Source organism: Streptomyces sp. NPDC037100 (assembly GCF_055606225.1).
Window position 1 is genome coordinate 612528 of sequence record NZ_JBVJSX010000002.1, and the last position, 107058, is coordinate 719585.

At 72.0% G+C, this 107058-nt stretch carries 80 protein-coding genes, 3 pseudogenes and 1 riboswitch; of the genes and pseudogenes, 31 read left to right on the forward strand and 52 right to left on the reverse strand.

The annotated features are described in order from the left end of the window. Nucleotides 1–90: 90 nt before the first annotated feature. A complete protein-coding gene (gene pdxR / locus ACZ7EG_RS07945) occupies nt 91–1479 on the reverse strand; it encodes a MocR-like pyridoxine biosynthesis transcription factor PdxR (protein ID WP_471073877.1) in 1389 nt (462 codons plus the stop codon). A 47-nt stretch (nt 1480–1526) separates the two neighbouring features. Here pdxR and ACZ7EG_RS07950 point away from each other — a divergent pair, with 47 nt between their 5' ends. Continuing rightward, nucleotides 1527–2036 carry a carboxymuconolactone decarboxylase family protein gene (locus ACZ7EG_RS07950; protein WP_471073880.1) on the forward strand — a complete coding sequence of 170 codons (510 nt, stop codon included), beginning with the start codon at nt 1527–1529 and terminating at the stop codon, nt 2034–2036. A 17-nt stretch (nt 2037–2053) separates the two neighbouring features. Next, the gene (locus tag ACZ7EG_RS07955) at nt 2054–2776 is read left to right on the forward strand and encodes an isocitrate lyase/PEP mutase family protein (protein WP_471073883.1); all 723 of its coding nucleotides are present in this window, start codon (nt 2054–2056) and stop codon (nt 2774–2776) included. A gap of 3 nt (nt 2777–2779) precedes the next feature. On the opposite strand, the gene ACZ7EG_RS07960 is transcribed toward ACZ7EG_RS07955, so the two are convergent. The 9 genes from ACZ7EG_RS07960 to ACZ7EG_RS08000 all read right to left on the reverse strand — a co-directional run bounded on the left by ACZ7EG_RS07960 (nt 2780) and on the right by ACZ7EG_RS08000 (nt 15004). After that, nucleotides 2780–3736 (reverse strand): ABC transporter substrate-binding protein, encoded by a 957-nt coding sequence (locus ACZ7EG_RS07960; protein WP_471073886.1) that lies wholly within the window; start codon nt 3734–3736, stop codon nt 2780–2782. Between the two features lies 1 nt (nt 3737). Then, nucleotides 3738–5687, reverse strand: a complete 1950-nt coding sequence (locus ACZ7EG_RS07965) for an ABC transporter permease (protein ID WP_471073889.1) — start codon at nt 5685–5687, stop codon at nt 3738–3740. Further along, nucleotides 5687–6793: a quaternary amine ABC transporter ATP-binding protein gene (locus ACZ7EG_RS07970; protein ID WP_471073892.1), complete on the reverse strand. Its 1107-nt coding sequence runs from the start codon at nt 6791–6793 to the stop codon at nt 5687–5689. Before ACZ7EG_RS07970 ends, ACZ7EG_RS07965 begins: the two co-directional genes overlap by 1 nt. Then, a complete protein-coding gene (locus ACZ7EG_RS07975; protein ID WP_471073895.1) occupies nt 6790–8322 on the reverse strand; it encodes a GMC family oxidoreductase in 1533 nt (510 codons plus the stop codon). The genes ACZ7EG_RS07970 and ACZ7EG_RS07975 overlap by 4 nt, the downstream gene beginning before the upstream one ends. 115 nt (nt 8323–8437) lie before the next feature. Continuing rightward, entirely contained in the window at nt 8438–9958 is a 1521-nt protein-coding gene (locus ACZ7EG_RS07980) for an aldehyde dehydrogenase family protein (RefSeq protein ID WP_471073898.1), read from the reverse strand. A 463-nt stretch (nt 9959–10421) separates the two neighbouring features. Beyond that, entirely contained in the window at nt 10422–11411 is a 990-nt protein-coding gene (locus ACZ7EG_RS07985; RefSeq protein ID WP_471073901.1) for a malate dehydrogenase, read from the reverse strand. Nucleotides 11412–11802: 391 nt separating this feature from the next. Beyond that, the gene (locus tag ACZ7EG_RS07990) at nt 11803–13125 is read right to left on the reverse strand and encodes a helix-turn-helix domain-containing protein (RefSeq protein ID WP_471073904.1); all 1323 of its coding nucleotides are present in this window, start codon (nt 13123–13125) and stop codon (nt 11803–11805) included. A gap of 366 nt (nt 13126–13491) precedes the next feature. After that, nucleotides 13492–14160 (reverse strand): DUF3017 domain-containing protein, encoded by a 669-nt coding sequence (locus tag ACZ7EG_RS07995; RefSeq protein WP_471073907.1) that lies wholly within the window; start codon nt 14158–14160, stop codon nt 13492–13494. Then, complete coding sequence (locus ACZ7EG_RS08000) at nt 14150–15004, reverse strand: bifunctional methylenetetrahydrofolate dehydrogenase/methenyltetrahydrofolate cyclohydrolase (protein ID WP_471073910.1); 855 nt, start codon at nt 15002–15004, stop codon at nt 14150–14152. Before ACZ7EG_RS08000 ends, ACZ7EG_RS07995 begins: the two co-directional genes overlap by 11 nt. 275 nt (nt 15005–15279) lie before the next feature. On the opposite strand from ACZ7EG_RS08000, the gene ACZ7EG_RS08005 reads away from it, so the two are divergent. The 4 genes and pseudogenes from ACZ7EG_RS08005 (at nt 15280) to ACZ7EG_RS08020 (ending at nt 19652) form a co-directional block, all read left to right on the forward strand. After that, complete coding sequence (locus ACZ7EG_RS08005) at nt 15280–15858, forward strand: hypothetical protein (protein ID WP_471073913.1); 579 nt, start codon at nt 15280–15282, stop codon at nt 15856–15858. A gap of 133 nt (nt 15859–15991) precedes the next feature. Then, nucleotides 15992–16102: pseudogene (locus tag ACZ7EG_RS08010) on the forward strand (FHA domain-containing protein); the annotation flags it as partial. A gap of 44 nt (nt 16103–16146) precedes the next feature. Then, nucleotides 16147–17718, forward strand: a complete 1572-nt coding sequence (locus ACZ7EG_RS08015) for a protein kinase domain-containing protein (protein WP_471073916.1) — start codon at nt 16147–16149, stop codon at nt 17716–17718. A 182-nt stretch (nt 17719–17900) separates the two neighbouring features. Continuing rightward, nucleotides 17901–19652, forward strand: a complete 1752-nt coding sequence (locus ACZ7EG_RS08020) for a protein kinase domain-containing protein (protein WP_471073919.1) — start codon at nt 17901–17903, stop codon at nt 19650–19652. Between the two features lie 149 nt (nt 19653–19801). On the opposite strand, the gene purH is transcribed toward ACZ7EG_RS08020, so the two are convergent. Both purH and purN read right to left on the reverse strand, forming a co-directional pair. Beyond that, nucleotides 19802–21364, reverse strand: coding sequence for a bifunctional phosphoribosylaminoimidazolecarboxamide formyltransferase/IMP cyclohydrolase (gene purH, locus ACZ7EG_RS08025; protein ID WP_471073922.1), 1563 nt, complete (start codon nt 21362–21364; stop codon nt 19802–19804). Beyond that, nucleotides 21361–22068, reverse strand: coding sequence for a phosphoribosylglycinamide formyltransferase (gene purN / locus ACZ7EG_RS08030; RefSeq protein ID WP_471073925.1), 708 nt, complete (start codon nt 22066–22068; stop codon nt 21361–21363). The genes purH and purN overlap by 4 nt, the downstream gene beginning before the upstream one ends. Before the next feature lie 239 nt (nt 22069–22307). Between purN and ACZ7EG_RS08035 the strand changes: the two genes are divergently transcribed. Then, on the forward strand, nt 22308–23108 hold the full coding sequence (locus tag ACZ7EG_RS08035) for a hypothetical protein (RefSeq protein WP_471073928.1): 801 nt from the start codon (nt 22308–22310) through the stop codon (nt 23106–23108). A 4-nt stretch (nt 23109–23112) separates the two neighbouring features. Here the strand turns inward: ACZ7EG_RS08035 and ACZ7EG_RS08040 are convergent, their stop codons facing one another. After that, nucleotides 23113–25218, reverse strand: coding sequence for a cell division protein PerM (locus ACZ7EG_RS08040; protein ID WP_471074868.1), 2106 nt, complete (start codon nt 25216–25218; stop codon nt 23113–23115). A 114-nt stretch (nt 25219–25332) separates the two neighbouring features. Between ACZ7EG_RS08040 and ACZ7EG_RS08045 the strand changes: the two genes are divergently transcribed. Continuing rightward, a complete protein-coding gene (locus ACZ7EG_RS08045) occupies nt 25333–26646 on the forward strand; it encodes a helix-turn-helix domain-containing protein (protein WP_471073931.1) in 1314 nt (437 codons plus the stop codon). Nucleotides 26647–26893: 247 nt separating this feature from the next. Here ACZ7EG_RS08045 and sucD read toward each other — a convergent pair whose 3' ends face one another. From sucD to ACZ7EG_RS08070, 5 genes are all read right to left on the reverse strand, one after another. Continuing rightward, the gene (sucD, locus tag ACZ7EG_RS08050; protein ID WP_031132986.1) at nt 26894–27778 is read right to left on the reverse strand and encodes a succinate--CoA ligase subunit alpha; all 885 of its coding nucleotides are present in this window, start codon (nt 27776–27778) and stop codon (nt 26894–26896) included. 21 nt (nt 27779–27799) lie between these two features. Beyond that, nucleotides 27800–28978, reverse strand: coding sequence for an ADP-forming succinate--CoA ligase subunit beta (gene sucC / locus ACZ7EG_RS08055; RefSeq protein ID WP_471073935.1), 1179 nt, complete (start codon nt 28976–28978; stop codon nt 27800–27802). Between the two features lie 1872 nt (nt 28979–30850). Further along, entirely contained in the window at nt 30851–32017 is a 1167-nt protein-coding gene (locus ACZ7EG_RS08060; RefSeq protein ID WP_471073938.1) for a VWA domain-containing protein, read from the reverse strand. A 139-nt stretch (nt 32018–32156) separates the two neighbouring features. Beyond that, entirely contained in the window at nt 32157–34628 is a 2472-nt protein-coding gene (locus tag ACZ7EG_RS08065) for a DUF5682 family protein (protein WP_471073942.1), read from the reverse strand. A gap of 178 nt (nt 34629–34806) precedes the next feature. After that, nucleotides 34807–35937, reverse strand: coding sequence for an ATP-binding protein (locus ACZ7EG_RS08070; RefSeq protein ID WP_471073944.1), 1131 nt, complete (start codon nt 35935–35937; stop codon nt 34807–34809). 145 nt (nt 35938–36082) lie between these two features. On the opposite strand from ACZ7EG_RS08070, the gene ACZ7EG_RS08075 reads away from it, so the two are divergent. Both ACZ7EG_RS08075 and ACZ7EG_RS08080 read left to right on the forward strand, forming a co-directional pair. Further along, nucleotides 36083–37438, forward strand: a complete 1356-nt coding sequence (locus tag ACZ7EG_RS08075; protein ID WP_471073947.1) for an SWIM zinc finger family protein — start codon at nt 36083–36085, stop codon at nt 37436–37438. 153 nt (nt 37439–37591) lie between these two features. Beyond that, nucleotides 37592–39388: a DUF5691 domain-containing protein gene (locus ACZ7EG_RS08080; RefSeq protein ID WP_471073950.1), complete on the forward strand. Its 1797-nt coding sequence runs from the start codon at nt 37592–37594 to the stop codon at nt 39386–39388. 311 nt (nt 39389–39699) lie between these two features. On the opposite strand, the gene ACZ7EG_RS08085 is transcribed toward ACZ7EG_RS08080, so the two are convergent. Then, the gene (locus ACZ7EG_RS08085) at nt 39700–40116 is read right to left on the reverse strand and encodes a cobalamin B12-binding domain-containing protein (protein ID WP_471073953.1); all 417 of its coding nucleotides are present in this window, start codon (nt 40114–40116) and stop codon (nt 39700–39702) included. Between the two features lie 521 nt (nt 40117–40637). Between ACZ7EG_RS08085 and ACZ7EG_RS08090 the strand changes: the two genes are divergently transcribed. Further along, a complete protein-coding gene (locus ACZ7EG_RS08090) occupies nt 40638–41501 on the forward strand; it encodes an esterase/lipase family protein (RefSeq protein ID WP_471073957.1) in 864 nt (287 codons plus the stop codon). A gap of 105 nt (nt 41502–41606) precedes the next feature. Beyond that, on the forward strand, nt 41607–43229 hold the full coding sequence (locus ACZ7EG_RS08095) for a M23 family metallopeptidase (protein ID WP_471073960.1): 1623 nt from the start codon (nt 41607–41609) through the stop codon (nt 43227–43229). A 58-nt stretch (nt 43230–43287) separates the two neighbouring features. On the opposite strand, the gene pcrA is transcribed toward ACZ7EG_RS08095, so the two are convergent. Then, nucleotides 43288–45765, reverse strand: a complete 2478-nt coding sequence (gene pcrA, locus ACZ7EG_RS08100; RefSeq protein ID WP_471073963.1) for a DNA helicase PcrA — start codon at nt 45763–45765, stop codon at nt 43288–43290. Nucleotides 45766–46079: 314 nt separating this feature from the next. Next, nucleotides 46080–46252: riboswitch (cyclic di-AMP (ydaO/yuaA leader) on the forward strand. 8 nt (nt 46253–46260) lie between these two features. Between pcrA and ACZ7EG_RS08105 the strand changes: the two genes are divergently transcribed. Continuing rightward, nucleotides 46261–47466 carry a C40 family peptidase gene (locus ACZ7EG_RS08105; protein WP_471073966.1) on the forward strand — a complete coding sequence of 402 codons (1206 nt, stop codon included), beginning with the start codon at nt 46261–46263 and terminating at the stop codon, nt 47464–47466. Nucleotides 47467–47562: 96 nt separating this feature from the next. Continuing rightward, nucleotides 47563–48504, forward strand: coding sequence for an SLAC1 family transporter (locus tag ACZ7EG_RS08110; protein WP_471073969.1), 942 nt, complete (start codon nt 47563–47565; stop codon nt 48502–48504). On the opposite strand, the gene ACZ7EG_RS08115 is transcribed toward ACZ7EG_RS08110, so the two are convergent. Then, nucleotides 48482–48835, reverse strand: coding sequence for a hypothetical protein (locus tag ACZ7EG_RS08115; protein ID WP_053674578.1), 354 nt, complete (start codon nt 48833–48835; stop codon nt 48482–48484). The two genes, ACZ7EG_RS08110 and ACZ7EG_RS08115, sit on opposite strands and share 23 nt — an antisense overlap. 421 nt (nt 48836–49256) lie before the next feature. Between ACZ7EG_RS08115 and ACZ7EG_RS08120 the strand changes: the two genes are divergently transcribed. Beyond that, nucleotides 49257–50315: a C40 family peptidase gene (locus ACZ7EG_RS08120; RefSeq protein ID WP_471073972.1), complete on the forward strand. Its 1059-nt coding sequence runs from the start codon at nt 49257–49259 to the stop codon at nt 50313–50315. Nucleotides 50316–50469: 154 nt separating this feature from the next. Here ACZ7EG_RS08120 and ACZ7EG_RS08125 read toward each other — a convergent pair whose 3' ends face one another. Further along, nucleotides 50470–51210: a LuxR C-terminal-related transcriptional regulator gene (locus tag ACZ7EG_RS08125; protein ID WP_471073975.1), complete on the reverse strand. Its 741-nt coding sequence runs from the start codon at nt 51208–51210 to the stop codon at nt 50470–50472. After that, nucleotides 51207–52499 carry an ATP-binding protein gene (locus ACZ7EG_RS08130; RefSeq protein WP_471073978.1) on the reverse strand — a complete coding sequence of 431 codons (1293 nt, stop codon included), beginning with the start codon at nt 52497–52499 and terminating at the stop codon, nt 51207–51209. The genes ACZ7EG_RS08125 and ACZ7EG_RS08130 overlap by 4 nt, the downstream gene beginning before the upstream one ends. Before the next feature lie 177 nt (nt 52500–52676). Here ACZ7EG_RS08130 and ACZ7EG_RS08135 point away from each other — a divergent pair, with 177 nt between their 5' ends. Then, the gene (locus ACZ7EG_RS08135) at nt 52677–54128 is read left to right on the forward strand and encodes a PspC domain-containing protein (protein ID WP_471073981.1); all 1452 of its coding nucleotides are present in this window, start codon (nt 52677–52679) and stop codon (nt 54126–54128) included. Then, on the forward strand, nt 54115–54339 hold the full coding sequence (locus ACZ7EG_RS08140) for a hypothetical protein (RefSeq protein WP_471073984.1): 225 nt from the start codon (nt 54115–54117) through the stop codon (nt 54337–54339). The genes ACZ7EG_RS08135 and ACZ7EG_RS08140 overlap by 14 nt, the downstream gene beginning before the upstream one ends. A gap of 12 nt (nt 54340–54351) precedes the next feature. On the opposite strand, the gene ACZ7EG_RS08145 is transcribed toward ACZ7EG_RS08140, so the two are convergent. Both ACZ7EG_RS08145 and ACZ7EG_RS08150 read right to left on the reverse strand, forming a co-directional pair. Further along, a complete protein-coding gene (locus ACZ7EG_RS08145; protein WP_471073987.1) occupies nt 54352–54882 on the reverse strand; it encodes a DoxX family membrane protein in 531 nt (176 codons plus the stop codon). 142 nt (nt 54883–55024) lie between these two features. After that, on the reverse strand, nt 55025–56377 hold the full coding sequence (locus tag ACZ7EG_RS08150) for a hypothetical protein (protein WP_471073990.1): 1353 nt from the start codon (nt 56375–56377) through the stop codon (nt 55025–55027). A 193-nt stretch (nt 56378–56570) separates the two neighbouring features. Between ACZ7EG_RS08150 and ACZ7EG_RS08155 the strand changes: the two are divergent. Continuing rightward, nucleotides 56571–56705, forward strand: a pseudogene (locus ACZ7EG_RS08155) (DUF4429 domain-containing protein); the annotation flags it as partial. Nucleotides 56706–56715: 10 nt separating this feature from the next. Here the strand turns inward: ACZ7EG_RS08155 and ACZ7EG_RS08160 are convergent. After that, nucleotides 56716–57510 carry a class II aldolase/adducin family protein gene (locus ACZ7EG_RS08160; RefSeq protein ID WP_471073993.1) on the reverse strand — a complete coding sequence of 265 codons (795 nt, stop codon included), beginning with the start codon at nt 57508–57510 and terminating at the stop codon, nt 56716–56718. Between the two features lie 189 nt (nt 57511–57699). On the opposite strand from ACZ7EG_RS08160, the gene ACZ7EG_RS08165 reads away from it, so the two are divergent. Then, nucleotides 57700–58173, forward strand: coding sequence for a pyridoxamine 5'-phosphate oxidase family protein (locus ACZ7EG_RS08165; protein ID WP_471073995.1), 474 nt, complete (start codon nt 57700–57702; stop codon nt 58171–58173). Nucleotides 58174–58182: 9 nt separating this feature from the next. On the opposite strand, the gene guaA is transcribed toward ACZ7EG_RS08165, so the two are convergent. Continuing rightward, nucleotides 58183–59763 (reverse strand): glutamine-hydrolyzing GMP synthase, encoded by a 1581-nt coding sequence (guaA, locus tag ACZ7EG_RS08170; protein WP_471073999.1) that lies wholly within the window; start codon nt 59761–59763, stop codon nt 58183–58185. Nucleotides 59764–60093: 330 nt separating this feature from the next. Between guaA and ACZ7EG_RS08175 the strand changes: the two genes are divergently transcribed. Continuing rightward, on the forward strand, nt 60094–60390 hold the full coding sequence (locus ACZ7EG_RS08175; RefSeq protein ID WP_471074003.1) for a chorismate mutase: 297 nt from the start codon (nt 60094–60096) through the stop codon (nt 60388–60390). A 546-nt stretch (nt 60391–60936) separates the two neighbouring features. On the opposite strand, the gene ACZ7EG_RS08180 is transcribed toward ACZ7EG_RS08175, so the two are convergent. After that, on the reverse strand, nt 60937–62079 hold the full coding sequence (locus tag ACZ7EG_RS08180; protein WP_471074006.1) for a hypothetical protein: 1143 nt from the start codon (nt 62077–62079) through the stop codon (nt 60937–60939). 165 nt (nt 62080–62244) lie between these two features. Then, nucleotides 62245–62583 carry a hypothetical protein gene (locus tag ACZ7EG_RS08185; RefSeq protein WP_471074009.1) on the reverse strand — a complete coding sequence of 113 codons (339 nt, stop codon included), beginning with the start codon at nt 62581–62583 and terminating at the stop codon, nt 62245–62247. 64 nt (nt 62584–62647) lie between these two features. Here ACZ7EG_RS08185 and ACZ7EG_RS08190 point away from each other — a divergent pair, with 64 nt between their 5' ends. Further along, on the forward strand, nt 62648–63301 hold the full coding sequence (locus ACZ7EG_RS08190; protein WP_471074012.1) for an LAETG motif-containing sortase-dependent surface protein: 654 nt from the start codon (nt 62648–62650) through the stop codon (nt 63299–63301). A 204-nt stretch (nt 63302–63505) separates the two neighbouring features. On the opposite strand, the gene ACZ7EG_RS08195 is transcribed toward ACZ7EG_RS08190, so the two are convergent. The 3 genes from ACZ7EG_RS08195 to ACZ7EG_RS08205 form a co-directional block, all read right to left on the reverse strand. Next, complete coding sequence (locus ACZ7EG_RS08195; protein WP_471074015.1) at nt 63506–65296, reverse strand: GMC family oxidoreductase N-terminal domain-containing protein; 1791 nt, start codon at nt 65294–65296, stop codon at nt 63506–63508. Between the two features lie 69 nt (nt 65297–65365). Further along, the gene (locus ACZ7EG_RS08200; RefSeq protein WP_471074017.1) at nt 65366–67003 is read right to left on the reverse strand and encodes a succinic semialdehyde dehydrogenase; all 1638 of its coding nucleotides are present in this window, start codon (nt 67001–67003) and stop codon (nt 65366–65368) included. 136 nt (nt 67004–67139) lie between these two features. After that, nucleotides 67140–69104: a serine/threonine-protein kinase gene (locus tag ACZ7EG_RS08205; RefSeq protein ID WP_471074020.1), complete on the reverse strand. Its 1965-nt coding sequence runs from the start codon at nt 69102–69104 to the stop codon at nt 67140–67142. A 445-nt stretch (nt 69105–69549) separates the two neighbouring features. Here ACZ7EG_RS08205 and ACZ7EG_RS08210 point away from each other — a divergent pair, with 445 nt between their 5' ends. Then, on the forward strand, nt 69550–70056 hold the full coding sequence (locus ACZ7EG_RS08210; protein WP_471074022.1) for a GNAT family N-acetyltransferase: 507 nt from the start codon (nt 69550–69552) through the stop codon (nt 70054–70056). A gap of 475 nt (nt 70057–70531) precedes the next feature. On the opposite strand, the gene ACZ7EG_RS08215 is transcribed toward ACZ7EG_RS08210, so the two are convergent. Further along, on the reverse strand, nt 70532–72838 hold the full coding sequence (locus tag ACZ7EG_RS08215) for an ABC transporter permease (protein ID WP_471074025.1): 2307 nt from the start codon (nt 72836–72838) through the stop codon (nt 70532–70534). Beyond that, nucleotides 72835–73545 (reverse strand): ABC transporter ATP-binding protein, encoded by a 711-nt coding sequence (locus tag ACZ7EG_RS08220; RefSeq protein WP_471074028.1) that lies wholly within the window; start codon nt 73543–73545, stop codon nt 72835–72837. The genes ACZ7EG_RS08215 and ACZ7EG_RS08220 overlap by 4 nt, the downstream gene beginning before the upstream one ends. 154 nt (nt 73546–73699) lie before the next feature. Between ACZ7EG_RS08220 and ACZ7EG_RS08225 the strand changes: the two genes are divergently transcribed. Both ACZ7EG_RS08225 and ACZ7EG_RS08230 read left to right on the forward strand, forming a co-directional pair. Then, on the forward strand, nt 73700–74527 hold the full coding sequence (locus tag ACZ7EG_RS08225) for a sensor histidine kinase (protein WP_471074030.1): 828 nt from the start codon (nt 73700–73702) through the stop codon (nt 74525–74527). Beyond that, nucleotides 74524–75243: a response regulator gene (locus ACZ7EG_RS08230; RefSeq protein WP_471074034.1), complete on the forward strand. Its 720-nt coding sequence runs from the start codon at nt 74524–74526 to the stop codon at nt 75241–75243. Before ACZ7EG_RS08225 ends, ACZ7EG_RS08230 begins: the two co-directional genes overlap by 4 nt. 140 nt (nt 75244–75383) lie before the next feature. On the opposite strand, the gene ACZ7EG_RS08235 is transcribed toward ACZ7EG_RS08230, so the two are convergent. The 4 genes from ACZ7EG_RS08235 to ACZ7EG_RS08250 all read right to left on the reverse strand — a co-directional run bounded on the left by ACZ7EG_RS08235 (nt 75384) and on the right by ACZ7EG_RS08250 (nt 83334). After that, entirely contained in the window at nt 75384–76592 is a 1209-nt protein-coding gene (locus ACZ7EG_RS08235) for a serine/threonine-protein kinase (protein ID WP_471074038.1), read from the reverse strand. A 68-nt stretch (nt 76593–76660) separates the two neighbouring features. Beyond that, a complete protein-coding gene (locus tag ACZ7EG_RS08240; protein WP_471074041.1) occupies nt 76661–78409 on the reverse strand; it encodes a serine/threonine-protein kinase in 1749 nt (582 codons plus the stop codon). 167 nt (nt 78410–78576) lie between these two features. Next, complete coding sequence (locus tag ACZ7EG_RS08245; RefSeq protein ID WP_471074044.1) at nt 78577–81099, reverse strand: protein kinase; 2523 nt, start codon at nt 81097–81099, stop codon at nt 78577–78579. 153 nt (nt 81100–81252) lie between these two features. After that, nucleotides 81253–83334 carry a serine/threonine-protein kinase gene (locus ACZ7EG_RS08250; protein ID WP_471074047.1) on the reverse strand — a complete coding sequence of 694 codons (2082 nt, stop codon included), beginning with the start codon at nt 83332–83334 and terminating at the stop codon, nt 81253–81255. A 171-nt stretch (nt 83335–83505) separates the two neighbouring features. Between ACZ7EG_RS08250 and ACZ7EG_RS08255 the strand changes: the two genes are divergently transcribed. Beyond that, the gene (locus tag ACZ7EG_RS08255) at nt 83506–84549 is read left to right on the forward strand and encodes a serine hydrolase domain-containing protein (RefSeq protein WP_471074049.1); all 1044 of its coding nucleotides are present in this window, start codon (nt 83506–83508) and stop codon (nt 84547–84549) included. A gap of 233 nt (nt 84550–84782) precedes the next feature. Here ACZ7EG_RS08255 and ACZ7EG_RS08260 read toward each other — a convergent pair whose 3' ends face one another. After that, the gene (locus ACZ7EG_RS08260; RefSeq protein WP_471074052.1) at nt 84783–86489 is read right to left on the reverse strand and encodes a glycerol-3-phosphate dehydrogenase/oxidase; all 1707 of its coding nucleotides are present in this window, start codon (nt 86487–86489) and stop codon (nt 84783–84785) included. A 269-nt stretch (nt 86490–86758) separates the two neighbouring features. Between ACZ7EG_RS08260 and ACZ7EG_RS08265 the strand changes: the two genes are divergently transcribed. Then, a complete protein-coding gene (locus ACZ7EG_RS08265; RefSeq protein ID WP_471074055.1) occupies nt 86759–87967 on the forward strand; it encodes a nucleotide sugar dehydrogenase in 1209 nt (402 codons plus the stop codon). Between the two features lie 385 nt (nt 87968–88352). Here ACZ7EG_RS08265 and ACZ7EG_RS08270 read toward each other — a convergent pair whose 3' ends face one another. The 4 genes from ACZ7EG_RS08270 to ACZ7EG_RS08285 all read right to left on the reverse strand — a co-directional run bounded on the left by ACZ7EG_RS08270 (nt 88353) and on the right by ACZ7EG_RS08285 (nt 92925). Continuing rightward, nucleotides 88353–89477 (reverse strand): GuaB3 family IMP dehydrogenase-related protein, encoded by a 1125-nt coding sequence (locus ACZ7EG_RS08270; RefSeq protein ID WP_104777850.1) that lies wholly within the window; start codon nt 89475–89477, stop codon nt 88353–88355. A 105-nt stretch (nt 89478–89582) separates the two neighbouring features. Next, a complete protein-coding gene (gene guaB, locus ACZ7EG_RS08275) occupies nt 89583–91088 on the reverse strand; it encodes an IMP dehydrogenase (protein WP_471074058.1) in 1506 nt (501 codons plus the stop codon). 153 nt (nt 91089–91241) lie between these two features. Next, nucleotides 91242–91829, reverse strand: coding sequence for a sigma-70 family RNA polymerase sigma factor (locus ACZ7EG_RS08280; RefSeq protein ID WP_471074061.1), 588 nt, complete (start codon nt 91827–91829; stop codon nt 91242–91244). Nucleotides 91830–92313: 484 nt separating this feature from the next. Further along, the gene (locus ACZ7EG_RS08285) at nt 92314–92925 is read right to left on the reverse strand and encodes a response regulator transcription factor (protein ID WP_003948568.1); all 612 of its coding nucleotides are present in this window, start codon (nt 92923–92925) and stop codon (nt 92314–92316) included. 380 nt (nt 92926–93305) lie between these two features. Between ACZ7EG_RS08285 and ACZ7EG_RS08290 the strand changes: the two genes are divergently transcribed. Beyond that, on the forward strand, nt 93306–93635 hold the full coding sequence (locus ACZ7EG_RS08290) for a WhiB family transcriptional regulator (protein WP_351626887.1): 330 nt from the start codon (nt 93306–93308) through the stop codon (nt 93633–93635). Between the two features lie 61 nt (nt 93636–93696). Here ACZ7EG_RS08290 and ACZ7EG_RS08295 read toward each other — a convergent pair whose 3' ends face one another. Continuing rightward, nucleotides 93697–94596 carry a LysR family transcriptional regulator gene (locus ACZ7EG_RS08295; RefSeq protein ID WP_471074065.1) on the reverse strand — a complete coding sequence of 300 codons (900 nt, stop codon included), beginning with the start codon at nt 94594–94596 and terminating at the stop codon, nt 93697–93699. An 80-nt stretch (nt 94597–94676) separates the two neighbouring features. Here ACZ7EG_RS08295 and ACZ7EG_RS08300 point away from each other — a divergent pair. The 3 genes and pseudogenes from ACZ7EG_RS08300 to ACZ7EG_RS08310 all read left to right on the forward strand — a co-directional run bounded on the left by ACZ7EG_RS08300 (nt 94677) and on the right by ACZ7EG_RS08310 (nt 96999). Continuing rightward, a pseudogene (locus ACZ7EG_RS08300) lies at nt 94677–95313 on the forward strand (MOSC domain-containing protein). Nucleotides 95314–95407: 94 nt separating this feature from the next. Beyond that, the gene (locus tag ACZ7EG_RS08305) at nt 95408–96181 is read left to right on the forward strand and encodes an SDR family NAD(P)-dependent oxidoreductase (protein ID WP_471074068.1); all 774 of its coding nucleotides are present in this window, start codon (nt 95408–95410) and stop codon (nt 96179–96181) included. A 110-nt stretch (nt 96182–96291) separates the two neighbouring features. Continuing rightward, nucleotides 96292–96999, forward strand: a complete 708-nt coding sequence (locus tag ACZ7EG_RS08310; RefSeq protein WP_471074071.1) for an ester cyclase — start codon at nt 96292–96294, stop codon at nt 96997–96999. Between the two features lie 339 nt (nt 97000–97338). Here ACZ7EG_RS08310 and ACZ7EG_RS08315 read toward each other — a convergent pair whose 3' ends face one another. The 5 genes from ACZ7EG_RS08315 to ACZ7EG_RS08335 all read right to left on the reverse strand — a co-directional run bounded on the left by ACZ7EG_RS08315 (nt 97339) and on the right by ACZ7EG_RS08335 (nt 102474). Then, a complete protein-coding gene (locus ACZ7EG_RS08315) occupies nt 97339–98391 on the reverse strand; it encodes a hypothetical protein (RefSeq protein ID WP_471074074.1) in 1053 nt (350 codons plus the stop codon). A 182-nt stretch (nt 98392–98573) separates the two neighbouring features. Then, on the reverse strand, nt 98574–100199 hold the full coding sequence (groL, locus tag ACZ7EG_RS08320) for a chaperonin GroEL (protein ID WP_471074077.1): 1626 nt from the start codon (nt 100197–100199) through the stop codon (nt 98574–98576). A gap of 115 nt (nt 100200–100314) precedes the next feature. After that, on the reverse strand, nt 100315–100623 hold the full coding sequence (gene groES, locus ACZ7EG_RS08325; protein WP_003974211.1) for a co-chaperone GroES: 309 nt from the start codon (nt 100621–100623) through the stop codon (nt 100315–100317). Nucleotides 100624–100792: 169 nt separating this feature from the next. Beyond that, entirely contained in the window at nt 100793–101542 is a 750-nt protein-coding gene (locus ACZ7EG_RS08330) for a polysaccharide deacetylase family protein (protein ID WP_471074080.1), read from the reverse strand. Next, nucleotides 101539–102474, reverse strand: coding sequence for a polysaccharide deacetylase family protein (locus ACZ7EG_RS08335; RefSeq protein WP_471074082.1), 936 nt, complete (start codon nt 102472–102474; stop codon nt 101539–101541). Before ACZ7EG_RS08335 ends, ACZ7EG_RS08330 begins: the two co-directional genes overlap by 4 nt. A 186-nt stretch (nt 102475–102660) precedes the next feature. On the opposite strand from ACZ7EG_RS08335, the gene ACZ7EG_RS08340 reads away from it, so the two are divergent. After that, the gene (locus ACZ7EG_RS08340) at nt 102661–103830 is read left to right on the forward strand and encodes a THUMP-like domain-containing protein (RefSeq protein ID WP_471074085.1); all 1170 of its coding nucleotides are present in this window, start codon (nt 102661–102663) and stop codon (nt 103828–103830) included. A gap of 59 nt (nt 103831–103889) precedes the next feature. On the opposite strand, the gene ACZ7EG_RS08345 is transcribed toward ACZ7EG_RS08340, so the two are convergent. The 3 genes from ACZ7EG_RS08345 to ACZ7EG_RS08355 all read right to left on the reverse strand — a co-directional run bounded on the left by ACZ7EG_RS08345 (nt 103890) and on the right by ACZ7EG_RS08355 (nt 106891). Further along, complete coding sequence (locus ACZ7EG_RS08345; protein ID WP_471074871.1) at nt 103890–105104, reverse strand: RNA polymerase sigma factor; 1215 nt, start codon at nt 105102–105104, stop codon at nt 103890–103892. Nucleotides 105105–105355: 251 nt separating this feature from the next. Continuing rightward, a complete protein-coding gene (locus ACZ7EG_RS08350) occupies nt 105356–105712 on the reverse strand; it encodes a YciI family protein (protein ID WP_471074088.1) in 357 nt (118 codons plus the stop codon). Between the two features lie 129 nt (nt 105713–105841). After that, nucleotides 105842–106891, reverse strand: a complete 1050-nt coding sequence (locus ACZ7EG_RS08355) for an LCP family protein (protein WP_471074091.1) — start codon at nt 106889–106891, stop codon at nt 105842–105844. Nucleotides 106892–107058: the final 167 nt, after the last annotated feature.

Consider the following 107058-nt stretch of genomic DNA (forward strand, 5'->3'; position numbering starts at 1 on the left):
GCAAAGGCGCCTGGTGAACACCACGGAGGGGAACGACCCCATGGGGTGACCGCATCCTTCGGGCGGCGTTCCGGAAGGGAATCGGCGCGATTATCCGGGCAGTACCGCACACAGCGCGTCGAGCGCTCCCGACCAGGCGTGGTCCGGGGGAGTGCCGTATCCGACGACCAGGGCGTCGACGGGCTCGGCCCGCGCGGCGGGGTGGGTGTAGCGGGCGAGTCCGTGGAGCGCGAGACCCCGCCAGTGCGCCGCCTGGACCACCGACTGCTCGGTGCCCGGCGGCAGCCGCAGCAGGACGTGCAGACCGGCCGCGATGCCGCTGACGCGGGCTTGCGGGGCCCGGTCCGTGACGGCGGCGACCAGGGCGTCCCGGCGGCGCCGGTAGCGCAGGCGGGCTGAGCGGACGTGCCGGTCGTAGGCACCGGACGTGAGGAACTCGGCCAGGGTCAGCTGGTCCGGCACCCCGCACGTGTCGACGCCGCCCTTGGCCGCCGCGACCTCCTCCGCGAGGCCCGGCGGCAGCACCATCCAGGCCAGCCGCAGCCCGGGCGCGAGGGACTTGCTCGCCGTGCCCAGGTGGACCACCCCGTCGGGGTCCAGGCCCTGGAGCGCGCCGACGGGTTGCCGGTCGTAGCGGAACTCGCCGTCGTAGTCGTCCTCCAGCACCAGCCCGCCGGTGTGCCGCGCCCAGTCCACGACGGCCGTGCGGCGGTCGCGGTGCAGGGGCACGCCCATGGGGAACTGGTGGGCGGGGGTGAGGAGGACCGCGTCGGCCCCGGGCAAGCCGGCCGGGTCCGTGCCGAGTCGGTCGAAGGGCAGCGGGGCGGTGTCCAGGCCGGAGCCGGTCAGGATCCTGGTGTGCACGTCGAGGCCGTACGACTCGACCGCGACGGTCCGTGCCCCGCGCGCCCGCAGGACCGTGCCGAGCAGCTTCAGACCGTGCCCGACCCCGGCGCACACCACGATCCGTTCGGGGTCGGCGCGCACGCCCCGGGCACGGGCGAGGTACCCGGCGAGCGCGGCCCGCAGCTCGGGGCGGCCGCGGGGGTCGCCGTAGTCGAGCGCGTGGTGCGGGGCCGCGGTCAGGGCGCGGCGGGCGGCCTTGAGCCATTGCGCGCGCGGGAAGGACGCGAGGTCGGGGCTGCCGGGGCGCAGGTCGTAGGCCGGGCGGGCGGGTGCGCGGGGGTGGGGTGCCGCGCCGGACGGCGGGACGACCCTCCGCTCGGCGACCCGGGTGCCCGAGCCCTGCCGGGCGGTGAGCCAGCCCTCGGCGACCAGGTCGGCGTAGGCGTCGGCGACCGTGTTGCGGGCGATGCCCAGGTCGGTGGCAAGGGCGCGGGAGGACGGCAGCCGGGTGCCGGCGGCCAGCCGCCCGGAGCGCACGGCCTCGCGCAGGGCGTCGGTCAGCCCCCGTCGCAGGCCCGGCCCGGTCGGCTCCACGTGCAGGTCGAGCCCCAGAGTGGCCCATGATTCTGCCATGGAAATGGACCATACTCCTGGGCTGCTTCCTTCCTAGGGTCGAGGGCATGACGACGGACACCGACGGAACGAAGACCGTGGAATACGCCCCCGAACAGCCCGCCCGCCTGGAGTGGGCCGAGCACGTGCCCGAGGTCTACAAGGCGATGGTCCGGCTCGACGTGGCGGCCCGGCGGGGCCTGGATCCCAAGCTGCTGGAGCTGATGAAGATCCGCGCCTCCCAGATCAACCGCTGCGCGTTCTGCATCGACATGCACACCAAGGACGCCCTGGCGTCGGGCGAGAGCGTCGAACGGATCGTGCAGCTCAGCGCCTGGGACGAGTCGCGGCACTTCTACACCGCGAAGGAGATCGCCGCGCTGGAGCTGACGGAGGCGGTGACGGTCCTGACGGACGGCTTCGTGCCGGACGAGGTCTACGACAACGCCGCGAAGCACTTCGAGGAGGCCGAGCTGGCGCAGGTCATCGCCGCCATCACGGTCATCAACGCCTGGAACCGGTTCGGGGTGACCTGCCGTATGGCGCCGGGGCACTACGAGCCGGGGCAGCACAAGTGACGACCGGGAGGGCACGTATGACGGGCAAGACCGAGGTGTTCCGCGCCCTGCACCACCACCGGGCGCCCGGCGACCCGCTGGTCCTGCCCGGGCCGTGGGACGCGGCCAGTGCGCGGGTGTTCGCCGAGGCCGGGTTCCCCGCGCTCGCCACACCCAGTGCCGGGGTCGCCGCCTCGCTCGGCTACGAGGACGGGCAGGTCCCGGCGGACGAGATGTTCGCGGCGGTCGCCCGGATCGCCCGGGCCGTCGACGTGCCCGTGTCCGCGGACGTGGAGGGCGGGTACGGGCTCGCGCCGAAGGAGCTGGTGGAGCGGCTGCTCGAGGTGGGGGCGGTCGGGTGCAACCTGGAGGACTCCGCGGACGGGGTGCTCAAGGACCCACGAGCGCACGCCGATTGGCTGGCCGAGGTGCGGGAGGCTGCAGGGGACCGGCTGTTCGTCAACGCGCGCATCGACACCTTCGCCCGCGGGGTCGACGACCCCGGACAGGCCATCGAGCGGGCCGCGCTGTACGTGGCGGCCGGGGCCGACTGCGTGTACCCGATCAAGGCGCCGCCGGAGGTGCTGCCGCTGTTGCGGGCCGGGATCCAGGGGCCGGTCAACGCATGGGCTCCGACCGAAGGTGGCCCCACACCCGCCGAACTCGGCGCGCGAGGGGCCACCCGGATCACCTTCGGGCCGGGACTCCAGCGGCGGGCCGCCCGGGCCCTGCGGGAGATCGCCGACCTGCTGTCGCAGTGAACGTCAGGACAGCCACTTCTTCCACGTGGACTTGTGGCTGTCCACCCACTTCTTCGCCGCGTCCTCCGGCGTCATCTTCTTGTCGGCGATCATCAGGGAGACCTCGTTCTGGTCCTCGGTCGTCCACTTGAACTTCTTCAGGAAGGCCGCCGCCTTGCCGCCGTTCTTCGCGAAGTCCGAGTTGAGGTACTTCTGCAGCGGGGTGTGCGGATAGGCGCAGGCGACCTTCTCCGGGTCGGCGTCGCAGCCCTCCTTGTACGGCGGCAGCTTCACCTCGGTCATGGGGACCTTCTTGAAGAGCCACTGCGGGGAGTACCAGTAGGTGAGGAAGGGCTTCTTCTCCTTGGCGAACTGCTTCATCTGCGTGATCTGCGCCGCCTCGGAGCCGGCGAACACCACCTGGTAGTCCAGCTTCAGATTCTTCACCAGCGCCTTGTCGTTGGTGACGTAGGACGGCGAACCGTCCATCAGCTGGCCCTTGCTGCCGCTCTCCGGGGTGCGGAACTGATCGGCGTACTTGTTGAGGTTCTTCCAGTTCGTGACGTCCGGGTGCTTCTTGGCGAAGTACGTCGGCACGAACCAGCCGATGTGGCCGGTGACGCCGAGTTCGCCGCCGGGCGCGATCGTCTTCTTGTCCTTGACGTACCGCTGCTCCTGCTCGGGGTGGCCCCAGTCCTCAAGGAGCGCGTCGACGCGGCCCTGGCTGAGGGCGTCCCAGGCGGGCACCTCGTCGACCTGGACGGTGTCGACGCGGTAGCCCAGCTCGTGCTCCAGGATGTACTGGGCGACGGCCACGTTGGACTGGGCGCCCACCCAGGACTGCACGGACAGGGTCACGGTCTTGGAGCCCTGCGCGTTGGCGAAGGGCGAGGCCTGCTTGGTCATGTCGGCGGCCCCGCAGCCGGTGAGCAGCGCCAGGGAGCTCACCGCGGCGACCGCGGCGGTCGTACGGATCCGCATGTCAGGCTCCCTTCTTCGCGCGGCGTTCGGTGGGCTGCGTCACCCGGTCGAGCATCAGGCCGAGGCAGACGATCGCGCCGCCCGCCACCAGACCGGTCGCCAGGTCGCCCTGGGCGAGACCGAAGACCACGTCGTAGCCGAGGGCGCCACCGCCGACCAGGCCGCCGATGACGACGACGGCGAGGACCAGCACGAGGCCCTGGTTGACGGCGAGCAGCAGCGCCGGGCGGGCCAGCGGGAGCTGGACCTGCCGCAGCTGCTGCCAGCTGGTGGCGCCCAGTGAGCTGGACGACTCCAGCGCGGCCGGGTCGACCTGGCGCAGGCCCTGGGTGGTGATCCGGACGACGGCCGGCAGGGCGTAGACGATCGCCGCGGCGACGGCCGGGGCGCGGCCGACGCCGAACAGGGCGACGACCGGGATCAGGTACACGAACTGCGGCATCGTCTGGAACACGTCGAGGACCGGGCGCAGCGCCCGCTCCAGGCGGTCGCTGCGGGCCGCGGCGATACCGACGGCGAAGCCGACGACCAGGGTGACGGCGACGGCCGCCAGGACCTGGGAGAGGGTGTCGAGGGACGGCTTCCAGACGCCGAGGACGCCGATCGCGGCCATGGCGAGGACGGCGGTGAGCGCGGTGCGCCAGGTGCCGATGACCCAGGCCAGGGCGGCGACGATCAGCAGGACGCCCCACCAGGGCAGCGCCTGCAGGCCGTCGCGCATCGGGTCGAGGACCCAGGTGGTGAAGTGGCCCGCCCAGTCGGCGGTGCCGCCGACGACGGGGACGCCCGAGTACAGGTGCGCGGTCATCCAGTCGACTGCGCGGTTGACGGGCTCGGCGATGCCGACGACCCAGGCGTCGGGCCAGTCGAGGCGGCCCGCGAGCCGCCCGGCGACCGCCACGACGACGACCCCGGCGAGGGCGTAGAGCCAGCCGCGCCCGCTGTGGGGCTCGGGTTCGGCGCCGAGCTTCTCCCCCGCCGCGCCGGTGACGCGGTCCAGGACGACGGCCAGCAGCACGATCGGGATGCCGGCGGCGAGCGCGGCGCCGACGTCGACCGAGGCCAGGGCCTGGTAGACGCGGTCACCGAGACCGCCCGCGCCGATGACGGCGGCGATGACGGCCATGGACAGCGCCATCATGATCGTCTGGTTGAGGCCGAGGAGGAGTTCCTTGCGGGCCAGCGGGATGCGGGCGGTCAGCAGGCGCTGGCGCGCGGTGGAGCCGAGCGACTCGACGGCCTCCAGCACGCCCTTGTCGGCGCCGCGCAGACCGAGCGAGGTCAGTCGGGCCATGGGCGGGGCGGCGTAGATGACGGTGGCCAGGACGGCCGCCGGGACGCCGATGCCGAAGATCAGCACGACCGGCAGCAGGTAGGCGAAGGCGGGCAGCACCTGCATGGTGTCCAGGACCGGGCGCAGCACGCGGTCCATCCGGTCGGACAGCCCGGCGGCGAGACCGAGCACCGCGCCGACGACGACCGACGCGAGGACCGCGACGACCATCAGGGCGAGCGTCTGCATGGTCGGCACCCACATGCCGAGCAGCCCGCAGGCGAGGAACCCGACGGCCGTGCCGAGCGCCAGCTTCACGCCCGCCACGCGCCAGGCGACCAGCGCGCCCAGGGCCGTGACGCCGGCCCAGCCGACGGCCAGGAGGGTGAGGTAGACGGCCCGTACGGCGATGACGACGACGTTGCTGACGTGGCCGAAGAAGTAGAGGAACAGCGGGTGGCTGTCGCGGTTGTCGATGATCCAGTCGCTGGCCTTGGCGAGCGGCTCGGAGAAGTCCACGGTCAGGGCGCTCGGCCAGGTGCCGCTCGCCCAGCGGGCGTTGGCCAGGGGCACGAGGATCGCGGCGGCGAGGGCGAGCAGCAGCAGCTTGTGGACGGCCCGGTGCTTGAGGAGGGCGGGCAGGCCGACGCGCGGCGGGGACGCGGTGATGGTCGCCATCACACCGCCTCCTTGGGCTGCTGCGTCCCGGGCGGAGCGGGCTGCTCCGTCCCGGCGACGACACCGAGGAGCGTGTCGGAGTCGACCACGCCCACGCAGCGGCCCTCGTCCACGACCCGGGCCGGAGCGCCGGCGCGGGCGACCGCCTCGATCGCCTCGGAGACCGTCGCGTCGGGGCGCACGGCCGGTCCGCTGCCGTCCTGGCCCGCCGCCGGGCGGCGCATGGCCGTACGGACGGTGAGGACCTGTTCGCGCGGGACGTCCCGGACGAACTCGCGGACGTAGTCGTCGGCGGGCGCGCCCACGATCTCCTCGGGGGTGCCGAGCTGGACGATCCGGCCGTCGCGCATCAGGGCGATGCGGTCGCCCAGCTTGAGGGCCTCCTGGAGGTCGTGCGTGATGAAGACCATCGTGCGGCCCTCCTCGCGGTGCAGCCGGACGACCTCCTCCTGCATGTCCCGCCGGATCAGCGGGTCGAGCGCGCTGAACGGCTCGTCGAAGAGCAGGACTTCGGGGTCGGCGGCGAGCGCGCGGGCGAGGCCGACGCGCTGCTGCTGGCCGCCGGAGAGCTGGCCGGGGCGGCGGTGCTCCATGCCCTCCAGACCGACCTTGGCGACGACCTCGGCGGCCCGCTCGCGCCGCTCGGCCTTGCCCATGCCCTGGATCTCCAGGCCGTAGGCGACGTTGTCGAGGACCGAGCGGTGCGGCAGCAGGCCGAAGTGCTGGAAGACCATCGCGGCGCGGTGGCGGCGCAGTTCGCGCAGCCGGGAGCGGTCCATGGCGCGGACGTCCTCGCCGTCGATGGCGATGGTGCCGGCCGTGGGCTCGATCAGCCGGGTCAGACAGCGCACCAGCGTGGACTTGCCGGAGCCGGACAGGCCCATGACGACGAAGACCTCGCCCTTGCGGACGTCGAAGCTGACGTCCCGGACGGCGGCGGTGCAGCCGGTGCGCGAACGCAGCTCGGCGGGGTCGAGTGCGGTGAGCTCGGGGTCGCCGGGAACGCGGTCGGCCTTGGGGCCGAACACCTTCCACAGGCCCTCCACCGAGAAGACGGGGGCGGTGTCCATGGTCTGCTCCGTGGGGGGTTCGAGGGTCGCGGTCACTTGGAACCACCACCGATCAGCTCGGCGGCCTTCTCACCGACCATGAGGACTCCGATCATCGGGTTGACGGTGGTCATCGTGGGGAACACGGAGGCGTCGGCGATGCGGATGCCTTCCAGGCCTCGGATGCGCAGCTCCGGGTCGACGACGGCCGACCGGTCGTCGTCGGCGCCCATCTTGCAGGTGCCGGCGGGGTGGTAGACGGTGTGCGCGACCTTGCGGGCGTACTCGCTGAGCTCCTCGTCACCGGTGACGTCCGGGCCGGGGGCGACCTCGCGCTTGAGCCAGCCGGCCAGCGGCTCGGTCTTGGCGATCTCGCGGGCGATCTTGATGCCGTCGACGAGGGTCTTGCCGTCGTAGTCGTCCTCGTCGGTGAAGTAGCGGAAGTCCAGCGCGGGCTTGACCTCGGGGTCGGCGCTGGTCAGGTACAGCCGGCCGCGGCTCTTCGGCTTGGGGATGTTCGGGGTCATGGAGACGCCGAACTCCGGCCGCTGGTAGCCCAGTCGCTCCGGGTTGTCGGTGAAGGGGATCTGGTAGAAGTGGAACATCAGGTCGGGGTGCGGCAGTTCGGGGTCGCGGCGCACGAACAGGCCCGCGTCGGAGTCCATCGCGGAGTTCTCCGGGATGGGGCCGTTGGTCTCCCAGACGATGACCGACTCGGGGTGGTCGAGCAGGTTCTCGCCGACGCCCGGCAGGTCGTGCGTGACGGGGATGCCGAGCTTCTCCAGATCGGCCTTGGGACCGATGCCGGAGTGCATCAGCAGCCGGGGCGAGTCGACGGCGCCGGCGCACAGCAGGACCTCGTTGCGTGCCTTGACGAGGATCTCCTCGCCGTCCTTGGTGCGCACGTGCACGCCCTCGGCGCGGTTGCCGTCCAGCTGAAGCTTGTACGCCCAGGTCTCCAGCAGGATCGTCAGGTTGGGCCGCTCGTCCATGACCGGGTGGAGGTAGGCCACCGACGCCGAGGACCGCTTGTTGTTCTCGGGGTGGTAGGCGAGGTCGAAGAAGCCGACGCCCTCGGTGAACGGCTTCTTGTTGAAGCCGTCGACGCGCGGCACGCCCAGGGCTTCCTGGGCCGCGTCGACGAAGTCACGGGCGATGGCGTTCCGGTCCTTCTCGTCGACCGGGACGATGTTGTTGAGCAGCCGGGCGAAGTACGCCTCCATCTGCACCGCGCCCCAGCCCTTGGCGCCGGCGGCCTCCCACTCGTCCCAGTCGGCGGGCAGCGGCTTGAAGGCGATCAGGGTGTTGTGCGAGGAGCAGCCGCCCAGGACGCGGGCCCGGCTGTGCCGGATATGCGAGTTTCCGCGTGGCTGCTCGGTGGTGGGGTAGTCGTAGTCGAGTTCGCCGCCGAGCAGGCCCATCCAGCGGCGCAGGGTCAGTACGTCGTCACGGCCGACGTCACTGGGGCCGCCCTCGATGACGGCGACGGTGACGTCCGGGTTCTCGGTCAGGCGGGAGGCGATGACGGAACCAGCGGTTCCGCCGCCTATGACGACATAGTCGTACTCATGACTGGTGTGGGACATGGCGTACTTGCTCCAGTGGGGATGAAGTGAACGGGCTCGGGGGACGAGGACGTTCAGCCCGGGGTGTGGGGGTCAGCCCGGGATGAGGGGTCGGCGGCCCGGCGGGGAATGAGGGTCAGCCCGCGAACCAGCGCACCGGCTTGGGAGCGAGGTTCTGGTAGACGTGCTTGGTCTCCCGGTACTCGGCGAGTCCGGCGGGGCCCAGTTCGCGGCCCACTCCGCTCTTGCCGAAGCCACCCCACTCCGCCTGCGGCAGGTAGGGGTGGAAGTCGTTGATCCAGATGGTGCCGTGGCGCAGCCGGCCGGCCACGCGGCGGGCGCGGCCCGCGTCGGAGGTCCAGACGCCGCCCGCGAGTCCGTACTCGGTGTCGTTGGCGAGGGCGACGGCCTCGTCCTCGGTCCGGAAGGTCTCGACGGTGACGACCGGCCCGAAGACCTCCTCGCGTACGACGCGCATCTCGCGGTGGCAGTGGTCGAGGACGGTCGGCTCGTAGAAGTAGCCGCTCTCCGGACGCTGCGGGGACGGCTCGGGGCGCTTGCCGCCGGAGCGCAGCACCGCGCCCTCCTTGAGGGCGGACTCGACGTACATCTCGACCTTGGCGCGCTGCTGCTCGGAGACGAGCGGGCCGCACTCGACGCCGTCCTCGGTGCCGCGGCCGAGGCGGATCTTCTCGGCGCGCCGGGCGAGTTCGGTGACGAAGCGGTCCCGGACGGACTCCTCGATGATGAGGCGGGCACCGGCCGAGCAGACCTGGCCGCTGTGGATGAAGGCGGCGTTGAGGGCCTGGTCGACGGCGGTGTCGAAGCCCTCCTCGGTGGCGCAGGCGTCGGCGAAGACGACGTTGGGGTTCTTGCCGCCGAGTTCGAGGGCGACCTTCTTGACGGTCGGGGCGGCGGCTTCGGCGACCTTGACACCGCTGACCGTGCCGCCGGTGAAGGAGACCAGGTCGACGTCGGGGTGCTCGGACAGGCGCGCGCCGACCGAATGACCCGGGCCGGTGACGATGTTGGCGACGCCCTCGGGCAGCCCGGCCTCGACGAGCAGCTCGATGAGCGCGATCGTCGTCATCGGGGTGATCTCGCTCGGCTTGATGACGAAGGTGTTGCCGGCGGCGAGCGCGGGGGCGACCTTCCAGCTGGCCTGGAGCAGCGGGTAGTTCCAGGGGGTGATCATCCCGCAAACGCCGATGGGCTCGTGCACGACGACGCTGTGGATGTCGGTCGAGCCCGCGTCCACGACCCGGCCGGGGGCCTCGCCGGCGACCAGGTCGGCGAAGTAGCGGAAGGCGTCGGCGACACAGTCGATGTCGACGCGGCCCTCCTCGACGGTCTTGCCCGCGTCCTGAGCCTCCAGCCGGCCCAGCTTCTCGCGGTCCCGCACGAGGAGATCGGCGACGCGGCGCAGCAGCGAGGCCCGCTCGGTGACGGGGGTGTGCGGCCACGGGCCCTCGTCGAAGGCGCGCCGGGCGGCGGCGATCGCCAGATCGGTGTCCTTCTCGTCACCCTCCGCGACCACGGCGAAGGGCAGGGCGTCCGCGGGGTCGAGGATCTCGCGGGTGGCCCCGGAGGTGGCCGCCCGCCACTCTCCTCCCGCATGGATGGTTTCACGCGCCTGAAGTTCGGTACTTGCCGCCATGATCGCTCTTCGCCTTCCGTTCCTGATCAGCGCCCCTGTGTCACATTCGTGCCACTAAGAGACCGAGTTCGCCTGCCCTACTCCCGCAATTGCATGCGCACCCCTGGCCGAAAGTGCGCTGTGTCACGGGAGATGTGGACAAACAGGAGCGAAAGGTACGGAAAGCCGGCTGGCCGGTGACAGCTCGCCAGGGCCGGAAGTGCTTCCGGCGGGTCCTCCCCCACCCGACCGTCGACGGACTCGCACGGCGGGTCGGCGTGCCCGCGTGCCGGGCGTGCTCCTCGATGAGCTCGACGAGGATGCGCCGCACGTTCGGCGCGTGTCCGTCACGGACGGTGAACGCGGCGAGCCGGCCCACGTCGCCCCCGGCGCGCACCTCGCGCGGACAGACCCCACAAAGCCCGCAGGCCCCGCACCGGAGAGCCGGTGCGGGGCCTGCGCGCGAGATGCGGAGAGGCTCCGGTCAGATGAGACCGAGGCCGCGGACCGCCTCGCGCTCCTCCTCGAGCTCCTTGACGGAGGCGTCGATCCGGGCGCGGGAGAACTCGTTGATGTCCAGGCCCTGGACGATCTCGTACGTGCCGTCCTTGGTGGTGACGGGGAAGGAGGAGATCAGGCCCTCCGGGACGCCGTAGGAGCCGTCCGACGGGATGCCCATGGAGGTCCAGTCGCCCTCGGCGGTGCCGTTGACCCAGGTGTGGACGTGGTCGATGGCGGCGTTGGCGGCCGACGCGGCGGAGGACGCGCCACGGGCCTCGATGATCGCCGCACCGCGCTTGGCGACGGTCGGGATGAAGTCCTCGGCCAGCCACTTCTCGTCGTTCACGACCTCGGCGGCGTTCTTGCCGGCGACCGTGGCGTGGAAGATGTCGGGGTACTGGGTGGCGGAGTGGTTGCCCCAGATGGTCAGACGCTTGATGTCGGCGACCGTCGAGCCCGTCTTCTTCGCGAGCTGGGTCAGCGCGCGGTTGTGGTCCAGGCGGGTCATCGCGGTGAACCGCTCGGCCGGTACGTCCGGTGCGGCGGCCTGGGCGATCAGCGCGTTGGTGTTGGCCGGGTTGCCGACGACCAGGACCTTGATGTCGTCCGCGGCGTGGTCGTTGATGGCCTTGCCCTGCGGCTTGAAGATGCCGCCGTTGGCCTCCAGCAGGTCGCCGCGCTCCATGCCCTTGGTGCGGGGGCGGGCGCCGACGAGCAGACCGACGTTGGCGCCGTCGAAGGCGACGTTCGGGTCGTCGGTGATCTCGATGCCCTGAAGGAGCGGGAACGCGCAGTCGTCCAGCTCCATGGCCGTGCCCTCGGCCGCCTTCAGGGCAGGAGTGATCTCCAGCAGGCGCAGCTTCACCGGCACGTCCGCGCCGAGCAGCTGACCGGAGGCGATGCGGAAGAGCAGGGCGTAACCGATCTGGCCGGCCGCGCCGGTGACGGTGACGTTCACGGGAGTGCGGGTCATGGCGTTCTCCGTATGACAGCTGGCGGTGGGGCGGTCCCTGCCCCGGACGTTTGATCGATCTCTTGGCGTCAAGAGATCGATCCAGCGGTCAGGCTACCGCGCATCCGGGATCTCGGACGTCCGGGTCGGTGTGGCCCGGCCCACAACACCGTCCCGGCCGGTACGCATGTGCCCGCCCTCATGCAAGAGGCGTCCGCCCGTCTGCCCGCCCCCATGCAAGAGGCGGCCGCCCGTCCGGGAGAGGAGGACGAAGGCGGCCGCCTGGGGGATACCGACCGTGCCGGACTCCCGTGGGGGTACGGTTCACGTGCCCCCGATTCCGGCGGGCATTCCACCCTCTTTCGAAATTTCTCCGCCCGGCCCGGTCATGGGGCGCTGCCTTGCCGCCCCGTCAGTCGGTGCAGCCCTGCTGCCCTGCCGTCAGCGTCGCGCAGGCCTTGGCGTCGGCGGCGCTCTTCACGGCCACCATCGGGGTGTAGGCGATGCTGTCCCCGGTCGCGGTGATGCTGCCGGTCTGCTTCGCCTTGCCCGAGCTGATCTGGACCTCGTCGCCCTGGGCGGCCTGCGTGATGCGTCCCCAGGCCGCCTTGCAGGTCTCGCTGTAACGGACCTCGACCGTGGTCGTGCCGACGGTCGCCGTCTGCGCGGTGGTCACCAGCTCACCGCTGCACCCCATGGCCTCCGCGTCCTTGCCGGTGCAGCCGGCGCCGCTGCACTTCACGCCGGGCGGCAGCTTCGGGTCGCTGCTGACGGTCGGCGAGGGCGACGGGCCACCGCCCTTGGCCTCGTCGTCGCCACCGCCGCCGGTGAGGTAGAACGCGCCGGCGATCACCACGAGCACGCCCACGACACCCGCGACGAAGGTCACCGTCCGCTTCTTGCCCGCGGCGGAGGCGGCACCCGTGCGGCGAGTCCCCCCTGCGCCACCGGCCCCGCCCGCCCGGGACGGGACGGCGTCCTGCGGTTCGCCGTACGAACCCGCCCCGGCACCGGGAGTCCGGCCGGGGCCGCCGGACGGCCCGGCGGAGGTTCCGGGACCCGAGCCGGGCCGGGGTCCCCTGCCCCCGCCGGAACCGGCGGAGCGCCCGCCCGTCGGCGACGGGCCCTGGTACCCGGCCAGTCCCCACGAATTGACCTCGGGCTCAGCGCTTCGGCCGCTCTCCCGCAGATCCGAGCCGGTGGAGTCCTGAACCTCCGGGGCCGTCGGCTGGGGCGGCACGGACGGGGCCACACCGGCCGGTCCCGCGATGCCCGGTGTGACCGTGGTGCCGCCGCCCCTGCCGGCGGGCTTGCCGCCGCCCGCGGAGGCCGCTCTGCCGTCACCCGCCGAGGCCGTCCTGCCACCGGCCGAGGGGTCGCTGAAGTCCTGCCCGCCGAACTCCCCGAGCGCCGCGCGCGCCTGGGAGATCCGGATGGCCTCCATCGTCATGTCGTGCCGCATCTCCGAGCGGCTCCAGGCACGCTCGGCGAGCTCCCACATCGTGGTCAGGTGCACCGGGTTGGTGCCGGTAACCTCGGCCAGGGCCACGATCGCGCCCTTCGGGGCGAGCAGCCGGCCGTTCAGGTAACGCTCCCACGACGTCTTGCTGTAGCCCGTGCGGTCCGCGACCGACGCGATGCTCAGTCCACCGCGGTCCACGAGCCTGCGCAGCTGGCTGGTGAACTCCCTGATCTGTGGATCGAGCTCATCCGGCAAGGCCTTCCAACGAGGCATTGCTCCCCCTCTTCCCCCCGAAACGTGCTGATATTTCTCGCGCTGTTCGCCCCGCGCGTGGCGGCCTCGGCCGAGTCCCCGTTCTGGATACCCACAGGGATGCGCCCAGTCAGGATCTCAGTTCCCTGACGAGGGGCGCACAGGAGCGTGGTGACCGCGCGCGATACACCCTGGACCGTCCCGATTGTCCATGCCAACCCCGCCGTCGCACCACGTTGTGTGGTATTGGAAGCGAGACGTACCGGAACTGTCACTTCCGTGCCACAGCGCACTGACAGTCGTTGAACAGGCCGTTCGCGGTGCAGGAAGGTGGGGCGTGGCGGCGGCCCGTCCTTCCTCGGGGGAGAGGACGGACCGCCGTCCTCGTCATTCGTTGGTGACCGTGAAGTGCAGGGTGTCCTTCAGGAACGGGATCTGCAGCCACGGCTTCGGCTGTGCCATCAGCGCCAGCATGACGATCACCAGGCCCAGCAGGCCGTAGGTGACGATGTCCGTGAAACGGGAGCGGACGGCGAGCATGCCGACGTCCGGCAGCAGCCAGCGCATCGCGCCACCGCCCAGCAGGGCGACGCCGATCAGCAGCGTCCCGAGCCGGAACTGGCCGAACGCGGTCACCAGCAGCCCGGCCCCGGCCAGCGCCAGCACGGCGAGCACGGGCCACTGCCGCGCCGGCGCGGGAGCGTCCCCGGACGCGGCCCGGCCGCCGCCCTCGGGCCGCGCGGTGTCCTTGGTGAACAGCGGGAAGCGCCGGGTGACCCGCCGCGGCCGCCCTGCGGCGTCGGGCGCGCTGACGGGGTCGCGGACGGTGAGCTCCTCCGGCGGCTCGTGGCCGCTTGGGGCCTCTTGCCTGTCCGGGGCTGTGCGCCCGCCGGCTTCGCGCCCGTCCGGGGTCGTGCGTCCGTCCGGGGCCTCGTGCCCGGTCAAGGCCTCGTGCCCGCCCTGGGCCTCGTGCCCGCTCGGGGCCGTGCGCCCGCTCGGGGCCTCGTGCCCGCTCGGGGCCGTGCGCCCGCTCGGGGCCTGGTGCTCAGCCGGCACTGCGCTCCGCCGCCTCGACCACGTTGACGAGCAGCTGGGCACGGGTCATCGGGCCGACTCCGCCGGGGTTCGGGGAGATCCAGCCGGCGACCTCGGCGACGTCGGGGTGGACGTCGCCCACGATCTTGCCCTCGGCGCTGCGGGAGACGCCGACGTCGAGGACGGCCGCGCCGGGCTTCACGTCCTCGGCGCGGATCAGATGGGCGGAGCCGGCCGCGGCGACGATGATGTCCGCGCGCTTGAGGTGCGCCGACAGGTCACGGGTGCCGGTGTGGCACTGCGTCACGGTCGCGTTCTCGCTGCGGCGGGTGAGCAGCAGCGGCATCGGCCGGCCGATGGTCACACCGCGCCCGACGACCACGACCTCGGCGCCCTTGATCTCCACGCCGTAGCGGCGCAGCAGCGTCAGCACGCCGTTCGGAGTGCAGGGCAGCGGGGCGGGCTCGTTGAGGACGAGGCGCCCCAGGTTCATCGGGTGCAGCCCGTCCGCGTCCTTGTCCGGATCCATCAGTTCGAGGATGCGGTTCTCGTCGATGCCCTTGGGCAGCGGCAGTTGCACGATGTACCCGGTGCAGGCCGGGTCCTCGTTCAGCTCGCGGACGGCCCGCTCGATCTCCTCCTGGGTCGCCGTGGCGGGCAGTTCGCGCTGGATGGAGGCGATGCCCACCTGCGCGCAGTCGCGGTGCTTGCCGGCGACGTACTTCTGGCTGCCGGGGTCGTCCCCGACCAGGATCGTGCCGAGGCCGGGCGTGACGCCCTTCTCCTTCAGCGCCGCCACGCGGGCGGTCAGATCGGACTTGATCGCGGCTGCGGTGGCCTTGCCATCGAGAATCTGGGCGGTCATGAACCCCATCCTCGCGGATGACCCCGCCACGGTTCCAATCCGACCGCAATCCGGGCACCGCGGGGCCCCTCGTCCCGTATCCGCCCATGATCAGCGATGTTGCACTTGCACAACACATCGGGAATGCGGCTGGACAAGCCGGTCAGTGGTGCAGAACGATGACATGACAAGTGCCGCGGGCAGCTCAACGGGGGGACGGTCGCAATACTGAAGGTTTTCCTCCGTGCGGATGTCGCGCGTCGTTTCCGCACAAGGACCAACGGAGGAAGTCCCCCATGAGCTACGGCGACCCGAACAACCCCTACGGCGCTCCCCAGGGGCAGCAGCCGCAGCAGCCGGGCTACGGTTACCCGCAGGACCAGGGGCAGGCTCCCGGGTACGGCTACCCGCAGGCCCCTCCGGTGTCCCCCTACGGCGGCCCCGCCGCGCCGACCACGATGCCCGGCTCGGTGAGCGCGGCCCGCGTGATGATGTGGGTCATCGTCGGCCTCCAGGTCGTGGGCATCGCCATCTTCGCCTTCGCCGCCGTTGCACTCAACGCCGCGAAGGACGACGCGTCCCTCAAGGACAACACCGCCTTCCAGGACCTGGTCGGTGACTCGACCGGTGTGATCTGGGGCTACGTGGTGTTCGGCCTGGCCTGGCTGGTGTTCGCGGCCGTCCTGGCGACGAAGTTCAAGAACGGCGGCAACGGCGCCCGGGTCACCATCCTGGTCTTCGCCATCATCACGGCGGTCCTCGGCATCTACCCGTTCGTCGTCGTGGGCCTGGTGCACACCGTCCTGGCCATCCTGGTCGCGGTGTTCGTCGGCAACGCCAACGGCAAGGCCTGGTTCAACCGGCCCCGTTACTGAACCGACCCGGTCGACAGGACCGGTTCACGCCAAACACTTCCAAGGGCCGTGTCTCACCCGTTCGAGGGGGGCACGGCCCTGGTGCGTCGCCCTAGTCTGACGGTGGTAGCTGTTCAGGCACGGGGAGAGCACCTTGTACAGCATCATCGTGGTACCTCCGCCGACCACGGAGGACGAGCGAAACCGCACCCCCCTTCACATCGCGCCCGGTGAACGACCCGCCCGCGGCGGAGCCGCGCACGGCGCCGCCGGGACCCCCGGCCGTCCCGACCGGGCCGGGGCGATCCGGTGACCGAGGCGTACGCCGTACCCGTGCCCAAGGGCTACCGGGTCGGCGTCTGGGAGGTGCGCGAACCCATCGCGACGGGCGCCTTCGGCAGTGTGTACGCGGCCCGGCGCGTCGGTGACGGCTCCGGCACCCGACTGCCGCCCACGGCCGCGCTGAAGTTCCTGCCCACCGGGACGGCCACGCCCCGCCGGCTGACCCACCTGCGCGAGCTGATCGAGCGGGAGGTCGAGCTCCACCGGCGGCTGCGGCATCCGCGGCTGGTGCGGATGTACCAGACGCTGACGGTCGACGATCCGGCCCACCCCGACCTGGACGGCGCCACCGTCCTCGTCCTGGAGAAGGCCGAGGGCTCCCTGTCGGCCCTGCTCGCCGCCACGCCCCGGCCCGCCGCCGGCCCCGCGCTGCTCGCGCAGATCGCCGAGGGCCTCGCCCAGCTGCACGACGCCGGCTGGGTGCACGGCGACCTGAAACCGGCCAACGTGCTGCTGATGGTGGACGGTTCGGTCCGCCTCGCCGACTTCAACATGGCCGCCGAACTGGAGGGCACCCACGCCTACACGCCGGCCTTCTCCACCCCCGACTACACCCCGCCGGAACTCCTGTGGACCGAGATCGGCGAACGGGGCCGGCGTATCCGCCCGTCCGCCGACATCTGGGCCTTCGGTGTCCTCGCCCACCTCGTGCTCACCGGCTCCTTCCCGCTGCCCGGAGCCACCCCGGCCGCCCGCCGCGACGCGGCCGCGGCGTACGCCCGCGGTGTCGACGAACTGCGGCTGTCGTTTGAACTGCCCGACGACTGGCGGGAGATCGTGCGCGCCTGCCTGACCCGGACGCACCAGCAGCGCATCGGCGGCGCGGCGCTGCTGCGCCGGGTGACGTCGGCCGCCGGCCCGGGCGGTCACGCCTTCCGCCTGCCCCGTCTGCGCCCCGACCGCCGCCGCCTGCGCCGCCGGTCCGTCGCGGCCGTCCTGGCCGGGGCGGTGACGGCCCTGGCCGCCCTCGCCTACGGCATCAGCGTCTGGGCCGGTGCCGGGAGCAGCGGTGGCAGCGGCTCCGGCGCGACCGCGAACGTCTCCGCGGCCGCGTACGGCGCCTCCGAACTCCGCACCGACCGGGGCGTTCCGCCCGCCTACCGGCTGCTGATCGTCGAGACGGCGCACGACTGCGACCAGAAGGAGGTCACCCCGGTCCTGATCGCCGCCATGCTGAAGGTGGAGAGCGACTTCGACCCGGACCTCTCGGACCCCGACAACAACGAGTACGGCATCGCCCGTTGGACGCCGCGCGTCCTGCGCTGGTGGATGAACGAGGACGGCACCCCCGGTGAGACGGTCCCCCAGCCTCCCTTCCCACCCGCCGAGTCCATCCCGGCGATGGGCCGCTACCTGTGCTGGATCGCCCCGCGCCTGCACGAGGACCTGCCCGGTGACCGGCGGGTCCTGATCGCCGCCGCCTACCGCACGTCGTACCGGACGGTGAACGCGACGGGCGGCGTGCCCCCGGACGTGACCGCCTACGCCGACCGCATCGCCCATTTCCTCAAGGAGTACGCACCGCCCGGCAAGAAGTGATACGCCGACTCCCGGCCCGGTCCACGGCTGACGGCACAAGTCCCCAAGCACACAAGTGATCTGCGGCCCGCCGGATCTCCGGTGGGCCGTTCATGTGAACGGTAACCTTCGGTCAAACTGCCGTGCGATTGCTCGTTGCGAGACCGCAGCACATCGGGGGACCCATGTCAGACCAACGGCCGATGCCGCCACACTCGCCGGCGTCCGGGGACGCCGCGTTGGAGCAGGCGGGCGCGAGTCCCTTACGTTCCAGGGACCCGGGACGGATCGGCCCCTACTTATCGCTCGGGCTGCTCGGCAGTGGCGGCATGGGCCGCGTCTACCTCGCCCGCCCCGCCGACGGCACCGCCGGTCTCGCCGCCGCCAAGGTGATCCGCCCCGAGTACGCCGAAGACCCCCGGTTCCGGCGGCGTTTCGAGCGGGAGGCCTCCGTGCACGCCCGGCTGCGTACGCCGCACGCGCCGCCCCTGCTCGGCAGCGGGTTCGAGGACGAGTTGCTGTGGATGGCGACCCGGTACCTTCCCGGCCTCAACCTCGCCGACGCCGTCCGCGAGTGCGGTGCTCTCGAGCCGGCCGGGGTGTGGCGGCTGGTGGCGGAACTGGGGCGGGCGCTGTCGGCACTGGACGCCGCCGGGGTCGTACACCGGGACCTCAAGCCGTCCAACGTGATCCTTTCGCCGCAGGGCGCGCACGTCATCGACTTCGGCATCGCGCAGGCCGCCGACAGCAGCTCGATCACCATCACCGGAAACCGGGTCGGTACCCCGGCCTACATGGCGCCCGAGTACCTGCGCGAGGGGCGCTGCGACACCGCCTCCGACGTCTTCTCCCTCGCCTGCGCGATCGTCTACGCCGCCACCGGGCACGCCCCCTTCGGGGACGGCACGGGCGTGGACGTCATGCACCGGGTCGCCTTCGAAGAGCCCAAGCAAGAGGTCATGGCCGAACTGACGGCCTCGGATCCCGCGTTGGCCGCGCTGCTGTCCGCCTGCCTCGCCAAGGACCCGGGCGGGCGGCCCACCCCGCAGCAGTTGACCGGCGCGGCCGCGGCGGCAGGCCACGACCGCAGCTCTTCCTGGCAGGAACCGCTGGCCACCCGTCTGTTCGCCCGGCAGCGGGGCTGTCGGCTACTGGAACGTTCCTCCGCCGAGGAGACCGGCCACTTCCGTGCGCCCACGCCGCCGGGACGGCACGGCGGCCCGGCGACGCCGCCCGTTCAGGACACCCCTTCCGCCGCATCCCCCACTAGCGAGCACGCCGACCGCCGTGGGCGAAAGGTGCCGCATCTCGCCCTCGCGGCCGTCATCGCCGTGGCCGCCGTCGCCGCGAGCGCCTTCTTCCTCACCCGCCCGGACCTCGCCGACGGCGCGTCGGCCGCGCCGACGGCCTCCAGCGACGTCACCTCCGTCGACGAACCGGCCTCGAACCTGCCCGGCTCCTCCGCCTCGCCCTCCGCCACCGTGGAGAACAAGACCGGCCCGGAAGAGGTGAAGGAGGAGGCGCGGGAAGACGCCGACAGGGATGCGTCCGGGTCGGCGGGCCGTCCCGGCGGAGCAGGAACCACCCCCGACGGTGGCGCCACCGCCCCCTCGGGCAGCGGCGAAACCGGCAGCGGCGAGACCGGGAGCGACAGCGGCGGCAGCGCCCAGGCCCCCGCCCCCACCGCGACGAAACCCGCCACCCCGCCCTGGATCGCCCGGTGCACCCACTACTCCGGCACCGAACTCACCCGGCGCGGCGACAGTGGCCCGCGCGTCGTGCAGGTGCAGTGCATGCTGACCGAACGCGGCTACGGCCTGGGCGGCACGGGCGTGGACGGCCAGTTCGGCAAGGGCACCGACGCGGCGGTGCGGAAGTTCCAGCGTTCCGTGGGACTCAGCCCCGACGGCAAGGTCGGACCCGGAACATGGGCGGCACTGCGCAGTACGAAGTGACGGGTGTGTCGGCCCGCTCCCGGCCAAGACCCGGCAACGGCACAGCCCGAAGACTGCCCACCGTTGGCAGTGATCCACCGACCCGGGCGTACGAGTATGCGGTGACGGAGCGGGCCGGCGGTACCGCCGGCCCGCTCCGTCACCGGGTCTCAGTGGAAGAAGTGCCGCGTGCCGGTGAAGTACATCGTGACGCCGGCCTTCTGCGCGGCCTCGACGACCAGCTCGTCACGGACGGAACCGCCGGGCTGGACCACGGCCTTCACTCCGGCCTCGGTGAGGATCTCCAGGCCGTCCGGGAAGGGGAAGAACGCGTCGGACGCCGCGTACGCGCCCGCGGCACGCTCCGCACCGGCCCGCTCGACGGCCAGCTTCGCGGAGTCCACCCGGTTGACCTGCCCCATGCCGACGCCCACCGAGGCGCCGTCCTTGGCGAGCAGGATCGCGTTGGACTTCACCGCGCGGCAGGCCTTCCAGGCGAACGCCAGCTCGGCCAGCTCCTCGGCGCTCAGCGCCTCACCGGTCGCCAGCGTCCAGTTGGCCGGGTCGTCGCCGTCGGCCTGGAGGCGGTCGGTGACCTGCAGCAGCGCGCCGCCGTCGATCGGCTTGACCTCGACCGGCGCGGCCGGCCCGTCGGCGCAGCGCAGCACGCGGATGTTCTTCTTCTTGGTGAGGGCCTCCAGGGCGCCCTCCTCGTAGCCGGGCGCGACGATGACCTCGGTGAAGATCTCCGCGACCTGCTCCGCCATCTCCTTGCTGACCGGGCGGTTGACCGCGATCACGCCGCCGAACGCCGACAGCGGGTCGCAGGCGTGCGCCTTGCGGTGCGCCTCGGCGACGTCCGCGCCGACCGCGATGCCGCAAGGGTTGGCGTGCTTGATGATCGCGACGGCCGGCTCGGCGTGGTCGTACGCGGCACGGCGGGCGGCGTCCGTGTCCGTGTAGTTGTTGTACGACATCTCCTTGCCGTGCAGCTGCTCGGCCTGGGCGAGGCCGCCCGTGCCGGAGACGTAGAGCGCGGCGGGCTGGTGCGGGTTCTCGCCGTAGCGCAGGGTGTGCTCGCGCTCCCAGGTGGCGCCGAGGAAGTCGGGGAACTGCGACTCGTCCACGGGCGCGTAGGAGGAGGCGAACCAGGAGGCGACGGCCACGTCGTAGGCGGCCGTGTGCTGGAAGGCCTCGGCGGCGAGCCGCTTGCGGGTGGCGAGGTCGAAGCCGCCGCTCTGGACGGCCTTGAGCACGTCGGCGTAGCGGGCCGGGCTGGTGACGACCGCGACCGAGGGGTGGTTCTTCGCGGCGGCCCGGACCATCGACGGACCGCCGATGTCGATCTGCTCGACGCACTCGTCGGGCGAGGCACCGGAGGCGACGGTCTCGCGGAACGGGTAGAGGTTCACGACGACGAGGTCGAACGGCTCGACACCCAGCTCGGCGAGCTGCTCGCGGTGGCTGTCCAGGCGCAGGTCCGCGAGGATGCCCGCGTGCACGCGCGGGTGCAGGGTCTTGACCCGGCCGTCCAGGCACTCGGGGAAGCCGGTGAGCTCCTCGACCTTGGTGACGGGGACGCCGGCAGCGGCGATCTTCGCGGCGGTGGAGCCGGTGGAGACGAGCTCGACCCCGGCCTCGTGGAGCCCGCGCGCGAGGTCCTCGAGCCCGGTCTTGTCGTAGACGCTGACGAGCGCCCGGCGAAGGGGCCGCTTGTTGCTCTCGGCGGTCACTGGATAACTACCTTTCGTCCCTCAATGCGATAGCCGTTGCGGGCGAGGCGCCCCACGACCTCGACGAGCAGCCTTCGCTCGACTTCCTTGATGCGCTCGTGCAGAGCGCCTTCGTCGTCCTCGTCCCGGATCTCCACCACGCCCTGCGCGATGATCGGCCCGGTGTCGACGCCGTCGTCGACGAAGTGGACGGTGCAGCCGGTGACCTTGGCGCCGTACGCGAGCGCGTCCCGCACGCCGTGGGCTCCCGGGAAACTGGGCAGGAGCGCGGGGTGCGTGTTGACGAACCGCCCGCCGAACCGTGCGAGGAACTCCTTGCCGACGATCTTCATGAACCCGGCGGAGACGACGAGGTCGGGCTCGTGCGCCGCGACGGCCTCGGCGAGGGCGGCGTCCCACTCCTCGCGGCTGGCGTGGTCCTTGACCTTGCACACGAAGGTGGGCAGCCCCGCGCGCTCGGCACGCGCCAGCCCCTCGATGCCCTCGCGGTCCGCGCCCACGGCCACGACCTCGGCCCCGTAGGCCTCCGCGCCGACGGTGGCGATCTCGTCGAGCAGCGCCTGGAGATTGGTGCCGGATCCGGAGACCAGCACGACGAGGCGCTTGGCGCGCGGGGCCACGGGCTTGGGGGCGGCCACGGTGGAGGCCTTTCTCGGGGGAGCGTCTGTCCAGGGTGGACGGCACGCCACGCTTTGTGCATTCATACAAATGCTTTGCGTCCCCGGATACGGGGAAGCCTACGAACCGGCCGACCGTCAGCAACGATACCGGCACACCGGACGGCCCCCACGGGACGGGGGCGGGGCCGGAAGGTAGCGTCTGGGCGGAGCCGGTTCGGGAACGACGTCCGGACGTGGTGCGTTCAGGAGGTGACGGACCCGGGTCCGACGCCGTTTCGTTCTGTCCACCCATTCCTCCTCACCAACGGGAAGACGCTCACTTGATGCCGGACCGCAGCCTGCGACTCCTCACGTTCCCCCAGCTGTCGCCGCAGGGAGGGGAGCGCGGCGCCGTGCTGCTGAGGGAGCGCCCCAGCTCACCGCCCGACGCGCCTTCGGGCGGCGACGGCGGGGAGGGGCGTGGCCGCGGGCCTCAGGAGGACAACCCCTTCGCCCCGCCGCCCGAGGGCACGCCGGACCGGCCCTGGCAGCCGCGGCGCCCGTCGGGAGAGGACTCCCCGGGCTCCCAGGACGGTGGCGGGCGTGACCGCTCGCCCTGGGGCAGCCAGTGGAGCGACCAGCAACCCGGCCGCTCCCCCGGCGGTTTCGGTGAGCGTCCCCGCCCCGGCGGGTCCGAGGGCCAGGGCGGCGGCCCCCAGAGCGGCGGCCCGAACATGCGCTGGGACCCGACGGATCCCGCGCAGCGCCGGGCGCGCTATGCCCTGCTGTCGGGCATGTGGGCCTTCTTCTTCGCCCTCTTCAGCTGGCCGTACGTGGCGCTGCTGCTCGGCGCGCTCGCCCTCTACTGGGCCATCAGCTCCCTGCGCGCGGGGCCCCGCAAGGCCGACCCGGACTCCCCCGCCCCCGAGCAGCAGGGCGGCGGCCGCCCCCAGACGACGGCGGCGGTGAGCGGCCTGGTCACGGCGTCCCTGGCGATCGCCCTGGTCGCCGCGACCTTCACGGCGCAGCTGGTCTACCGCGACTACTACACGTGCACCAACGACGCCCTCACGAACGAGGCGAAGCAGTCCTGCTCCAAGCTTCTGCCGGAGGAGCTCCGGGGGCTGCTGGGGACGGACGGCTGACACTTCAGGGGTTTTCCGGCGGGGCGGGCCGGTCGGGCGGGGCCTGGGTTCCGTGCCGGCCCGGGCCCGGGCCCGGGTCGGACGGCAGGAAGTCGTACAGCTCGACGTCCGCCTCGCGGTCCGGATCGCGCGGGCCGTACAGAGCGTCGTACTCGTAGGACGTGTACGGGGCGTAGAGCGCGTCCGGGGAGGGCTCCGAGGCGTGCGGCGCCGACGCCCCACCGGTCACCGAGGCGCCGCGCCCGGGGCGCCCGCCGCCCTCGCCGCTCCGAACGGCATCGGAATCCATGCCGCCACCCCAGAGACCTCCGGCATCCTCGCCTCCCCCGCGCCGACCGGCACCCCGAACGCCCTCGCCTCCCCCGCGCCGACCGGCACCCCCAACGCCCTCGTGGTCCCCGCGCCGACCGGCACCCCCAACGCCCTCGTGGTCCCTGGCACCCCGAAAGCCCTCTTGGGCCCTGGCACCCCGAACGCCCTCGTGGTCCCCACGCCGACCGGCACCCCCAACGCCCTCGTGGTCCCTGGCACCCCGAACGCCCTCGTGGTCCCTGGCACCCCGAACGCCCTCGTGGTCCCCGGCACCCCAAGCCCGACCCGCTCCCCAAGCGTCCTCGGCGGCTTCCGGGCCCCCGGCCACCCCCGCGATCCCCGCTACCCCGGTGCGCGTGAACGAGCCGCGGCCGCCGCCCTTCCGGGTCCGCCGCTGACCTCGGGCACCTTCGGTCGCCTTCTGCCGCTGTTCGCCGATCTTCGGCTCCTCCGACCCGGGCGTCCGGCACCGCAAGGCCCGGGCCACCACCGCCGTGGGGATCGACAGCAGGCCCAGCCAGGCCAGCGTCGCGGCGGCGACCTGCCACCACACGGGGCCGAAGCGGGACAGCACGTCGGAACCGAGCGGGCCGCCCGACAGCGCGGCCAGTCCCGCGAGTACGGCCGCGCACAGGACCGACGCCAGTGCGGCGGCACGGGCGGTGCGGCCGGCCGACCATGGCGCGTCCCGCGTACCACCCGGTCGCGTCCCGCCCCGTTCCCCGGATGCCGCCCCCTTCGCCACCGTCCAGCCCACGACCACCCCGGCGACCAACGGCACCGCCCCGGCCGCCCAGTGCACCGGCGTGCCCTCCCCTGCCTCCGGCACCGCCGCCAGCAGCGGAAACGGCGGCAGGAACGGGGCCGGTGCCGAGGACAGCGGGCCGACCGCATGGCCCGCGCCGAGGGCGAAGCCGGGGCCCAGGGCGTAGGCGGCGCCCCACACCGCCGCGTTCGGGACGAGGGCCACGCACAGCAGCAGTACGGCGAACCGCCCCGACCACCCCTCGGTCAGTCGGAGCAACCCCGCCTGGGTCGACGCACCGTGCCCCACCAGCGACACCACCACCAGCAGCGCACCGCCCCCGAGGAGCATCGCCGCCCCGGCCGCCGCGGCCCGGGCGGCGATGCCCGGGCGCCTGTCCGGACCGATCACCAGCGGACGTACTCCCGACGGCAGCACGCCCAGCAGCCGCCGCAGCGGCCGGCCGGGACGGCCGTACGCCGACCACACGCCCGTCCCCGCCGCCACGACGGCGACCAGCGGAACGCACACCCCTGTCCACAGCCACGACGGCCGCAGCACACCGCCCGCGGCATAGAGGGCGGCAGGCGCGGCGACGGCGAGGTAGCCGAGAACCACGCCCGCCCAAGCCATGCGGGCGGAGACCAGGGGCGCGCTCGCGCTCCCCTCGGCATCCTCCTCGAGATCGTCGTCCTCGTCCCCGCCCCCGCCGTCCGTGGTGTCCCGCGCCGCCCGGTGCAGCAGCCACACCGGCAGTGCGAGCAGGAGCATGGGCGGCAGGCCGAGGGGAGCGGGGACCCCGGAGAGCGTGTCGGTGCGGACCAGCTCGGCACCGTGGGCCAGCAGCCACAACGCCGCCGCCACATGCATGGCGCCCCCGGGTCCGCTGTCCGGGTACGGCGAGCTGATCCACAGCAGCGTCACGAGCACGGCGAACGACGCGAGCCCGAGGCCCGCCGCGAGCGCGCCCCCCATGAAGCCGTCGCCCAGGCCGGGTGAACGGTCGCGCATCCGGGTGAGCAGGGGTGACGACGAACGTCGGCGAGCGGTCATCTCGATCACGACGCCATGGTCCCAACGACACGCGCTTTACCGGCGTAACAGGCGAACCCTCGCTGTGTCGCTAAAAATACGCTTTATGTACTTTTCTGGACGGAGGCGAGCCCTGTGACGCAGAGCCCTGCCCTCCCGCTCCCACCACCCAAGGAACGCCGACGCCTGCGTGAGGCCGCCTCGCTGACGCGGGCTCAGGTGGGCTCCCGGGTGGGCGTGACCGGCGAGACGGTGCGCGGGTGGGAGACCGGCCGCTCCACCCCGCGCGGCCGAAAAGGGGAGCAGTACGTGAAGCTGCTCCACTCACTGGGCGACGAGGCGGAGATGACACCTCCTCAGGAGAACGCCGCCAATTCCGACGACCCGGAACCGTCACCCGCGGCCGCATCCCCATCCGCATCCCCATCCCCATCCGCATCCGCATCCGCATCCGCATCCGCTCGACGGTCCGCACGGGTCCGGCGCAAGGCCGCAGCCACCGGCCGGAAAAGGCCCGCCGCGAAGGACCGGGGCCGAGGCCCCGTCACCGTCCCCGACCGGAGCAGCACCCCCGTCCCGCACGGACACCGCGTCATCCTCGCCGAGCGCCCGCGTACGACGCCGCCGCGCCGGCCGGACGACGCCATCACCGCGCTGACGCCCGATCAGGCCTTCGACGCGCTGTACGCCTTCTGCGCCCCCGCGCTCGTCCGGCAGACCTATCTGCTGACCGGCCGTCGCGACCTGGCCCGGGTGTCGGTGGAGCGGGCCTTCCAGATGGCCTGGCAGCGTTGGCCCGAGGTGGCCCGCGACCGCGACCCGGCGGGGTGGGTGCGCGCGATGGCGTACGAGTGCGCGCTCTCCCCGTGGCACCGGCTCCGGCCGCGCTTCCGGCTCCCCGAACGGCCCCCGCCCGACGCGTTCGACCGGGCGCTGATGGACACCCTGCTGCAGCTCCCGCCGTCCTACCGCCGCACGCTGGTGCTCTACGACGGGGTCGGACTCGGCCTGCCGGAGACGGCGGCGGAGACGGAGGCCAGCACCCGTGCGGCCGTGAACCGGCTGGCGCACGCGCGCGAGGCGCTGGCCGAGCGGCTGCCGGAGCTCGCGGACCCGGAGACGCTGCACTGGCGGCTGGTCGAACTGGCCTCCACCGAGGGACTGCGGGCCGCCAAACCGCCGGTCGTGCGCAGAGGCGGGGAACGCCGGGCCCGCTTCTGGACCCGGGCCGCCATCGCCTTCACGGTCGCCCTGATCGGCACCACGGCCCTCACCGTCCGCACGGCCCCCACCCACTACGAGCCGCCGGTACCACCGGGGGAGACGGTCCAGGGCGTACCACCGCCCGTCGCGCCAGGACCGCTGTCCGAGAAGGAACGGAAACTGCGCACCAAGCTGCGCGAGGAGCAGCAGAGAGGACCGGACAGGCTGCTTCCGCAGCCGCGGTGACGGTGACGGTGACGGTGACGGTGACGGCGACAGCGGATACCCGCGGTGAGGGCATGTACACGGCGATGGGCCATGCCACGGGGGTGGGGCATGGCACGGCGGCGGGGCACGGATAGCGCGGGGGCACGCATACGGCGCCGGGTGCACGGATACGGCGGTGGGTGCACGGATACGGCGGTGGGCCCGCTCCCCGTAGGGAGCGGGCCCACCAGTGCGCTACGGCGTCGTTCAGCCCGCGGGGCGGTCCTCAGCTGCCGAGAATGGCGCGCGCCAGCTTGGCCGTCTCGGTCGGGGTCTTGCCGACCTTGACGCCGGCGGCCTCGAGGGCCTCCTTCTTCGCGGCGGCCGTGCCGGAGGAGCCGGAGACGATGGCGCCGGCGTGGCCCATGGTCTTGCCCTCGGGCGCGGTGAAGCCCGCGACGTAGCCGACGACCGGCTTCTTCACGTTCTCCTTGATGAAGGCCGCGGCCCGCTCCTCGGCGTCGCCGCCGATCTCACCGATCATGACGATCAGGTCGGTGTCGGGGTCGGCCTCGAACGCGGCGAGGGCGTCGATGTGGGTCGTCCCGATGACCGGGTCGCCACCGATGCCGACGGCGGAGGAGAAGCCGATGTCGCGCAGCTCGTACATCATCTGGTACGTGAGCGTGCCGGACTTCGAGACCAGGCCGATGCGGCCCGGCTTGGTGATGTCGCCCGGGATGATGCCGGCGTTGGACTGGCCCGGCGTGATGAGACCGGGGCAGTTCGGGCCGATGATCCGGGTCTTGTTGCCCTTGGACACGGCGTACGCGTAGAACGCGGCCGAGTCGTGGACGGCGATGCCCTCGGTGATGACGACCGCGAGCGGGATCTCGGCGTCGATGGCCTCGACGACGGCCGCCTTGGCGAAGGCCGGCGGGACGAAGAGGACGGACACGTTGGCGCCCGTCTTCTCGATCGCCTCGGCGACCGTGCCGAAGACCGGGATGTCGTTGCCGTCGATGTCGACGGACGTGCCCGCCTTGCGGGGGTTCACGCCACCGACGATGTTCGTGCCGTCGGCCAGCATGAGCTTGGTGTGCTTCATGCCCGTGGCACCGGTCATGCCCTGGACGATGACCTTGCTGTCCTTGTTGAGGAAGATAGCCATGGCTGTTTAGTCCCTCGTCCCTTACTTCGCAGCCGCGAGCTCGGCGGCCTTGTCGGCCGCGCCGTCCATGGTGTCCACGCGCTGGACCAGCGGGTGGTTGGCGTCGGAGAGGATCTTGCGACCCAGCTCGGCGTTGTTGCCGTCCAGACGGACGACGAGGGGCTTGGTGACTTCCTCGCCCTTGTCGGCGAGCAGCTGCAGCGCCTGGACGATGCCGTTGGCGACCTCGTCACAGGCGGTGATGCCACCGAAGACGTTGACGAAGACGGACTTGACGTCCGGGTCGCCGAGGATGATCTCCAGGCCGTTCGCCATGACGGCGGCGGAGGCGCCACCGCCGATGTCGAGGAAGTTGGCCGGCTTCACGCCGCCGTGCGCCTCACCGGCGTACGCGACGACGTCCAGGGTGCTCATGACGAGACCCGCGCCGTTGCCGATGATGCCGACCTCACCGTCGAGCTTGACGTAGTTGAGGTTCTTCTCCTTGGCGGCGGCCTCGAGCGGGTTGGCCGCGGCCTTGTCCTGGAGGGCCTCGTGCTCCGGCTGACGGAACTCGGCGTTCTCGTCCAGGGAGACCTTGCCGTCCAGCGCGATGACCTCACCGGAGGCGACCTTGGCCAGCGGGTTGACCTCGACCAGGAGGGCGTCCTCCTTGATGAAGGTGTCCCACAGCTTGACCAGGACGTTCACGACCTTGTCGGCGACCTCGGCCGGGAACTTGGCGGCCGCGACGATCTCGCGGGCCTTGGCCTCGGTGACACCCTCGTTGGCGTCGATCGGCGTCTTGGCGACGGCCTCGGGGCGAGTGGCCGCCACCTCCTCGATCTCCATGCCGCCCTCGACGGAGGCGATGGAGAGGAAGGTGCGGTTGGCACGGTCCAGGAGGAAGGAGACGTAGTACTCCTCCACGATCTCCGGGGCCGTCTCGGCGATCATCACCTTGTGGACCGTGTGGCCCTTGATGTCCATGCCGAGGATGTTGGTCGCGTGCTCGACCGCCTCGTCGGGGGTGGCGGCGAGCTTGACGCCGCCGGCCTTGCCGCGGCCGCCGACCTTCACCTGGGCCTTGACGACGGACTTGCCACCGAGGCGCTCGGTGGCTGCGCGGGCCGCCTCAGGCGTGTCGATGACTTCACCGGCCAGCACCGGTACATCGTGCTTGGCGAAGAGGTCCCTCGCCTGGTACTCGAACAGGTCCACGCGCTTCCGTCCCTATCAGTGATCTCGCGGTTCGTTGTCTGCGTGGGCGTGCCGCGAGGGCAACGTGACGTCCGCTGTCTGTCACAAGGGAGGCGCACACGGTGTCCGAGCGCGCGGCATGTCCGTCTCGCAGGTTATCGCTGCTTGCGGGGGGCCCCTAAATCGAGGGTCACACCTGAGCGGTGATACCTGTCACATGATGCCGCGCTCTCTGACACGGCGTGCCGGGGGTGAGGGGCCTCACCGGGCTGGGGTTGACCCGGTGAGGCCCGCCTGACGCCCCCGGAGGAGTACGAAGGCCCTGATCAGGGCCCGCTCTCCGGGGCCGCGGGTCAGGTGGTCCCCACCCCTATGGGAACCACCCGACCCATCCACGAGGTTTCGGCCTCGGACCGCCGACGGCTTTCGGCCGCCCGGGCGTGACGCCTCGTGAAGCATGAGGGAGGGGAGAGGGCAGGAGGTGCCGTGGGCACCCGTGGGTCGACGGCCGGCCTCCCCCCTGCGGCCGGGCCACGGCGGCGATGCCTCGGCGGTCTGTCCGTGCCGGCCCGGGAAGAGCCGTGCTAACCGGGGAACAGGGGGATGTCCCGGCAGGTGGACCGGGCACCCGCCGTGTCCGTGCGGGCCGCGACACGGGACACGAGCCTGAGCGACGCCCGGAGGTCCGAGGTGACGGCGTGCGCGTCGCCATGACGGGACGAGCCGCTGTCGGCCACGGACCGGTTCCCGAGCGTGCCGTCGGGTCGCCCACCGGGCGAGTGGTCGGCCCGGTCGGGTCCTGCGTGCGAGGACGGTCTCGGGTGGCTGGGGTGGGCGGGGTGGCTGAGGCGGTCTGCGTGGTGGACGTGATCGAGGTGGCCCGTATGTCTGGCGGTGTGACTGAGGTGGCCGGTGTGGTCCACGTGTCTGTCGTGGTGCGCGTGGACGACGGAGAACGGCGGGCTTGCGGGAAGGGTTGCGGGCTCTGGGCCGTGGACCGGGGTGTACGACACAGGTGCCGCCGTCCCGCCCGGCTGCGGGTCGGCCGTAACCGGTGCGGGGAGGGGGCCAGTTGGGGGTGCCGGGTTGTCGGGGAGCCCGGGGAGAGGGAGAGCGGGGAGAGCGGGCCTTCCCGGGAGCGCGACGTCGCCGGGAACGGTGGACAGACTCGGCAGGCCCGGCAGGCCCGGCAGGTCCGACAGGTCCGACAGGTCCGACAGGTCCGACAGCGCGGGCAACGCGGGCAGCTCTACGTGCGACAGCTGCCCGGGCAGCTCTGGCAGCTCTGGCAGCTCTGGCGATTCCGGTGTTTCCGCCGGCTCCGGCCGCTCCACGTGCGACGGCCGCTCGGGCGACTGTGGCTGCGCCCACGCCCGTGGGGACGACGCCGGCGGCAGCGTCGCCCGGGTGCGAGCCGGCCTCCTACTCGCCGGCTCCGCCGCCTCGCCCACAGACCGAACGAGCCGCTCTCCCGCCCCCGCCCCCGCCCCCGGGACGGGAACGACACTGACGACCTGCCCCGCCCGGCCCTCCGGCAGCACCCCTACGCCGTTCTCCGCAGAAGCCCGCTCCCCCCACAGCAATCCGAGGAACAGCAACCCGCCCACCATCAGCACCAGTTGCAGCGCACGCCACCCGGCCGCGCTGCGCGGCAGGCGCAACGCGGCATCGGACAGGGCTGCTGACCAGGTCAAGAGGGGAAGCTTCCTCCCGTGCGACGGAAGCGGAACTGCCCGTCGGCGTACACGCCGTCAGGCAGGCGCCGATCCTCGCATGGGAGTGCGCACGTCGCGCAAGCCCTTACTACCGATGGACCGTCATGTCCGTTTTGCTGCCGCACGTCGGACGACGATGCATCGACAGGTCGTCATCTGCCCCTTCGTTCCGGGCCCTTCACGCCGTATCCGGTATCGGGAGCGGACGCTTCTCGATCGCCGCCGCCATGATCTCCGGAAACAGATCGGGCGTGCACGCGAACGCCGGTGCCCCCAGCGCCCCGAGCGCGGCGGCGTGCTCCCGGTCGTACGCGGGCGCCCCCTCGTCCGAGAGTGCCAGCAGCGTCACGAACTGCACGCCCGACGCCTTCATGGCGGAGACCCGCTTGAGCATCTCGTTGCGGATGCCGCCTTCGTAGAGGTCGCTGATCAGCACGACCACCGTCTCCGCGGGCCGCGTGATCTGCGACTGGCAGTACGCGAGCGCCCGGTTGATGTCCGTGCCACCGCCGAGCTGCGTGCCGAACAGCACGTCGACCGGGTCGTCCAGCTGGTCCGTGAGGTCGACGACCGCCGTGTCGAAGACGACGAGTCGCGTGGAGATCGTCCGCATCGAGGCGAGCACCGCCCCGAACACCGATGCGTACACAACGGATGCCGCCATGGATCCCGACTGGTCGATACAGAGGATGACCTCCTTCTTCGTGGACCGGGTCGCCCGCCCGAATCCGATGAGCCGCTCCGGCACGATCGTCCGGTGCTCGGGCAGGTAGTGCTTGAGGTTGGCCGCGATGGTGCGGTTCCAGTCGATGTCGTGGTGCCGGGGCCGGTTGATCCGGGCGCTGCGGTCGAGGGCGCCGGTGAGGGTGGCCCGGGTGCGGGTGGCGAGCCGCTTCTCCAGGTCCTCCACGACCTTGCGCACCACGGCCCGGGCCGTCTCCTTCGTCGTCTCCGGCATCACCTTGGTGAGGGACAGCAGCGTGCCGACGAGGTGCACGTCGGCCTCCACCGCCTCCAGCATCTCCGGCTCCAGCAGCAGCGTGGCGAGACCGAGCCGGTCGATGGCGTCGCGCTGCATGACCTGCACGACGGAGGAGGGGAAGTACGTCCGGATGTCCCCGAGCCAGCGCGCCACGGACGGCGCCGACGCCCCGAGCCCCGCCGAACGGTCCCGGCCCCCCTGTGACCTGCCGTCCTTCCTGCCGTAGAGCGCGGTGAGCGCGCCGTCCATCGCGGCGTCCTGCCCCGACAGCGCGCAGCCCGTACCGTCCGCCGCCTCGCCGCCGAGTACGAGCCGCCACCGCCGCAGCCGCTCCTGGGCCGGGTCCGTCGTCCCGGGCGTCATCCCCGTCCTCCCTCGTGGGGCCGTTCCCACAGCGGGATCACCGGGACGGTCGTCGACGGCCGCCTTTCCTTCCGGAGCCCGCCCGCCTCGGTGGCTCCCGCTCCCGGTGTCGTCGCCCGCTCTCTCAGCGCCTCGGTCGTCATCCCGTCACCCCCGCCAGGTGGTTGTCAGTGTTCTCGTCGTTCTCGTCGTTCTCGTCGTTCTCGTCCGCTTCGTCCAGCCCGAGCAGCAGCCGCACGACCGGCAGCACGGCGGCCGCGCGCACCGTGTCGAGGTCGGCCGCGAATCCGGGTGTGCCGGAGCCGGCGGCTGTCGCGCCGCCCCCGGCTCCCGGTCCGCGTCGGACCAGTTCTCCGAGGGTGCGGCGCACTCCGGGCTCGTACGCCGAGAACGTCCGCCGCAGCAAAGGCAGCACGTCCGTGAAGGCCTCGGCCGGCACCCCGGTCAGCCACGCGTCGACGAGGCCGAGCAGCCGCTCGTCGTGGACCAGGAGCATCCCGCCCCCCGAGCCCCCTCCGACGAAGCCCTCGATCCACGCGGCGGCGTCCTGCGGCGGTGTGCCCGGCGACAGGACGAGTCCCATCAGCAGTGCCGCCTCGTCCTGGGCCAGCTCCCCGTCGTCCAGCAGGAGCCGCACGGCCCGCCCCCGGACGGCGCCGGGCACGGTGTCCCGCCCGGACAGCACGCGCAGCACCGACTGCCAGCGGTTTCTCAGGCGGGTGTGTCCCGCGGCGGGGGCGTCGCCCAGGAGGCCGACGGCTCCGTGCACCGCGTCCACGTGGCGCCTCATCTCCTCGGCGGCGTCCGCGTCGAGCGCGGCGCAGGCCGGGGGGAGGCCGACGAAGACCCGCTCGGCCAGTCCCGCGGCGACTTCCGCCAGGGCTGCGGTGTCGGTACCGCGCACATCGCCGTAGCGCAGGGAGCGGACCAGGGCCGGGAGCGCCTGGGCGAGATGGCCGACGTCGGTGTCGAGGGCCGCCCGGTCGGCGAGGACCCGCATCACCGTCGGCAGCGCGTCGGGCAGTCCGGCCAGGAGGCAGTGCTCGGCGAGCGCGGTGACGTCGGCGAGGCCCTGCGCGGTGACGGCGTCCGCTTCGGCCTTGGCGGTCGCGGCGGACAGGACGGTCGTCCCCCACACCCCCGCCTCGGCGATCCGCACGGACAGCTCGGGTTCCCAGCGCAGCCGCCATGTCTCCCGGAACGTGCCGGTGCTGCCGCGTGAGGCGGCCGGTTCGCCCCATGCGATGCCGAGCAGCCGCAGCCGGTGCAGCAGTCTGCTGCGGGCGGCGTCGTTCTCCTTGCGCAGGTCGAGCTCCACCTCCCGCTCCAGCGCCTCCGGCTTCAGCCGCAGCCGGCGCTGCAGCCGGGTGAGGTCCCGCTGCAACGGCACCGCCGGCGCCGACGAGGGCACCTCGCCCAGCACGTCCCCCACGACCAGCCGGTCCCGCACCAGCTCCAGCGGCACGTCCGAGCCCTCGCACATCACCGCCCGCACCGCGTCGGTCGTCTCGCTCAGGCCGGGCAGCGGACGGCCGCGCATCGCGGCGAGCGTCTGGGCCAGCCGCACCGCTTCGATGACGTGCGCGGAGGAGACGATCCGGTCCTCGGCGCGCAGCAGCCCCGCCACCTTGGTCAGCCACCGCTCCACCGGCCGGTCCGGGGCGCTGAACAAGTGCCCGTACCAGCCCGGGGAGTCGATTCCGGCCCCGTACCCGCTCGTCCGGGACAGCCGGCGGTGGGTCCACGGCACCCAGGTCATGTCCGCCTTGACCTTGGGCAGCCCCTTCAGCAGTGCCTTGTCGGCGGCGACGGTGGTCTTCTCCCGCAGTGCGGGCACGTGCCAGGCCCCGCAGACCACGGCGACACCGTCCTCGAACTCCCGCTGCGCCGCCCGCACCTGGAGCCGCATGTACGCCTCCCGCACCGGGTCGCGGTCGTGTCCCCCGCTGCCGTAGGTCTCCCGCAGCGCGCTCATGGCCTCCTCGAGCGCGGTGAACGGCGCGAGGGCGTCGCCCTCCCCTGCGCCGCGGTGTTCCACGACGTCCTCCCACCACCGCTCCGGGTCGTCATAACCGGCGGTTTCGGCGAGCACTCCGATCGGGTCGATCCGCGGGTCGGCCGGGCCGGGTTGGGCGTCGCCGTCGGCAGCCGTCTCGGCGTCCGGAGAGCGCTCCGCCCCCGTCTCGTCCTCCGGTCTCCCCCAGGCCAGGGTGTGCGTGGCCGGCAGATCGATGAAGCGGGCCGGGACGTCGTGCTCCAGGGCCCAGCGGATGGCGACCCACTCCGGGGAGAACCCGGCCAGCGGCCAGAACGCCGAGCGGCCGGGCTCGTCCACGGCGTGGGCGAGCAGAGCGACCGGTGGCCACATCTCCTCGTCGGCGGCGAGCGGGATCAGCGAATCGGCCTCGGGCGGGCCCTCGATCAGCACGATCCGCGGCCGGGTCTGCTCCAGAGCCGCCCGCACCGCCCGCGCGGACCCCGGCCCGTGGTGCCGCACCCCGAGCAGCACCGGGCCCGCTCCGGCCCCCTGGCCCGCGGCCCTTTCCACACCGGTCACTTCATCCCACCTCCCGTCCCGCACGTCCCGTCCCGCATGTCCGGTCCCACACATCCCGTCCCGCACGTCCGTTCCCGCACGTCCGGTCCCACACGTCCCGTCCCGTATGTGCTGTCTCGGTCCGACCGGCGACCCTCGTCCCACCCTTCGGCGCCCTGGTCCCGGCGGGTCGAGGCCGCCCCGGCGTGCTGGGCGGCCCGGATGCCGACAGGCCTGCTCCGTCCCGCGTCGCTCACCCGCTCACCTCGCGGCAGGCCCGGTAGAAGTCCTTCCAGCCGTCGCGCTCGCGGACCACCGTCTCCAGGTACTCCTGCCAGATGACCCGGTCCGCCGCCGGGTCACGGACCACCGCGCCGAGGATGCCCGCGGCGACGTCGCCCGGCCGCAGCACGCCGTCGCCGAAGTGGGCGGCGAGGGCGAGGCCGTTGGTGACGACGGAGATCGCCTCGGCCGTGGACAGCGTGCCGCTGGGCGACTTCAGCTTCGTCCGGCCGTCGGCCGTGACCCCGTCGCGCAGCTCGCGGAAGACCGTGACCACCCGGCGGATCTCGGCGAGCCCGTCGGGCGCGGCCGGCAGGTCGAGGGACCGGCCGATCTGGTCGACGCGCCGCGAGACGATGTCGACCTCTGCCTCGGGGCTCTCCGGCAGCGGCAGCACCACCGTGTTGAAGCGGCGGCGAAGGGCGCTGGACAGGTCGTTGACCCCGCGGTCGCGGTCGTTGGCCGTGGCGATCAGGTTGAAGCCGCGGACCGCCTGCACCTCCTGGCCCAGTTCCGGTATCGGCAGCGTCTTCTCCGACAGAATCGTGATGAGCGTGTCCTGCACGTCGGCCGGGATACGCGTCAGCTCCTCGACACGGGCCGTCATGCCCTCCGCCATGGCCCGCATGACGGGGCTGGGCACGAGGGCGTTCCGGCTCGGGCCGTGGGCGAGCAGCTGCGCGTAGTTCCAGCCGTAGCGGATGGCCTCCTCCGGGGTGCCGGCGGTGCCCTGCACCAGCAGCGTGGAATCGCCGCTGACCGCCGCGGCCAGGTGCTCGGACACCCAGGTCTTCGCGGTGCCCGGCACACCGAGCAGGAGCAGGGCGCGGTCGGTGGCAAGCGTGGTGACGGCGACCTCGACGATGCGGCGCGGGCCGACGTACTTGGGACTGATCACCGTGCCGTCGGGCAGCGTCCCGCCGAGCAGGTACGTCGCGACGGCCCACGGCGACAGCTTCCAGCGGGCCGGGCGCGGACGGTCGTCCTGGGCGGCCAGCGCGGCGAGTTCCGCGGCGAAGGCGTCCTCGGCGTGCGGTCGCAACGCCTGGGTCGATTCCGTCTCCCCCGCTTCGACGGACGTCGGCTCCACGGACACAGTCATGGCAAAGTCCCCCTCCAGCTCGGCCGGTTCGGATCTGGCACCAACGTTGCACCACACCACTGACAATCCGTTCCGACCTGCGAAAACGTCCCGCCGAAGCCGCTCGCGGACCCGATTGTCAGTGGCGGGATCTAACGTCGTCGGCATGACTCAGCAGGGGGTGCGCTGGACCGCGGACCAGGTGCTGGCACTGGCACCTGACGCGGCATCACGCAAAGCGGGAAGCAAACTCGGCGCGGCGGGGCCGTGGTCCGAGGCGGGGTGTTCCGACGAGGGGACGGTGTGGGGGCTGTGCAAGGGCAGCGGAAGCAAGCCGTGTCAGACGATCGTCGACATCGCGGACGCCGCGGGGCCCGCGTACAAGTGCACGTGTCCGAGCCGCAAGTTCCCGTGCAAGCACGCACTCGGGCTGCTGTTGCTCTGGGCCGCCGACGACGCGGTGGTGCCGTCGGGGCAGGCGCCGGAGTGGGCCGGGCAGTGGACGGCGGGGCGGCGCAGGCGCGCGGAGGAGAAGAAGGCCGCGGACGGCTCCGGGGCGCCGTCCGGTGCCGCTGATCCGGAGGCGGCGCGGCGCCGGGCGGAGCGCCGGGCCGAGCGGGTCACGGCGGGCGCGGTGGAGCTGGAGCAGCGTCTGGCCGATCTGCTGCGCGGCGGCCTGGCGACCGCGGAGCAGTCGGGGTACGGCCTGTGGGAGGAGACGGCTGCCCGCATGGTCGACGCCCAGGCCCAGGGCCTGGCAGGCCGGGTGCGGGAGTTGGGGGCGATCCCGTCCACGGGCCCGGGCTGGCCGGTACGGCTGCTGGAGGAGTGCGCGCTGCTGCATCTCCTCGGTCAGGGCTGGCTGCGCCGCGAGCGGCTCCCGGACGGCCTCGCCGCCACGATCCGTTCCCGTGTGGGCCTGCCGGCCTCCCCCGACGGCCCGCCGCTGCGCGACCGCTGGCTGGTTCTCGCCCAGTACGACACGACGGACCCGCGCCTGACGACCCGCCGGATCTGGCTGCACGGCACCGACTCGCACCGCACTGTCCTGCTCCTGTCCTATGGCGCCGCGGGGCGCGCCCCGGAGCAGGCGCTGCCGGTGGGACTGGCCCTGGACGCCGAGGTGTCCGCCTACCCGGGCGCCGGACAGCCGCGGGTGGCCCTGGGCGAGCAGTTCGCCCCGGCCGTGCCCTCGGCGACACGTCCGCCGGGGATGACGACGTCCGAGGCGGTGGCGCGGTACGGCGACGCCCTGCGCGACGACCCGTGGCTGGAGTCCGTCCCGGTGACCCTGGACCGGGTGGTTCCGGCCCCTGACGGCGATTCCTGGCAGCTGGCGGACGCCGACGAGGACGCGGCGTTGCCGCTCACTCCGGCGGCGCGTTCCCGGCCGGGCCTGTGGCGGCTGGTCGCCCTGTCGGGCGGGGCCCCGGTCAGGGTCTTCGGCGAGTGCGGCCACCAGGGCTTCACCCCGCTGACGGCTTGGCCGGAGGGCCCGGGTGACGCGGTCGCGCTGTGCTGAACCGGTGGCAGCGGCCCGGGCCCGCGGCACTTCGGCCCGCGTCGCCGATCCCCCGACTCACCCACCCCACAGACCCACGCATCTTTCAGGCATCACGGGACAACCGGTAAGGGCGAGCCTTCAACTACCGGGCGCCCCGCGGAAAGGAAGCTCATGACCAAGACCTCCGCTGCTGTGGACGCGCCCGGCGCGAACGCCTGGGAGGGGCTCGTCACCACCGCGCTGCTCGGCACGGACCGGCGCACCCCGCCGGGCACCGCCCCCGGCCCGGCCGCACCCGCGGCCCTGCTGGACGCGGCGGCCGCGGAGACCGTACGACGACGTGCCGGTCTGCGCCCGGCGCGGGCGGCCGAGCGGCCGCAGCCGGCTCCGCCGGACCCCCGGCCGGCGCTGCCGCCGGCAGCCGCCCGCAGACTCGCGATGCTGCTGGCCGACCGCCCCGGCCCGTCCGGCGGCGGCCGGCGGGGCGCCGCGCCCGACCTGACGGAACTGCTGCCCCAGTGGCTCGCGGTGGCGAACTCCCGTCGTTTTGCACCACCTCCGCAGCTGCTTCCGGCGTTGCTGGACGCGGCCCGGGGGCGTACCGACCTGCGTCCGGCGGCACTGGAGTTCGCGGGGCCCCGGGCCCTGTGGCTGGCACGGCTGAACCCGGACTGGCGGTTCGCCCTGCGCGCGACCCCGGGCGGCGGCACGGCCCTGCCGCACCCCGAGGACGGCGACGGGGTCCAGCAGCTCTGGCAGGAGGGCCTGTTCGCCGAACCCGTCGCCCTGCTGTCCGCCCTGCGCTCCCGCGAACCTGCCGCCGCCCGCGATCTGCTCGCGACGACATGGGCGACGGAACGGGCCGAGGACCGGCTGATGTTCCTCGATTCGCTGCGCGCGGGCCTGGGCCCGGACGACGAGCCGTTCCTGGAACAGGCCCTGGCCGACCGCAGCCGCAACGTCCGGGCGACGGCGGCGGAACTGCTGTCGGCCCTGCCGGATTCGGCACTCGCCGCCCGGATGGCGGTCAGAGCGGAGGCGTGTGTGGCCCTCGACCACATGCAGAGGCCCCGGCCCCTGCGAACCGGCCGTGAGGACGAGGGGCCCGGGAGGACCAGGACCGCACCGGCCTCGGCGGCCACCGCAGCCACCGGACCCACCGCCACCGGAGCCACCGCGGCCACCGGACCCACCGCCACCGGAGCCCCCGGACCCGTGGAAACCGTGGGAGCCACGGAGGCCACCCCGACGATCGCCGTCGAGGCACCGCACGAGTGCGATCCGGGCATGGAACGCGACGGTGTCGTGGCGAAGGCACCCGCAGGACGCGGAGAACGGTCCTGGTGGCTCGGTCAGTTGGTGGAGGCGGCACCGCTCGGGACCTGGTCTCGGCGGCTCGGCGGCCGCACGCCCCGGGAGATCGTGGCGCTGCCGGTGGCGGACGACTGGCAGGGCGAACTGCACGCGGCCTGGTGCCGGGCGGCGGTACGCCAGCGGGACGCCGAGTGGTCACGCGCGCTGCTCGGCGATCCGTCGGCGCCGGAAGCGGGCGGTCCGGGTGCCGTGTCCCTGGCCGAACGCGCCAAGCTGCTCGGCACGCTGGACGCCGCCGAACGTGCCGAGTGGGTGGCCGGATTCATCGGCACACACGGTCTGTCCGAGGCCTTCCAGTTGCTCGGGGTGTGCGCGGTGCCCTGGGGACAGCCGCTCGGCCGGGCCGTGGTGGACGCCCTCAACATCGCTCGGGACGCGGGGAGTTATCCATGGAGTTTCAGCGGAGTGATGGGACTGGCCGAGCGCTGCCTCGACCCGTCCGAGGCCTCCCGTCTCGACGCCCTGCTGGCCGTACCCGACGAGCCGGAGAACGCCTCTCCGGGAGCCGGCGGCTACTGGGCGGAGGCTTTCCAGCGCCTGGTCACGACCCTGCGTCTGCGCGCGGCGATGGCCGAGGAGCTGGGAGCGGCCTGACCCCTGTCCGCGCATGCGGCGAGGGCCGCGACGCCACACCGGCCAACGGGCCCCACGCGGCATCCGGCGAAGCCCCCGACGCCGGACTCGCCAACGGGCACCCGGCCTCATCCGGCGAAGGACACCGCGACTTCCTTGCCTACGGGCGTCCCGCGGCATCCGGCGACGGGTGCCCTCCCGTGGGCGGTTGCCGCCGGGCATCCCGACGACCGGGACGATCACCGGGGGCAGTCGCCGCCGCACCCCTGCCGCACCGGCCACCCGGGGCGGATCCGGCCGGACGGGGACGCCCGAGCCGGACCGCCGGAGGCCTACGCCTGCGCAGGCTGGCCCGCGTTCGTCCTGACCCACTCCACGATCGACGCCGTCGTCGCGCCGGGCGTGAAGATCTCCGCGACGCCCTTCTCCTTGAGCAGAGGGATGTCCGCCTCGGGGATGATCCCGCCGCCGAAGACCAGGATGTCCTCCGCCTCCCGCTCCTTGAGCAGCTCGATCACAGCCGCGAAGAGCGTGTTGTGCGCTCCGGAGAGGATGGACAGCCCGATCGCGTCGGCGTCCTCCTGGATCGCCGTGTCGACGATCTGCTCGGGAGTCTGGTGGAGGCCGGTGTAGATGACCTCCATACCGGCGTCGCGCAGGGCCCGCGCGATCACCTTGGCCCCGCGATCGTGGCCGTCGAGCCCCGGCTTGGCCACCACCACGCGGATCGGACCGGCTGCCACACCCATCACTGCCTCCATGAAGCGACTACATCCATCCGTACCGACAAGTACCGCACACACCGGGCAAGCCGTACACGCCGCACCGCACGGACACCCCGCCCCGAACCGTCCGGGCAAGTGAACGAACGTTATCTCCAGGATCCCGCAACCGGCAGTTTCGCGATGGATACCGAGGGGGAAATCACACGATGGGACAAGCGCAAGGGGAGCCGCATCGAGGTCGCCGTCCCGCCGCGTCATCCACACACCGCGGCGGCAGGGCACCTCGGCGAGGGCACGCAGGGCAAGCACCGCACACACAGCACGCAGGGCAGACACGGCGCACCGGCGGGGAGCCTCGTCACCCCACCGATCGGGGACCTCCGTCGCACCACCGGCGTCACACACGCCACACGCCGTGCTCTGCTCCCGCAGCTCACGCGGCTCACGCCGCTCTCGCGGTCATGGCCGGCCGCCTTCGCAGCTGCTTTCCACGAGGGCACACGGGGGGCGGAGCCGTCCTGCCGCGTGCCGACAGGAGGTCGGCCATGAAGGTCACCAGGGCTGCTCTGCCCCTTCTTCCGCTCTGCGAGCGCCTGCTGCCGGGCCGGCTCGCGGGACTCTCCCTGGCCCTCCTGAAGGCCACCGCCCTGGAGATCGCGATCCTGGCCGGGCATCTCCTGCTCTATCCGTCCGGCATCACCCAGGAGCGGCGCACCCCCGTCCCGGCCCTGCCCGCGGACGGCGCGGCCCAACTGCCCACGCAGGCCAAGCCACCGGTGCTCCTGCTGCACGGCTTCATCGACAACCGCTCGGTCTTCGTCCTGCTGCGCCGCAGTCTCGCCCAGCACGGCAGGCAGCAGATCGAGTCCCTCAACTACTCACCGCTGACCTGCGACATACGCGCCGCCGCCGAGCTGCTCAGCCGACGCGTCGAGGAGCTCTGCGAGCGCACGGGGGCCAGGCAGATCGACATCGTCGGGCACAGCCTGGGCGGCCTGATAGCGCGTTACTACGTGCAGCGCCTCGGCGGTGACAGGCATGTGCGGACTCTTGTCACGCTCGGCACGCCGCACTCGGGAACCCGAGTGGTGCCCTTCGCGAACGCGCACCCCATCGTGCGCCAGATGCGCCCCGGCTCACCGGTGCTCGAGGAGCTCACCGCGCCCGCCCCCGACTGCCGTACGCACTTCGTCAGCTTCTGGAGCGATCTGGACCATGTGATGGACCCGCTGGAGACGGCCTGCATCGACCATCCCGATCTGATGGCGCAGAACGTGCGCGTGACCGGCATCGGACATCTCGCCCTGCCCGTGCACCCCGCGGTCGCCAACGGCGTACGGCAGGTTCTCGACACGGCCCTCCCGGGTGAACCGTCCGCCGAACACACCGACGATCTGACAGTCGCCTGAGACTCGTCATACAGCGGTCACTCGACGCCGCAACACCGATCAACCTCGAACAAACTTCGAACACAGAGCCAAACCCGTGCCCGCCGTCCGCCAAAACACGGCCGAATGCCCGTTTCCTGCGCGCGCGAAACCTGCCGAAGATTGTCGTGCCCGCGTACCGCCGGGTACAGTCGCCGCACTGCTCTGGCAGCCCCTGTTGTCGAGGCGAAAGAGAAGTTGGTGAACGACCGTCACCCGTCGGGGACCATGACCCCGGCTCCGGCTTCCGACGCCGCCTCCGCGCACTACGCGTCGTACAACACCCAGGAAGCCCAGTACGGCGACTTCACCACGTACGGCGACCACACCGCCACCGGATTGGACGCCACCGGCCACGCCACGGCGAGTTTCGCGGCCGACCCCCTCTTCGGCGACATGCCGGGCAGCGGCCACGACTCGGGCACGTACGACACCGGCCACTGGCCCACCGGCACGCACGAGAACGTGCACTACGACGCGTACGCGGCGCAGCACCACGCCGCCTACGACACCGGCGTCTACGACACGACCTCCTGGACGCCCGAGCAGCAGCCGATGCCGGTCATCCCGTCCCAGGCCCCCTCCCCCGACGCCACCGGGCAGTGGGAAACCGGCTCCTGGCTCCAGACCGACCAGTCCGGCAACCCGGCCGACCACACCCAGCAGTGGGAGTGGGGCACGCAGACCTTCGACACGGGCGCCTACGACGCGACGCAGTGGAACTTGGACGGCACCGCCGCACCGGCCCCCGACGCCTACGAGCACCCTGCCGAAACCTTCGACCAGCACGAGACCGCGGCCTTCGACCAGATCACGTACGACGAATCCGCCGAGGCCGGCTACCACGCCCCCGACGCGGACGGCGGCGAGCCGGCCACCACCGGCGAACTGCCCGTCGTCACCCCGCTCCTGGACGACCAGGAGGACGTCGACCCGGCCCCGTCCTCGCGGGCGGCCTCGCGCGCCGGCTCGCGCTCCCGCCGCCGTACGGCTCCCAGGCGCTCGGCGCTGATGACCATCGCGGTGCCCTCGGCGTGCGTGATGGGTGTCGCCGGGATCGCCGCCGCCTCCGTCGGCACCTTCTCCGAGGACAGTGCCGCCGAGGCGCAGACGACCGCGGCGGACGCGCAGCCGGTCAAGCCGGCTGCGGCCAACAACAAGCTGGACACGCAGCTGCGGAGCCTCTCCGCCGGCGCCGACGACTTCGCCGACCGGGCCAGCCGCACGCAGGAGCGCATCGACCTCAAGGCCCAGCAGGCCGCCGAGAAGAAGCGGGCGGCGGAGGAGGCGGCCCGCAAGGAGCGACTGCGCCCCAAGTTCGCCCTGCCGGTCGCACGGCACGGACTCAGCGCCACCTACGGCCAGTCCGGCATCAACTGGATGTCCCTGCACACCGGCATCGACTTCCCCGTCTCGTACGGCACGACCGTCATGGCCGCGACCGACGGCACCGTGCGCACGCAGTGGAACAGCGCGTACGGCAACATGCTGATCCTCACCGCGAAGGACGGCACGGAGACGTGGTACTGCCACCTCTCCACCTACACGGTGCCCTCGGGTACGACCGTGAAGGCCGGCGATCCGATCGCGCGCTCCGGCAATTCCGGCAACTCCACCGGCCCGCACCTGCACTTCGAGGTGCGCCCGGGCGGCGGCTCGGCGATCGACCCGCTCCCGTGGCTGCGCAGCCACGGCATCGACCCGACGTAACGTCCCGGCAGCCCCCGCCCGTCGGGCGAGCAGGGGCCCACCGGTTCACCCCACGGCGCTAGAGCTTCTCCACCGGCGCGTACCGCAGCAGCAGTCGCTTCGGCTTGGTGTCGCCGAAGTCGATCGTCGCCTCGGCGTTGCCGCCGGTGCCCTTGACCGCGACGACGGTTCCGAGCCCGAACTGGTCGTGCGTGACGCGGTCCCCGACCGCCAGCGACACCACCGGCTTCTCGGAGGTGCGGCGCGTGGCGAAACCGGAGGCACCCGACGCCGACGAGCGCGAGCGGGACGACGACAGCGAAGCCGCCACCGCCGAGACCGGCCCGGAGGACGCGGGCGCGGTCGCACCCGTCCGCTTCCACTCCACGTGGGTCGGCGGGATCTCCTCCAGGAAGCGGGAGGGCGGGTTGTACGACGGCTGGCCCCAGGCGCTGCGCAGCGTGGACCGCGTCAGGTACAGCCGCTCCCGCGCGCGCGTGATGCCGACGTAGGCCAGGCGCCGTTCCTCCTCCAGCTCCTTGGTCTGGCCGAGGGCGCGCATGTGCGGGAAGACGCCGTCCTCCATGCCGGTGAGGAAGACGACCGGGAACTCCAGACCCTTGGCGGTGTGCAGGGTCATCAGGGTGATGACGCCGTCGCCGTCCTCCTCGTCGGGGATCTGGTCGGAGTCGGCGACCAGCGCGACCTGTTCGAGGAAGTCGGACAGGGAGGGCTGCTCGTCCTCGCCGCGCTCCTGTTCGAACTCCATGGCGACGGCAGCGAGTTCCTGGAGGTTCTCGATCCGGGTCTCGTCCTGCGGGTCGGTGGAGGCCTGGAGTTCGGCGAGGTAGCCGGTGCGCTCCAGGACGGCCTCCAGCACCGTGGCCGGTCCGGCGCCGGACTCGACGACGGTGCGGAGGTCCTCCATCAGCGTGTTGAACCGCTTGACGGCGTTGGTGGAGCGCGCGGCCATGCCGTACGCCTCGTCGACGCGCTTCAGGGCCTGCGGGAAGCTGATCTTCTCCCGCTGGGACAGGGCGTCGATCATCGCCTCGGCTCGGTCGCCGATGCCCCGCTTGGGGACGTTGAGGATCCGGCGCAGCGGCACCGAGTCCTCGGGGTTGGCCAGCACGCGCAGGTAGGCCAGGACGTCCCGGACCTCCTTGCGCTCGTAGAAGCGGACGCCGCCGACGACCTTGTAGGGCAGGCCGACGCGGATGAAGATCTCTTCGAAGACACGGGACTGGGCGTTGGTGCGGTAGAAGACGGCGACGTCTCCGGCCTTGGCCTCGCCGGCGTCCGTGAGGCGGTCTATCTCTTCGGCGACGAACTGGGCCTCGTCGTGCTCGGTGTCGGCGACGTAGCCGGTGATCCGGGCGCCGGTGCCCGCGTTGGTCCACAGGTTCTTGGGGCGGCGGGACTCGTTGCGCTCGATGACGGCGTTGGCGGCGCTGAGGATCGTCTGCGTGGAGCGGTAGTTCTGCTCGAGCAGGATCGTCGTCGCGTCCGGGTAGTCCTCCTCGAACTGGAGGATGTTGCGGATCGTCGCGCCGCGGAAGGCGTAGATCGACTGGTCGGCGTCACCCACCACGCACAGCTCGGCGGGCGGGATCTCGGCCTCGGGCGGCACGTCGACGGGGTGCTCCGAGGTGCCGACCAGCTCGCGGACCAGGGCGTACTGCGCGTGGTTGGTGTCCTGGTACTCGTCCACCAGAACGTGCCGGAAGCGGCGGCGGTAGTGCTCGGCGACGTCCGGGAAGGCGCGCAGCAGGTTGACCGTCGTCATGATCAGGTCGTCGAAGTCGAGGGCGTTCGCCTCGCGCAGCCGCGACTGGTACATGGCGTAGGCCTGGGCGAGGGTCTTCTCGAAGCCGTCGGCGGCCTGGGCGGCGAAGTCCTCCTCGTCGATCAGCTCGTTCTTCAGGTTGCTGATCTTGGCGCTGAAGGACTTCGGCGGGAAGCGCTTGGGGTCGAGGTCCAGGTCGCGGCAGACCAGGGCCATCAGACGCTTGGAGTCGGCGGCGTCGTAGATCGAGAAGGACGAGGTGAAGCCGAGCTTCTTGCTCTCGCGCCGGAGGATGCGCACGCACGCGCTGTGGAAGGTCATGACCCACATGGCGTTCGCACGCGGGCCGACGAGCTGCTCGACGCGTTCCTTCATCTCGCCGGCGGCCTTGTTGGTGAAGGTGATCGCGAGGATCTGGCCCGGGTGCACGTCCCGCTCGGCGAGCAGGTGGGCGATGCGGTGCGTGAGCACGCGGGTCTTGCCGGAGCCGGCGCCGGCCACGATGAGCAGCGGGGAGCCGGAGTGGACGACGGCGGCGCGCTGGTTGTCGTTCAGCCCCTCCAGGAGGGCGGCGGTGTCCACCACCGGGCGGGGGGCTCCGTCCCGGTAGTAGGCGTCCCGGTCCGGGGGCACGTCGAACTTCCCGCCGAACAGATCGTCCGGGATCGACTCCGGAACGTGATCGTCCTCGGGTGGCGGCGGGGGCTCGTCCGCGGGGCCCCGCTGGGCCTGGAGGTTCGCCAGGAAGCTGTCGTCAAAGAGGCTGCTCATCGCTCTCCGAGTCTAGGGCGCCCCACTGACAGCCCGCCGCCGCCCTGAGAACATCGCCGCGCGCCCGGGGCCCCGCCGACCGCCCGGCGGCGCGTTGTCGCCCTCCATGACGGCGCGATCACACCCTGCTACACGCCCGTCAAGTGCGGACTTTTCCCATCCAATCCCCCTTGATCGTCCACTCTCGGCAACGCTCGGCAATAAGGTCACGAAAATGTATCGGGCATATCACCCATCAACCTTCACAGGGGCCACACGAGTTGGCTACGGTGCGACCAGGCCGCATGACCCCCACCGGCGAACGTCGCCGGGCCGCGCGGCCTCCGCCGAGTCCGGTGTGCCGCAGCGGCAGCCGGAGCCGGGGACCCAACCGTGAACCTGGGGTGAATCGGCCCGCCTCCCTGTGCGGAGAAGGCCGTAGGGCAAACCTTCCGAACCACCCGCCCGAACCCGACAGCTAACCCGGTAGGCGGAACATGGAAGGAGTCGCCTCCCTTGGCGTCGCACCGCAAGTCGCGTCCTACGGGTACGCGCATGGCAGGCATACGGACCCCCGCCCTCGCAACGGCGGCCCTCACCTCCGTGGCCCTGCTGTCCCAGTCGGCCAACGCCGCCCCCGAGGCCGACGACAAGCCCAGCCTGGAGGAAGTCGAGAAGAAGGTCGACGACCTGTACCGCCAGGCCGAGTCGGCGACCGACAAGTACAACGCGGCCAAGGAGAAGACCGCGAAGCAGCGCAAGCGCGTCGACACCCTCCTCGACGACGTCGCCCAGCGCACCCAGAAGCTCAACGAGGCGCGCGAGGAGCTGGGTTCCTTCGCCTCCGCCCAGTACCGCACCGGCGCCGCCGCCCCGGACACGGCGACGTTCCTGCTCGCGGACACCCCGCAGGACTACTTCGACCAGACTCAGCTGATGGACCGCATGACGGGCCGTCAGAAGGTCGCGGTCGACGACTACGTCACGCAGCAGTCCGAGACGATGAAGAAGCGCCAGGAGGCCACGGAGAGCCTGGAGACGCTCACCGAGTCGCAGGGTGATCTGAAGACCGCCAAGGCCACCGTCCAGCGCAAGCTCGCCGACGCGCGCGAGCTGATGTCGAAGCTGACCGCCGAGGAGAAGGCCCGGCTCGCGGCGATCGAGAAGGAGAAGCAGGCGGAGGCCGCCCGCAAGGCCGACGAGCTGGCCCGGCAACAGGCCGCGCAGCAGCAGGCGGAGGAGGCCGCCCAGCAGCAGGACGGCGGGTCCTCCTCGTCCGGATCGACGGGATCGTCGGGCTCCGGCTCGTCCTCCTCGACGGTCCCGGCCGACTCCTCGACGGTCCCGGCCGACTCCTCGTACGCCACCAAGGCCGACAAGGCGCTCGCCTTCGCCCGCGCCCAGATCGGCAAGCCGTACGTGTGGGGCGCCGTCGGACCCGGCTCCTACGACTGCTCGGGCCTCACCCAGGCCGCCTGGAAGGCCGCGGGCGTCACCCTGCCCCGCACGACCTACGACCAGGTCAACGCCGGCACCACGGTCCCGCTCTCCCAGGCCCGGCCCGGTGACCTGGTCTTCTTCTACGACGACGTCACGCACGTCGGGATCTACATCGGCAACGGCATGATGATCCACGCGCCGAAGCCCGGCACGTACGTGCGCGAGGAGTCGATCTACTACGACGGCGAGTCGGCGATCCACAGCGTGGTGCGCCCGGCCTGAGTGAGGCCTGAGGGCCCAGAGGTCGCGTCACGTTTTTGAGGGGCACGCGCGCGTGCCCCTCTCGTAACGCGCGCACCGCTCTCTAGCATCGGCGCTATGTCCGGTCCCTCCCCCTTTGCCGCCTGGTGGGCGACGTATGCGCTGGCGACCGGCACCGTGTCGGCCGGTCTGGACTCGGCGGGGTACGCGGTCCTCTCCCGCATCGCCCTGGCCCTGGCCTGCGCGGCCTGGTCGGCGGCGGCCGCGGGCCTCGTCCAGCGGACGCACGGCGAGTGGCGGGGGGAGACACCGGCCGCGCTCACCACCGTGGCGGCGACCGCGGCCCTGGGCACCGGCTTCTCCGCGGCCGGGCAGCAGCCCCTGGCCGAGGCGCTGCTGGCGCTCGCCATGGTGCTCTGGGCGGTGCTGCTCACCGCGGAGGCCGAGGGGCGGCGTGGGACGGTGTTCCTGCGCTGCGTGGCCACCCAGGGGCTCGCCGTGCTCGGCGCCACGCTCGCCGCGGCCGACGCGGTGGCCTGGCTCGCCCATGCGGCCCTGGTGCTGTTCTGGCTGGGGCTCGCGCTCTACTGCTTCGCCCTGTTCCGCTTCCAGCCCCGGCAGGTGGAGGAGGGGCGCGGGGACCACTGGCTCGCGGCAGGCGCCCTCGCCGTCTCGGCGCTGGCCGGGGCGAAGCTCCTCGGCGCCGACAGTTCGCGCCTGTACCTGTGGAACGAGGAGAACGCCGACACTCTGCGCACGACGACCGTCGCGCTGCTCGTGCTCGCGCTGATCGCCTGCGTGGCCCTGCTCCTCGCCGAGCTCTTCTGGCCCCGGCACCACTACGACGTGCGACGCTGGGCGACCGTGTTCGCCGCGGCCGTCACGGCGGCGGCCACCCTCGCGGTCGCCGCCGCCCTCGACGTCCCCTGGCTCGACGTCGCCGGGGAGGTGCTGCTGTGGATCGCGGTGGCCGCCTGGCTCGGGTGCACCGCCTGGGCCGTCGCCTCCGCCCGGGCCGGCGCCCGGCGCTCCCGGGTCAGGTCCAGAGCACGGCGATGAAGATGTTCGCCGTGGTCAGCAGGCCGACCAGGCCGAAGAGGCCCTTGTCCACCTTCTCGTCGTCCCGCTTCACATAGACCAGGCCGAGGATCACGATCAGCAGGGCCAGCTTCACGCCGATCTTGATGTTGTTCACGGTCTGGTCGTCGGCCTGGTTGAGGCCGACCAGGATCACACCGGTGACCAGCATCGTGAGCGCGCCGTGCAGCATCGCGGGGGTGAAGCGGGCGGTACCCTCGCCCATCGCCTTCATCTGGGTGAGGAAGCCGCCCAGGAGCGAGGCGATGCCGATGATGTGGAGGCCGACGAAGAGGTGGATGAGTACGTCCATGAGGCCGGAGCCTAATCAGGGGCTCCGAGGCCACCCGACACCGGCCCAGGGGTGCATAAATGCGCCCCATAGCACCCGATCACGGTCACTCGCTCCCGATTCGGCGCATCGGTCATCACGCTGAGTGAAGTAGACGGCTCCGGGTCGGGGGCACGGTCGCATACGGTCACCGCCGGTCCTCTCACGACACTTCCGCACACCCGCCGCCGCCCCGCCAGGGCGACGTTTAGCGTCCTCCACCAGGTGCCCGGCTCCCCACCGCCGCCCGGGCCAGGGGCGGCAGTCGGACACCACCGCCGAAAAGGTCCGGCGGCGACCCGCTCCCCCTGTGCGGGCCGTCGCCGGACGCGCAGGCCGCCCGTCCGCTCCCCCGGCGGCCGCACACACCCCTCGGCGGCCGAGGAAAGGACGTGGCCTCCAGGTGGCAGCGCACCGCAAGCCCCGACAGCGCGCATTGGGTGGCGGCAAGGCCCGTACGGCCGCCACGATCGCCCTCGCCGGCGCGGCGACGGCGACGGGCTTCGACGGGACCGGACACGCCGAACCCCAGCTCACCCCCGGCCAGGTCAAGGCCGAGGTGGACCGGCTGTACCAGGAGGCGGAGGCAGCCACCGAGAAGTACAACGGCGCGAAGGAGAAGGCCGACGCGGCCGGGCAGCGGCTGAAGGACCTCCAGGACCGGGCGGCCCGCAAGGAGGAGCGGCTCAACTCCGCCCGTGACGCCCTGGGATCGGTCGCCGCCGCGCAGTACCGCGCCGGCGGTCTCGACCCGGCGGTGCAGCTCGCCCTGTCCGACGATCCCGACCGGTACCTCGAGAACGCCGAGTTCGTCGAGCGGGCCGGCACCCGGCAGAACGCCGCCGTCGCGGGCGTGCGCAAACAGCTCCGGGAGATCGAGCAGCTGCGCGGAGCCGCCCACATCGAGCTGACCTCCCTGAAGTCACGGCAGACGGAGCTGAAGCGGCACAAGAAGACGATCACGGGCAAGCTTGGCTCGGCACGGCGGCTGCTGTCCCGGCTCGACGTGCAGGAACGTTCCCGGCTGGGCGTACCGCAGGACCGCGCCTCGCGCGGCACCGGCATCCGAGAGACTCTCGCGGCCCCCGGATCCGCCTCGTCCCAGGCGCCCAACGCCCGTGCGGCCGCCGCGGTCTCCTACGCCCACCGGAAACTCGGCAGCCCCTACGTCTGGGGCGCCACCGGACCGAACGCCTTCGACTGCTCGGGCCTCGTCCAGGCCGCGTACCGCGCCGCGGGCGTCTCCCTGCCCCGCACGACGTACTCCCAGATCGCCGCCGGCCGCCGCGTTCCCCGCTCCGAACTCCTCCCCGGCGACCTGGTCTTCTTCTACGCCGGCATCAGCCACGTCGGCATCTACGTGGGAAACGGCCGGATGATCCACGCCCCCAACCCGTCCGCGCCGGTCCGCGTCGCACCACTGGACGAGATGCCGTTCGCCGGGGCGGCGAGGGTGGTGTGAGCGGGCACGTGGGTGCCGGCTACGGGCAGGCGGTGGTGTGAGCCGGCGTGGGTGACGGCTACGGGCAGGCGGTGGTGTGAGCCGGCGTGGGTGACGGCTACGGCGGTGGTGTGAGCGGGCAGGCAGGGGGCCGGACGCGGGGCCCGGCCCTGTGTCACACCAGCCGGCGCGCGGTCGCCCAGCGGGTCAGCTCGTGCCGGTTCGACAGCTGGAGCTTCCGCAGCACCGCCGACACATGCGATTCGACCGTCTTGACGGAGATGTACAGCTGCTTGGCGATCTCCTTGTACGCGTAGCCCCGCGCGATGAGCCGCAGCACCTCGCGCTCCCGCTGGGTCAGGCGGTCCAGGTCCTCGTCGACGGGCGGCGCGTCCGTGGAGGCGAAGGCGTCCAGGACGAACCCGGCCAGCCGGGGGGAGAAGACCGCGTCGCCCTCCTGGACGCGGAAGATGGAGTTCACCAGGTCCGTGCCGGTGATCGTCTTGGTGACGTAGCCGCGGGCCCCGCCGCGGATCACGCCGATCACGTCCTCCGCCGCGTCCGACACGGACAGCGCGAGGAAGCGGACCGGCTGCTCGGTGTCGCCCATCAACGGGGCGCAGCGGCGCAGCACTTCGACGCCGCCCCCGCCCGGCAGGTGCACGTCGAGGAGGACCACCTCGGGGCGGGTCGCGGTGATGACCGTGACGGCCTGGTCGACGTCCGCGGCCTCGCCGACGACCTCGACACCGGTCTGCCCGGTCTGCCCGATCTCGGCCTGGACCCCCGTACGGAACATGCGGTGGTCGTCCACGAGGACCACGCGGACATGACGCCCCGGGCCGCCGCCCTCCTGCGCGGGCCCCGCCGGCTCCGCCGATCCCGCCGTACCGTTCGCCTCGGTCGGGTCGCTCATGACGTCTTCTCCGCCCTCTCCATCTCCAGCTCGACCTCCGTGCCGCCGTCCGGCACCGCGCGCAGCCGCGCAGTGCCGCCGTTGCGCTCCATGCGGCCGATGATCGATTCTCTGACACCCATCCGGTCGGCGGGTATCGAATCGAGGTCGAAGCCGGGGCCGCGGTCCCGGACGGACACGAAGACCGTCTTCCCCTCGACCTCGGCGAAGACCTGCACGGCGCCGCCCTCGCCACCGTACTTGGCGGCGTTCACCATTGCTTCCCGCGCGGCCTGCATCTGTGCGGCGATCCCTTCATCGAGCGGGCAGTCGCCCACGACCACGACCTCGATGGGCACGCCGTGCTTGTCCTCCACCTCGGCCGCGTTGCGCCGGACGGCGTCGGCGAGGGTGGTGGGCTCGTCGGCCTCGTCCTTGCCGGTGCCTTCGGGCTTGTAGAGCCAGGTGCGCAGATCGCGTTCCTGGGCGCGGGCCAGGCGGCGGACCTCGCCGGCGTTCTCCGCGTTGCGCTGTATCAGGGTCAGGGTGTGCAGCACCGAGTCGTGCACATGGGCGGCGACCTCCGCGCGCTCCTGGGCACGGATGCGCATCAGGCGTTCCTCGGAGAGGTCCTGGGTCATGCGCACCAGATACGGCCCGGCCAGCAGCGTTATCCCGACGAGGACCGCGAGGGCCGCCTGCAGGACGGAACCGAGGTGTGCGGCGGAGCCCTGCAGGACGAAGATGCCGGAGACGCCGGCCGTCACCAGCAGCACCCCGCCCACCGAGCGCAGCAGCGTGACCGTGCGCCGGCGGCGGCCGACCTCGGCCCAGCGGGCCCGGCGGGCGTTGTCCGCCTGCCGCCAGACCAGGGCGACGCCCGCGCCGACGAGCACCGTCGGCCAGAGGTAGGCCCGGGCCCCACCGCTGAGGTTCACATTGCCCACGAAGACCATGGCCACCACGACCATGAGCAGCAGGGCCACGATCTGGCCCTTGTCGGGCCTGCGCGCGACGCGTCTGCGGTGGCCGTCGGGCGATGTCTCCGCGGCCACGGGCGAGGGCGGCTTCTGCGCCTCGACCCCGCCGACGCCGAGCGGGACGAAGAACCAGAACGCGGCGTACAGCAGCGCACCGAGGCCGTCGGCCATGAACAGGCCGACGAAGACGAGCCGTACCCAGATCACGGGCAGCCCGAGATGGCCGGCGAGGCCCCGCGCCACGCCCCCGAGCCAGCGGCCGTCACTGCTGCGGTAGAGCTTGCGCGGCGGCCGCGGTTCGGCGAGGGGCGCTGCTGCGGCTTCCGACATGCCATTGATGGTCACACGTGCGGGAGTCGGGAGCATCAGGGTCTGCCCCTGAGGCTCCCCTGATCTCCGCCGGCCGCCCCTCGAACGCTTCCCGAGCCGCCTCTCAGGGCCGATATCAGGGTCCGGCCAGGGTCGTTCCGACTCCCGCCGGGGCGCCGCGCCCGTCACCATGGACCCATGACCGATCACGAGCACGCCGCGACGGGTCCGGGACCCGGCCCCGGCCCGCGCCCCGCACCGGGCGCAGGGCCGCGGGACGCCGCGCCCGCCGCGGGCTCCGCACCCGGGCGCGCGGGCGCGGCAGGACAGGAAGGAGCAGCCGGTACGGCCGCCCCCGCCGAGGAAGCCGTCCCCGCCGGGCCGCCCCACGCGTTCCGCCGCGACCGCCGTCACAAGACCCTGGCCGGCGTCTGCGCCGGGCTCGGGCGGCAGTGCGACATGGACCCGGTGATCTTCCGCATCACCCTCGCCGTGCTCTCCGCCACGGGCGGCCTCGGTCTCATCTTCTACGGCTTCGCCTGGCTCTTCGTCCCGTACGACGAGGAGGAGAACGAGGTCCGCAAGCTGCTCACCGGCCGCGTCGACGGCCAGGCCCTGGCGGCCGTGCTGTTCGCGCTGGTCGGCTGCGGGGTGTTCTTGACCATGCTGCACAACGGCGGGGTGCTGACCTTCGCCGTCGTCCTCTCCGTCGTCCTCGCGGGAGCCGGGTACTGGTCGCGTCAGCGCGGCGCCCCCAGCCCCGATCCCCTGGCCGCCCAGGCCGTCGCCGACGCCCCGCCGGAGCCCCAGGCGCCGCCGGTGTTCCTCACTGGCCCCTCCTGGTGGCGCGACCCGATCGTCAAGGACGGCACCCACATCGGCGGCACGGGCTACTTGTGGGGCCCGCGCGACACCCGCGACCTGGATGCCGCAGCAGCAGTCAACATCGGCCTCGGCATCCGGCCCGGCGACCGTCAGGAGATACCCGCCGAGCGTCCCCGTCCGCCCCGGCCGCGCGGCCCCCGGTGGATCGGCGGCTGGATCTTCCTGCTGGCCCTGCTCGCCGGAGCTCTGGGCACGAGCCTCACCTGGGACGGGCGTCCGCTCGGCACCAGCCTGCAGACGGGCCTGTCGTGTGCGCTCGCCGTTCTCGGCCTGGGCATAGCCGTCAGCGCCTTCCTGGGCCGGACCGGCGCGGGATCGATCTTCCTGGCGATCATCACGGCCGGTCTGCTGGCGGGCGCGGCGGCCCTGCCCAAGAGCGTCGACACGCACTGGGTGCGCACCACCTGGCAGCCCGCCACCGTCGCGGACGTACGCCAGCGCTACGACCTGGGCACCGGTGTCGGCACCCTGGACCTCAGCAGGCTGGACGTGTCCGGGAAGCAGACGGTCACGACACGGGCGGAGATCGGCATGGGCAAGGTCAGGGTGCTGGTGCCCGACGACGTGACCGTGCGGCTGAACGCGGAGGTGGGCGTCGGTGACCTCCAGTTGCCGGGCGACGACCCGAAGGACGTGGACGTGCAGCCGGGACGGCACAAGGAGATCACCCTCTCCCCCGCCGGGGGCGTCGGGAAGTCCGGCACCATCGACCTGGACCTCCAGGTCGGCGTGGGACAGGCGGAGGTGACCCGTGCTGCGTCATGAACTCCAGCCAGGGAGGCTGGTCGCCGGCACCGTCCTCGTGGTGGCGGGCGTGCTCTACGCCGGTGACGCGGGCGGTGCCTGGCAGACCCCGTGGTTCGTGGCGATCCCCCTCGTCATGGGCGGGCTGTGCCTGGCGGGTGCGGTGGCGCTCCTGACGGGACTCGCGCGCCGGCGCCGTCAGGGGGGCCGTACGGGCGCGGACCGGGCCTGACGGTGAGCGGCCCTACCGGTAGCCGCCGCTGCCGTGCCGTCGTCGTGACCGCAGCGCGGCGTCGAGGGAGAGCAGGGGCGCACCCGCCAGGATCAGCGGGATCCAGGCCATCAGGTAGGCGAGGTCGTTGCCGTAGTAGTACGGGTCGGAGGCCCAGCTCACGGTCAGCCACAGGCTGAGGGAGATCAGCGCACCGCCGAGTGCGGCCAGACGGGCGAGCAGGCCGAGCAGGGTGCCGATACCGACGGCGAGTTCTCCGAAGGCGATGGCGTAGCCGAAACCGACGGGGCTCTTGAGGGAGAGGTCGACCAGGGCGGGAATGGCGGAGGAGTCGCGTACGGCACGCATCATGTCGCCGATCGACCCGGAACCGGAGTCCCTCATGAAGGCGCTGTCGGTGAGTTTGTCCAGGCCGGCGTAGATGAAGGTGACGCCGAGGAAGATGCGCAGCGGCAGCAGGGCGTAGCGGGTGGCGTTGTCCCGCCAGCCTCCCCCGTCGCCGAAGTGGGGGATGTGCGTGTCCGTTCGCATACTGTGCGTCATCGCTGCCAGCCGCCTCTCGCCCGCCGTGCCGAGACCCCCTCAACAGACGATACGTACGGCGAACGGGCCGCGCTCAGTCCTGGGCGTGCTGCTGAGGTCGTCCTGCCGGGTCGGGGTGCCTCAGGGGCGCGGGCGCCGGCACTCACTCCGTCACGTCGACCGCGTACCGGTTCGTTTCCACCCCCGCCGCGGTGACCACCTGCACCTCCACCCGTCCCGGTTCCACGTCCGCCGGCACCGGCACGGTCAGCAGCGTGTCCGTGGGGTTGCGAAACCCGCCGGGCACCGGCACCAACGGCACGTGGACGTGCACGGCCCCCACGCGCACGACCATCCGGGCCAGCCGATCGGCCCCCTGCGCCCCCGGCGGCACGAACCCCGCGCCCCGGATCTCGATGTCGTCCCCGGTGCGGATCGGCCCGTCCAGGTCACCGGCCTCCCGGGACCGGACCACGGAGAGGATGACCGGCCGGCCGCCCTCCGCGTACTTGCCGGCCAGATACGTCGCGCCCGACACCAGCACCACCACCGCCAGCCCCCACGGCAGATCCGGCAACTGCTCCGGCCGCCTGGCCAGCCGTACCGCCGCGAAGACCAGGGCGACTGCGCTGATCGCGACGTACTGGAGGTCGGTGAAGGCGCCGCGCCCCGCGTCGTCGGTCAGCAGGTCGGCGGCCCGTGGCCGGTCGGCGCGCACCTTCTGCAGCCGTTGGCCCAGCACCCGCAGCCCAACCACCCGCCGCACGAGCACGGCGATGCCGCACACCACGGCGAGCACGGTCACGACCCCGGCGCCGCGGGCGAGTTCCAGCCCGGAGAGCAGTGTGTCCCGCTCCCGGTGCCGGGAGGCGGCGGCCAGCCGACCCGCGAGGAAGAGCACCGAGTAGGCCACGAAGAGCACCCACGCCGCGGCGACCGTACGGGACGTGGACAGCCGGTTGTCCTCACCGATCAGGGGCGCCAGCACCCCGCCCTTCGCCCGGTGGAACCAGGACGCGGCGGTCAGCGACAGGGCCGTCACCAGCGCGGCGGCCAGTCCCGCCGTACGCGCCGCCGTCCAGCCCGCACCGACCGCGGTGAGGGCCTGCCCGAGCAGCAACAGCACCACGGCGGCCCCCACCACACCCGCCGTGCGCCGCCACAGGCCGGTCAGCCAGGCCTGCCCCTCGGCCCGCCCCCACTCCGCGACCTGCTCGGCGGACTGGGCCAGTTCCTCCGAGATCCACTGACGGGAGGCCGACGCGGAGTGGGCCACCGCGGCCGGCAGTCCGAGCCCGGCGGCGAACTCGTCCCGTCGGCGCAGGAAGGCGGCCACGGCCCGCCGATGCCCCTCCCGCGCGCCGTGCGGGCAGTCCCCGCAGGCACACCCGCCCTGATGGGCGCCCCCGGACCCGACCGGGTGACCGGCCGGGTAACCCCCGCCCTGGCCACCCGAGTACCCCTCGGCGCAGGCGCCCGCGTCCGCGCCGCCCTGCCTCGCCTCCCGCACCGCCACGCCCGACGCCCGCCTTCCCGCGACCCAACCACCGCCGGCCTTCCGGATGCCGGAAACACCGCTGTACAACTGCCCTGCGCCGACTGCGAATTGTGCCCTACACCACCCGGCTCACGTCCGCTCGGTCTGGTCAACACGGGTGAAGTTCGGCGCGCCCGGTTGACGCCGCTGGGAGCATTCCCCTAGGGCCGAGATCATCCAGCGTGACGGGACCTGGGCCTTCGACGGCGACACGCTCCGGATCACGCCCGGCCCGAACCGCTCCGTGCCGCTGTTCCGGCAGACGTACGGGGAGGTCGCCGTGCCGCTCGTGGCGGCCTCCGGCATGAGGGCGCCGTCTAACTCAGCAGGCCCGGTTCGCTCCGGCTGACGTCCTCCCACATCGGCTGGTAGTTGATCCACGCCACCAGGTCGCCGCCCAGCTGCTCCCGCGTCGCCACCGCCATCCGGTGGTCGATCCGCACCGGCCGCCCCGCGGCCTGCGCCGTGAGCTGCACCTGGCAGGAGCGCTCCATCGACACGAACCACCAGGCCGCCGCGTCCACCGAGTCGCCCACGGTCAGCAGCCCGTGGTTGCGCAGCACGAGCGCCTTGCGGGAGCCGAGCACCTCGGCGATGCGCCGCCCCTCCTCGGCGTCGACGGAGACGCCGGTGTACGTGTCGTAGAGGGCGTGATCCTCGTAGAAGGCGCAGCTCTCCTGGGTGATCGGCTCCAGCAGTTCACCGAGGGCCGCGAGCGCCCGGCCGTGCACCGAGTGGCAGTGGGCGACGGCGACCACGTCCGGCCGGGCGGCGTGGACCTGGGCGTGCACGGTGAAGGCCGCCTGGTTGACGTGGTAGCCGCCTTCGACGACCTGGCCGTCCTGGTTGGCGAGCACGAGGTCGCTCACGGTGACGTGCCGGAAGGGCATCCCGAACGGGTTGACCCAGAAGCAGTCGGTGAACTCCGGGTCGCGGGCGGTGATGTGCCCGGAGACGCCGTCCTCGAAGCCGAGCCGCCCGAAGATCCTCAGGGCGCCCGCGAGCCGTTCCTTGCGGTGCCTGCGCTCGTCCTCGACCGACTCGTGCATCGGCGGCATGGCGAACCGCAGCCGGTCGGTGGGCAGGGGCAGGGGCGGCGTGGGCCCGTGCATAGGTCCTCCAGCAGTGGTTCTGCGTACGGGCGGAAATTACCGTCCGTGAGGCCGGGAAGAACAGAAGTGATTCGTGAAGATGACGCGAGCGCCCCTGTGAGCACCCTGTGCCCATGCGTGTGCCCCCTGGCTCCCCAACCCCACGAATAGCCGACAGAGGATGTCCGGATTCGGCGCGACACTCTTCCCATGACAGCGAACTGGGCGGCTTTCGCCGCGGCCGAACCGGGTCTGGCCGACACCGTCGAGAAGCGTTTCGGCGCCTATACGCACCACATCCTCGCCACCCTCCGTAAGGACGGTTCGCCCCGCACCAGTGGCCTGGAGGTGCGGTTCCTGAACGGCGAGCTGTGGCTCGGCATGATGCCGGACTCCCTCAAGGCCCTCGACCTGCGCCGCGACCCGCGCTTCGCGCTCCAGGCGAACCCCGGGGAGGGCACGGGCATGGGCGGCGGCGACGTCCGGATCAGCGGCCGGGCGATCGAGGTCGACGAGGTGGAGACCAAGGCCGGATACGTCGAAGAGGTGGAACCGCCGGAGCCGTTCCACCTCTTCCGCACCGAGCTGACGGAGGTCGTACGGACCTACGTCGAGGACGACACGTACCTCGTCGTCCAGGTCTGGACGCCCGGCGCTCCCCTGCGCACGATCAAGCGCACATAGGCCCGGGGATCACTCCCACTCGATCGTCCCCGGCGGCTTCGAGGTCACGTCGAGGACCACCCGGTTGACGTCCTTGACCTCGTTGGTGATGCGCGTGGAGATCCGGGCGAGGACCTCGTACGGCAGGCGCGACCAGTCGGCCGTCATGGCGTCCTCGGACGAGACGGGGCGCAGCACGATGGGGTGGCCGTAGGTGCGGCCGTCGCCCTGGACGCCGACGCTGCGGACGTCGGCGAGCAGGACCACCGGGCACTGCCAGATGTCGCGGTCGAGGCCGGCCGCGGTGAGCTCCTCGCGGGCGATGGCGTCGGCCTCGCGCAGCAGGTCCAGGCGCTCCTTGGTGACCTCGCCGACGATGCGGATGCCGAGGCCCGGGCCGGGGAACGGCTGGCGCTGGACGATCTCCTCCGGCAGGCCGAGCTCCTGGCCGACCATGCGGACCTCGTCCTTGAACAGCTTGCGCAGCGGCTCGATCAGCTGGAACTCGAGGTCCTCGGGCAGGCCGCCCACGTTGTGGTGGGACTTGATGTTGGCCGTGCCGGTGCCGCCGCCGGACTCGACGACGTCCGGGTAGAGGGTGCCCTGCACCAGGAACTCCACGGCCGGGCCCTCGTCGGCGATGATCTCGGCCTGGGCCTGCTCGAAGACCCGGATGAACTCGCGGCCGATGATCTTCCGCTTCTCCTCGGGGTCGGAGACCCCGGCGAGCGCCTTGAGGAACCGCTCCTCCGCGTCCACGACCTTCAGCTGCACGCCGGTCGCGGCCACGAAGTCCTTCTCGACCTGCTCGGTCTCGCCCTTGCGCATGAGGCCGTGGTCGACGTACACGCAGGTCAGCTGGGAGCCGATGGCCTTCTGGACGAGGGCCGCGGCGACCGCGGAGTCCACGCCGCCGGACAGGCCGCAGATGGCGCGCCGGTCGCCGACCTGCTCGCGGATCGCGGCGACCTGCTCCTCGATCACGTTGCCGGTCGTCCAGTTCGGCGTGAGCCCCGCGCCCCGGTACAGGAAGTGCTCCAGCACCTGCTGTCCGTGCGTGGAGTGCATCACCTCGGGGTGGTACTGGACGCCGTACAGCTTCTTCTCGTCGTTCTCGAAGGCGGCGACCGGTACGACGTCCGTGGAGGCCGTGACGGTGAAGCCCTCGGGGGCGGCGGAGCAGGCGTCGCCGTGGGACATCCAGACGGGCTGCTCGGCGGGGGTGCCCTCGAAGAGGGTGGAGGACACCTTGGAGACGTGCAGGTCGGTGCGGCCGTACTCGCGGGCGCCGGTGTTGTCGACGGTGCCGCCGAGGGCGCTCGCCATCAGCTGGAAGCCGTAGCACATGCCGAAGACGGGGACGCCGGCCTCGAAGATCTCGCGGTCCAGGCTGGGCGCGCCCTCCGCGTAGACCGACGAGGGGCCGCCGGAGAGGATGATCGCCGCGGGGTTCTTGGCGAGCATCTCCCGGACCGGCATGGTGCTCGGCACGATCTCGCTGTAGACCCGCGCCTCGCGGACGCGACGGGCGATGAGCTGGGCGTACTGCGCGCCGAAGTCGACGACCAGAACGGTGTCGGCGGCGTTGGCAGCGGGAGTCGCTGATGACACGGGGTGCCTTCCGGCGGTGGGGCGGGGGTCTTGTGCCACCCGATTCTACCGGGGGGCCGCCGGGCTCCTTCCGTGTACCGGACGAGCCCCCCGTCTCAGGATGCGAACCGGCTTGGACGGCCCTCGGAGGCGGTGCATACTGGCCCCATGTTCAAGCACCAGACGTTCGTCTTTACCTATGGCATCCGGCCCGCCGGACGCCATGGTCGTGCTGCTTGAGCAACTGACAAGCGACTTCCCAGGCGCCCCGGGCCGACAAGGCCCGGGGCGCCTGTCGTCGTCCGGGCCGTGCCGCCCCGGGGCAGCCCCCGACGACGAGGAGCCCCTCCCATGACCGCCATCGACACGACCGCCATCGACGTGACCGGCGCCCGCACCCCCGAGGCCGCCGACGTGATCGCCGGCGCACGCGAGCGGATCGACGCGCTCGACGACCGGATCATCGGACTGATCCAGGAACGGGTGGCCGTCTCCGCCGTCATCCAGGAGGCACGGATCGCCTCCGGCGGCCGGCGCGTGAACCTCTCCCGTGAGATGGACGTCCTCGGCCACTACAGGGAGGCGCTGGGCAAGCCGGGCACCGCGCTCGCCATGACCCTGCTGGAGCTGTGCCGAGGCAAGATCTGACGCCCCCGGGGGGTGAGCCCCTGTTCCCGGGACAGACGTACGCATCCGTCTCACCCGTACGGCGCGTGACCGCCCCCGCACCGCGTCGTTGGTCCCGGTGTCCGTGCCAGCCAGGGGCGGGCCCGAAAGAAACACGCGTGGCTCACTGGGGCGATGAGACGCACGGATCGTGCCGTGCGTCGTGGGACCTCGCTCCAGGGAAGTGACCGGACGGCAGGGGACAGCAGCCCGGTCACCCATGAGAACGGTCGGCTCCGGGGACGCCCGGGGCCGACCGGCGGACCTTGCATAAATGCACAAGTCTGGGTCAAACGGTTGCGGGCGCCGCGTTCATCCAGCACGATGCGTAGACAGTCCAAGTCCCCCTGCGGACACCCGTATTGCCCCTCTGCCAGAGGTACGGACCAGCGGCGCAACCCCCCGGCGCCGCTTCCAGGCACCGGCGCTGCCCTGACGTCGGTGCTGACGATGAGAAGGGCCCCGCGGCTCCACCCCGCGGGGCCCTTCGCTCTGCCCAGGCGCCTGTCACCGTCAGGTCACGTCAGGTCAGGTGCGGGTCAAGGTCCCGCAGTGGCCGCCGTCGCCGTGGTCGATGTCCTTGCTCCGGTCGTACGGGTCCGTCGCCGGGCCGCTCGGATCCGGACCCGCGGACCGGCTCGACGGGAACTCCGGGTGCAGGTAACCGTCGTAGACGTCGCAGGAGGAGTTGCCTATCTCCTGGTCGTACTTCACCAGCAGCAGCCGGCCCGGCGTGACCTGGTACCGGGCGGGGTCGGCGAGTTCGACGTCGAGGACTCTGCGCACGATGGTGCGGGTGACCTCGGGAGGGCCGTCGGCCCGCACAACGGGGTAGACGAAGGTGTAGTCGGCGCGCACCGCCACGCCTCCCTGCGAGCCCTTCTTGAACGTCATGCGCCCGCGGGTCTTGATCACGTCGCCGGCCGGCCGGACCTCGTCGGGGTCGAAGCGGCTGAACAGCGTCACCGGGTCGTGCGCCCTGCTCGGGGAGCGCAGCCCGGTGTCGAGTTCGTCGAAAAGCTCGGGCTGCTTGGGGTCGAGCACGGAGAGCGCGGCAACGGGGCGCGCCCCGCGTACGGCCTTCGGGTCGAGGTTGGCACCCACGAGCAGCTTCTTGGTCAGCTTCAGCGCCTCTTCCACCCGGTCCGCGGAGACCGCGCCGACGACCTTCGCCTCCGGCAGGACGATGCCGGCCTCGCCGTCGGCCCAGCGCAGGGCCGGGGAGCCGGCGAACGGCCGGTCAAGGGTGGGGGTTTCCGGGTCCGACGCACCGGGCGCGGCGGTCGGCGCCGCCGTCTCCGCGGGCAGCGGTGAGGTCTCGGCGGCCCCGGAGTCCCCGGTGCCGAAGGGGTCACCGGGCAGCAGTGACGGCTTCAGGGCGACCAACACCACGGCCGCCACGACGATCAGACCGAGCACGGCCCACAGCTTGCGGCGCCGAGCCGCCCGGCCGTTCATCTCTTGCCGAGCGGGGCCGGTACGCCACCCGGGAGGCTGCTCGCCCCGGGCGTCCTGTTCGCGCAGTCGCTCGGTCACCATGCGGGCCCGCGCGGACGGCTCCTTCGGGGCGGAGGAGCGGATGTCCCGTTCGGTGTCACGGGTGAACTGCTCCCAGACGTCGTCGGGGATCTCCGAGGCCGACGGCTGATCGTCGGACGGCTTTTCAGACACGAAGCAAGGATCTAAGCGGGTGGAAAGCGCCTTCACAAGAAGGTCTCGGGTGTGACTCAGCCCACATAAGAATTCTGTGAATGCCAGCACAACCATTCACAGGTTTCACTGATCAAACACGGCGAACCAAGGGCCACTCCCGCGCCCCACACGCGGAGGCCTCCCTCAACGTTCGTACCGCATCCCGCGGTACGCCGGACTCTCCGAGGTCTTCATGAAGCTTCGCCGCGCCATGGCAGCAGCGGCCGCCACGGCGGTCATAGCCCCGGTGGCACTGCTCGCGGCACCGGCCGCATACGCGACCGACGAAACCACGCCTACGCCGAGCGCGTCCGTGAGCGAGTCCGCTCCCGAGACGTCGGCCTCGCCGTCGGCGAGCGAATCCACGCCGGAGACGACGCCGACTCCGAGCGCGTCCGCGAGCCAGTCCGCTCCCGAGGCGACGGCGTCCGCCTCTGCCAGCGCGTCGACGTCTGCCGGCCCTTCCCCGTCTGCTTCCGCCACCGCGAGCGAGCCCGCCGACGGTGACGACGAGGAATTCCCGGACTGCAAGGACGCGAACATCTCTGTGGGCCTGTCCGGCTTCCCGGAGAAGATCGTCGCGGGCAGCGGCTGGAAGACGTTCGAGTTCAACGTCAAGAACACCGGCAAGAGCGACATTGAGGCCCTGCAGGTCATGGCCACCGCGATCTCCGGCGCGGACCTGGACTCCGACGAGGACCAGCTCTTCGACAAGTACGCGCACTTCGAGTACCGCAACCCGAGCACCGGCAAGTGGACCAACGACTTCGCGGACACGGGCATCAACAACGGGTTCTTCTTCGGTGAGTTCCAGCTCGACGCCGGCCAGAAGGTCACCATCGATCTGCGAGTGAAGATCGATGCCGGTGCACCCGTGGGCGACAGCCTGGCGATCGCCGCCGGTGGCTATGACACCAGCGATGGCGACTGCTTCGAGAACGGCGACATCTACCCCTTCCAGATCCTCAAGCCGGGCTCCAACCCGGGCGATGTGGACGACTCCAAGCCGTCCGGTCAGAAGCCGCCGAAGGACATCAAGCCGCAGGGCGAGGCCAAGCCGATCGAGGTCGAAGGCAACCTCGCCGAGACCGGCTCCAGCTCCGCCCTGCCGATGATCAGCCTCGTCGGCGGTGCCGCGGTCGTCGCCGGTGCCGGCGCGATCTTCGTGGTCCGTCGCCGCAAGGCCGGCGCCCAGGCGTAAGCCACAGCGGCCGACAGGCCGCAGCACCAAGCAGAAGAGGGACCTGCGCTCGGAGGGGGGTGCAGGTCCCTCTTCTGTGTCCGGCTGCCGCTGAGCTCGGCTACTCGGCTCCGCCGCCCAGCTCCGCCGCCCAGCTCTGCCGCTCAGCTCCGCCGCCCAGCTCCGCCGCCCAGCTCCGCCGCCCAGCTCTGCCGGTCAGCTCTGTCAGTCGGTTTTCGCCGGGATCGTCGGCATGCCGAGGAACGGCAGCCGCAGCGCGCCGAACGCCTCCGCCGGGACCGCCGGGGACTTCGGCTCGACCGGCTGGAGCCGCTCGTAGGCGGTGCCCTGCTTCGGGCGCGGGTCGGGCTCGCCCTTGTTGGGCCAGTACGACATCGCCCGCTCGGCCTGGGCGGTGATGGTGAGGGACGGGTTGACCCCCAGGTTGGCGGAGACCGCCGCGCCGTCGACGACCGAGATGCCGGGGTGGCCGTAGAGGCGGTGGTACGGGTCGATCACGCCGGACTCGCGGGAGTCTCCGATGGGGCAGCCGCCCAGGAAGTGGGCGGTGAGCGGAGTGCCCATCAGTTCGCCGACGTTGGAACCCGCGAAGCCGTTGATCTCGGCGGCCAGTGCCGACGCGCCCTCCGTCGCGGCCTTGATCTGCTTGGGGTTGGGGGCGCCGTGGCCCTGGCGGGCGGTGAGCAGGCCGCGGCCGATTCCCGACGGCTTCACGTACGTCGTCAGGGAGTTGTCAAGCGACTGCATCACCAGGCCGATGATGGTCCGCTCCGACCAGCGGCGGTTGGACAGGGAGCGCAGCACCAGCAAGGGGTGTTTCGCCGCGTGGGCGAAAAAGCCCAGGACCCGTGACGGGCCCGAGTCCGTCCCGGCGTAGGGGACCTGCAGGATGGACAGTCCGCCCATCGAGTTGGAGCCCTTGCCGTACCGGACCGGCTCGATATGGGTGTCGGCGTCGGGGTGGATCGAGGACGTGATGGCCACGCCCCGCGTGAAGTCGGCCTTCTTCGCGCTGTGCGCCTTGCGGTAGCGCCGGTCGTCGGTCTGGGCGCCGACCAGAGCCTCGGAGTTGGTGCGGGTCAGCTCGCCCAGCCGGTCCGAGAGGTACGGCAGTTGGCCGCCCGCCTTCATACGGTGCAGCAGGGTCTGGGTGCCGTAGGTGCCGGCGGCGAGGACGACCCGGCGGGCCGTGAAGGTGCGGCCCTTCTTCCTGCCGCGGTGGTCGGTGGGCAGGGTGGCGACGGCGTAGCCGCCGCGCGAGTCGTCGGTGACCGAGACGACCGTCGTCATGGGGTGGACGACCGCGCCGGCCTTCTCGGCGAGGTGCAGGTAGTTCTCGTTGAGGGTGTTCTTGGCGCCGTGCCGGCAGCCGGTCATGCACTCGCCGCACTCCGCGCATGCTCTTCGAGCCGGTCCCGCCCCGCCGAAGTACGGGTCGGGCACCTCCTGGCCCGGCTTCGCCTTCACCGTGCCGTCGGCGTCCTCGCCGTCACCGAAGAAGACCCCGACCGGAGCCAGGTGGAAGGAGTCGCCGCAGCCCATCCGCTCCGCGGCGGCCTTCAGGTGGACGTCGGAGGGGGTCATGGTCGGATTGAGCCGAACGCCCAGCATGCGCCGGGCCTGGTCGTAGTACGGCGCCAGCTCGTCCTGCCAGTCGGTGATGTCACGCCACTGGGGGTCCTCGAAGAACGGCTTCGGCGGGACGTACAGGGTGTTGGCGTAGTTGAGGGAGCCGCCGCCGACACCCGCGCCGGCCAGGACCATGACGTTGCCCAGCAGATGGATGCGCTGGATGCCGTACATGCCGAGTTTCGGGGCCCAGAGGTAGTTCTTGAGGTCCCAGGAGTTCCTGGGCAGGCTCTCGCGGGTGAAGCGGCGGCCGGCCTCCAGGACGCCTACGCGGTAGCCCTTCTCCGTGAGGCGCAGGGCGGTCACCGAGCCGCCGAAGCCGGAACCCACGACGATGACGTCGTAGTCGTAAGCGTCCTGAGGCACGTGTTCTCCTCGTTGAGTGTCCGTGCGGTCCGTACGTGTCGGTGCGGGTGCGTGCGAGAAGCAGGTGGGTCAGCGGAAGCGGAATGCCTTCATCAGGCGCAGGCTCCTGCTCATGAACCGGGCGTACTGCTCGTCGTCCATGCCCAGGGACGGGGCCATGGGGAGCACCCGCTGGTGGGCGACCGTCTGCGCCTCGGTGTACTTGAGGATGCCCTCGGAGCCGTGACGGCGGCCGAGGCCCGAGTCCTTCATCCCGCCCATGGGCGACTGGGCGCTGCCGTACGCGGGTGCGTAGCCCTCGTTGATGTTGACCGTGCCGGTGCGCAGACGGGCCGCGATCTCCTGGCCGCGGCGGCCGTTCTTCGTCCACACCGAGGAGTTCAGGCCGTACGCCGTGGCGTTGGCGCGCTCGATCACCTCGTCCTCGCTGCTGAAGCGGTAGACCGACACGACCGGGCCGAACGTCTCCTCCTCGCAGACGGACATGTCCGTGACGACCCCCTCGAGGATCGTGGGCTCGAAGAAGTACGGGCCGATGTCCGGGCGCGCCACACCGCCGGCGACGACCTTCGCGCCCTTGGCCACGGCCTCGTCCACGTGCCGCGTGACCGTCTCGAGCTGGCGCTCGCCGACCAGGGAGCCCATGTCCGCGCCGTACGCCAGGGACGTGCCGAGGCGCATCGCCTTCGTCCGGGCGGCGAAGCGCTCCAGGAAGGTGTCCGCGATCGACTCGTGGACGTAGAGCCGCTCGATGGAGATGCAGAGCTGGCCGGCGGAGGAGAAGCAGGCCCGGACGGCGCCGGCCGCGGCCTTCTCGATGTCGGCGTCCTCCAGGACCAGCATGGGGTTCTTGCCGCCGAGTTCGAGGGAGACGCCGATCAGCCGGGCGGCGGCGCCCTGGGCGACCTCGCGGCCGGTGCGGGTGGAGCCGGTGAAGGAGACGTAGTCGGCGTGCCGGACGACCTCGGGGCCGACGACCGGGCCGTCGCCCAGGACGACCTGGAAGACGTCGGCGGGCAGGCCGGCCTCGACGAGCAGGTCGCGGGCCCACAGCGCGGTGAGGCAGGTCTCCGTGTCCGGCTTCATGACGACCGCGTTGCCCCCGGCGAAGGCCGGGAGCGCGTCGCCCACCGACAGTTCCAGCGGGTAGTTCCAGGGGGCTATCTGGCCCACGACACCGCGCGGGTGGCGCAGTTCGGTGACCTTGGTGAGGGTCGGCATCGCGCCGGTGTGCCGCTTGGGGCGGAGGTAGGCGGGGGCCTTGCGGCCGTAGTGCCGGGCGGCGACCGCGACGGCCTGGACCTCCTCGTGGGCGTGCAGGCGGGCTTTGCCGGTCTCCAGCTGGATCAGGTCGAGCACCTCGGCCTGACGCTCCAGCACCAGGTCGTGGAAGCGGAGCAGGACGGCGGCGCGCTGTCGTACGGGGGTCTGCGCCCACACGGCCTGGGCGGCGCGGGCCAGCTCGAAGGCCCTCGCCACGTCCTCGGGCGTCGACTCGGGGAGGTCGGCCAGCTTCTCGCCGGTGAGCGGCGTGTGGTTGGCGGTTCGGCCGGAGCCGACCACCCCCTTGGTGAGCTGGGCGACCAGCTCGGGCGTGACCACGTCCGCAGCGGTGCGGGCGCCCTCCGGGGCGGGGGCGAGGGGGTTCGTACCGGCCTGTGCCGTGCCGGTCTCTGCCGTCTTCTCAGCGGCCTGCGCGTCCGTCATGAGGCGCAGGGTATGCCGCGGCGGAGACTTTGGGTACCCGCCGGTAACACGACTTCACCGACTGTACACACGACGCCAGTGACTGCTGGCAACAAACGCGCTGATCAGGACGTTGTGCGGTGACCACCGGGGTGATTCAGCGTTTTACGATCCCGAGCCGCTCCCGGGCCCTCTCGAACACCGAGGTGCCCTCCTTCTCCTCCGGTGTGCCCCTGGGCATGTCGACACGCAGCTCGTACATGCGATCGTCGTCGGTCCGGACGACCACCCGCATGAGGCGCCTGGAGGTCTCGCCCCGACGGTAGGTGGTGTCGGCGAGGGCGGCTTCCTGGCCCTGGACGCTGGTGCGGGCGTACCGGGTCTCTCCCCCGGTGTCGTGCGTTCTGGCCTGCTCCATCGGCGCGGCGGGGGCCTCGTCCCAGGCGAGCAGGCGGACCTGGATCGTGGCGGTCCGCGCGTCGCCGTAGAGAGCCGTGCGGGGCTGGTCGGCCGCGCTGCCGGTCCGGCCGAGGGGGCGGTAGTGGCCGGGGAGGTGGAGGACGGCCGCCATGTCCGGCTCGGCATGCGGGGTCCAGGCGTCGGTCACGTCGGCGGCCTGTCCGGCACTCTCCGCGCTGCTGGTGTCTGCGAGTTGGGTGACGGCCCCTATGCCACCGGCGAGCAGCGCGGAGAGCAGGGCGAGGGGGCCGGGGCGGAGGAGGCTTTGGCGCTTGGGAGGTGTGGGGTCTTGCTGCGCCGGGGGGTGGGGGTGTTGCTGCGCGCGGGGCATGGAGTCGTGCTGTTGCGCTGCGTCCGGTCCGCTGCCCGCAGCCTCGTCCGCCCCCATTCCCGCGGGCACCGGGCCTGAGTCTGCGACGGACGCCGAAGTGAGCGGGCCGGAGTCTGCGGCAGGCACCGGAGTGAGCGGTCCGGAGTCTGCGACGGACGCCGACGCGAGCGGGCCGGAGTCCGCGACAGACGCCGACGCGAGCGGGCCGGAGTCCGCGACAGACGCCGACGCGAGCGGGCCGGAGTCCGCGACAGACGCCGGAGTAAGTGGAGTGGCAGGCACTGGAGGGAGCGGGGCGGCAGGCACCGGAGTACGTGGGGCGGCAGGCGCCGGAGGGGGCGGGGTGGCCCGCACCGGCGCGGGCTGTCCTGCGGTCCGGTCGGCGGGGTGCCCTGTGTGCTCGACCGCCCGGGGCGCCTCGGTCCGTGTCGGTCCGGCCACCGCCTCCAGTTCCTTCGCGACCTCCTCCGCGTCCGGCCGCCGTTCGGGGTCCGGCACCAGCAGCCGGGCGATCAGCGGTCCGAGGGGCCCGGCCCGCGTCGGTTCGGGCGGTTCGGCGGCGACGACCGCGGCGCGCGTGGCCTCCGGCGTGGCCCGCAGGAACGGGGACGAGCCCTCCACGGCCGCGTACAGCAGGGCGCCCAGGGACCACAGGTCGGATGCGGGCCCTGCCATGCGGTCCGACATCCGCTCGGGCGCGACGAACTCCGGCGAGCCGGCGAACTCCCCGCTCCCCGTGCGGGGAGCCTCGCCCTGCCCGTGGCCGATGCCGAAGTCGGTGACCACGACGCGCCGGTCCGGACCGAGCAGCACGTTGGCGGGCTTCACGTCCCGGTGCACGATGCCGACGGAGTGCGCCGCGCGCAGGGCGCCGAGGACGGCGAGGCCGATCCGGGCGGCTTCGGGCACATCGACCGGGCCGCGTCGGAGCCTCTCACGCAGGGACTCGCCATGGACCAACTCCATGACGATCCACGGCAGTCCGTCGAGCGCCTCGGCCGCGTCGAGCTCGTCGGGGCCGACGGGGCCCGGGCGTTCGTCGCGCTGCTCCGGCTCGACGACCACGTCGTGGATGGTGACGGCGGCGGGATGGTCGACGCGGGCGGCGGCCCGGGCCTCCCGGTGGAGCCGGTGGGCTGTCCGCCGGTGGCTCTCGTCCTCCGGGCCGCCCGGCAGCCGGGGTTGTCTGACGGCGACTTCGCACTGTGCGAGTTCGTCGAGGGCCCTCCAGACGGTGCCCGTGCCGCCGGAGCCGATGCGCTCGATCAGCCGGTACCGCCCGCCGACCGTCCGGCCCCGGGCGTCGTCCGTCCCGCCCCCGTCGTTGCTCATGCCCCATCAGTACCCCGCGGGACGCTTTCTTGTCGACGCGGGTCGTTTTCGTGGGAGTTGGACCAGCGGGATCAGGTCGTGCCGATGTCCGGGTTCGCGATCGCCGCGCTCGCCGTCTCACGTCCCCGGTCGGCATTTCGGGGTGAGGGTCTTCTCCGCCTATGTGCGACATCCCGCGAGTTCCCCTGAACCTTGATAAGTCCTTCTCCGCGTGGCCAGGGTGTTCTCTCTCCTTGGGATGCTCTTCGAGCTGGTGACGTAACTTCAGGAATCTCCCACGGCGCCGACCCGCTCCACCTCGCACTGGTCTTCGGCATCGACCAGAAGACCGCCATCCGCTACGCGGACTCGGCGCGGGCACTGCTGGAACAGACAGCCGAGCACTCACCAGCGCCCTCGGGAAAAGAACTTGGCTCGGACTGACGGGACTTGAAGAATGACGGCCATGCAGATTCGACAGGCATGGCCTGATGACGCGTCAGCGGTCGCCGGTGTCTACGTGCGCTCCTGGCAGGCGGCCTTTGCCGGTCTTGTTCCCCAGCACTACCTCGACGCAATGCACCCAAGCCGCGAAGAGTCCGAGTGGAAGACACGGATCGCGGAAACACGGTGGCCATCGTCGGGGGTACTGGTAGCCGAAACCGAGGCCGGGATCGTCGGATTCGCAAGTTTCGGCCCGTCTCAGGACATCCCTGTCACCGCGGAAATCGGCACGCTCTACGCGATGCCCGAGGCCTGGGGCACAGGGATCGGAAGGCGGCTGATGCTGGCCACGTTGGCGGCTCTCGGACAGGCCGACTACACACAGGCCACCTTGTGGGTCCTAGAAGACAACGAACGTGCCCGGCGCTTCTACGAAGCCGCCGGCTGGGGCGCAGACGGCGCAGCCGTGGAGGACTCCACCGGTGGCGCCTCTCTCAACAAGTTGCGCTACCGCCGCCCTCTTGGCTAGCCTGCTCCCCGTTTTGTCCGTCCACGGAGCCCGGAATTGGCGTGGTCGCGGGTTCGAGTCGAACTCGCGGGTCCGATGCCGTTCGGCATGACGACGGACCCCTGGGTTCCCGGCGAGGACTCTTCAGGTTGCGTGAACCCGCGGGACTCTGAGCCCTGTTCTCCCGAAGCTACGGCGAAGTGACAAGTAGCTCTCTGTGGCGGATCCGGGGTGTGCTTGTCAGGGTTGTTGATCTTCTGAGGTCTTCGGAGGCCGTGCTCGGCGAGGTTGGTCCGGTCATGACGACCGGAGGAAGCGCGGGTGCGGCAGGAGTGAGAGCCGGAGAACCTGAACAGTCGGCTCGACCTCTCCCCGGAGGCCACGCTGCCCGGCCCGCGGACCGCGCCAGGCACGAAGGCCGAGCAGACGGCGTCGGAACCATCAGCATCATGAGGACGTGACCGTCCGGCGGAGGTACTCACTGGAGGGGGAGGGGTTACTCGTTGTGCAGCACGTTGGCGATCGTGAGCCGCGCTGCCGACCTCGCCGGGATCAGCGCACCGAGGACGGCGATCGCAACGCCCGCCAGGACCAGAGCGGCCAGCTGCGGCATGTGCCAGACCTGCTTCATGGATTCCGGGAACGAGATCACTCCGACGTGGTCCACGACCAGCCGGTGCGCGACGATCCCCAGGGGGATCCCCAGAAGCCCGCCGGCCACTCCCAGCGCCCCGACCGACGACACGGTCATCACCATGACCTGGCGCGGCGTCATCCCGATCGACTTGAGCATGCCCAAGTCACGGCGTCGCTCCCGGATGTTGAGCAGGACAGTGTTGAAGACCCCGAGCGCAGCGACGACGGTCAGCAGCACGGTGAACACCGACGCGAAGCCGACAACGGTCGTGGTGGCGGTGTCGTCCGGGCTCAACACTGTGGGGCGGAGGGACGGATCGGCCGCCTTGACCGCTTTGATGTAGCTCTGGGCGTCGGCTCCGCGAGCGAGCCGGATCGTGTACTCGGCAGCCTGTGTTGTCGGGTCGAGTTGCGTCAGCGTCTGCCAATTGGAGCCCATTGCCTGGGCGTTGCCTTCCATGAGCTCACCCACGATGGTGACGGGCGCCTGCTTGCCGTTCAGCTGGATGGTGACCCGGTCGCCTACCGACAACCCGTGCTGATTGAGGAACGCCGGACCGGCTACGGCCTGACCGGCACCGGCCGGCCAATGCCCCTTGACGATCCCGGAGGCGAGGTGCTGGGTGTCCCCGCGGTAGAAGTCGACGAATACGGTCTGCGGGTACCCGGCGAGGCTCACCTTGGTGAGCGCGCGGACGGTCACCTGATCCGCCCCAGGCAGGGAGCGCAGTCGTTGTTCAGTCTGCCGATCACTGAGTTTCGAAGCTGTCTGGCCGCGCGCGGCCGAGCCGGCCTGTACGTCGATCCGGGCGGCCCCGTCGCTCGTGCCGGCTTTCCCGTAGGCGACCATGGTGCTGGTCAGGCCGGTCGTCAGGGTCACGGTGGTGACCCCGAGGACGATGGCCGCCATGGTCAGCAGGGACCGGCCCGGTCGGGCGAACGGCTGGCCAAGACCCAGGCTCACGGCACGCGGTAGCCGGGTCCCACTGAGTCGGCGCTGGATGCGCAGTCCGCGTCCGGTCCGCGGTGCGCTGCCTGCCGTGATCGCCTGGGCCGCGGACAGCCGGTGTGCGCGTACGGCGGGGATCAGGGCGGCGACAACCACGAGGGCGGGCATGCCCACCAGGCAGATGGCGGACGGCCACCAGCTGATACCGATCGCGGCGCTGCCCGTTTCGATGCCGGAGAAGGCCACCCGCAGGATGGGGCCGGCCACCGCGTTGCCGATCAGGGTGCCGATGGCGCAGCCGATGAACGCGGGGACGGAGACCATCGTCAGGTAGACCGCGACCACCTGGTTCGGGGTGAAGCCCAGCGACTTGAGCACGCCGATGTGCCGGTGCCCGGAGACAACCGCTCCGCTGACGACATTTCCGACGATCAGTACGGAGATCAGAAGGCCGAGGACGCCGAAGAGAGTCATGTACGGCAGATACGCATCGGCCTGTGCGGAGAAAGCCCGCTTGAGGGTGAGGTAGGACTGCGCGGTGGTCAGCGATCCGGCGGGCAATTCGGCGGTCGCTGTGCCGAGGCCGGTACGCAGCTCCCGCTGGGTCTCGGCGTTCGTGAAGCGGTACAGCATCTGGGCGGTCTCCGGGTGCAGTTGGGTCATCTGCCCGGGTGAGACCCAGGCCCCGGCGGACTTGCTCATGCTGGTGGCGAAGCCGACGACGGTGAGGGTCGGGGCTCCGCGGGCCTTGAGTTCGGTGCCGAGCCGGCCGGGGCCGGGCGTACCGTCGACGGGCCAGTTGACGACGATTTCACCGGGAGCGGTGGCCCAGCGGCCTTCGAGCAGACGGATGCGGTCCACCGGGCCGTCCGGATCGGCCCGGCCCACGACGGGGAGAGAACCGGCCGACATCCACAGCCAGTCGTTGGGCATCTCCAGGACGGCTCGCCCGAAGGGCCCGGCGGCGGCCTCGACGCCGGGGCGGCGGGCCGTCTGTGCCAGCTGCGCACGCGACGCCTTCGCCGGGTCGAAGGCCGCCACCGTGTGGGCCCCGCGCTGCTGGTCGAAGGCTTTGTCGAAGGGGGCTGAGGCTGCGGTGAGCAGCCCCAGCCCGAGCAGGATGGTCGTGGTGGAGCACAGGACCACAAGCCCGATGACGAACGTCTGGAGCCTGCGGCGTTTCACTGCCGCCCGCGAGGCCCGCCACACGGCGCTCATGCGGTGGGCTCCAGCGTGCTCTCGCGGGCCACTCGGCCATCAGCGACCTCGATCAGGCGGCTGGCGCAGCGGGTGGCCAGGTGCTCGTCGTGCGTGACGATCAGCAGGGTCTGCCCGATCTGGTTGAGGTCGATCAACAGGTCCATGACCTGCTCGCCCGAGCGACTGTCCAGCGCGCCGGTCGGCTCGTCGGCCAGGAGCAGGGCCGGGCGGTTCATCAGCGCCCGGGCCACGGCCACGCGCTGACGTTCGCCTCCGCTCAACGCGGCCGGGTAGGTGTCCTTGCGGTGGGCGATGCCCAGTTCGTCGAGGAGTTCCAGCGCCCGGCGGCGGGCCTGCCGGGCGGACGTGCCGGTCAGCTGGGCGGCCAGCGCGACGTTGTCCAGTGCGGGAAGGTCGTCGATCAGGTTGAAGAACTGGAAGATCATGCCGATGTGCCGTCGCCGGAACAGCGCCAGCCCCGTCTCGCTCAACTCCACCAGGTCCTGGCCGTGGACCTGCACCGTTCCCGACGTCGGGCGGTCCAGGCCGGCAACCATGTTGAGCAGTGTGGACTTGCCGCACCCGGAGGGCCCCATCACCGCGACCGCCTCCCCGGCACGGATCTCCAGGCAGACTCCGTCCAGGGCCTTCGCGTCGCCGTACTCCTTGTGAACGCCGTCCAGCCGAACGACGACCTGTTGGGAGCTGTCCAGATCAGTTGTCATGTCATGAACCTAGAAGCGGCACGACCGCTACGACGTCCCCCGCCGGATGTAACCGGCCCCGCAGGTCATCCTGGGGATGTAGGGAACTGGATCCGGAGCATGACGCGGATGGGCATGCCGGGCTGCAATGCTCGTTCGGGTGGGGAGTTCAGGGTTGATCTGGCTGGTCACGGCATTGGCAGCGGCGTGCACCGCGGTCGTCGTCCTGGGTGCGGCGCTCATCCGGTCACGTCGGCGCCACCGAGCAGCCATCGAAGAGCGCGGCTGGCTCCTGGAACGGGAGCGCGAGAGTGCGGCACGGACCGCGGTTGACGCCGAGCGGGCCAGGATCGCAGCCGAACTCCACGACATCGTCAGCCACAACGTGAGCCTCATGGTGGTCCAGGCCGGGGCCGCCCGCGAGGTACTGGCCACCCTGCCCGACGAGGCAGAGGCCGCGCTGAGCGCAGTGGAGAGCGCAGGGAGGACCGCAATGACCGAGCTACGGCACCTGCTCGGCCTGCTCGCCCCCGCGCAAAGCGGCGACGACGAACCCTACGGCCCGGACCTGGCACCACAGCCAAGCCTGAGCCGGCTCAGCCCGCTGATCGACCGGATCGCCTTCGCCGGTCTGCCCGTGGAGGTGCGAATCTCCGGAGAGCCCCGCCCACTGCCGACCGGGATCGACGTCACCGCCTACCGGATCATCCAGGAGGCACTGACCAACGCCCTCAAACACAGCGACGGAGCCAGAGCCGAGGTGACAGTGCGGTACGCGGAGCACTGCCTGCGCGTCGAAGTCCTGAACAGCGGACCAAGCGTCCTTACCGACGGCTCTGTCGGGCCTCGCCGCCATCCGGCCGCAGGCCAGGCCCACGGAGCGGGGCGGGGACTGCTCGGCCTGCGAGAGCGGGTCGCCGTCTACGGCGGCGAAATGGACGCCCGGCGCCGTCTGGGCGGCGGCTATCGTGTCCGCGCCCGGATCCCGCTGGACCGGCCATGACCGCACTCCCCGGCCCGGCCCCCCGCGTCGTGATCGCCGACGACCAAGAGCTGGTCCGCACCGGCTTCCGCTTGATCCTGACCGCACGCGGCATCAACGTGGTCGGCGAAGCCGCAGACGGAGCCGAGGCCGTCAAAGCCGTCCGCCGCCTGCGCCCCGACGTCGTCCTCATGGACATCCGCATGCCGAACATGGACGGTTTGGAAGCCGCCCGCCAGATCCTCAACCACGTCCCGAACTGTCGAGTGATCATGTTGACCACCTTCGACCTCGACTCCTACGTCTACGCAGCCCTCGCCGCCGGCGCCAGCGGATTCCTGCTCAAGGACGTCACACCCGCACATCTCGCGGCCGCCGTACGCCTGGTCGACACCGGTGACGCGCTGCTCGCACCCTCGATCACCCGCCGCCTGGTGGAACGCCACGCCTCCAGCGCCGCACGGACCGCTCCGACCTCGACACCCCCCGCCGTCCACCGCGACCTTGCTGTACTGACACCACGCGAACGCGAGGTACTGACACTCATGGGCAAGGGCCTGTCCAACGCCGAACTCGCCCAGGAACTGACACTGAGCGAAGCGACCGTGAAAACCCACGTGGCCCGGATCTTCGCCAAGCTGACCCTGCGGGACCGGGCCCAGGCCGTTGTCCTCGCCTACGAGACGGGACTCGTCGCACCCGGCGAACCCGCGCAATCCGCTGACCTCGATTGCTAGGCAGCTTCACCCCGCGGTCGATTCCACGGACCCCGTCTTGCTCTCCCTGACCGAGCGTCACTCTGATGACGAGAGCTACTTGTCACTTCGCCGTAGCTTCGGGAGACCAGGGCCCTATGGGACGGTACGGGCTCCGGCGGTCAGGGGGTGGGAGCGGATGTGCTCGGGGAGGCCTGCCGGGTCGCCGGGGTCTTCGGCGTGGCCGGTGCGGTACTCGTCGGCGTGGGGCCGACGTCCCCGTCGCTCCCGTCCCTGAGCAGCGCCGCCGCGGACACCCCGGCTCCCGCCATCGCCGCGACCAGCAGCGCCGCGATGAGGGCGCGCCGCGCGGGCTGCCTGAGGAAGGGTTCGTCCGGACGCTGCGCGGGCTGCCGGAGGAAAGGTTCGTCCGGACGCTGCGGACCGCGCAGATCGACCGGCGGGACGGGTGGTTGCCGGACGGCGAGATCCTGCGGTCGTCTCCCCGGTGCGGCCCCCACCGTCGGCGCGTACCCGGGCGGCGGCACCGGCGGCATACGGCCCGTGTCACGGAAGGCCCGGAGCATCCGCTCCGCCCGGTTCGCGTCCAGCCGCCGGTCCGGATCGCGCTCCAGCAGGCCGCGTACGACGGGCAGGAGCGGTCCGGCCTGGGCGGGCGGCTGGATGTCACCCACGACGACGGCGTGCAGGATGCCGCCCAGCGAGTCGCGGTGGAACGGCGACTCCCCGCTGAGGGCCGCGCACAGCAACGCGCCCAGGGACCACAGGTCGGATTCGGGTCCGGTCCTGACCCCGGACATCCGCTCCGGCGCGGTGTACTCGGGCGAGCCGACGAAGGCTCCGTTCTCGGTGAGCGTGGGGGCGCCCGCGACCTGGGCGATGCCGAAGTCGGTGAGGACGACGCGGTCGGTGCCGGTCTCCAGCAGCACGTTGTCCGGCTTGAGGTCGCGGTGCAGCACCCCGGCCGCGTGCGCGGCGCCCAGCGCGCCGAGCAGGGCGATGCCGATTCGGGCCGCTTCGGCGGCGTCGACCGGGCCCTGGTGGGCGAGCCGGTCGGCGAGCGAGCCGCCTTCGACCAACTCCATGACGATGTAGGGACGTTCGCCGTCCTCGACGACATCGTGGACGACGATGATGTGCGGGTGGCTCAGCTGGGCGACGGCCCGGGCCTCGCGCAGGGTGCGGTCCCGCCGCCGGCGCGCCTGCGCCGCGGAGAGCGTCTCGTCGTAGGGGAGCTCCTTGACGGCCACGCTCCGGCCGAGGAGCTGGTCGGTCGCCCGCCAGACCACTCCCATGCCGCCACGACCGAGCCTTGCCTCCAGACGATAACGCCCCGCGACCACACGGAAGTCGGCTCCCTCGGTCCCCATGCGCCCCATCATGCCGCAGACAGCGACGACGCCCACGAAATCCGGTCGCCACCCGGCACGCGGAGTGCCTACCGGGGCTGTCGCCACCCCTGCAGCACCCACTTGAACTGCCGGCTCGTCTTCTCCCAGTCCTCCTCCGGCGTGGACATGTAGATCGCGTACTCGACGCCGTCCCGCGCGAAATACGTCTCCTCGACGGCGTGGCGCGGCCCGGCGACGTAGGGCGGGTCCTTGGCCAGCGCCGTCCAGGTGTACTCCCACAGCGAGCTCTTGCGGTCCCGGTAGGTGTTGTCCTCCATGGTCACCCGCTTGTAGTCCACCAGCCTCTGGACCTGCTGCTCGAGGTCCTCCTGGTGGGACCTGGCGTCGGCGAAGTCCGGTGATGTGTCGATGGCGATGCGGACGAAGTGCCGGCCGCCGTCCGGCGAGTAGTCGATCTGCTTGAGTTCGCCCTGCGGGCCGAAGGGCTTGCGCTTCCAGCCCTTGGGCAGGTAGAGGCTGAACCCCACGGGGTCGTCGTAACGGATCCAGCTGTCCGGAACCGATCCGCCGGTCGACTGCGTGCTCGTGGAAGTCGTCGAGCCGGATCCCTCACCCTGCGACGGTCCGTTCCACTGCTGGAGCACCACGGCCGTGCCCCCGCCGATGATGGCCGCGAGCGCGACCCCCAGGGCGAGGGTGCGCAGCCGGCGGCGCCTGCCCGAACCGGTCGGCTGCGGGCCCGCCGCCGGGCCGGCCACGGTGCGGCCGTAGGGCGCAGTGCCGGCCGTGGGGCCGTAGGGCGCAGTGCCGGCCGTGGACGTCCCGGTGGCCGGGTTGCCGGCCAGGGGCGGGAGCGGCGTTCCGGTGTGCGACCCCGAGCCGCTGCCGATCGGGCCGGTGCCGGACGTACCGGTGGCGGTACCGCTGGTGGCCGTCCCCGTGCCCGTTCCGCTGTGGTGGTCCCGGTACGGCGTCGTCCCCCCGGACTGCGTCGGCACGTACGCCTGCGCCCCGTTCGGGCGTCGGCCCTCCGCCGCCTCGGCGAGCATCTGCTCGGCCTCGGACATGTCGGGCCGGGTGGCCGGATCCTTGCGCAGCAGGGCGGTGATGACGGGGGCGAGCGGACCGGCGTGCCGGAGCTCGCCGGCCTCCTCCTCGACCACGGCCTGCATGGTGGTCAGCGGTGTGGTGCGGCGGAACGGCGACCGGCCCTCCACGGCCGTGTAGAGCGTCGCGCCGAGTGCCCAGAGGTCGGAGGAGGGGCCGGGGTCGTGGCCGCGCACCCGCTCGGGAGCCAGGTAGTCGACCGAGCCGACGACCTCCCCGGTGCGTGTGATGGTCGTGTCGCCCTCGATCTGGGCGATGCCGAAGTCCGTGAGCAGCACGCGCCGGTCGGTGCCGAGCAGGACGTTGCCCGGCTTGATGTCGCGGTGCAGGACGCCCGCCGTGTGCGCGGCGCGCAGGGCCCGGAGCACCCACAGGCCGATGCGCGCCGCCTCGCGCGGCTCGACGCGCCCCTCCTCCTTGACCGCGTCGGCCAGGGAACGGCCCTCGACCAGCTCCATCACGATCCAGGGGCGGCCGTCGTGCTCCAGCACGTCGTGCACCGTGACGACCGCGGAGTGGTTGATCCGCGCGGCTGCCCTGGCCTCCGCCCGGGTGCGCGCCAGCAGGATCGCCTGCTCGCTCTCGGAGACGTAGAGGGCGGCCGTCAGTTCCTTGATGGCGACCGAGCGGTGCAGCACCTCGTCATGCGCCCGCCAGACCCGGCCCATGCCGCCACTGCCGATGGATTCGGCCAGCCGGTAGCGGCCCGCGACGAGCAGGCCCTGCATCTGATTCACGTTGCCCCGCAATGGTCTTGACAGGGTCAGCGTAAGGACCCGCCCTCACCCAGGGAACAAGCGGGGTACCACGGTGACCGCACTGTGACGGTTGTCGCCTGCCGGGACGGGAGGCGACCAGGGTGTGAACTGCGGCGTACAGGCGGCGCGCCGGTCGCTCACTTCGTCGCCCTGTACGTCGCCGCCGCCTGCTCGTAGAGCCGGGTCACCTCGTCCCGTTCGGCCTCGGGGCCGCGCACCTGGACCACGTGGTAGCGCCCCTCGACCAGCATCGCGAGGTTGCGGACGTACAGCTCTCCCCCGTCGCCGCCGGTCCAGGTGAACTGCCCCTCGGCCATGGTCCGTCCGCCCACCTGGATCGTCTTCAGCCCGGTGGAGGTGGCCCAGCTGGAGTCGCGGTACGGCTGCAACTCCGGCTCCTTCTCCCGCTGGTACTCCATCGGATCACGGCCGTGCTCCGACGCGCTGTCCCGGCCCGGTACGACGATGAGCTCGAAATCGCCCTTGGAGTAGACGACCTGGCCGCTGCCGCCCCGCGCCACGCGGTCCCAGCCCTTGGCGACGGCGACCTGGAAGCCCGCCGGGTCCTTGCGCAGGGTGAATCCGTCGGCGGCGTCGGGGCCGGTGGTCTGCGTCTCGGTGGTGCCGGCCGACGACGAGGGGTTGTTCTCCGGCTCGGGTGAGGTCTGCTCGGGCCGCGGTTCGCTACTGGCGTCCGGCTCGGGCGCCTGGCTCACCTCGCCGGCGGCACCGGTGCGGTCCGTGCCGTCCGCGCCCTCGCTGTCCGACTTGGGCATGAAGAGCATGGCGTAGGCGATCGCCGCGGCCATCGCGAGCAGGATCAGCAGGAGCAGGGTGCGGCCGAGGCGGCGCGGCGAGCCCGACTCCCTCCTGGCCCGCTTGTGCCGCCCGTGATGCGCGGGCAGCCCTGCCTTCCGCCGACGCACCAGCTCGCCCCGGCGCCGTACGACGGGCAGCCGGCTGGCGTCCACGGGCGGCGCCGGGACGACGTGCACCCCGGCCTCCGGCTCGGGAGCCGAGCGCACCAGCGAGCGCAGCCAGCCCCGCACTTCCTCGAAATCGAGGCGCTCGGTGGGGTCCTGGCGCAGCAGCGACTCCACGACCGGCCGCAGCGGCCCGCACTCCTCGGCGTAGGCGGGCGGTTCCGCGCACACCATCTGCACCAGCTCGGCCGTCGACTCCTCCGGGTAGGGCGCATGCCCCTGTACGGCCCTGAAGAGCAGCGCGCCGAGCGCCCACAGATCGGTCGCGGGACCGATCGGCGCTGCCAACTGCCAGTTCTCGTGCACGGGTCCGGCCTGCTCCGGCGCCCAGCGCTCGGTCACCGGCCCGACCACGGCCATCCGCGCCTGCCGCGCCCGTTCGGCGGCCAGCGCCGTGGCCGGACCGCGCCGGGGGGCGGGGGTGTCGGCGACCAGGTCGTCCCACCGGGTGGACTCGCCCGGGACCGCGGTGCCGGGGGCCGGTGGGAGTGCCGCCTGCTCCCCACTGCGCGGCGCCGGGGCGCCTGTGGTCGTGCCACGGGGCGTCGCACCGTGCCACGCGGTCGTCCGCGGACCGCCGCCCACACCGTAGGGGTCGGCGATCCGCCCCGGCGGTACGGCTCCGGGGGCCGTACCCTGCCCGGGGATGTACGGCGACTCTGCCGATCCGTTGCCGTAGGGCGCGGCGTCGCCGTCCGGGGCGGGCCGGGCTCCGGGCAGTGCCGCCCGCCCGCCCTGCCGGACCTCCTGCACCCGTGCGGCGGCCCGGGCACCCGCCCGGTAGGCCGCGATCGCCCCGGCACGCGCCGCCCGCGGGTCCCCGCCGGCCTCCACCGGCCCGCGCGCGGGCACGACCGGTGCACCGCCCGCGGTGTCACTCCCTGCCGAGGGCAGCCCTCTGGCCTCCCGGGCCTCTATGGCAGCGCGCCGCGCGGCCTCGGGATCACTCGTGCCACCGGTGCCACCGGCCGGACCCGAACCTCCCGGAGCGCCGACGCCGCGGACCGGCCCGGCACCACCGCCCTCCTGCCCCGACCGCTGCCCGGCCTCCTCGAAGGCGGGTTCCGGAACCGGGTCGTACCCGCACAGGGCCTCCTCGGCAGCACCCACCGCGAGCCCGGTCAGCATCACCCGGCCGTCGTCGCAGACGAGCACCGTCCGCGCGGTGATGTTCCGGTGCACCCAGCCGTGCGCGTGCAGCACCCGAAGGGCCATCAGCACGTCGGAGGCCACCTCGGCCGCCCGGTACGGCGTCAGCGGCTTCTCGGCGAGCAGCGCCGCCAGCGGGCGTGCGGCCACCAGTTCACTGACGACCCACAGCGAGCCGCCCTCGGCGAACACGTCGAAGACCTGGTCGAGCCGGGGGTGGTCGGGAATGGCCGCGGCGGCCTGCGCCGCCTCCACCGCGCGTCGCACCACCGGGTCCGTGGGCCGCCGGGTGCCACCACGCGCGCCGGGCCGCCGCCCGCCGCCGTCCCTGGCCGTGAAACCGTCGGGCAGCCCCTCCGCGTCGAGCACCTCCGCCTCGACCACCTCGGGCAACGGGACCTGCCGGACCAGGACTTCCTGCCCGCTGTAGGTGTCGAAGGCCCGGGTCTCGGTGAGTTCGTACTCGTCGGACGGCGGCAGCGGCAGGCGGTAGCGGTCGGCCAGCACCCGACCCGCGTAGTCGTCCACGTTGCCTCCCCCGGCAGCCCGGTCGGTCGCATCCGTTCGCCCCACGGTCCGCTTGGACTGTGCACGGTCCGCAAATATTCACGATACGTGCCACAGGCAACCCGCAATGCGGGGATGCCAGATCTCACTCCCCAAACCCCGGGGGCCTCATGCTCAGGACTTGGGTTCGAAGGTCTTCGTCAGGGTCCGCCACGTCTCCTTGCGCAGCGCGCCGTCCCAGTCGGACGCCTTCGCCGTGTACATCAGCGCGTACCCCTGCCGGTCGTCGACCACGAAACCCCGGTCGATCGTCCGGTACTTGGTGCCTCCGTCGGCGTAGGTGAACTCCCAGTCCGCCGTGTTCCAGCCGCGGTAATCCACCTTCTCTATACGGATCTTCTTGTACTGCGCGCGCACCATGAAGCGTTCCTGGTTCTCCCAGTCCGCCACCGGGTCGCCCTTGGGCGTGGACGTCCAGGCGATGAGCAGCTTCTGCCCGTCGGGCCCGGCGAAGCGGTCGCCCGCCGCACCCGTCGACTGGTACTTCCAGCCCTTCGGCAGACCGATCGAGTACCCCTGGTTTCCCTGGTGAGTCGACTCCGCGGCGGTGCCCTTCCCGCCGGAGCCGCCCTCGTCCGACGAGCCGCTCGCCCGACCGTCCGGCTTGCTGTTCGAGGCGGCTCCGGACGGCGCCTCCTGGGTCTGCGAGTCGTCCGTGCGCGTGCCGTCGCTCTCGTCGCCCTTGGTGTCCGCGCTGCTCGACGCCGTGGCGGCGGTCTTCCCACCGCCCTTGCCGGAGGCCCCCTGCGAGCCTGTGTCGTCACCGCTGAGCGCAATGGCGAGCACGGTGCCGATCACGGCGAGCACCACGACCACCGCGATGATCATCAGGGTGCGCCGCGGCACCACGTCGGTGAGCGGCGCCCGGGGCACCGGCCTCGGCGGCAGGTCCGGCGGCGGCACCACGGGCCACCCCGAACTCCGCCTTCCGGAAGCCGTCTTCGACTCCGGCGCACTCCGCTCACCGGCACCCGCGGCCGCCGCCGAGCCCGACTGCGCCACGGACGCACCCCCGGCCCCGGCCCGCCCCGCGCCGCCGTCCGACGCGGAGGAGGGCGTACCCGCCGGCCCGGCAGCGGCCTCGTCGGCATCGGACTCGGCCGAAGCGGACTTGGCGGAAGCGGACTTGGCGGAAGCCGCCGTCGATCCCGCGGCTGCGGATCCCGCCGCGGCCTTGCGCACGGAACGCAGTGCTCCGCGCAGTCGCTCCCCGGGCTCCTCGCCGCGCTTGCCCCCCGCGCCCGCCGAACTCCCCTTGCGCGAGGACCTGTCCGGCTGCGCGGGCAGCGGCACGACCTTCGTCGCATCCATCGGCTCCGGCTCGGCCGTTGCCGGCGCGTGCAGCACCGAGTTCAGCATCGCCCGGGCGCCCGCGTCGTCGAGGCGCTGCGCGGGGTCCTTGGTGAGCAGCCCGTGGATGACGTCCTTCAGCGGACCGGCGTTCTTCGGCTCCTCCAGCGGCTCGGTCATCACGGCCGTGAGAGTCGCTATGGCCGACCCCTTGTCGTACGGAGGGGCGCCCTCCACCGCCGCGTACAGCAGACCGCCGAGCGACCACAGGTCGGCCGCCGGACCCGGCTTGTGCCCGCGCGCCCGCTCCGGGGAGATGTAGGAGGGCGCGCCGACGAGCATGCCGGTCGAGGTGATGGACGGGTCGCCCTCGACCTGGGCGATGCCGAAGTCGGTGAGCACGACCCGGCCGTCCTCGGCGATCAGCACGTTCGACGGCTTCACGTCGCGGTGCAGGATGCCCTCGCGGTGAGCGGACCGCAGCACGTCGAGGACGGCGAGCCCGACCTCCGCGGCACGCTTCGGCTCGAGGAGGCCGTCTTCCCGGATGACCTCGGCGAGCGACTTGCCCTCGACGAGTTCCATGACGATCCAGGGCCGGTCGTCCTCCTGGACGACGTCGAAGACCGTCACGGCGCTGTTGTTGCGGATCCGCGCGATCGCCTTGGCCTCGCGCAGCGTCCGCGTGATCAGCCGCCGCTTCTCCTCCTCGTCGATGTTCGACGGGAACCGCAGCTCCTTGACGGCGACCGTCCGTCCGAGGGTCTCGTCCTGGGCCCGCCACACCGTGCCCATGCCGCCGCGGCCGAGCACCTTGCCCAGCCGGTAACGCCCCGCGAGGAGACGCTCCTTGTTGTCCTGACGAGTGTCCTGACGAGATGTGCCCGCCCGCTCCGCCTCCGACATGCGTCCCCTCATACAACCCGCCCTGACAGAGCCTCCATTGTCTCTCACCCGACAAGTGCCCGGTGCCCAGGGGCCCCCTGGCGGACACCGGCGGCCCCGCCTCCCGCGTACCCGGGTGCGGCAGGCCCCACGCCGCCTTGCATGATGGCCTCTGACCTGGGAGGAGCCCGTATGCCACCGATTCGGACATTGCTGGCCCTGCCGGTGGCCGCCGCCCTGTTCGGTCTGCCCCCGGCCGACTCGTCGGCCCTCTCGATGCCGCCCACGGACGCGGTGCTGCCCCTGCTGGTGACCCAGGGCAGGGCCCCGGCCGCGGCCCTGCTCGCTCAGGAGGGCACCACCGCCCGCTATGCCGCCGACGGTTCGGGAATCGCCCGGTCGGACCACTTCCGCGCCGGCAGCATCACGAAGACGTTCATCGCGACGGTCGTGCTGCAACTGGCCGCCGAGCACCGGCTGTCACTGTCCGACACGGTGGAGCAGCACCTGCCCGGCCTGGTGCGGGGAGCCGGCAACGACGGTCGCGCGCTGACCCTGCGCTCCCTGCTCACCCACACCAGCGGCCTGCGTGACTTCACCAAGGTCACCGACGGGACCGCGCCCGTCACCCCCCGTCAGGCCCTGAACCTCGCTCTCACCCGCCCTCCGGCCGAACGCGGCCGCTTCTCCTACTCGAACACCAACTACGTCCTGCTCGGCCTGGCCATCGAGCGCGTCACCGGCCACTCGTACGCCACCGAGGCCGAGCGCCGCATCATCACTCCCCTGCGTCTGACGGGCACCTCCTTCCCCGGATCCCGCTCCTCGCTGCCCTCCCCGCACGGCCGCGCCTACGCCGCCGACGGAACCGATGTCACCGAACTCGACCCTCGGGTGGCCGGGGCCGCGGGCGAGTTGGTGACCACGCTCGCCGACCTCGACCGCTTCTACGGAGCCCTGCTCGGCGGTCGGCTGCTGCCCGCGCAGTGGCTGCGCGAGATGCTCGACACCCGTGCCGCACACGGCGCGTACGGCATGGGGCTTTTCCCTGAGAGGCTTCCGTGCGGCACGACGGTGTGGGGACACAACGGGCACATATCCGGCAGCTACGTGCGCACCGCAGCCACCGTCGACGGCCGGCGTGTCCTCACCTTCCGAGTGAACACGGACGCGATAGCCGATCCCGGTCTCGAACCCGCGGTGCTCGCGGCCGAGTTCTGCCCCCGCACCTCGTAGAACGACCGGGTCCCGAACGAAGATCCCGCTTCCCGACACTCGTTCGAGTGATGTCCCGGCAGGGCCTGGGGGACGCGGCGGGCCTGGGGGACGTGGCAGGCCTGGCGGACCCGACCGCACCCGGCACAGCCCGGCACAGCCCGGCCGCACCCGGCACAGCCCGGCCCTACCCGCCACAGCCCGGCCGCACCCGGCACAGCCCGGCTCAAGCCGGCCCGGCCGCACCCGCAGGATCACAACGGCACGATGTCCGGCGCCCCCAGCCGCGCCGCGTCCGCCGTCAGGTCGTCCGGCTGCCGCTGCGACTCCCGCTCGGCCTCCACCCGCTTCTGGTAGTGCTCGACCTCGCGCTCGATCTGGTCCTTGTCCCAGCCGAGCACGGGCGCCACCAACTCGGCGGCGTCACGTGCGCTGCGGGTGCCCCGGTCGAAGGTCTCGATCGAGATGCGCGTCCGCCGGGTCAGCACGTCGTCCAGATGCCGCGCCCCCTCATGGGAGGCGGCGTACACGATCTCGGCGCGCAGATAGTCGTCGGCCGCGACCAGGGGCTCGCCCAGCGACGGGTCCTCGGCAATGAGCTGGAGAAGCTCCTCGGTCATCGTCCCGTAGCGGTTCAGCAGATGCTCGACCCGCACCACATGCAGTCCGGTCCGGGCGGCGATCCGGGCCCGCGCGTTCCACAGCGCCCGGTAGCCCTCGGCACCGAGCAGCGGCACGTCCTCCGTGACACAGTCGGCGACCCGCATGTCGAGCCCGTGCACCGCCGCGTCCACCGCGTCCTTGGCCATGACCCGGTACGTCGTGTACTTGCCACCCGCCACGACGACCAGCCCGGGCACCGGATGCGCCACGGTGTGCTCGCGCGACAGCTTGCTGGTGGCGTCCGACTCACCCGCCAGCAGCGGTCGCAGTCCCGCGTACACACCCTGGACGTCGTCCCTGGTGAGCGGCACCGCAAGCACCGAGTTCACATGTTCCAGCAGGTAGTCGATGTCCGCGCTGGACGCGGCCGGGTGGGCCTTGTCGAGGTCCCAGTCGGTGTCCGTGGTGCCGACGATCCAGTGCCGGCCCCAGGGGATCACGAACAGCACGGACTTCTCCGTGCGCAGGATCAGCCCGGTCGTGGAGTGGATCCGGTCGCGCGGCACGACCAGGTGGATGCCCTTGGACGCCCGGACGTGGAACTGGCCCCGCTCCCCGACCATCGCCTGGGTGTCGTCCGTCCACACGCCGGTGGCGTTGACGATCTGTTTGGCCCGGATCTCGTACTCGCCGCCTCCTTCGACGTCCTGCACCTTCGCTCCGACGACCCGCTCGCCCTCGTGCAGGAAGCCCGTCACCCGCGCGCGGTTCGCGGCCTTGGCGCCGTAGGCCACCGCCGTACGCACCAGGTTCGTCACGTACCGGGCGTCGTCCATCTGGGCGTCGTAATACTGCAGCGCCCCGACCAGCGCGTCCTTCTTCAAGCAGGGGGCCACGCGCAGGGCGTGAGAACGCGTCAGGTGGCGGTGCATCGGCAGGCCCCGGCCGTGCCCCCGGGCCATGGACATGGCGTCGTAGATGGCGACGCCCGAACCCGCGTACAGCCGCTCCCAGCCCTTGTGCTGCAACGGGTACAGAAACGGCACGGGCTTCACCAGATGCGGGGCGAGCCGCTCCAGCAGCAGGCCACGCTCCTTCAGGGCCTCGCGGACGAGTGCGAAGTCGAGCATCTCCAGATAGCGCAGGCCGCCATGGATGAGCTTGCTGGACCGGCTGGAGGTGCCGGAAGCCCAGTCACGCGCCTCGACCAGACCCGTGGACAGGCCCCGGGTCACCGCGTCGAGCGCGGTGCCCGCACCGACCACGCCTGCACCCACGACCAGCACGTCCAACTCGCGCTCGGCCATAGATGCGAGTGACTCGGCGCGCTGCGCCGGTCCGAGTGTCGCTGTCCTCACCGCTGCCTCCCGCTCATCGGTCGCACCGGCCGCACCCGTCGGGCGTGGCCCCGTCCGTTTCCCCCTGCCCAGATTCTGACCGTGTTGCCCGACTTCAGCCACCACGGGCCCGGAGCCTGTGGACAACGCTCACGGAACACTCACCGAAACTCGGCCGAGCAATCCCGCATAACGGTCATATTTACTCCTAGTCTGACATTGCGCTCGCTCGTCCTGTCCACAGGGCTTGCGCACCTGTCTCACTTCGGCTATCGGGAAGGACGGCCGCCATGCCCGCAGATCTCGCCGTCATCGGACTCGGCCCGTACGGCCTGCCCCTGGCCCAGGCCGCCGTCGCCGCCGGCGTCCCCACCATCGGCTACCGGACCGGACCCGAGGCGGGCTCGCTCAGCCCCGCCGAGCAGCGCAGGATGCTCTCGGGGGGCTTCCGGCCGACCACCGACCCGGCCGAGCTGGGCAGGGTGCGAACGGCGGTCATCTGCGCGCCGACCCCTCCGGGAGCGGACGGCCGACTCGACCTGAGCCAGCTGGAGGCAGCCGCCCGCACCCTGGCCGCGCATCTGCGCTCGCACACCACAGTGATCCTGGAGTCACCTGTGTACCCAGGGGCGACAGAGGAATTCCTGCGTCCGCTCCTCGAAGAGGGCTCCGGCCTGCGCGCGGGCCGCGACTTCCACCTCGCGTACTCCCCCAGCCGCGTCGACCCCGGCAACCGCGACGTCACACCGGCCACCACCCCCAAGGTCATCGGCGGCCTGACCCCGGCCTGCACAGAGTCGGCCGCCGCCTTCTACGGGCGGCTGACCGACAAGGTGGTACGCGCGCGTGGACCCCGCGAGGCGGAGACCGTGCAGCTGCTGGAGACCAACTACCGGCACGTGAACATCGCCCTCGTCAACGAGATGGCCGTCCTCTGCAACGACCTCGGCGTCGACCTCTGGGACGTCGTCCGCTGCGCGGAGACCAAGCCGTTCGGCTTCCAGGCCTTCCGCCCGGGCCCCGGCGTGGGCGGCCACTCCGTCCCCCAGGACATGACCGCCGGCGGCGGCCGCGGGCTGCGCATGGTGGAACTGGCCCAGGAGGTCAACAACCGCATGCCGGGCTACGTCGTCCAGCGCGCCGCCACGCTCCTCAACGAACACGGCAAGTCGGCCCGGGGCGCACGCGTGCTCCTCCTCGGCATCACCTACAAGCCCGACCTCGCCGACCTCCAGGGCACCCCGGCCAGGGAGATCGCCCTGCGCCTGCGGGACCTGGGCGCGACGGTCAGCTACCACGACCCGTACGTCCCCACCTGGAGCGTCCTCGACCACCCCGTCCCGCGCGCGGACTCCCTCTACGAGGCCGCAGCCGACGCGGACCTGACCATCCTCCTCCAGCAGCACCGCACCTACGACCTCCAGGGCCTGTCGGTGAAGGCCCAGCTGCTGCTGGACACGCGCGGGGCGGCGCCCATGGGGGCAGCGCATCGGTTGTGAAGGGGGCGCGCGGGGTGCGTGAGCCCTGGGGACGGTCGCATGCGGCACGCGCCGCCGGTACCTTACGGAAACAGGTGGAGCCCACCGCAACGGGTACTGCGGCAGACTCCAGGATGGATCACGGAGTGTCCGCCCCTAGGTTTCGTGGGGGCGGCCGCTCATCATCCGCAACAAGGCGGAGCCCACCGCAGCGGTCACTGCGGCAGGCTCCAGGGTGGATCACGGAGTGTCCGCCCCCTTCCTCTGCCCTCCACGGGGCCGAACGGCCTGAAGTCACCCGTGCGGCCCCCCATCGACAACACGCGCCCCGTCAGAGCCACTTGGGCACGCAGAAGGGCCCGGCCACTCCCCCGAGTGACCAGGCCCTACTCAGTGTCCGAAAGGGCTACCGCCGGTGCTGCGAGTCCGCCACCGTCACCTCGACGCGCTGGAACTCCTTGAGCTCGCTGTAACCGGTCGTGGACATGGCGCGGCGCAGGGCGCCGAAGAGGTTCATGGAGCCGTCGGGAGTGTGGGACGGGCCGGTGAGGATCTCCTCCAGGGTGCCGACGGTGCCGAGGGCGACCTTCTTGCCGCGCGGCAGCTCCTCGTTCACCGCCTCCATGCCCCAGTGGTGGCCCTTGCCCGGGCCGTCGGTCGCGCGGGCCAGCGGGGAGCCCATCATCACCGAGTCCGCACCGCAGGCGATCGCCTTGGGCAGGTCGCCGGACCAGCCGACACCGCCGTCCGCGATCACGTGCACGTACCGGCCGCCCGACTCGTCCATGTAGTCGCGGCGCGCCGCGGCCACGTCGGCGACCGCCGTCGCCATCGGGACCTGGATGCCGAGCACGTTGCGCGTGGTGTGCGCGGCGCCGCCGCCGAAGCCGACGAGCACACCGGCCGCGCCGGTACGCATCAGGTGCAGGGCCGCCGTGTACGTGGCGCAGCCGCCGACGATCACCGGGACGTCCAGCTCGTAGATGAACTGCTTCAGGTTCAGCGGCTCGTGCGCGCCGGAGACGTGCTCCGCGGAGACCGTCGTACCGCGGATGACGAAGATGTCCACGCCCGCGTCCACGACCGCCTTGGAGAACTGGGCGGTGCGCTGCGGGGAGAGAGCGGCGGCGGTGACGACGCCGGAGTCGCGCACCTCCTTGATGCGCTGCCCGATCAGCTCCTCCTTGATGGGAGCCGCGTAGATCTCCTGCAGACGGCGGGTCGCGGTCTCCGAATCCAGCTCGGCGATCTCGTCGAGCAGCGGCTGCGGGTCCTCGTAGCGCGTCCACAGGCCCTCGAGGTTCAGCACGCCGAGGCCGCCGAGCTCGCCGATGCGGATCGCGGTGGCCGGGGAGACGACCGAGTCCATGGGGGCGGCCAGGAAGGGGAGCTCGAAGCGGTAGGCGTCGATCTGCCAGGCGATCGAGACCTCCTTCGGGTCCCGCGTACGGCGGCTGGGGACGACGGCGATGTCGTCGAAGGCGTACGCCCGGCGGCCGCGCTTGCCGCGCCCGATCTCGATCTCAGTCACGTCTGTGGCCTTTCCCTGATGCGTTGCAGCGTCTTCCAGTATCGCCGACGGGCACGACGAGGGCGGCCCCGGATGCTCCGGAGCCGCCCTCGGAAGGCGGGGCCGCTACTTGCTGCGGCTGTAGTTCGGTGCCTCGACCGTCATCTGGATGTCGTGCGGGTGGCTCTCCTTGAGGCCCGCGGAGGTGATCCGGACGAAGCGGCCCTTGGTCTCCATCTCCTCGATGGAGGCGGCGCCCACGTAGCCCATCGTCTGGCGCAGACCGCCGACGAGCTGGTGCAGGACGTTGGCCAGCGGGCCGCGGTAGGGCACCTGGCCCTCGATGCCCTCGGGCACGAGCTTGTCGTCGGAGCCGACCTCGGCCTGGAAGTAGCGGTCCTTGGAGTACGACTTGGCCTGGCCGCGGGACTGCATGGCGCCGAGCGAGCCCATGCCGCGGTACGACTTGAACTGCTTGCCGTTGATGAACTGCAGCTCGCCCGGGGACTCCTCACAGCCCGCGAGGAGGCTGCCGAGCATCACGGTGTCGGCACCGGCGGCCAGGGCCTTGCCGATGTCGCCGGAGTACTGCAGGCCGCCGTCGCCGATCAGCGGGATGCCCGCCGGACGGGCCGCGAGGGACGCCTCGTAGATGGCGGTGACCTGCGGGACGCCGATGCCGGCGACCACGCGGGTGGTGCAGATCGAGCCGGGGCCCACGCCCACCTTGATGCCGTCGACACCGGCGTCGATCAGCGCCTGCGCGCCGTCACGCGTGGCGACGTTGCCGCCGATCACGTCGACGCCCACGCTCGACTTGATCTTCGCCATCCAGCTGAGGGCGTTGCTGTTGTGGCCGTGCGAGGTGTCGACGACCAGGAAGTCCACACCGGCACCGGCGAGCGCCTGGGCGCGCTCCAGGGCCTCGGGGCTGGCGCCCACGGCCGCGCCGACGAGCAGCCGGCCCTCGGAGTCCTTCGCCGCGTTGGGGTACTGCTCGGCCTTGACGAAGTCCTTGACCGTGATCAGGCCCTTGAGGACGCCGGCGTCGTCGACCAGGGGAAGCTTCTCGATCTTGTGGCGGCGCAGCAGCTCCATGGCGTCCGCGCCGGAGATGCCGACCTTGCCGGTGACCAGAGGCATCGGGGTCATGACCTCGCGCACCTGACGCGTGCGGTCGGTCTCGAAGGCCATGTCGCGGTTGGTGACGATGCCGAGCAGCTTCTTGTTGCCGTCGGTGACCGGGACGCCGCTGATGCGGAACTTGGCGCACAGGGCGTCGGCCTCGGCCAGCGTCGCGTCGGGGTGCACCGTGATCGGGTCGGTGACCATGCCGGACTCGGAGCGCTTGACCAGGTCGACCTGGTTGACCTGGTCCTCGATGGAGAGGTTGCGGTGCAGCACGCCGACGCCGCCCTGGCGGGCCATCGCGATCGCCATGCGCGACTCGGTCACCTTGTCCATCGCCGCGGAGAGCAGCGGGATGTTCACCCGGACGTTGCGGGAGATGCGGGACGAGGTGTCGACCGCGTTGGGGAGCACCTCGGATGCACCCGGCAGCAGCAGCACGTCGTCGTAGGTCAGCCCGAGTGTCGCGAATTTTCCGGGCACTCCGTCGACGTTGGCAGTCATGACACCTTCCCCAAATGGCCTTGATCGGTGCGGATGTCCATGCTAACGGGAAGCGCGGCTGTCTCATTCCACGGTTCCGCTCGGCTCCGGGCTTCGTATGTTCGTACGGAAGCGGCGCACCGCCTGTTCAACTGAGGGGTCGTTCCAGCAGGGCTACTGCTCGGCCAGCGCCCGCAGCCGGCTCAGCGCCCTGTGCTGAGCCACCCGGACCGCACCGGGTGACATTCCCAACATCTGGCCGGTCTCCTCGGCCGTGAGTCCCACCGCGACCCGCAGAAGCAGCAGTTCCCGCTGGTTCTCGGGGAGGTTGGCCAGGAGTTTCTTGGCCCATTCCGCGTCGCTGCTGAGCAGGGCGCGCTCTTCCGGGCCCAGGGAGTCGTCGGGGCGCTCGGGCATCTCGTCGGAGGGGACGGCCGTCGAGCCGGGGTGGCGCATCGCCGCGCGCTGCAGGTCGGCGACCTTGTGGGCGGCGATGGCGAAGACGAACGCCTCGAAGGGGCGCCCGGTGTCCCGGTAGCGGGGCAGCGCGAGGAGCACCGCCACGCAGACCTCCTGCGCGAGGTCCTCCACGAAGTGCCGGGCGTCGCCCGGGAGGCGGGAAAGACGGGTGCGGCAGTAGCGCAGGGCCAGGGGGTGGACATGGGCGAGCAGGTCGTGCGTGGCCTGCTCGTCCCCGTCGACGGCGCGGTGGACGAGCGCACCGATCGGGCCCTGGGCATGGGCCGCCTCGTCGTCGCGCATCGGTCCATGGTGCCTTGCGGCCGCCGGGTCCGCGGCACCGCGCCCGTTGTTGTGCACCGAAGCGTTATGAGCAGGTGCGCCGGCACTCATCCCCTGCGCCCTCCCCTTCCGCTCGACCGACTCGTCCCCGAGGAACTCCACACCCTCAAGGATGCGGCATCCGCGGCGAAACGAGCAGCGGGCACCCTGCGGGCCCCCGGCCCACCCGCTCCCACCTGGCTTTCCGTGTCCTCACGACGACCGCTGGGACCTGCCGTTCGGATCAGCCCGAAGACGTGGGCCCTCGACTGCGCCCTCCCGAGCTCTCGACCTCGCCCGGGCCGGGACGGATCCCCGCCGACGCTGTCGTCGGCCGCCGGCTCCGGCACGCGCGGTTGCGGCTCCCGCGGGGGCATCCGCATGCCCCCGCTCTCCGGCCGGGGCCGGAGCCCCCGCCTCGGAACCGGCCCGATCCCAAGGACGGGCGTGATCCGAACAACAGGCCCTAGCGCACCAGGCCCCACCGGAAGCCGAGCGCCACGGCGTGGGCCCGGTCCGAGGCGCCGAGCTTCTTGAACAGGCGCCGGGCGTGGGTCTTGACGGTGTCCTCGGAGAGGAACAGCTCGCGGCCGATCTCGGCGTTCGAGCGGCCGTGGCTCATGCCTTCGAGGACCTGGATCTCACGCGCGGTGAGCGTGGGCGCGGCGCCCATCTCGGCCGAGCGCAGCCGGCGCGGGGCGAGCCGCCAGGTCGGGTCGGCCAGGGCCTGGGTCACCGTCGCGCGCAGTTCCGCGCGGGAGGCGTCCTTGTGCAGGTAGCCGCGGGCACCGGCGGCGACCGCGAGGGCCACGCCGTCCAGGTCCTCGGCGACGGTGAGCATGATGATGCGCGCACCGGGGTCGGCGGACAGCAGCCGCCGGACCGTCTCGACGCCGCCCAGTCCGGGCATGCGCACGTCCATCAGAATCAAGTCCGAGCGGTCGGCCCCCCAGCGGCGGAGGACTTCCTCGCCGTTGGCCGCCGTCGTCACGCGCTCTACGCCGGGCACGGTCGCCACCGCACGACGGAGCGCCTCTCGGGCAAGCGGGGAGTCGTCGCAGACGAGGACGGAAGTCATGACCGCCCTCCGCAGCTGATGCACGTCACCTTGAGCCTCCAGGCTGGTACGAAATCGTCACCTGTGCGGTCGACCGTCTCGGACGCGGGCCCGAGCACTTGTTCCTTCAACCGCCTCGCACTCTCAACGACGGTCACCCGAAAGAGTTACGGGGGCGGCTGCCCTCTTCGGCACTCTACGTGAGGGGGCGGACACGGTGCAGACATGCACCGCAGACCCTCGAACTTTCATCACAAGGTATGCCCCATTTAGACCCATTTCTTCCGCTTTGCCAGTGTCTGGAGCTAGATTCGCAATGAGTCATATTTTCATCTTCTTAGATCGTAGTTGTACGGTCTTACACACCGGATCCGCCCAGAACGGCTACAAGGGGTCACGTAATGGCAGATTTCTCCCGCCTTCCCGGACCGAACGCGGACCTGTGGGACTGGCAGCTGCTGGCTGCCTGTCGAGGGGTGGACAGCTCGCTCTTCTTCCATCCGGAGGGTGAGCGCGGTGCGGCGAGGAGCGCTCGTGAGAACTCGGCCAAAGAGGTCTGCATGAGGTGCCCGGTACGCGCGGAGTGCGCTGCTCACGCCCTGGCGGTGCGTGAGCCGTACGGCGTGTGGGGCGGGCTGACCGAGGACGAGCGCGAAGAGCTGATGGGGCGGGCGCGCAACCGGCTGGTGTCGGCGTCGGCACCGGGCGGGCACACCGCCTCTAACAACTGAAGGAACGTTTCTGCAAACGGGCACGCGCACGCGTGCCGTTGGTTTTTGACGCGGAGGGCCGCTACTGGCGGCGGGCGGCCCGGGCCAGCTGGTCGAGTGTCGCCGCCACGGCCGGGACCTGTGCGAGGTCGGGCAGGGTGAGCGCGACGATCTCCCGCCGCACCGCCGGTTCCAGCCGCACGGCGCGCACTCCCCGGGGCCGGACCGATTCGACGGCCAGCTGGGGAAGGACGGCCACGCCCAGGCCGGCCCCGACGAGGCCGACGACCGCCGGGTAGTCGTCGGTCGCGAAGTCGATGCGCGGGGTGAAGCCGGCCGCAGCGCACACCTCGACCAACTGTCCGCGGCAGCGCGGGCAGCCCGCGATCCACGGCTCCTCGGCGAGCTCGCCGATCGCGACGGACTGCGCGCCCGCGAGCCGGTGGCGCTCCGGCACGAGCGCGACGAGCCGGTCCGACAGCAGCGGTCGCACGACGAGGTCGTCCCACTCCTCCGCGCCGGCCGCCCCCTGGTAGCGGAAGGTGAGCGTCACGTCGCAGTCGCCCTCCCGCAGCAGGCCGACGGACGCGGGCGGCTCGGCCTCCTCCAGGAAGACGCGGGTGCCGGGGTGCGCCACGCGCAGTGCGGCGAGGGCCGTGGGGACGAGGGTGGAGCTGCCACTGGGGAAGGAGACGAGCCGGACCCGGCCCGCGCGCAGCCCGGCGATGGCGGCGACCTCCTCCTCCGCAGCCGTGAGCCCGGAGAGGATCCCGGCGGCGTGCCGCACCAGGGCCTCACCGGCCTGGGTCAGGCGCATCTCCCGTCCGGTGCGGATCAGCAGCGGCGTGCCGACGGAGGTTTCCAGGGCCTTCATCTGCTGACTGACGGCGGGCTGGGTGCAGCCCAGCTCGCGGCCCGCGGCGGAGAAGGATCCGGTGGTCGCGACGGCGCGCAGGACGCGGAGATGACGAGCTTCGATCACCCTTCAAGGATAAGTCACCCTTTGATGCCGATGCCCATAATGCTTAGATGCTTTGGGTGCCGGTCGCCTACCGTTCGGGTATGAGGCTTCTGTCAGTGAATCTGGGCCGTGCCGAGGCCGTGCCGTACACGGACAACCCCGAGGGCGTGACCGGGATCGACAAGCGGCCGGTGGACGGGCCGGTGCGGGTGTCCGCGCCCGGGCCCAAGGGCGTCGGCGGGAGCGGGCTGGCCGGGGACGCGGTGTGCAAGCTGGAGCACCACGGCGGCGACGACCAGGCGGTGTACGCCATGGCCCGCGAGGACATGGACGTGTGGGAGCGCGAGCTGGGCCGGACGCTGCCCGACGGGGCGTTCGGCGAGAACCTCACGACCCGCGGGCTGTCGCGTCGGCCCCGAGGTGGTGCTGGAGATCACCTCCGGGCGGATCCCGTGCCGTACGTTCCAGGGCCATCTGGACGAGAAGGGCTGGGTGAAGCGGTTCACGCAGCGAGGGGCGCCGGGGGCGTATCTGCGGGTGATCGAGCCCGGGGAGATCCGCGCGGGCGATGCTGTCGAGATCGTGCACCGGCCCGGCCACGACGTGACCGTGGCCCTGCAGTTCCGGGCGGTGACGACCGAGCGGTCGCTGCTGCCGCGTTTGGTGGCCGCGGGCGAGGCCCTGCACCCGGAGGTGCTGAGGGAGGCCCGTGAGTATCAGGAGAAGTACGGTGCCTGACGGCCGCTCACCACGCCCGTCTCCACCGACCCTTCACCACGGACGGCCCCAAGGGGAAGCGGATGCACTCAGTCCGGGTCACTAACCTTCTGCCATGACAACGGCTCTGATTACGGGATCGACGGCAGGCATCGGGGCCGCGTTCGCGCGGCGACTGGCGGCGGACGGGCACAACCTGGTGCTGGTGGCCCGCGACACCAAGCGGCTTCGGGAACAGGCGACCGAGCTGCACGACCGGCACGGCATCGAGGCGGAGGTGCTGACGGCCGACCTGGCCGAGGACAAGGGCATCGAGGCGGTGGCCGGACGGCTCGACGACCGCAAGAACCCCGTGGACCTGCTGATCAACAACGCCGGCTTCGGCAACAAGGGCCGCTATCTGGACGTCTCCATGGCGGACGAACTGCGGATGCTGAAGGTGCACTGCGAGGCGGTGCTGCGGCTGACGTCGGCGGCGACCGGGGCGATGCGCGAGCGGGGCCGCGGCGGCGTCGTCAACGTCGCGTCGGTGGCCGCCTTCGTCCCCCGGGGCACCTACGGCGCATCCAAGGCCTGGGTCGTGCAGTTCACCCAGGGCGCGGCGCGCGACCTGGCGGGCAGCGGCGTACGGCTGATGGCGCTGTGCCCGGGTTTCGTGCGCACCGAGTTCCACGACCGGGCCGGGATGGGCACCGACAACATCCCGGGCTGGATGTGGCTCGACGCGGACAAGCTGGTGGCGGCTGCGCTGCACGATCTGGCGCGCGGCAAGACGCTGTCCATTCCGGACCCGCGCTACAAGGCGCTGATGGGGGCGGCGAAGCTGGTGCCGCGGGGGATGCTCGGGGCGGTGTCGTCCAGGACGGGCCGGAAGTACGGGCCGCAGTAGGCGCACGCGGTCGGCCCGGCCGGCTCCTCCCCCGGCCGGGAGGCATCCGGGCCGGCCCCCTGGGACAATGAAGCTGTTCAGCCGGACCCAGGGGGGCCGGAGGCGAGGCCATGACGTTCGTACAGCTCATTGAATGCAGGACCAGCCGGCTCGACGAGATGAACCGGCTGATGGACCGGTGGGTCGAGCAGACCAAGGGGAAGCGGACCGCGTCGCACAGTGTGGTGGCGAAGGATCGGGACGACGCCTCGCACATCGTGGAGATCGTGGAGTTCCCGTCGTACGAGGAGGCGATGCGCAACTCCGGGCTGCCGGAGACGGACCGGATCTTCCAGGACATGGTGGCGCTCTGCGACGAGACGCCGACCTTCACGGACCTCGACGTGGTGCGGGACGAGCAGCTGTACGCGGCCACCGCGCGCAGGTTCTTCGAGCTCGCGCCCGGCCAGGGGCACGCGCCGCCGATGAACGACGTGTTCATCGAGGACTACCACGACCACGATCCCGCCAATGTGCAGGACCTCATCGGCCTGGACGCGGTCCGGCGCGAGGTGGAGGTGTGGCGGGGCGGGTTCGACTTCTCGTTCACCATCGAGGACCAGATGGCGCAGGGTGACCGGGTGTGCACCCGGTGGACCTTCCACGGACGCCACACCGGCGACTTCCTCGGGATCCCGCCGACCGGGCAGAAGGTCACCATGACCGGGACGACCATCCACCGCTGCACTCCGGACGGGAAGATCGCCGAGGGCTGGTGGCAGTACGACCGGCTGGGTCTGATGCAGCAGCTCGGGGCGCTGGAGCCTACGGAAATCTGACACTGCGGTCCCGGCGGCCCACGGCACGCGGGCGGCGCGCGGGCGGCCGACGGTGCCCGGACGCAGGCACCGAAGTCCTGCCGCCGGCGGAGCTGCCGCACCCAAGGGCGGCGGCCGGCGCTGATCGACGCCGTGTGGGCGGACGGCGACGAGGACCGGATCTGCACCCTCCAGGAGGACCGGGACTGCACCCTCCAGGAGGACCGGATCTGCACCCTCCAGTTCGACGGCACCACGCGCCGCGTGCACGTCACCGACCAGAACTTCCACTCGGCATCACCCAAGCCTGGCAGCGGCACCTCATCAGCACCGGCCCTGACGGGGACGGCGTCCTCGTGCCTAGTCGCCTCCGCCGCCGCCCCCTCCGTCACCACCACCGCCGCCGTCACCGCCGCCGTCACCGCCGCCCCCGTCCCCGCCGTCGCTGCCCCAACCGTCGCCGCCACCGGGTTCGTTGTCGTCGCGGTCCCTGCCGAGGTTGCTGAACCAGGGGCGCTCCCAGACGGCGTCGCCCGTGTCCCGGCGGGAGCTCATGGCGCGGAACCTGGCCAGGCCCGTCGTGTCGCCGAGGCCGAAGGACACCGCGACCGCGTGGGCCATGACGGCGTCCAGGGGGTCGGGGCTCTCGTGGTGCACGTCGGCCAGCGGCAGCAGCACCGACCCGGGCGGGGGGCCGGGCCACCGCGAGGGGCGGGTCAGCAGTGCGACCCGCTGGTCGTCGCGCAGCAGCCACGAACTCTCGGCGTTCTCGCGGCGCAGGGTCCAGAGCCGGTCCGGCAGGCGGATCTCGACCTTGCTCTTGGATTTGCGCACCTTCTTGCGCAGTTCGAGCCGGGCGGTGAGGTCGCCGACGTACATGACCAGGCCGTTGGCCCGGTCGGCACTGTCGGGACGGTAGCCATAGGGGGCTCGCAGGCGCACGGCGGGGGCGTGCGGGCCCCAGACGTCCACGCGTACCGAGCGCCGGTCCACGGCGACGGTCACCCGTCCCGCGGGGCCGGGCGCGTGGCGGCGCGCGATCCACAGCGGTACGCCCTCCGCCCGCGCCCGTGCGGCGAGGTCGGCCACGTGGTCCGGCCCGCCGCACCTGCGCACCGCCAGTTCGCCCAGCGCGCGGGCGAAGTCGGCGGCCTGACGGACCTTCAGGGGGGTGGTGGTGCCGGTCACACGGGTGACCGGGACGACGCCGGGGCCCTGCGACAACGCGCCCAGGGGGCGTTCGGCGCCCCCGCCGCCGAGCCAGCAGCCCCGCAGGAACGCTTCTGCCATGGCGGCGAGGTTCAGCTCGTCCAGCGGGGTCGTCCTGCCGCCCCTGCGCAGTCCGTCCTCGGTGAGCCGCACCGTCCGCGCCAGCGGGTTGCGGGACCGCTCCCCGTAGAGCACCTGGTTCATTCCTGCCCCCTCATGATCCGACTGCTCTGGGGGGTAGACCGTCGCCGGCCCCGGCGCGGTTCCCCGACCGGCGGAGTACGGCACACGGCGAAGGCCCGGCAGCCCCGTCTCCGGGGTGCCGGGCCTTCGCTCGGGCTCGGGCGAGCTGACGTCGTCAGCCCTCAGCCGTCATGCGTCATGCGTCAGTGCGCGTGGCCGTGGCTGTGACCACCGGCGGCCGGCTCCTCCTCTTCCTTCTTCTCGACGACCAGGGTCTCGGTCGTGAGGAGGAGGGAGGCGATGGAGGCGGCGTTCTCCAGGGCGGAACGGGTGACCTTGACCGGGTCGATGACGCCGGCCTTGACCAGGTCGCCGTACTCGCCGGTGGCGGCGTTGAAGCCCTGGCCCTTCTCGAGCTCGGCGACCTTGGAGGTGATGACGTAGCCCTCGAGGCCGGCGTTCTCGGCGATCCAGCGCAGCGGCTCGACGGCGGCCTTGCGGACGACCGCGACACCCGTGGCCTCGTCGCCGGTCTTGCCGAGGTTGCCCTCGAGGACCTTGACGGCGTGGACCAGCGCGGAGCCACCACCGGAGACGATGCCCTCCTCGACCGCGGCGCGGGTCGCGGAGATGGCGTCCTCCAGACGGTGCTTGCGCTCCTTGAGCTCGACCTCGGTGGCGGCACCCACGCGGATGACGCACACGCCGCCGGCCAGCTTCGCGAGGCGCTCCTGGAGCTTCTCACGGTCCCAGTCGGAGTCGGTGGACTCGATCTCGGCCTTGATCTGGGCGACGCGGCCCTGCACGTCGTCCTTGTTGCCGGCGCCGTCGACGACCGTGGTGTCGTCCTTGGTGACGGTGACGCGGCGGGCGGAGCCGAGGACGTCCAGACCGACCTGGTCGAGCTTGAGGCCGACCTCCTCGGAGACGACCGTGGCGCCGGTGAGGACGGCCAGGTCCTGCAGCATCGCCTTGCGGCGGTCGCCGAAGCCGGGGGCCTTCACGGCGACGGCGTTGAACGTGCCGCGGATCTTGTTCACGACGAGGGTCGACAGGGCCTCGCCCTCGACGTCCTCGGCGATGATCAGCAGCGGCTTGGAGGCGTTGGACTGGATGACCTTCTCCAGCAGCGGCAGGAGGTCCGCGATGGCGGAGATCTTGCCCTGCGTGATGAGGATGTACGGGTCGTCCAGGACGGCTTCCATGCGCTCCTGGTCCGTCACGAAGTACGGCGACAGGTAGCCCTTGTCGAAGGCCATGCCCTCGGTGAAGTCCAGCTCCAGGCCGAAGGTGTTGGACTCCTCGACGGTGATGACACCGTCCTTGCCGACCTTGTCCATCGCCTCGGCGATGAGCTCGCCGACCTGCTGGTCCTGGGCGGACAGCGCGGCGACGGCGGCGATGTCGGACTTCTCGTCGATCGGGCGGGCCGTGGCGAGCAGGTCCTCGGAAACGGCCGCGACGGCGGCGTCGATGCCCTTCTTCAGGGCGGCCGGGGAAGCACCGGCGGCGACGTTCTTCAGGCCCTCGCGCACGAGCGCCTGGGCGAGCACGGTCGCGGTGGTCGTACCGTCACCCGCGATGTCGTTGGTCTTGGTCGCCACCTCCTTGACCAGCTGGGCACCGAGGTTCTCGTACGGGTCCTCGACCTCGACCTCACGGGCGATGGTCACACCGTCGTTGGTGATGGTGGGAGCGCCGAACTTCTTGTCGATGACGACGTTGCGGCCCTTGGGGCCGATCGTCACCTTGACCGTGTCGGCAAGCTTGTTGACGCCGCGCTCGAGGGCGCGACGGGCGTCCTCGTCGAACTTCAGGATCTTCGCCATGGGAGCGTGAGCCCTCTTCCGGAATCTGGGATAACGGCACTGCGCCCCGGGCGCCCGGCTTGTTGTCGCTCGCGGGGGCCAGGGGCGCAGTTCAAAGCAATGTGCTTGGGGTGAATTACTTCTCGACGATCGCGAGCACGTCGCGGGCCGAGAGGACGAGGTACTCCTCGCCGTTGTACTTCACCTCGGTGCCGCCGTACTTGCTGTAGAGCACGACGTCGCCGACGGAGACGTCGAGCGGAAGACGGTTGCCGTCCTCGAAGCGGCCCGGGCCCACGGCCAGGACGACGCCCTCCTGGGGCTTCTCCTTGGCGGTGTCCGGGATGACCAGGCCAGAGGCGGTGGTCTGCTCGGCGTCGAGCGGCTGGACCACAATGCGGTCCTCGAGCGGCTTGATGGCAACCTTGGAGCTGGTGGTCGTCACGATCCGACCTCCCCCTTCGGAGATCTCACGGGGTTAACTGTCTGAGGTGGCGACCAGGTGGATCCGTCGTCGCGGGTGCCGGACCTGCCCGTCGCTGTGTTGGCACTCTCCTAGGGGGAGTGCCAGAGCCGAGACTATGACTGCGATTAGCACTCGGTCAAGCGGACTGCTAATTGCCCGCGGCGCGTCGGGCCGGTGTTTTCTCCAGGTGGTCCTCGAGCCGCCCCACCCGCAGCCCCCTCGCCTCGATCTCGCGCAGCAGTCGCACCGTCCGTTCGGCCAGGGCCGGCGGCCCCGTCCCGCCCGACGGCACCGAGACGATGTCGCCGGCCCGCAGGCCGGGCTCGCCTCGGGTGTACGTCAGTTCGCCGTCGGCGTTCAGGGCCGCGCGCCACAGGACGACCGCGGCGATGCCGCAGTCGGCGGCGGCACGCAGGGTCGTCGTGTCGTAGGTGCCGTAGGGCGGGCGGAAGAGGCGGGGGACGATGCCGAAGCGGGAGCGGAGTTTGTGCTGCTGGCCGCAGATCTCGGCGCGCTGGCCGGAGTAGGGCAGGCCGCGCAGGGCGGGGTGGTCGAGGGTGTGGTTCTGGATGGACGCGCCGACCGCGCGCAGCCGGGCGAAGTGGCCGTAGCCGGGTCCCACGACGCTGTCCGTGAGGAAGAGGCTGACCGGGAGCCGTTGTCGTCGGACGAGACGGACGAAGCGGGGGTCGCGTTCGGCGCCGTCGTCATAGGTGAGGAAGACGACGGGTTCGCGGGTGGCGACATGGTCCACGACGGGCGGCAGCCGATGCGTGTCGTTCACCCCGCGCGCCGGGTGCCGGGCCCGGCCGTCGGCGATGCCCTGCCGCTCACCCGCCACCCCGGAGCAGCCGGCCAGCAGGACCGCGCACAGCAGTACGGCGGCCTGGCGCCTCACAGGTAGTCCTCCAGCCGCCCGACCGCGTACCCCTGAGCCGTGACCTTGTTCAGGAAGCGGCGGATCATGTCGGCCATTGTGCCCTTCCACAGGTCACGACCCCGGAAGTGCGTGAGGACGATGTCACCCGGATGCAGCCTCCGGCCCCCGTCGCGGTACTCCCAGTGGTCGGCGAATACCTCCTCGTTCCACAGGGGCACGTACGCGATGCCGCAGGTCTTGGCGGCCCGCAGGGTCGCCCGGTCGTAGCTGCCGTAGGGCGGGCGGAAGAGGGTGGGGCGTTTGCCGAACCGCCTCTCCATGTAGCGCTGCATGCCGCAGATCTCGCGCTTCTGCGTCCGGTAGGACAGGCCCCGCAGGTTGGGGTGGTTGAGGGTGTGGTTGTGCAGGACCACGCCCCGGGACTGCATCTTCCGGAAGTAGCGGGTGTCGTTCCTGATCAGGTAGCCGCTGAGGAAGGCGCTGTACGGGACATCCAGGTCGCTCATCATCCGCAGGAACGCCGGGTCCTTCTCGGCGCCGTCGTCGATGGTGAGGAAGACGACCTTGTCCCGGGTGGGGACCCTGGTGAAGACGGGCGGGAGGTCCAGCTCCCGGTGGCCGTCCACCTCGAAACCCTTGCGGGTCCTCATCCTGGGCTTCTTCGCAGGGGCGGGCGGGGCGGCCGACGGGGTCCTGCGCAGACCCCAGCGGTGCGCGGCGGCGACCCGGGCGGCGTGCGCGGCGCGCAGCTTGGTGGCGTAGGAGTCGAGCGCGCGGGCCGGGGGTGCGTCGAGGGGCTGCTGGCCGCCGGCCGGGGTGACCTGGTCGCCGCCGTCCTGCGCGCAGCCGGAGGCGATGGCGGCGAGGACGAGCACGGCGAGGACGATCCGTACGCCGGCGGACGCCCGTCCCGGCGCCCAACTTTTGTCATTTTGTACGACTGCTCGCATGATGCCGGATCCTCGCAGCCCGCCCCGCCGGTCCCGCCCCGACACCGCCGCCGGGCGGCTCACCATCCACCGACTGGCCCACACGCGGGCGGGACCCGCGAGCGGCAGGCCCCGGACGGCGCCCGCATCGGAGGCCGCCGCCGGACCGGCCTCCGCGCCCTGCTTCCCGTGGCCGACAATGATCCGGTGAACGACCTCGCCCTCCTCCTCACCCCCGAAGGCCGCGCTCTCCTCGACGAGGTGCGGGACACCGATCCGGCGCAGGAGCTGGCCGTCGCGACCCGGCTGCGCCGCGCGCACCCCGCCGAGCTGGTGTCGGCGGCGCTGGGCCAGGCACGGCTGCGGCAGCGGGCGGTGGTGAAGTTCGGGGCCGAGGACGCGGGCCGGATGTTCTTCACGCCGAACGGCGTGGAGCAGTCGACCCGGGCGAGCGTGGCGGCCTACCGGGCCCGGCGCATGGCCGAGTCGGGCATCGCCTCGGTCGCCGACCTGTGCTGCGGCATCGGCGGTGACGCGATCGCGCTGGCCCGCGCCGGAATCCGGGTCCTGGCCGTGGACCGGGACCCGCAGACCGCCGCCGCGGCCCGGGCCAACGCCGACGCGCTGGACCTGGCCGGTCTCGTCGAGGTGCGCGAGGCGGACGTCACGGAGGTGGACACGGCCGGTTTTGACGCCGTCTTCGTGGACCCGGCCCGGCGCGGCGGACGCGGCCGGATCTTCGACCCCGAGGCCTACTCGCCTCCGCTGTCCTGGGCGGTCTCCGCCGCCCGGAGGGCCCCTCGCGCCGCCGCTCTGAAGATCGCCCCCGGCATCCCGCACGAGGCGGTCCCCGAGGATGCCGAGGCCGAGTGGATCTCCGACGGCGGGGACGTCAAGGAGGCGGTGCTGTGGTTCGGCACCGAGCCGGGGGCGGTCCGGGCGACCCTCCTGCCGGGCCCCCGCACCCTGTTGTCGCGCGGCCTGCCCGACCCGGACGTCCGCCCGCCCGGCCGCTACCTCTACGAGCCCGACGGCGCCGTCATCCGCGCCCACCTGGTCGCCGAGGTGGCCGACCAGGTCGACGGCGGCCTGCTCGACGCGACGATCGCGTACGTCACGGCCGACGCCCTGCGCCCGACCCCGTACGCCACGGCCTACGAGATCACCGACCACCTGCCCTTCAACGTCAAGAAGCTGAAGGCACTCCTGCGGGAGCGGCAGGTCGGCACGCTGACCGTGAAGAAACGGGGCTCGGCGGTCGAGCCGGAGGAGCTCCGCAGGAAGGTGAAGCCGCAGGGCCCGCACGCGGCGACGGTGTTCCTGACCCGGGTCGCGGGGGCACCGGCGATGCTCATCGGACACCCCGTGCGGGCGTAGCCGTCAGGGGTGCCCGTCGCTCATCGGGCGCCCGGGCACAGGGCACCCGGGCACAGCCGTCAGGCCTGCTCCGCCGCCCGCCTCAGCAGCAGTTCCCGCTCCCGTTCGTTCCGGGTCAGGGATGCCGCCCGCTCGAACTCCGCCCGGGCCTCCCGCGTACGGCCGAGGCGGGCGAGGAGGTCACCGCGGACGCTGGGCAGCAGGTGGTAGTCCCGCAGGGCGGGGTCTCCGGCCAGGGCGTCGACGAGGGTGAGGGCGGGGCCCGGGCCCTCGGACATCGAGACGGCCACCGCGCGGTTCAGCTCCACGACCGGGGACGGGGAGCGGGCGGCCAGGAGCCCGTAGAGGGTGGCGATGCGGGACCAGTCGGTCTCCTCGTAGGTGTACGCGTGCGCGTGGCAGGCGGCGATGGCCGCTTGCAGGGTGTACGGGCCGGGAGCGCCGGAGGAGGTGGCCTCGGCCCGGCCCAGCGCGGCGATGCCGCGGGCGACGAGCATGCGGTTCCAGCGGGAGCGGTTCTGGTCCCTCAGGAGGACCGGCTCGCCGGAGGGGCCCGTGCGGGCGGCCGTACGGGAGGCCTGGAGCTCCAGGAGCGCGGTGAGGCCGTGCACTTCGGGTTCCTTCGGCATCAGGGCCGAGAGCACCCGGGCCAGGCGCAGGGCGTCCTCGCACAGGGACGGGCGGAGCCAGTCGTCGCCGGCCGTGGCGGCGTACCCCTCGTTGAAGATCAGGTAGATGACGTCGAGGACCGAGCCGAGGCGGGCCTCGCGGTCGGCCCCGCGGGGCACCTCGAAGGCGATGTTCCGCGTCGCGAGGGTGCGTTTGGCGCGGACCACGCGCTGCGCGATCGTCGGCTCCGGGACCAGGAAGGCGCGGGCGATCTCGGCCGTGGTCAGGCCGCCGAGCAGACGCAGGGTGAGGGCGGTGCGGGCCTCGGTGGACAGCACCGGGTGGCAGGCGGTGAAGACCAGGCGCAGCAGGTCGTCGTCGATGTCGTCGGGGTCGGCGGGTTCGGCGGGCTCCTCCGGGGACGAGACGGCCGACAGGTCCCGGCCGATCTCCGCCAGCTTGCGGGCGTAGTTCTCCCGGCGCCGGACCAGGTCGACGGCACGACGGCGGGCGGTGGTCATGAGCCAGGCACCCGGGTTGTCGGGCACCCCCTCCCGCGGCCACTGCTCCAACGCCGCGACCAGGGCGTCCTGCGCGAGTTCCTCGGCGATGCCGACGTCCCGGACGATCCGGGTGACGCCGGCGATGATCCGGGGCGACTCCATACGGAAGACGGTCTCGATGGCCTCGGCCGTGCGGTCGGGCCGGGGCGCGGGGGGCTGGGCCGGGTCCGAGGCCGGGGGCGGGGTCGAAGTCAGCTCCGAATCCGCGTTCGGCTCCGAAGCCGGGGGCGGGGTCGAAGTCAGCTCCGAATCCGCGTTCGGCTCCGAGGCGGCCGGGGTGGGCTGCGGGGTCACAGCCCACCATCAGACACCCGTGATGCCGCCCGGCCAAGCGGAACCGGCGCGAGGGCCGGTCAGTCCTCGGCGATCTGCCGGACCTCGGCGGTGATCGTCCAGTAGTCCTCGTGCAGGGACAGGAACCGCTTGGTCCACTCGATCGCCTCGGCCTTGTCCTTGCACTGGCTGATCGAGTAACCGCCGATGACCTCCTTGGACTCGGTGAACGGCCCGTCGGTGACGGACAGCTGCCCGCCCTCCCAGGTCACCCGGCTGCCGTCCGAGGTCGGCGTGAGTCCGGCCGTGTCGAGCATGACCCCGGCCTTGGTGATCTCGTCCAGCAGCTTGCCCATCCGCTCCATGAGCTCGGGGCTCGGGCCCTCGGCGGGGGCGTTCTTCTCGTCGATGCGGATCAGGGTGAGAAAGCGCGGCATGGTGACTCCTCGGGGTCTGCGGAGCGGGGCTCTTCCCCGCTCTCACCCCTGCGTCGATCGGGGGACCGCCGGATCGACACGCTCGCCGGATTTCTTCGAAGATATTTTTCCGTGAGGCCTTTTCCCAGGTCAGCGCAGCGACTCCCACAGCTTCCCGGCCTCGGGTTCCTCGGCCACCACCCGGTTGGGATCCGTCGGCGCCTGCACCACGGGCATCATCACCGTCCGTACTCCGCTCGCCGAGAGGCCCTGCAGGCTCTGTCCGAGGCGGGTCAGTTCGGCTAGGGAGTCCAGGCCGGTGTCGGTGGTGAGGCCGGCGGTGACCGTGTCGGCGACGCGGTACAGCTTGGCCGGGTCGGTGAGCAGGTCCTGGGAGGCGATCTGCTCCAGCAGGGCCTTCACCAGCTTCTGCTGAAGGCCTATGCGGCCCAGGTCGCTGCCGTCTCCTATGCCGTGCCGGGTGCGGGCGAGCGCGAGGGCCTGGGTGCCGTCCAGGTGATGGGTGCCCGCCTTCAGCCGCAGATGGCTGTCCTCGTCGGCGATGTCCTCGTCCGTGGTGACGGTGACGCCGCCGAGCGCGTCGACCAGCCGGGCGAAGCCGGAGAAGTCGAGTTCGAGGTAGTGGTCCATGCGGACGTTCGTCATCGCCTCGACCGTCTTCACCGCACAGACCGGACCACCCACCTCGTACGCGCTGTTGAACATGGAGTGGTGGGCGACGTCCGTCGAGCCGCCGGAGGGGCGTGGGCAGGACGGGCGGGTGACCAGGGTGTCGCGCGGGATGCTCACCACCGTCGCGCTGGTCCGCCCTGCGTCGAGATGGACGACCATCGCCGTGTCGGAACGGGCGCCCGAGCTGTCGCCGCCGCCGAGCCTGCGGTTCTCCTTGCCGCTGCGCGAGTCCGAGCCCAGGACCAGGATGTTGAGGGCCCCGCTCGGCGCGGCCGGAGCCGAGGGCGACGGTGTGGTCACCGGCTTCGGCGGCCGGTTGTCGCCCAGCGCGCTGTCGATGTCGACGCCGGTGATGTTGTCGCTGAGGTGCCAGTAGGCCCAGCCGGCCGCTCCGGCGCCCAGCACCAGCGTCCCCGCCAAGGTGAGGCCGGCGATCCTCAACGCTCTGGACCGCCGGCCCGCTTCTGTGTCCTGGCCCCCGTGGTGTCCCGTCACGAGCAGGAACATAAGTCCGAATTATTACGGGCAGGGAGCTCGGGGCGGCCTTTCTTCGGAAATTCTCAGATTTAGGGAGCCGGGCTCACCCCAGCGCCACCACCGGCATCGGACGGCACGGAGCCGCAGCCGGGTGTGCTCAGTTTCGGGAGCGAGGGGGGAGGGGGCAGAGGGGAGGG

Coding starts and splice junctions, on each gene's coding strand:
- pdxR (WP_471073877.1), bottom strand. CDS start 1,479: ATGGCAGAATCATGGGCCACTCTGGGGCTCGACCTGCACGTGGAGCCG.
- ACZ7EG_RS07950 (WP_471073880.1), top strand. CDS start 1,527: ATGACGACGGACACCGACGGAACGAAGACCGTGGAATACGCCCCCGAA.
- ACZ7EG_RS07955 (WP_471073883.1), top strand. CDS start 2,054: ATGACGGGCAAGACCGAGGTGTTCCGCGCCCTGCACCACCACCGGGCG.
- ACZ7EG_RS07960 (WP_471073886.1), bottom strand. CDS start 3,736: ATGCGGATCCGTACGACCGCCGCGGTCGCCGCGGTGAGCTCCCTGGCG.
- ACZ7EG_RS07965 (WP_471073889.1), bottom strand. CDS start 5,687: ATGGCGACCATCACCGCGTCCCCGCCGCGCGTCGGCCTGCCCGCCCTC.
- ACZ7EG_RS07975 (WP_471073895.1), bottom strand. CDS start 8,322: ATGTCCCACACCAGTCATGAGTACGACTATGTCGTCATAGGCGGCGGA.
- ACZ7EG_RS07980 (WP_471073898.1), bottom strand. CDS start 9,958: ATGGCGGCAAGTACCGAACTTCAGGCGCGTGAAACCATCCATGCGGGA.
- ACZ7EG_RS07985 (WP_471073901.1), bottom strand. CDS start 11,411: ATGACCCGCACTCCCGTGAACGTCACCGTCACCGGCGCGGCCGGCCAG.
- ACZ7EG_RS07990 (WP_471073904.1), bottom strand. CDS start 13,125: ATGCCTCGTTGGAAGGCCTTGCCGGATGAGCTCGATCCACAGATCAGG.
- ACZ7EG_RS08000 (WP_471073910.1), bottom strand. CDS start 15,004: ATGACCGCCCAGATTCTCGATGGCAAGGCCACCGCAGCCGCGATCAAG.
- ACZ7EG_RS08005 (WP_471073913.1), top strand. CDS start 15,280: ATGAGCTACGGCGACCCGAACAACCCCTACGGCGCTCCCCAGGGGCAG.
- ACZ7EG_RS08020 (WP_471073919.1), top strand. CDS start 17,901: ATGCCGCCACACTCGCCGGCGTCCGGGGACGCCGCGTTGGAGCAGGCG.
- purN (WP_471073925.1), bottom strand. CDS start 22,068: ATGAATGCACAAAGCGTGGCGTGCCGTCCACCCTGGACAGACGCTCCC.
- ACZ7EG_RS08035 (WP_471073928.1), top strand. CDS start 22,308: ATGCCGGACCGCAGCCTGCGACTCCTCACGTTCCCCCAGCTGTCGCCG.
- ACZ7EG_RS08040 (WP_471074868.1), bottom strand. CDS start 25,218: ATGACCGCTCGCCGACGTTCGTCGTCACCCCTGCTCACCCGGATGCGC.
- sucD (WP_031132986.1), bottom strand. CDS start 27,778: ATGGCTATCTTCCTCAACAAGGACAGCAAGGTCATCGTCCAGGGCATG.
- ACZ7EG_RS08060 (WP_471073938.1), bottom strand. CDS start 32,017: ATGACGCCCGGGACGACGGACCCGGCCCAGGAGCGGCTGCGGCGGTGG.
- ACZ7EG_RS08065 (WP_471073942.1), bottom strand. CDS start 34,628: ATGTGTGGGACCGGACATGCGGGACGGGACGTGCGGGACGGGAGGTGG.
- ACZ7EG_RS08070 (WP_471073944.1), bottom strand. CDS start 35,937: ATGACTGTGTCCGTGGAGCCGACGTCCGTCGAAGCGGGGGAGACGGAA.
- ACZ7EG_RS08075 (WP_471073947.1), top strand. CDS start 36,083: ATGACTCAGCAGGGGGTGCGCTGGACCGCGGACCAGGTGCTGGCACTG.
- ACZ7EG_RS08080 (WP_471073950.1), top strand. CDS start 37,592: ATGACCAAGACCTCCGCTGCTGTGGACGCGCCCGGCGCGAACGCCTGG.
- ACZ7EG_RS08085 (WP_471073953.1), bottom strand. CDS start 40,116: ATGGGTGTGGCAGCCGGTCCGATCCGCGTGGTGGTGGCCAAGCCGGGG.
- ACZ7EG_RS08090 (WP_471073957.1), top strand. CDS start 40,638: ATGAAGGTCACCAGGGCTGCTCTGCCCCTTCTTCCGCTCTGCGAGCGC.
- ACZ7EG_RS08095 (WP_471073960.1), top strand. CDS start 41,607: ATGCCCGTTTCCTGCGCGCGCGAAACCTGCCGAAGATTGTCGTGCCCG.
- pcrA (WP_471073963.1), bottom strand. CDS start 45,765: ATGAGCAGCCTCTTTGACGACAGCTTCCTGGCGAACCTCCAGGCCCAG.
- ACZ7EG_RS08110 (WP_471073969.1), top strand. CDS start 47,563: ATGTCCGGTCCCTCCCCCTTTGCCGCCTGGTGGGCGACGTATGCGCTG.
- ACZ7EG_RS08115 (WP_053674578.1), bottom strand. CDS start 48,835: ATGGACGTACTCATCCACCTCTTCGTCGGCCTCCACATCATCGGCATC.
- ACZ7EG_RS08125 (WP_471073975.1), bottom strand. CDS start 51,210: ATGAGCGACCCGACCGAGGCGAACGGTACGGCGGGATCGGCGGAGCCG.
- ACZ7EG_RS08130 (WP_471073978.1), bottom strand. CDS start 52,499: ATGTCGGAAGCCGCAGCAGCGCCCCTCGCCGAACCGCGGCCGCCGCGC.
- ACZ7EG_RS08135 (WP_471073981.1), top strand. CDS start 52,677: ATGACCGATCACGAGCACGCCGCGACGGGTCCGGGACCCGGCCCCGGC.
- ACZ7EG_RS08145 (WP_471073987.1), bottom strand. CDS start 54,882: ATGACGCACAGTATGCGAACGGACACGCACATCCCCCACTTCGGCGAC.
- ACZ7EG_RS08160 (WP_471073993.1), bottom strand. CDS start 57,510: ATGCACGGGCCCACGCCGCCCCTGCCCCTGCCCACCGACCGGCTGCGG.
- ACZ7EG_RS08165 (WP_471073995.1), top strand. CDS start 57,700: ATGACAGCGAACTGGGCGGCTTTCGCCGCGGCCGAACCGGGTCTGGCC.
- ACZ7EG_RS08175 (WP_471074003.1), top strand. CDS start 60,094: ATGACCGCCATCGACACGACCGCCATCGACGTGACCGGCGCCCGCACC.
- ACZ7EG_RS08200 (WP_471074017.1), bottom strand. CDS start 67,003: ATGACGGACGCGCAGGCCGCTGAGAAGACGGCAGAGACCGGCACGGCA.
- ACZ7EG_RS08205 (WP_471074020.1), bottom strand. CDS start 69,104: ATGAGCAACGACGGGGGCGGGACGGACGACGCCCGGGGCCGGACGGTC.
- ACZ7EG_RS08210 (WP_471074022.1), top strand. CDS start 69,550: ATGCAGATTCGACAGGCATGGCCTGATGACGCGTCAGCGGTCGCCGGT.
- ACZ7EG_RS08215 (WP_471074025.1), bottom strand. CDS start 72,838: ATGAGCGCCGTGTGGCGGGCCTCGCGGGCGGCAGTGAAACGCCGCAGG.
- ACZ7EG_RS08220 (WP_471074028.1), bottom strand. CDS start 73,545: ATGACAACTGATCTGGACAGCTCCCAACAGGTCGTCGTTCGGCTGGAC.
- ACZ7EG_RS08230 (WP_471074034.1), top strand. CDS start 74,524: ATGACCGCACTCCCCGGCCCGGCCCCCCGCGTCGTGATCGCCGACGAC.
- ACZ7EG_RS08235 (WP_471074038.1), bottom strand. CDS start 76,592: ATGGGGACCGAGGGAGCCGACTTCCGTGTGGTCGCGGGGCGTTATCGT.
- ACZ7EG_RS08240 (WP_471074041.1), bottom strand. CDS start 78,409: ATGCAGGGCCTGCTCGTCGCGGGCCGCTACCGGCTGGCCGAATCCATC.
- ACZ7EG_RS08250 (WP_471074047.1), bottom strand. CDS start 83,334: ATGTCGGAGGCGGAGCGGGCGGGCACATCTCGTCAGGACACTCGTCAG.
- ACZ7EG_RS08255 (WP_471074049.1), top strand. CDS start 83,506: ATGCCACCGATTCGGACATTGCTGGCCCTGCCGGTGGCCGCCGCCCTG.
- ACZ7EG_RS08265 (WP_471074055.1), top strand. CDS start 86,759: ATGCCCGCAGATCTCGCCGTCATCGGACTCGGCCCGTACGGCCTGCCC.
- guaB (WP_471074058.1), bottom strand. CDS start 91,088: ATGACTGCCAACGTCGACGGAGTGCCCGGAAAATTCGCGACACTCGGG.
- ACZ7EG_RS08280 (WP_471074061.1), bottom strand. CDS start 91,829: ATGCGCGACGACGAGGCGGCCCATGCCCAGGGCCCGATCGGTGCGCTC.
- ACZ7EG_RS08285 (WP_003948568.1), bottom strand. CDS start 92,925: ATGACTTCCGTCCTCGTCTGCGACGACTCCCCGCTTGCCCGAGAGGCG.
- ACZ7EG_RS08290 (WP_351626887.1), top strand. CDS start 93,306: ATGGCAGATTTCTCCCGCCTTCCCGGACCGAACGCGGACCTGTGGGAC.
- ACZ7EG_RS08305 (WP_471074068.1), top strand. CDS start 95,408: ATGACAACGGCTCTGATTACGGGATCGACGGCAGGCATCGGGGCCGCG.
- ACZ7EG_RS08310 (WP_471074071.1), top strand. CDS start 96,292: ATGACGTTCGTACAGCTCATTGAATGCAGGACCAGCCGGCTCGACGAG.
- ACZ7EG_RS08315 (WP_471074074.1), bottom strand. CDS start 98,391: ATGAACCAGGTGCTCTACGGGGAGCGGTCCCGCAACCCGCTGGCGCGG.
- groL (WP_471074077.1), bottom strand. CDS start 100,199: ATGGCGAAGATCCTGAAGTTCGACGAGGACGCCCGTCGCGCCCTCGAG.
- ACZ7EG_RS08335 (WP_471074082.1), bottom strand. CDS start 102,474: ATGCGAGCAGTCGTACAAAATGACAAAAGTTGGGCGCCGGGACGGGCG.
- ACZ7EG_RS08345 (WP_471074871.1), bottom strand. CDS start 105,104: ATGGAGTCGCCCCGGATCATCGCCGGCGTCACCCGGATCGTCCGGGAC.
- ACZ7EG_RS08350 (WP_471074088.1), bottom strand. CDS start 105,712: ATGCCGCGCTTTCTCACCCTGATCCGCATCGACGAGAAGAACGCCCCC.
- ACZ7EG_RS08355 (WP_471074091.1), bottom strand. CDS start 106,891: ATGTTCCTGCTCGTGACGGGACACCACGGGGGCCAGGACACAGAAGCG.